The organism is Hassallia byssoidea VB512170, assembly GCF_000817785.2.
Classification (GTDB): Bacteria; Cyanobacteriota; Cyanobacteriia; order Cyanobacteriales; family Nostocaceae; genus Hassallia; species Hassallia carrinoi.
The window spans coordinates 1-115,343 of the sequence record NZ_JTCM02000006.1 but is presented as its reverse complement, the minus strand read 5'-3'; the positions used below and the strand labels follow the sequence as shown (position 1 = coordinate 115,343).

Genomic DNA, 115,343 nt, shown 5'->3' with positions numbered 1-115,343 from the left:
TCGCGCGATCGAATATCTGGAGTTTAACCGCAAGTGGCGCCCAAGTCCATCTAGCAGCACCACCGACTTTATTACCTCAATTATTTGCCGATTATGTCAGCGATGATGAAGTAGGGGAAGAGGACCAGGGGAGAGGGGGACCAGGGGAGAGGGGGAGAGGGGGGGATGGGGAGAGGGGGAGACAAGGGGAAAAGGAGAATTCAAAATTTAATACTCTCTCCCCCACTCCTCCACTCCTCCACTCCTCCACTCCTCCACTCCCCACTCCCCATTCCCCACTCCCCACTCCCCACTCCCCACTCCCCAATCGCAACCTATTTATACATTGGCAATTAGAACCCGCTTTAAAAGATGCTGATTTTGTCATGACGTTGCGCTTGCAAAAGGAACGCATGACAGCTCATTTATTGCCGAGTTTGCGCGAATATCATCAAATGTTTGGCATTACACGTACAAAGTTGCAATTATGTCAACCCCATGTTAAAGTTCTGCATCCCGGTCCCGTTAACCGAGGTGTCGAAATTAGCTCTGACTTAATGGATGACCCAGAATTCAGCCTGATTCAGGCTCAAGTTACCAGCGGTGTTGCCGTTCGCATGGCGTTATTGTATTTGATTGGTAGTGGGAGGAGTTAGTGGGAGGCAGGGGGCAGGGGGCAGGGGGCAGGGGGCAGGGGGCAGGGGGTAGGTGGTAGGGGAGTTTGTCTTTTCGTCTTCCTTGTCTCCCTTGTCTCCCTTGTCTTCCTTGTCTCCCCATCCCAAGAACTCTCCCCCTTTCCCCATTCCCCACTCCCCACTCCCCATTCCCAAAATATTAGTGTTGACATTTTATTTATTTCGGTTATTCTAGAAATATGGTTAAATATAATCAAGACACGGCTCGTTATGCAGATATATTTGCTGCACTAGGGTCGGAACCTCGTCTGGAAATAATGCGGTTGCTGTTTGCAACTTATCCAGAGGGAATGACTGTAGGAGAGATTCACCAAAAGCTGAAGATTCCCAACTCGACGCTATCGCACCATTTGGAGAAGCTGCGAATTGAGGGATTAGTTAATTGCCGAAAAGATAAGCAATTTCTGTGGTATTCAGCGAATGCTGAGACGATGGAGGATTTATTGTCTTTTTTAACTACAGGAAAAGCGAAAGGCGATCGCATTATTCAACCGATTAGCAATATGTCAAAACAGGAAGGCAATATGATTGAAAAATTTTTTGAATCTATCTTTGAACAGCTTTCTGGGTTTAAGTCTGGCAGATTTCACCTTAAAGGTTATGAAAGATTCACCCAAAAAGCAATTATAGCCATGAATATTGCCCAAGGTGAATCGAGGCGTTTGGGACATCAATATGTCGGTACAGAACAAATTTTGCTGGGATTGGTTGGCGAAGGAAGCGGTTTTGCCGCACAGTTTCTCACTTCAGTGGGAGTGAACTTAGAAAATGCTCAAATAGAAGTAGAAAAAATTATCGGCAGAGGTAAAGGTAATACACCTTTAGATATTCCTTTCACACCAAGGGCAAAACAGGCATTAGAACTGTCAGTAGAACAGTCGCGACAACTTAATGTTAACTACGTTGGTACAGAACATTTACTGTTAGGAATTCTCAAAGAAGGAGGAGGCGCAGCTGTTAAAGTTCTAGAAAATCTTGGCGTAGATTTGATTTCTTTGGAACAACGACTGCGAAGCGCTTTGACTTAGGATTATGGGGCGTTTTCACCTCAGTACTTGTGGAAACGCCTACAACTACTTTTTCCCATTCCGAAATAAGCTAATTATGATGGGGTGATATCAATGGCGTTGTGAGTATTTATCCTCACCAAATAGTATTCACGTTGTTGTGGATGAGCAAGAATTTGGATGCGTCCGGCAAGGGTTGCGTTAGCAGTGCTTGAGACAACTGTTTAAAATTCATAGCTTAATAGTCATTGTCAGCCACACAAATTCCTTTACATTTAATCCCGTTCGTAGCTGTGCGCTGACAATGAGAACATAGAACTTTTTCGTTTTCTGTTTCTTGATTGATATTTATACTAGTGCTTGCAGTAAAAAAGTCTTTTTCGGTCTGGGGTTTTACAGTCATAAGGGTGGAGGAATATGAATGCGGTTTACATTAGACTCGTCAGTTAGAAGCGTTTTGCGGTGAGGCACAATCTAATAATTCTATTGCACACCGAACGTCCATTCGTCTATAAGTGTCTTATCCATATATTAAGCAACATTGCGCTCTTAAGAAATATAGCGAATTATCACTCTTGATAAATTGGCTCCAACGTTCTGGGAGTATGGGGTTGACATCGGAAAGCTCAAGTTTTCCACCTCACACTCCTCTCTGCCAATATATCCTTCATCTGATGAGTACTACATAAAAGCGATTATCATCGTATTTCATAACGGTGTCCGGTTTAGCATGACGGCTGAATCGTTGCGTCGCCCGGTAATTCCCATTATTCTTATCCAGCACCGTCGTAATTGAACTATGCCGTACCCGGTGCGCTTGATTTGTTTAGTGATACTCGATGCCTTACACAGCCTTGAAACCAACCGCCGGATTGCTTCCCTAGTAAGGCGTTTACCATTAAATTTGTAAGCAATTACCGAATTATGGACTATTTCAATTTACTCGCATTAGCACAGGCAATCAACCAGGAGCGCGATCGCCCCAAAGAGCGATCGCAGTAAACAAGGTGAGATAAATTCTAACTGACCAACAAGTAAAATTTAGAAAAAAGCAGTTACCTAAATCACAACACTTTTATATATACATCACTATTAATACTGTTATATGTCACTTAGCAAATTATTTATATGTGTATATTTTTCTTTATATGTCACCTAAATTACTAAATCCTCCTTAAGAGGTATCACTTAAGTATTCGCACACTTCAAAATACTAAGTTAGACATCCTCACACAGGAATATACCACGATGGCATTTGCAAACTCAGGTAATTCTTCAGACTTGTTTAACAACATAAGTAATTCTTTAGGTATAGATTCATTAAGCGCTTCAAATTCTAGCCTCCAGGTTTCCACAGACTACGCAAATGCTCTAAATATCAATAACTACTTTAAAGGCTCTAGTAGTTCCCCTGTAATAGAAAGTGCAAACTTAGAAACTCAGTTCCCTGTAAATAGCGTAACAAGTTCAAATGCTCCGTTTACCTCTGGCTGGTACACGGTAGGTAGCACTGGCAAGGTAAGTTTTGACTACTTGTTTGATGGTGGTGCTTATGAAGGAGAATTAGCCATCTTTAGTTTAGAGGGGATGGGGCAATATCAGCTCGGCTCCACTGGCTTTATCCAAGAGGCAGTCAGGCGATCGCTCTCAGATTCATTATTAGGTCATGTGGTAATTTCTGATTCGGACGAGGCGGCGCGTTTTAGTGGAAATTTGAAATGGGATGCAAATCATAACCTTGGGGAATATCGGGGACTCAAGAATTTTGCAATGCGCCCAGGAGACCAGTTTGGCATCATGCAAGTTCCCAATGGTAAGGTGCAGGAACTATTAAATAATCCTGATATAGAGGGTGACAAACACCCTCTTTTTTCTTTAGCACCAAATAATCCGCTTGCAGCTTCGCAATTTGCACAATTTAGAGATATCAACGGTTCCGGTCGTATCTTTGCAATGGAAGATTTGCGACAAGACGGGACAAGCGATAACGACTTCAACGACTTCGTTTTTTATATGGAAGGGGCTATTGGTGATGCACCCTTGTTGGACAATTTAATTGACAAAAATCATGATTGGCGTTCTGCGGATGTAGGTAAAAAGATATCAGAGTGGAACCCAACACCGCCTGATAGCAACGATAAAATAGGAAGACCTATACCACCGGACAACCGAATAAAACCGCCTGATAATACAATTAAACCGCCCTCATTTCAAGACGGAGATTTAGTTAAAGGTAGTGATGAAAAGGTTTACTTAATTCAATCAAGCAGCAGACGCTTGATTCCCAACCCTGGTATTTTTCAGGAAATGGGATTCAAAAAGGATGCCATTAAAACTCTTGACGATAAAGACTTGAATAGCATCTCTGTTGGTGACAACTTGCCGATTCCTGCACAATATCAAGAATCAGCTAACGTAGCTAATGAGTGGCGTTCTGATTTGTACTGGTGGGATGGAAATGGTACACCATCGTTAGATTTCTCCAGCAACAGTAATAATCTATTTGCCACTCTCAATCTTGGTGAAAATACTCGTGGTGACGGCAAGAAAGGTATTAACTTTGATTGGGGTGCTGGTTCTCCAAAAGGTGACGATAAACTACTCAATGATAATTTTGCGATCGCTGCTTACACAGAAGCCACGTTTGATGGTGGAACCTATAACTTCCAAGCGTCGGGGGATGATGGATTCCAAGTCTTCGTTAAGAAAAAAGGTACGGACGAACCAACATACCTGACATCTAAAGACAAGTGGCAGCAAGCTTATGGTTCTCCTTGGAAGACAGAAGCGACGTTGCAAGGTAATTATGAGTTGTACTTTATCTACTATGAAGAACGTGGAGATGCTAGATTCAATCTGTCTTGGGAGAAGAAAGCTATGGTTCCGAAACCACCCGTAGTTACGCCGCCTCTGCCAGATCTGATAAAGCCGCCCATTATAGAACCTCCAACCCCACCGACTGAAAGGAGCTTTTCAAAAAAAGTATTGTTCAATTTGATAGACCAGGACTTAGGCGGTAAAGGACAGGTAAATAATCCGAGCTTAAATTTGGGAGATAGTATTAACTTGTTGGAAAAATATCCTGTTGGAGTTGGTAATTTATCTTCTACCTTTGACTGGAAAGTGCAAGCGTTCCTCAGTAATGGAAACTTTGACGTTAAGCTTCCATCCGTATTTGATATTAGCTATGTTGATGCAGTCAGTTCTGGTTCAACGGCAACTATTAAATTTAAATCAGTATTAGAAGATGCGACATTGAGTACAGATATAGGTTTGTCTCTTCTTGGTCTTGCCAAACTCAAGGCGGAGCTTAATGATCCCGTGGTTCCTCTTCCGATACCATTGAAGTTAGAATTTGGTCGTGAGTTTGATGCTATTCCTGAATTGAGTCAACTTGCTAAATCACCAATTAGCTTTGATTTGGGATTAGGCGCGACGGACAATTATATAGAAGAAAATCAACTATTTGCTGAAGATGATGCTTTTCAATCTTTCGATATTGTTAAATTCTTTGCTCTTGCCGCCAATGTGGGAGTTGCTCTAACTGGAGGCGGAGCCGCCTTGATTCCCATTATAAAAGTTGTTGAAGAGGCACTCGAAGCAGCAGGAATTTCAATTGATGCTGGACTAAATATTAACCAAGCATCAACATTGGACATAAAAGGATTTGAGATTGATTTTGACGAAGATAAAACTGGAGATGAATTGCAAGTCCCTATAGGTGAAGAAAAAGAAATAGAAGTACAGATTCCGAGTAACTATCGTGCAGGAGAAACATTCAAAGTTATTCCAAAAGTTCGACCTATCACTGAATTTATTTCCCAACTCAACTTTACAGGCAAACTTGAAGGCTCTTTTGATCCGAAATGGATTCCTGGCTTTGATACTGAGATTTCGCTAGGTGAATTCGGCTTTCCCGATCCACCATTTACCGTACCATTTAGCGATAAGTTTGACCCATTCCAGAGGTTTAGTCCTTATATTTATCTGCCAGAAATTAACTTTAGTATTGTTTAGGTAAGTGCTTATAATTAGTGTGTAGCAGTATGTTGGGTTGTGCTTTACCTATCTCGCACCACCTAACGTATCGAACCAGAATCTTAGTGCCAAGACATTCTTTTACATCACCGAATCGCCCACCTTTTTAATCAGTAAGTGAAAGCAGTTTTCAATGATCAGAAGATAGGAGTTAAAAACTGTCTACAGCATTGTTATTCTCACTATACCCTTGGTTAACAGCGATCGCACTTCCCCACCATCCCACCTCACACCAAATCCGCAAGTATATCCGTCATTGCCTTTTGCAACATAGGAGCGATTATCGTCATATTTTATCACCGTATCGGATTTCGCATGGCGGCTAAATCGCTGCGTGGCGCGGTAATTCCCGTTGTTTTTTCCAACACCCTAGTAATCGAACTATCAGTACTCACGCACAACATATCGGCTGTAGAGACGTATTTTCATGAATGCACAAGATAATAAATTTGTACAATGCGTAAGCCCTAATTACCAAATAGTATTGACGCTCGATAGTTGAATTTTACTGTCCCGACTAATCAGTGGCACTTTTAAATGCAAAGCTGTAGCGGCGATAATGCGATCGGGTAAATCTGGAACTTCTGTACGAGTAACTAAGCGTAAAGCATTGGCTATATCACGATTAAACGGAACTTCAACCAAAACAGCATCGGTTGTGTCAACAGCTGCAAGCAGACGTTCAAGCGTCAGTGGTGAAATTCGTCCTTTTTCACTCAAGTAGACAATCTCTGCCAAGGTAATGGAGGAGAAAGCGACTTGATTGCCATCAGATGCTATTTCAGCGATTGCATTCTGAGCAGTTATTGAAAGTCGGCGATCGCCAAAAATGTACCATATTATTGCATGGGTATCCACTACAGCACGCAGCATTAAATGTCATCCCTTGGAAAGTTAGCCCATTCTTCAGTCCGAATTACATCAATTTCAGATGCGGAAGGTGCTTGCCCCAAATCACTACATAAACCCCACAAAGATTTACGCTCTTGTGGCGGATTATCCATTAACTCGTGTTCTATATCAGGAGCAATTTGCTGAATTAAGCGCACTTTATCCACCACTGAAAGCTGCTTTGCTAGGTTGAGAACTTCCTGTAGACTCACAACTTTTTTCCTACTTCACTTATTGAAAATTCTAGCAGTGGAAAGGGCTACTGCACTTCTTGGAGGCTTCAAGAACTTTTCTCAATCACTGTTCCTACCAAACAAGCTCTATCGAGATTAACTCCGCTTAAATTTGCCCCGTCTAACTCAGCACACAGCAAGTTTGCTCCTGTTAAATTCGCTCCCGCTAAATTCGCAGAGCGCAAGTCAGCTTCTTCTAGATTTGCTTGACTCAACAACGCACCTTGCAAATCTGCGCGGCTTAAGTCTGCACCTTTAAGATTTGCGCCGGTGAGGTTCGCACCTCTTAAATCAGCACCGCGCAAGTCAACACCTTGCAAGTTGACATTCATCAAATTGCTACCACTTAAGAAAGCACCCGCTAAAGAAACGTCGCTGAGTGCGGCTCCCATCAAATTAGCACCGCGCAAGTTGCTACCGCGCAAATCAGCACCCGTCAAATCTGCTTGCATCAAGTTTGCTCCCATCAAATTCGCTCGCAAGTCAGTTTGCACAAGGATGGCTCCCATTAAGTTAGCTCCCTCTAAATGCCCACCTTCGAGTTTAGAATTAGCCAAATTTGTGCCGACAAGGTTGGCGCCAGCAAGATTGATGCGGCTTAAATCTAATCTAGTAAGTTCCTCGTCTTCTAAATCTGCCCCTGGAAGTTGTTTGAGTTTTCCCGATCGCAATGCTTCAATATTCATAAGTTAAGTTATATCAAGCTGGTAAATATACGCACACGCCCTCACCCTAGAAGGGTGGGGCTATACTAACGAAGCCTGCCTCCGCAGGCTAGGACTGTTAAGGCTGCGGAGTCAGCCTTTGTATATGTAGCCGTACCCTTCTAGGGTGTCGGTTACTATACGATGAACCAAGGCTGCGGAGGCAGCCTTTGTACGTGTAGCCACACCCTTCTAGGGTGTCGGTTACAAATATAAAATGGTTCAATATTCATTTTTCATAACCGCAGTTTTCATTTCGCTATCTAGTCTCGCATCAAGTAACCACATACCAGCACTAACTTTAGGTGTCATCAAAGGTAATTCGATTCCTTGTTGCAAGCCCATAACTAACAAAGCTAGGGTATCTATTAGTTTAGGGTCAAAGCGCGTCGATTGTTGCTGTCTGCACTCTTCTAAAGCTTGAGCAAATATTTCTTCGCGAGTCAATTGAGATGCTTGTTTCTGGTTGACTCGACACTGAAAGTTTGCTACCAACGCTAAAATCCGCGATTCTAAAGGAATTTCATCGCCAGATAAGCTGGCTGGTTCACCTGTACCATCCCACCATTCGCTTTGATGAGTAATGATTTGTGCTACTGCTCGCAGTCGTGGCATAGTTCGCAATACCTGCGCTCCTGGTACTAAAGGACAACTTAAACGACTGCTAGGTGCTTCTTCGTGGTAACGTGTAGATGTACCGGGTGTGAGAATGCTTTCTGCTTTTTGTAATGGATCTATGCGATGCAGCAAACCGGCAAGGCGCAATCTTTTCACTTGCCATGCGGGAAGATCCAATACTTGAGCGATCGCCTCACAAAGCACTACTACTTCTGCTGCTGCCATTGGATTCTTGACATCAGCCATATCCATCAGTTGTGCCATCCGCAAAAATGCTTGGATTTCGTTGGAAACCAAGTTGCGATCCAAAATTTGTTTATTTGGCGCTGTGGGTGTAGATAAATTCTCTTGCCCAGTCTGAAGATAATCTACCACACGCGAGACTACTGCACTCAAGTTTTCTGGTGTCGCAAGGCTAGGCTGAATTGTCTGTTTATGTGCTTTGAGTTTGTTCGCTAATTCTAAATTGTATGGTTCGATGTGGGCGATCGCTATTTCTGCTGTTTGATGCACTAACTCTGGCTCAAATGTCCACAACCCATAAAATTTCCGCTCTAAGTCAGATGTAGGTATTCCTGCCGTCCCATAATCAGCTTCAGATAGCTCTTGACAAAGTACCATCGCTGTGTATTTTGGTGAGAGAATAATTAAATGCCATTCTTGGGCAACTGGATCGCTAGTATCTAACGCTAGTAAGTCTACATTGTCAAGTTCGCTGGTGGGATGTTCGGCAAAACCTGCATCTGGGGCAGCCATGATGACGATTTGGCGGGATTTATTGGCAATATCTGCATAGCGATCGGCTTCTTGCAAATACCATTTTCCCTGTTGGAAGGCTGTAATTACTAAAGGTTTAGTGTCATCGCTTAAAATGTGGTCTTCGAGAGCATGACACAGTGACACCAGCGTATTTTTATAATACACCCCAAAGCGAATTGGTCTAGTAGTGTGACGGTGGGCAGTTTCTAATTGTTGGAGTATTGAGCCTTCTAACATGGAGTTTAGTGAAACGAACCGCAAACAGCGTTGATTAAGAAATTTGAAATTAGCGCTTATGAATATTTAGTTTACTGTTTAAGGTATGAATTATGCTATATCGGAAAGTGGTAATATCTAATACTAAAATTCAGCCGACGCGCCGAGAGTTATCAAAGAAGCTTTTTGTGCTGATGTTAAACCATAAGCCTTTGTGATGTTCATACCTTCGTAAAGTCTAGGAGTACTCAAGGTTTTGAGGCATTTGCCTGTTTTGATATCCCATAGTTTTATTGTCTGGTCTTGGGAACCGCTGGCAAGTGTTTTGCCTTGAGGACTAAAGATGACTGAAGATACTACATGAGTATGTTCGTGGTAAGTGTACAAGCATTCACCTGTAGTCACATCCCACAGCTTAATTGTATGGTCTGCACTGCCACTAACTAAGAATTTTCCACAGGGACTGAAGGCAACGGAAGTTACCCAGTTGGTATGTCCCAAGCAAATTCTCAGGCATTTTCCTGTAATGATATCCCACAGCCTGACTGTAGTTTCGGCACTGCCACTTGCCAGAGTATGACCATCCGGACTACATGCGACTGAGAAGACATAATTGCTGTGTCCATTAAACGTCATAACCTCTAAGCCGTTTTTGACATTCCAAAGTTTGACTGAGGTATCTATACTACCGCTGACTAAGTTGTTACCATCAGGGCTGAATGCTACTGAAAACACTCCTCCGCTGTGTCCCAAAAGAGTTTTCAACTCTAGACCACTGCTGATATCCCAAAGCTTAATTGAACTGTCAAAACTGCCACTAGCTAAGGTTTTGTTATCGGGACTGAATGCTACTGAATGCACCCAGTTAGTATGTCCTTGGAAAGTATGCAAACATTCGCACTTGTTGACATCCCATAGCTTCACAGAAGCGTCAAAACTTCCACTTGCCACGGTTTTGCCGTCATAACTGAATGCCACGGAAAATACTTGAGAACTATGACCGGACAAAGTATTCAGGCATTCACCGATATTGACATCCCACAGCCTTACTGCTTGGTCGGAACTACCGCTAACTAATTTTAGCTCCTCTGGACTGAAGGACAAAGAATATATTATATTACAATATCCGCTAGAGGTTCTCAGGCAGATGCCGCTATCAATAGACCATAACCTCATCGTTTGGTCGATGCTGCCACTAGCTACTGTGTGTCCATCTGGGCTGAAAGCGACTGAGTGAATACTATTAATGTGTCCGGTGCAAGTTTTCAAGCAAGTACTGGTGCTGACATCCCACAACCTCACTGTTTTGTCCGCACTGCCACTAACTAACGTTCTACCATCAGGACTAAAAGCTACAGAAAAGACTCCGTTAGTGTGTCCGGTGCAAGTTCTAATTTCTTTGCCTGTGGTAATATCCCAAAGCTTGATAGTAGTGTCTAAACTGCCACTTGCGACCTGTTGACTATCAGGACTGAAAGCTACAGAAAATACTGCGTTAGTGTGTCCGGTGCAAGTTCTAATTTCTTTGCCGGTGGTAATATCCCAAAGCTTGATAGTGCTATCTAAACTGCCACTTCCAACTTGTTTGCCATCAAAGCTGAAAGCTAGGGAAAATACCTGATTGCTATGTCCTTGACAAGTATATCGGCAAAGACCTGTACTGACATCCCAAAGCTTTACTATGTTATCTAAACCACCGCTAGCTAAAATTGACCCATCCGGACTAAAGTCTACTGAAGACACTCCCAAATCGTGTCCGGTGCAAGTTCTGATTTCTTTGCCTGTGGTAATATCCCAAAGTTTCACTAAAGAGTCAACACTACCGCTAGCAAGGATGTTACCTTGAGGACTAAAAGCGACTGAAAATATTTGATTGGTGTGTCCTTCAAAGGTAAGAAGATGTTTGCCTGTTTGCACTTGCCACAAGCGAATGTTAGCATCGGCACAACCTGTAGCTAACAGTTTACCATCGGGACTAAAGGCTACAGACATCACGTTAACCAAAATTTCCGAAAAAACGGATTTGGTTAAGTCTGAATAAGCAAAATTGACATTATGCAATTTGATATTTTCTAGATTCGCTTGCCAAACTCTGAGATGGGAAAAGTCATAATTATTTAAATCTATTTTTAATTGACGCAGAATATTAATGATATTCCCGCTAATATATCCTGTTTCTATAGACGATTCATTTCTCAGTTTTGCTAGAAGTTGTTTGAAACAGCTTTCAATATTTTTGGCATCACCGAAGCTAGCGAGTAATTTTTCAATTAATGGTTGCAATATCAGGAAAATTTGGCTATCTCGGATATAATCTTTAGCGGTTGCTTGAATCAAAGCATGACTTTTAAATAATTCAATTTTGGTGTCAGTAATTTCTTGGCAAATACGCTCAATTAATTGAGTGGTCATGTACTCCATGACGACAGGCTGCTGGGTAAATTCAGCGCCATTTTTTTCAATCAACGATCGCCGTTGTAAAGATGCGATCGCCTGTATAATTTCCGAATGCGGTAGATTGGCAATAAAATCATCTTGCAATTTAGTCAAAGTTATTGGCTCTCTATTAATGCAGATCCAATACATGATATCTTGTTCTAATTTGCTCAATCGATGAAATTGTCTATCTAATAAATCGCGGATATCATCAAAAATGAATGTACCTTGATTTAAAAATCGTAAGAATTCGGAAATATTACTCTCAAAAAAATCTCTAATTGCCGCAGCCACAATCTTTAATGCCAAGGGATTTCCGGCATAATGGTCAATTAAAACTTGCCATTCTTCTTCTAAACCAATAAAAGAACCTTTAGTAAAGAAAATTTCTCTGCCTACTTCTGTGGGTAAACCAGTTAATTGCAAGCAGCGAACGGGTATTTCACCTTCTAATTTTGCTAATCCTTTCGGTTTCTCACGAGAAGTTAGGATTAAACAACTTTTGTGAGATGTTTCTGCAATACATCGCACTAACTGACCGTAACCAGAATATCCTTCTCGATAGCTACCAGTGCGATCGCCACTTTTAAGTACTGCCTCAGCATTATCTAACACTAACAAACAGCGACGTAAACGCAAGTAATTTATTAACCGTAAGATTTTACCGTCTAAGTTCCTTGGCAAGTCTATTTCCTGTTGGTCTGAGAGAAATTGAATCATTTCTGTCAATATTTCTGACACTACCGGAGCATTACGGAGACTTCGCCAAATTATATACTCAAATTCATGTTGAAATTGCTGTCCCAGTTTAGCAGCAAGAGCAGTTTTACCTATGCCACCCATACCTAAAAGTACTACCAAACGGCAGTTTTCATCTATAATCCACTGCTCTAAAAGATGCGCTTCTTGAGTACGACCGTAGAAAATAGATACATCTGATGCCTCACCCCAATCTTGGTGTATATTTCGCTCAACAATCTCATTCCAGTTGAGTCCAAGAATTAAGCAATAAGCTTTAAAAGCTGCGGAATTAATTGGTAGTTTTCCTGCTAAAAAGCGTTTCCAAGTTCCTTGAGAAATCCCTTCAGCAAAAAAACCTTCTTCTTGCCAATCTGTACCTAAAATTTTACTTGCTTCCTCAAGCCATCTCGGATCGTCAATTGTCCAACCCTTTTCTTTTCTTGCTTGTTTAATTCTAGCTATACCCCATAAAGATGCTTTGAGAGTAGACATAATGGCAAATCTGGGCTTTTGCAGCGATATATATATAACCTATCACCACCGAGTTTACTATTTACGCAAAAAGTTGATTTTTCAGATCACCCTCGTTGATCCAAAACCGATCTAGAAAAATTCAAGTCAAATAAGCCATCTTGGAAAAGTAGAAAGTCAAGTTGATTAGGACTTACGCAAAAACAAACAACGCTCCTCTCAACTTCTGTGTTCTCTATGCCCTCCGCGTCTACGTTTTTCCGTGACTTGTGCGTAAGTCCTGTTGGTGAATTTAGCTTTGACGCACATTTCCCACTTGGCTGACATCTAAGCTGCATAATAATTCTTAACAACTAGCAAAAATATGAAAAAGATTGGACTTCTAACAGTTTTTGGATTACTTTTTGTATCACCGAGTGTTGTCATTGCTGACAATGCTCCTTTAGGCAACTTGAATTTGACGCAGATACAAGAAACACAACAAAGCCAGCTTAATTGTAACAAAGGACAAGCGATCGGAGATTTAAAAGCTCCGGGTAGAAAAAAAAGAATAGCAAATGGTACGTGCTGTGCGTATGTAGGTAATGTGTGTATTACGGTATGTAGCAATTCAAATGGTTGCACGGGTAATGGAGATTGCGTAGTTAAAACAACACCAACTCGCAAGTGAAACTACTAAGAAAGCAAATGCATTAGGTAAGAGAGCAAGGCTATGAAAAGAATATTACGTATCTTCGCAATTTTTGTGGCAACGATTGCTATTTTTGTGGTAGCAAATTTTGCAGTCGGCAACATGCACGTTTTGCCAGTACAAGCGCAGGATGTGATCGAAAATGCTACGCAAAGACAAGACTCGCCATCTGAATCGGATGTTTTGCGTACAGTTCCCAGTGGCGCGGTAGAAAAACCAACAGATAATACCCAACTGAGTGGTGAACCGCCAATTCAGGCACAAAATGCCGATTTAGCTTGTAATAACGCTAACTTTACATCTTCAATTGCAGGTGGATTTTTGTCCAACAATCCATATATTAGGACAGACAGAACACCCAATAATAATTCAGCTTTCACAGAAGACTGTCTTAATTCTGCTACGAATGGAGAGTGTTGGGGTAAACCTCGCTATAAATATACCATTGGATGGAACAATATCAAGGAATGGCGGGGGAAAGCTTGCGCTAAATCTGTGCAAAATGACTTCAACAATCACGTAATTTCTTATCAAAGCTCATCTAATTCATCTTGCCCAATTGGAGGACAAAATTATTGTCAAATATATGAGGGTCCTAGAGTTCGTTTTGAAGTTAAAAAACACAATGACCCAGAAAATAAGTGGCAAGCAATAGAAAAGGATGGAAAGTTAGCTTCCTACGAGATTCCTGCAAACCAAACGAATAGTTATACTTGGGCGTGGAAGACTTCTCAACCTAGCGACTTTCGTTTGGCAGTTAGATATGCCAAGCCTTACGATGAATTCGATTTTATGATGGATAAGTAGACGTTCATAAACCCGGTTTCTCTAAGAAACCGGGTTTATTCTCAGAAAAGAGTTTATGAAACTCCAGCCAACTGTTTTTCTTTGCTTTCTATTGGTGCAGAAAGTGCTTCTTCTAAGTCAGCGCAACCGAGTTTCTCTTCGAGGATTTTCATGACTTCGCGTCCGAAGTCGTTGGGGTTTTGTTGCCAAGCTTGCAAGCAGACTTCACCAAAGAAGGAACCGAGGGGTTCGGGGTTCCATAATAATTTCTTGGCTGTCCAGGGCATCAAGCTCATTGGATTGTATCCTGGTTTGAGGATGCCTTCTTTAAAAGCGTATTCTTCTAAGTGGGTATGCGGTTGCAATCCAATAAAGAAAATAGCAGGTTCAACTTTATCAGCGCCAAATATTCTTTCTAATTCGCGGTGGTAAGCGATCGTTTGGCGAATAGTTTCGGGACGTTCGTCAATGACGTTAAATGAATAATTGACGGAAACTAAGTCGTTGAAACCAGCTGCTTTTAAATCGCGGCAGTTTTGTAAGACGGTTCGCAGATTATACCCCATCCGCATTTTTCTGACAAGTTCTTGGGAACCGCTGGTGATACCGATTTCAAAGTAGTTCATCCCGGTTTTTGCCATCAATTCACACAACTCTGGTGTCAGGTTGTCTGCTCTGATGTATGCTGCCCAATGGATATCTGTCATTCCAGAATCGACGATTTTCTGTAAAAGTTCGACAGCATCATTGATAAATCTTCGTGCGGGGATGAATTGGGCATCGGTAAACCAGAAGTTGCGAATGCCGCGATCGTATAATTGACGCATCTCGGCGACAACTTCATCCGCTGGATTGATGCGTACTTGTTTGCCTTCAACGACAGTGTAAACGCAATAACAGCAGTTGTGAGGACATCCGCGCTTGGTTTGCACACCGATGTAGAAGTCTTCTTCTTGCAGATAGTAGTTGAAGTCAGACCAGATGCTTTCTATATAATCGTAGTTACAAGCGCTTTTTTCTAACGGGGTGGGTTGTTCGTGAATTAAGCGATCGCGTGGTTGAGTTTCTCCCACCACATAACAGCGTTCATCCCGGAACTCTTTACCACTTAAAAGTTTTTCCAAGAGAGTTTCGCCTTCACCTACAGATATAATTGTTTGTTTAGGCAAGCTTTTACCCAACTGTTCGTAAAAGACACTGACTGCACCACCACCAACAATCGCACGGGCTTGAGAATTATATTTTTGAGCGCGTTTTAAACCGCGTTTGATTAATCCCAAGTTTCGCCACAACTCTACATAATAGGCGATGAAGATTCGCAAACCGCCTAATGCGCCGCGTAATTTGATAAAAGGATTCTTCGCGTAGTAAAATTCAAAGGCGTTTTGTAGCGGATTTCCACCACGTCCACCGACTGGGGCGTAAATTTGAATATCCCGCCAAGAAAATACTAACAGTGTCGGTTTAAATTCATCGATACACCTATCAAGAGCAGAGTAATAATCTAAAGGTGGCACCGTTCCCAAATCGAAAATGCGCTGTTCGATATTGGGAAATAGCTTGTGAACGTGATCCGCAAGATAAACTACCCCAATGGGAAAAATGGGGTTACAAGGAAGGCGAACGTAGAGAATTCGGTTTTCCATCATCGGTGTTTTAACTTTCATCTTGCCATTATTCAGGGAGAAAAAAAGAGAAATATTTCAGTTTCAAGTGTCTTGGATGTGGTTTTTCTTTATTTATCACTTCTCGTGCTTGACATTTGCGCCGATGATTGATACCAGTAAAGAGCGATGTAACATCTGTGGCAATAGCGCTTATCACTTTGCTTTTACAGATGTATGGTTTTTATAGATGAGTTTTATGAAAGCAATTTCCATATAACTTTACGATAACACCGAGTTTATCTATTAAGCGATCGCCTGCGGTGTGTTAGTCGCTTACTAAGTGAATCCAAAAAATTCCCTCCCCAGGTATAGGAAAAATAAGGGAATCTCCGCTATTGGTGGTCGCTACTTATATCAAGCAAGTTATAGATGCTTCACCAAAGAGTAAAATCTGAAAAAGATTGATGCTTAATCTACAATTTCCCAAAAGGCAGAAAATTTAACAATGTTTTCATAGAGTTGACATAACTTATGATAGAAATTATCAAGAAAAGTTCAGTTGGTATTCGCAGTTACAGCATATGGGGATCAGTCGATGCTAGCTTTGCTGGTGTAATATAAAATTGTGGCGTAAAGCTTTTTAGCAGTTATGGCTCAAATATTAGATTCTTTACCACCAGAGCAATCAGGGAAAATTCTCTGCTGCTACGTTAATGCCACGAGCAAAATACAGGTGGCTCGCATTTCAGATATTCCCAGCTGGTACTTTGAACGGGTGGTTTTTCCCGGACAACGATTAGTTTTTGAAGCACCAAAAGTTGCTCACCTAGAGATTCATACGGGCATGATGGCAAGCGCAATTTTATCGGATACAATTCCATGCGATCGCCTCGCCCTAGACGAACCTAGTACTAATGAGTTTAGTACAGACTCAGAAACAGGAATAGATCCAATCAATAAAAAAAAGTTGATGCAGACAATTAATACAAAAATCGGCGATACAACACAATCCTTTAAAATGGCTGGTGCGAATATCCGTTGATTAAAAAAAACAATTTAGCTCAATAAAGAGGGTTGCTGGACTCAGCAGCCCTGTTTTGTTTATTAGTCATTGCGGAATGGGGAAGGGGGAGACAAGGGGGCAAGGGGACAAGGAGACAAGGGGGACAAGGGGGACAAGGGGGACAATTTCTTTCTATTACCTATTACCTATTACCTATTACCTATTCCCGATGCCCAATGCCCCATGCCCTACTTTCATCTACAATCCTTAATATGGATCTGCCTTCTTTCGTTTGGTTGTGGAAAATAGCAGCTTGGTCAATGGGGTTGTCGCTATTGGCTTATTTGTTGCTTGCGGTAACTGGGGTTTTGATGTTTCAGATGAGAACTTCTCGGCATCTGTCTTTTATGTCGGCGTTTGGGGGGGAAAATCAAAAAGTGCGCGATCTCCACTTTATCATCGGTTGCTGCATGGTAAGTTTAGTGATGCTGCTGTTGGCGATCGGTATTGTTGGCACTTTCGGTCATTTTGGTTCCTTAGGACACTCCTCACACTTATTAGCCGGTTTAATAGTCGTAGCATTAGTTTTAGTATCTGCTTTTAGTGCCACCCAAATTAGCGCTAGAAAATCTTGGGCTAGACCTTTACACATCGGGACAAATATTATTTTATTTATCGGCTTTGCTTGGGTATCCTTAACCGGTTGGATTGTAGTTCAAAAGTATTTACCGTAATCGTTTGACTTTCTAGCTGAATCGTTTCGTTAGTATGTAATAAAAGCAAGCGATCGCTATTTCAGCCGTGACAGCATCAACTGATACCTCAACTTTCATTTTTCGTCTTTCTCCCTTAATTCGCATCGCCCTGTTAAGCCTCTACATAGCCCTCACAGCGCCATTACCTTTTTTATCTCAAGCGACAGCCTCACCCATACCCCCAGCACTATTGTGGGTAGGAATCAGCATCGGTTTTCTTGCTTTGTATGCAGTCTTAACCGAAAGAGTAATTTTAGACGACCAAGGAATTCAAGTTACTTACCCCGTTTGGGTTCCGCGCTTCTTTCGTAAAGGTTGGTCTTTACCTTGGTCGCAAGTCAAAGAATTAAAACCTCGTACCACAGGGCAAGGAGGTTTAGTTTATTACTTCCTCAGTCAAGACGGCAAAGCTTATTTACTACCGATGCGCGTGGCAGGATTTGCCCAATTAGTCCGCCAAGTGCAAGCAAAAACTGGCATTGACACCACAGATGTCTACCCTCTAGCACAACCCTGGATGTACGTAGCTTTACTTGTATCTACATTCTTCTTACTATTAGTTGATGCTTGGACTATTACCACAGCTTTAACATTGGGTAACTTAAATTAAATTTTCTTAACCTTTGCGCCTTTGCGCTACGCCAGGTGCTACAACGGGGGGAACCCCCGCAACGCACTGGCTCCTCTGCGTGAGATAAAAAAATTAATACCTACCGAATTTGCACTTGGATAATCCCAAACTAAAGCTAGAGCAAGTAAATCTATTTGCCAAACTGAAAACCCTTAAAAGCAACCAACAAGGATATCCTATATTACAAGATATTTCCTTTGAGGTTAGCAAGGACGAATTTCTCGCTATTATCGGGCTGACTGGTGCTGGCAAAACTTCATTATTACGCCTGATCAACCGCCTTGATGAACCGAGTAGCGGTAAAATCTATCTTGAGAATCAGGAATATCGGCAAATTCCCATCTTAGAGTTACGCGCTAATGTGACACTCGTACCGCAAGAAACCAAATTATTGGGAATGACAGTGACAGAAGCGTTAGCTTACCCGTTAGTTTTGCGTGGTTTAGCCAAACAGACAATTCAGCAACGTGTCAGTTACTGGATAGAACAACTGCACATTCCCAATGATTGGTTAGGAAAAACTGAGGTACAACTTTCGGCAGGACAAAGACAATTAATAGCGATCGCTCGTGCTTTAGTTATCCAACCAAAAATCTTATTATTAGACGAGCCAACATCTTCTTTAGACATTGGCACAGCAGAGCGTCTAATGCAAGTCTTAAAACTAACTCAAAATCATCAAACCACCATTTTCATGGTAAATCACCAATTAGAGTTAGCTCAGATGTCTTGTACCCGCTTATTACACCTCCAGCAAGGTCGCTTGTTAGCAAATCAAAAAGCCGTGGAAGTAGACTGGGTTAACTTACGTTCTTGCTTAACACAAGCACAAACTCAACTAGATGAAGAATGGGGTTAATTGTTAGTTGTTAGTTGGAGGGTTGTTACCGATTACCAATTACCAATTACCCATTACCCAGTAACCACCTCTCCTTCTGAAACTTGACTGCTAAGAGTTGAACGTTGATTAGTAAATCTCTCTTTCGCTAACTTTGCTTGTGATTGTGGCGGGTTGGCGTTTATAATTTCCATGTTAAAGCGATATCCGACATTGCGGATAGTTTGAATCAAACTGGGTTGTCGAGGATCGAGTTCAACTTTTTTCCGTAATGATAAAACGTGAGTATCAATAGTACGTGGGTTATCAATAGCATCGGGCCAAGCACGACGTAGCAATTCTGTCCTACTTAAAGGCACTCCGCCTGCTTGCGCCAAAACATACAGTAAACTGAACTCTTGCGGTGTTAAATCGATAAATTCGCCTTGAAAGCGAACCCGGCGCTGCACTAAATCGATTTGGATAGAGCCATAATCGAGATAAGCTGGCGCTACAGGTGCGCGTCTGCGGCGAATTAGTGCCTCTACCCGCGCTAGAAACTCTTGCATCCCAAAAGGTTTGCTGAGATAATCATCAGCCCCAGCTTTCAAACCAGCGACGATATCAGCTTCATTAGTCCGGGCAGATAGCATTAAAATTAAAGGTTGTTGCTGACGGTGCAACCAACGGCAAAACTCAATGCCATCGCCATCAGGCAAATCAGCATCAAGAATAATTAGTGTTGGTTGTTGGCTGATAAAAACTTCCCTTGCTTGATAAATACTGGCGGCTTGATGCACGCGATACTCTAGTTGTTGCAAGTGCCAACCCAGCAACGACCTCAGATGGGGATTTCCCTCAATGATTTCAATACAAACCGATCCCACGGTGGCAATACCCCTTAGCGTCGATGACTTTCAAAGTAACAAAGCCAATGTCTAAGGTTTTGTAGCCCTTGTTACCTCCATTGCGATTAGCATAACTTTTTCTAATAAAAAAGTTGACAAGTAGGTAATTTATGCCTTGGCAAAGGTGAATTGGTAATCTTCTTAAATTTTTGTTAGAATTCCGGGAAAGTAAAATCTCATAAGTTAAACATCTTGCTTTCACGCTGGTTGCTATTGACAAACTCTCATCTCACAAAATAAGCTAATCCTTACCAAAGCTATGTTTCAGCATAAATATGAATAAATATTCCATTTGGCAGATGAAATAAATGCTTACACCCCTCAGTCAAGTCGAACTACTTTGAGAGAAAATCATAAGAATACTAAACTGGCAATCCCATTCCGCTTTTTCTGGAATAGGATCTAGTTAGACTGTAGCCAATAGGTAGTGATCCCCAAAGTAGAGTTATCATCTTCAATTTGATGGCAACCTGAAAGTATGACTTCACATTTGCATGTGAATCATTTACAATTTTCATTCTTAAGAGATTTCTATCCTCTGTTATGCTTCAAGACACACAAACCATTCGCTACTACCAAAGACTTACCGACGCCTTCGTCGAGCTATGGAATCGCGGTTATCGGACGGATGATATGCGGATGTATTTGGATGGATATCTAGCCGCCCTGCGACATAGTAACACTATTGAACCTTATTTGATTCATCGTTTAGAAGAGGAAGCCAGCCGCTACTTGTACGATGGATCAAACTTTGTCATGACCCAACCAGAGCCAGAGACACAACGACAACACGATTACTACTAATGCCCTTTTAGAGTTAATCGTTAGTAACCGTTAATCAACGCTGATAATTATAACATATTATCGGCATTGGTCAATGGGCAATATTGGTCTGACCAGGCACAAATTGTATAAAAAATATTCCTTCAGCGTTGTGTGGTTAGCCCAAACAAAGCTGAAGGAATTTTAGAACAAGCGCTCCGGGCGCAAAGCGCCCGCATAAAGGCGATCGCACATCAAAAAGCGTCTCTTCTCCTGTCACCAGACGCTGCGCTCTTTTAGAGGCACGCGGCGCGGCGCGATCGCCTCATACGCATCACACATAGCTTCATACGTTTTGGTTTACGAAGCTAAAGCAACTTCCACCATTTGCTGCAATTCGCCTTTTTGGTACAATTCAATCAAAATATCGGAACCGCCGACAAATTGACCATCAATATAGACTTGGGGAATTGTGGGCCAATTAGAATATTCTTTAATTCCCTGACGGATTTCTGGGTCAGCGAGAATGTCAAGCGTCTCAAAGGGAACTCCCAAGGTATTGAGAATCTGTACAACATTGTTGGAGAAACCGCACTGAGGCATCAACTTGGTTCCCTTCATGAAAACCATAATCTTGTTTTGGCTTACCAAGTTGTCAATTTTATCTTTAACTTCTGGTGTCATGTTCTTTCGGTTTCCTATTATGGTTTCAAGAGTGAGGAGTTACGAAGCGGCTGTTGTCTGCCAAGACTCAGGAGTATAGGTTTTGAGTGCTAAGGCATGAATTGAATCATTTGACATAGCTTGCTGCAAAGCGCGATAAATTAACTGATGTTGTTGCACCAGCCCCTTGCCTGCAAAATGCGATGAAACTACAGTGACTTGATAGTGGTCTCCTCCACCAGTCAAGTCTTGCACCTGAACTTGGGCATCTGGCAGTTCCGCCTTGATCATTGCTTCAACTTGCTGCGGACTAATCATCGCCATTCCTGAAAAACTTCTGTTTCTATTATTAACAACAAATACCTGTCGCTTACCTTTGCCAACATAAGATTTTAGCAATGGTTAGCACACGCCCAAAGCGATCGCCCACTTTTTGAGAACGCCATGTCATGGCACATAACCCCATCCTAGCATTGGGGGTTCAGGAGGGGGCAAGGAGAGAAAAGAATAATCAACGAAAAAAGAGTTTTTATTTCTTTGGGGAAGAGGAACTATTACCAGTGCGGGGAGAGGGCGAAGAAGAACTACTACCAGTGCGAGGATAAGGAGAATCCACAAAACCTAACTCTAATAACTGCTGGTAAGCCTTCTTACCTAATTCTCGCGTTGGGTTTTGAGAGCGAATAATCTGAACCAACAAAGGCACAGCTAATTCAGGTTGATTTTGCGCCCGATGTACCAGCGCTAGCTGATAGGTAGATTCATCTCGCATTTGAGCAGTTTCTAACGCCTTTTTTCGCAGGGAATCAGAAATTCTGTTATCAATTCCCGAAAAGCTAGAATTCAAGTCTTGATAAAAATTAGATAGCTGGTTAAAAACCTGACGTGCTTCCTGGAGTTTCTTCGCAGCAGTAGCATAGTTTTGAGAACCAACTGCACTACTTGCCTCACTCATCAGACGCTTGCCCCCCTCAATGCTTAAAAGAGTACCATTTGGTGCAGTGGGACGGAGATTGTTCGGGTCATCAGGGTTGATCGGTTGTGCTTGGTTAGGATTGCTTGGTAACTTGATTACCTGAGCATTCACAGGTGATAGCAAGCTGAGGGCTGCTAGCAATGATAAACAACTGAAGCGAATTAAGGGAATTGCAGCAAAGTTCATTATTATAAATTGGCGCGACAATTACACACAATAAGTATGGAAACTTCGGGTATCTTAACTCTGTTTTGGTCTCTGATAAAAGCAAAGCTACATACTAAGTTTCTTTGTTTTAGACTAAACATTGGTGTAATCGAGTTCCCGCACGCCACCGTACAGGGGACAAGGGGAGGGGGGCAAGGGGGAAATATTTCTTCTTTCTCATCCTTTTTCCTTTAGCGCCACATGCTTCAAGTCTGGCGACCGAACGCAGTGGGGACCCTTTTCCCTTTCCCCCCTCCTCAAATTGCCCAATGCCCGAATTCATAACACATGACTAAGAATTAGGAACTTCAGCAAATCTGTGATTAATCATCTCTGAAGAGTGATGGCTTAATTGTTGCAGCATCTTTGCTAAATCAACTGTCAGGCGTTTAGCATCTTGTTTCACGCAACCATGAGTGTAATCTGCTACTGATAGCGGGGAACCAATATGGATGCTAACATCCGTACCCCAGTTCGGATAAGGTTGGCTGTAATTAATATTGATCGGGACAATTTTCACCCCCAGTCCTGGATGACTAGATTCAGCACTCAAAGCCAAACGTGCAATTCCTGGCTTTAATGGGTGAACTTCACCATCACGATAAATCCCACCTTCGGGAAAAATAACCAAGGTTTTTCCTTGCTGGAGTAGTTCAACACCGTGCCGCAAAGTGCTAATTGACGGGCGTTTAGGATCTACAGGAAACCCACCTAAGCGTCGAACGAACCACCCTTGAAACCCTTGACATTCACTGATTGTTACCATGAAACGCAAATCTCGACCTGCCACACAGCAACTAGCAGCGTAGGGTACTAGCAATGCATCCCAACGCGCTCGATGGGTGGGAGCGAGGATTATTGGACCCGTCGTAGGCATATGTTCTTCGCCGACGATCCTGATTTGGCGAAAGAAAAACGGTAAAAGGAAATGACGCCCTAACACATACGCCAAGGGAGTTAACCAAGGAGAAACTTGAGAGGTCGTAGGAGCCAATTTAGCAATTGTTTGTGAATTGGCAGATGTTTTCTGGCAAGTATTAGCAAAAGTGTGAAGTTCCATCATCACGGTGGCTGCTGATTGTCGGGTCAATTGTGATTAAAGCTATGTTAGATACACCGTAGATTCTCTTTTTTGATTTGTGTCACACCTACCGGACAGTTTTACCTCTGTCCGTTAGATTTTGCTACTTCGGCGCACTTCAAACCAGGTTTGCAACTGTTGACGACTCTTAAATTCTTCAATGCCTGCGATTACACGCAAGCGGTGATTAGAAGCGGCGCTATCAGGTATGTTGGCAACGGTACGGATTGAGCCAGTTTTTGGATCGTCCACGCTATAGACAAGAAGTCCTAAACGTGCTTGCACAATAGCACCGGCACACATCGGGCAAGGTTCTAAAGTTACGTAGAGAGTGCATTCGTTGAGACGCCAGCTTTGCAAGATTTTTGCAGCTGACCTAATGGCGATAATTTCTGCATGAGCTGTGGGGTCTTTGTCGCGTTCTTTTCGATTTTCACCCCCTGCAATAAAATTGCCAAATGAATCAATTATAACAGCGCCTACGGGAACTTCTCCCGCATTACCTGCAGCTTGTGCAAATTCTAGGGCATGAGTCATCCATTGTCTATGTATAAGATATTCTGAGTATTTAGTTAACATATTCTTATTTAAAGGGATTGGGAATGGGGAATGGGTAATGGGTAATGGGTAATGGGGAATGGGTAATGGGTAATGGGTAAGAGAAAAGAATTATTACCAATTCTCAATTCCCAATTCCCAATTACCTATTACCAATTCTCAATTCCCAATTCCCAATTACCTATTACCAATTCTCAATTCCCAATTAGCAATTGCCCAATCCTTAAACAGTTACTTGGGTGAGAAGAGAGTCAAGTTGACCTTGGGTATCTAGCTGATAAATGTCATCACAACCGCCAATGTGCTGGTTATTGATGAAAATCTGCGGTACGCTACGGCGTCCGTTGGCACGTTCAGCCATTTTCGCTCTGGCTGCTTCGTCACCGTCGATTTTGTATTCGGTGAAGTTGACACCTTTCCACCACAGCAGCATCTTGGCACGGATGCAATAAGGGCAAGTTTGCCAAGTGTAAATTTCCACGTTTGCCTTAACTCGTTCTGGGTGGCGACCTAAAAGGGGGTTGAGAAAGTTCAGCATATTTTGGTTTTATGGATTTTGGTAATTTTTTCTAGCTTAACTATTAGAAGAGTGAAAAAATATTTGCAGAAAAAGCCGCTAATTACTAATCGCGTTTTGCTTGACAAACGCGCAAAAGTAGATTTCCACCACGTTGAAATTCATAAGGTACTTGCTTGATTTCAACTACATATCCTTGCTTTTGTAATTCACTCAGCACTGGATGTAGTAAAGGGGAGGGTTCTCCGGAGATGTTTAATAGAGGGAAAATTCTGGCTTCTTTGGCGACTCGACACATTTCGGCGATCGCCTCTATATGAAATTCTGCGGAAAATAGGTCAGAATAGGTAAACAAAAAATGAGAACACAACGCCAATTCAAACTGATTTGCCTGAAATGGTAACACAGGCAAACCATCGGTTAAATAGCGTTTTTCCTCCAGTCCGGTGGGAAAATCTTCTAAAAACTGATGCATTGCAGCCATGCGAATCTCGCCTAACTTTGCGGGAGATTCAATTTCTATCCAAAGGTAGTTGTGTTGATTGTTCTCAATTCCATTCATAATCAACGAATAGGTCTGTTGAATGCGTTTAGCAATCTCGCTGACGGAGAACTGATAAATTGGATCGCAAGAAACTACTTGATATCCTTGACTATTCATTTCGGCGTTGAAGCTGGCAGGACCTCCAGCACAATCAATAATTTTTAAGTTGAGGTCAGAACCTTTCAGGTGAAACATTCTGACATATTCCGTCATCGAACGTCCCCAAGGGACGACTTTTTCAAGTTTTAAACCCACGGGTGTTTTTACCTCTTGATAAAAATGATTTTATGATTTCAAAATTCATTACTGATAAGATTATCAGTAAATCAAGAAAGATTTCGCTCTTACTATACTTAAAATCATACGTAATATAAATATTTGTGATTAAATGTTATCTCGCTTGTAAATTTGTGAATGTGCAGCTTTGATATTTATAAAGCGGTTTTCGATTTCACAAAAATACTTAGTAACAGAAATTGGCGATCGCCAATTGCTGATGTCACCAACACCCAAAAGATAAGTAGCCCCAAGTGCCAATTATGACAGGTATAAAAACAGTTAGCAGCAAAACTTAACACAGAAGCAAGTCAAGACTATTTTCCAGGTGTATCCGCCCTTTGGTAGACTTGAAAACTGAAATCATTGATAAAACTACGCAAAGTCTGTGGAAAATACACTTGGTTTAGAAATTATTGAAGTTGTTGAACAAGCGGCGATCGCCTCGGCACGCTGGATGGGCAAGGGCGAAAAAAACACCGCTGACCAAGTGGCTGTAGAAGCCATGCGGGAACGGATGAACAAAATTTACATGCGCGGTCGCATCGTTATCGGCGAAGGCGAACGCGATGATGCCCCAATGCTGTACATCGGCGAAGAAGTAGGTATCTGCTCTCGTGAAGATGCCAAAGACTTCTGTAACCCAGATGAATTAGTAGAAATTGATATCGCCGTTGACCCCTGCGAAGGTACTAACTTGGTAGCTTACGGACAACCCGGTTCGATGGCTGTCTTGGCAATTTCCCAAAAAGGTGGATTATTTGCTGCGCCTGACTTCTACATGAAGAAACTAGCAGCACCTCCAGCCGCAAAGGGCAAAGTAGACATCAACAAGTCAGCAACGGAAAATCTGAAGATTCTCTCCGAGTGTCTAGACCGCTCTATTGAAGAACTTGTGGTAGTAGTCATGAAGCGCGAACGCCACAACGATTTGATTAAAGAAATCCGCGATGCCGGCGCGAGAGTGCAACTAATTTCCGATGGTGACGTGGGTGCAGCGGTATCCTGTGGTTTTGCCGGCACTAACATTCATTGTCTAATGGGTATTGGCGCGGCTCCTGAAGGTGTAATATCCGCCGCTGCAATGCGTGCTATGGGTGGACACTTTCAAGGTCAATTGATCTACGATCCAGAAGTAGTGAAAACAGGTTTGATTGGTGAAAGCAAACAAGCTAACATCGAGCGGTTGAATTCTATGAATATCACTGACATCGATAAAGTCTACGATGCTCATGAACTGGCATCTGGTGAAACTGTGCTGTTCGCTGCTTGCGGTATCACAAGTGGTAACTTAATGCAAGGTGTTCGCTTCTTCCACGGCGGGGCAAGAACTCAAAGCCTAGTTATTTCCAACCAGTCAAAAACTGCTCGTTTTGTGGATACGATTCACATGTCTGGCGATTCTAAGGTTGTGCAACTGCACTAGATAATGGGGAATGGGGAATGGGGAATGGGTAATAGGTAATGGGTAATGGGTAATGGGGAAAGAATTATTACCAATTCGCAATTACCTATTACCAATTCGCAATTACCAATTCCCAATTACCAATGCCCAATTCTCAATTCCCAATTCCCAATTCCCAATCCCGATTTAGCAATTACGATTTAACATATGCATATAGCAGTGGTGGGGTTAAGCCATAAGACAGCCCCAGTAGAAGTCCGGGAAAAGCTGAGTATTCCAGAACCACAAACTGAAAGCGCGATCGCTCACTTAGCTAGCTATCCTCATATTCAAGAAGTCGCAATCCTCAGCACTTGTAACCGCCTAGAAATTTACATCGTTACCCCAGAAACCGAACAGGGTATTCGAGAAGTTACTCAGTTTCTTTCTGAATACAGCAAGTTGCCTGCTGCATCTCTGCGACAACACTTGTTTATGTTGCTGCACCAAGATGCGGTGATGCATCTGATGCGGGTGTCAGCAGGTTTAGATAGTCTGGTACTGGGAGAAGGGCAAATTCTGGCTCAGGTAAAGCATACTCACAAACTGGGACAGCAATACAACGGTATTAAAACAATTTTGAATCGATTATTTAAACAAGCGCTGACAGCAGGCAAGCGGGTTCGCACTGAAACTAGTATTGGTACTGGTGCAGTCTCTATCAGTTCAGCGGCTGTAGAACTAGCACAAATGAAAGTGCAAAATTTAGCGGCTTGTCGAGTAGCAATTCTCGGTGCTGGCAAAATGTCGCGGTTACTTGTGCAACACTTGATATCAAAAGGTGCTGCGAAAATTTGCATTTTAAATCGCTCTATCGAACGTGCCGCAGAACTAGCGCGGCAGTATCCCGACCAAAATATTCAAACTCATCCAATGTCGGCAATGATATCAGTGATTGCCGAAAGTGATTTAGTGTTTACAAGTACTTCTGCGACAGAGCCGATACTTGACCGCGCTAAATTAGAAATGGTTTTAGCGCCGAACCAACCTTTAATGTTATTTGATATTTCCGTACCTCGTAACGTCCATGCGGACGTGAATGAGGTGGAAAACGTACAAGCCTTCAATGTGGATGATTTGAAGGCGGTGGTGGCGCAAAACTACGAAAGCCGTCGCAAGATGGCGCAGGAGGCAGAGGGTTTACTAGACGAAGAAGTGGAAGCTTTTGATATTTGGTGGCGCAGTTTAGAAACTGTCACAACCATCAGCTGTCTGCGGAATAAAATCGAAACCATTCGCGAACAAGAATTAGAAAAAGCTTTATCGCGATTGGGTTCAGAATTCGGCGACAAACATCAAGAAATCATCGAGGCTCTAACACGAGGAATTGTTAATAAAATTTTACACGACCCGATGGTGCAGTTACGCGCTCAACAAGATGTTGACGCCAGACGCCGTTGTATGCAAACTCTGCAAATGTTGTTTAATTTAGATGCAGGTGAGCAGTTTAGTTAAACCGATTTGAGATTTTGGATGGAAAATTTTAAATAGAAATGAATCCAAAATCAGCAATTTGATGAAACGTACTTTTCGAGTATTTTTACTGCTGCTGGGTTTGTGGCTGTTATTTGATTTAGCCTCACACCTAGCAGCAGAAATTCTTTGGTTTGATGAAGTTGGATATTTACAAGTATTCTGGTTGCGCTTATTGACGCAACTGGGGTTATGCGCGATCGCTTTTTTCACTTCCGCAGGTTTTTTGCAGTTTAACTTGGCTATAGCCAATCGAGGAGGGGGGGGGACAGGGGGACAAGGGGGACAAGGGGGACAAGGGGGAGAACTCCTAACTCCTAACTCCTCACTCCTAACACCACGCTTCCCCACTCCCCACTCCCCACTCCCCACTCCCCACTCCCCACTCCCCACTCCCCCCAAACTGAGTTTGCGTTTTCTCCTACCGGTGGTGCTAGGACTGAGTGCGCTGGTGGGATTGATTTTGATTTACTATTGTCAGGAAACCCTGAACTTTTGGCATTTTTTAGAAAAGTCTCTACTGAGTTCTTTTTACTCAAAACTCGGCACTCAAAACTCAGCACTTATATTGCTGCTGGGGTTAACAATTTTGATTTTGAGTAATTACCAGTTTTGCTTAAGCGCGATCGCATTACTCATCAGTTTACTTTTCGGTTTCCTGCTTTCTGCACGCTGGGATAAATTTTTACAGTATTTCCATAAAGTCAGTTTTCAAGAAACTGAGCCACTATTTCACAAAGATATTAACTTTTATGTCTTCTCTCTACCTATTTGGGACTTGTTAGCATCTTGGTTTTTAGGAATATTTTTATACAGCATAGCATCAGTGGCGTTAATTTATCTGCTATCAGGAAATAGTCTGAGTGAAGGTAGATTTAAAGGCTTTTCTGTATCGCAGCGACTACATTTAAACGCTTTAACTAGCTTACTGATGTTAGCGATCGCTTTTCATTATTACTTGCAGCGCTACCACCTTTTATATTCTACTGATGGTGTCAACTACGGTGCTAGTTACACCGCTGTCAATATACAGTTACCAATTTACACCTGGTTGAGTTTTTTAGCAGTGGCGATCGCCATTTACCTGCTATTGCGAGTAATAATTTTGTCCAAAGCAAAAAAAACCAGCTTCAAATCAGTTCCCTATCCGCGCCAACTAATTTATGCTTTAGGAATTTATTTAATAATAGCGGCAATTTCTGGTAAAATATTACCTTCGGCAGTTCAACGCTTCATCGTTCAACCGAATGAACTCGCCCGCGAACGTCCATACATTCAGCGCACTATTGAACATACCCGACAGGCATTTAATTTAAATAAGATTGAAGCGCAAACCTTTGACCCTAAAGGTGAACTAACAGCGGGGATTTTGCAAGAAAATGACCAGACGATTCGCAATATTCGTTTGTGGGATACACGTCCATTATTAGAAACCAACCGTCAATTACAACAAATTCGACCTTATTACAAGTTCCCAGGTGCTGATATTGACCGTTATACCCTGAAGAAGGAGGGGGAGAGGGGGGGAGAGGGAGAGGGGGGGACAGGGGGACAAGGGGAAGGTGGAAACCTGAATGCTCAAGCTTTGACAGAGAAGCAACAGACGATTATTGCGGCGCGGGAACTAGATTATACGGCGGTTCCGCAGCAGGCGCAGACTTGGGTAAACAAACATTTAGTGTATACTCATGGTTACGGGTTTACACTTAGTCCGGTGAATACTGTAGTTTCTGGCGGCTTACCCGATTATTACGTTAAGGATATTGGAGTTGATCGCGGTAAAGGTTCTTTGCAGATATCAAATGAAGCAATTCGGGCAAGTATTCCGATTGGGGAACCGCGAATTTATTATGGTGAAAATACTAACACTTATGTAATGACAGGGACAACCAATCGAGAGTTGGACTATCCCAGCGGCAGCGAGAATGTGTATAACGTGTATGATGGAGGCGGTGGAATAGCGATTGGTGCTAAATGGCGACGGTTGTTGTTTGCTGAGTATCTAAAAGATTGGCAAATGCTGCTAACACGAAATTTTCAGACAAAAACGAAGTTGCTATTTCGGCGGAATATTTTAGAAAGGGTTAAAGCGATCGCTCCTTTTTTACGTTACGATAGCGATCCTTATTTAGTTGCAGCAGATGCGGGTGGAACTAATAGCAAAAGCGAAAAAACTTATCTTTACTGGATTTTGGACGCTTACACTACAAGCGATCGCTATCCTTATTCTGACCCAGGAAAAAATAAATTTAACTACATCCGCAACTCTGTAAAAGTCGTCATTGATGCCTACAATGGCACTATTAACTTCTACGTTGCCGATCCACAAGACCCAATTATCAACACTTTCGCGGCTATTTTTCCCAACCTGTTAAAACCTTTGGATGTGATGCCAGATGCTCTCAAAAGTCATATCCGCTATCCGGTGGATTTGTTCAGCATTCAATCTGAACGCTTGCTAGCTTATCACATGATTGATCCACAGGTATTTTACAACCGCGAAGATTTGTGGCAGATTCCTACCGAGATTTATGGAAACGAACCGCGTCCGGTGCAGCCTTATTATCTAATTATGAAGCTGCCAACCGCTGCCACAGAAGAGTTTATTTTGCTGCTTCCATTTACACCAACTCAACGCGCTAACTTAATCGCTTGGTTGGCTGCACGTTCCGATCAAGAAGAATACGGTAAACTGCTGCTTTATGAGTTTCCCAAACAGCAACTCATTTATGGACAGGAACAAATAGAAGCTTTGATTAACCAAGATCCGGTGATTTCCCAGCAGATTTCTTTGTGGAATCGCGCCGGTTCGCGAGCGATTCAGGGTAATTTGTTAGTAATTCCGATTGAGCAATCTCTTCTGTATGTTGAACCTCTGTATTTGGAAGCTGAACAAAATAGCCTGCCAACTTTAGTCAGGGTAATTGTAGTTTACCAAAACCGCATCGTCATGGCAGAAACTTTACAAAAGGCAATAGATGCCGTTTTCCAGTCGAAGACTCCAAATACACCTGCGATCGTCCGTCCTGTGAGTAATTCGTAGTAAGCGCTTCAGCGCTTAAATAAGCGATAAATCGCTTACTACAAATCCCAATTATGAAAAAAGAACAATTTCAGACATTACTACAATTTTTCAAAGCTTTAGCAGACGAAAGCCGATTGAAGATTTTGGGTATTTTGGCAAATCAGGAATGTAGCGTTGAAGAATTAGCAGCGCTATTGCAACTTAAAGAACCGACTGTCTCGCATCATTTAGCGAAACTCAAGCAACTCAATTTGGTAACTATGCGCTCTGAGGGTAACAGCCATTTGTATCAGTTAGATAGCGAGGCTTTACAAAGCATTAGTAAGGAAATTTTCACACCAGAGAAAATAGCATCCTTAGTTGAGGATGTTGATAATGAAGCGTGGTCAAACAAAGTACTAAAAACCTATCTAGAGGGTGATGTTTTTAGCAATGAATCTGTGCATCGTCTGAAAGAAATTCCTGCAAGCCGTAAAAAGCGCTTAGTAATTCTCAAGTGGTTGGTAAGCAAATTTGAAATGGGAGTCAAATATTCAGAACCAGAGGTGAATGAAATTCTCAAGCGCTACCATCCTGACTGCGCTACGTTACGCCGAGAGTTCATTGGCTATCAGTTGATGCAGCGAGAAAATTCTGTTTACTGGCGCTTGTCGCCGTAAATATTTACAGGATTTACGCACGAGTCAACGAATAACGAACCGCAGAGAACGCGGAGGACACGGAGGAATGAGAGGAGCGAGAGGTGTTTTGCGTAAATCTTGGCAAAGTCTAACCTGATTAGATATACTTCTAATTAGATTAATATCTAATTAGAGATTGAAAATGCAAAAAGAATCATTTCCCATTTTGCTGCGCTTTTTCAAAGCGTTGGCGGACGATAGTAGATTGAAGATTGTGGGTATTTTGGCTAATCAGGAGTGCAGTGTGGAAGAATTAGCGTTGCTACTGCATCTCAAAGAACCAACGATATCCCATCATTTAACGAAATTAAACGAACTGAACTTAGTAAAAATGCGCTCCTCAGGTAATACTCAGTTATACAAACTTGATAGCGAAATTTTGCAAAGCTTCAGTAAGGAGATTTTCACATCTGTTGAGATAACTTCTGTGGTTGAGGATGAGGAATCTCAAGTGTGGTCAAACAAAGTCTTGAAAAATTATATATCGAGCGATCGCACCAACTCCCACCCACGTCTAAAAGAAATTCCTGCAAGTCGCAAAAAACGCTTAGTCATTCTCAAGTGGTTAGCAAACAACTTTGAAATAAAAGTCAACTACCCAGAATCGAAGGTAAATGAAATTCTCAAACGCTATCACCCCGACTGCGCTACCTTACGACGAGAATTGATTTGCCATCAGTTGATGCAGCGAGAAAATGGAATTTATTGGCGTCAGCTTGGATTATGAAAACAAAGTAGAGACGTTCCACCGGAACGTCTCTACGATAAATTATTGTTAAAAGCCGTAAATTGGCGCACTGCTCGCACTAAATCATCAGGTGTGCCAATATCTAAATAAGTACCATCGGGAAATGCTTCGGCTTCTACGTGGAAACCTTGTTGAATAGCAGCCTGAATTACATCGCCAATAGGTATTTCTGGTAGCTGTGATAAGTTGCTTTTAGCTTTGAGAGTAATCAAATATTGATGTAAAAACTCTGTAAAAGTTGATTTCCAAACAGCAATACCCCACATATATTGCAAATTTGACTGCGGAGGTTTTTCGATAATTAAACGGACTCTACCTGTATCATCGAAGTCAACCATACCAGCTTTTTGCGGTTTATCTGTGGGGAATAATCCCAAAACCACATCGGCATCACTTGCCTGTTGGCGTGCAATAATTAATTTAAAAGCATCTTCCGGCTGAAAGAGAATATCAGGAAAACCCAAAGCTACCAACGCATCACCGACAAACGGATAAGCTTGATCTAAAGTGAAGGGGACACCAAAAGGCAAATTCATAATTAAATAGCCCAAATTCATCGAAAGCATCTCACCATCGCCAAAATAGGCGGGAATGTCCCATTTACCCGATCGCAATATAAAATAAGCCTTATCAATTCCTGCTAGCTGCATTTTTTCTAGCAGATAGTGACAAACTACTTTTGGTCGTAAGTTGAATTCATCACCTACACACCGAAAGCCAATCGGATATAATTCTTTACTTACTGGTAAAGGTGAAATCCGTGTTGCGTGTCCACCTGCCGGTAACAATCCAATGATATGGGGCTTTTTTGAGCGATCGCTATTATTCATAAGTAATTCAAATTAATATTTTTAGAATTTTTTACGTAGTAAGCGCTTCAGCGCTTTCTTTTAAAGCGATAAATCGCTTACTACGAATATCCCTCTACTCACGAAGGGAAATTGTGAACAGAGGGAAAGGGGGGCAGATTAAGTTTTATTTCTAAGCAGTAACTACTTGACAGAGACAGCATCAACATCAATAGTGTCGGCGTTAGAGGTAGAAGCCTCAGCAGTATTGGCAGCTGTGGTATCTACATCACCCTTACGGGCTTTAAAACCTTCAATCACTACTTGGGACATTTCCGTAACTAGTAGTGTTAAAAGGAAAACATCATCAAGTTCTCCGACAATTGGAAAGAAATCTGGGATGACATCAAAGGGGCTAACAAAATAAAGCAGCGTTCCTAAAATAACCCACCAGCGGTATTTGGGGTTGCGAAGTAAATTACGATACCAACTGTAAACTGCTTGAATTGAGAAGTTCATGTTTTAGACCTCCAGTTAACTTTAATTTTGGCAAATTATGCCCTAAACTTCCTGTGGGAATAACCGCCCTAATTAGTGAGTGAAGACCTACTCTCAAGCAACGCTAAATTCTATCAAGTGATAGTTAACACAAGTCTTGGCTGTGGTGCATTAATCTCTAAAATGAAAATGCTTTGGGATAGTTGCACGCAGAATAAATGGAGGAAACCGAAAATAGTGGATATTTTAGATTTGATAGAAAAGGGCGGACCTGCGATGTGGCCCTTGCTTGCCCTGTCGGTTCTGTCTTTAAGCGTGATTTTCGAGCGTTTGTGGTTTTGGTTAAGAATTTTAACGCAAGAAAAGGAAATAGTTGATCGCGTGTTAGATGCAGCCCGTGAAAATTGGGTAACAGCTAGAGATATTGCAAGACTTGCGACATCTCAGCCTATAGGACGCTTTCTTTTTGCGCCCTTAAACTTGCCCAAAACCGACACGGAAACGTTTCGACTGGCGCTGGAAGCAAGCGCAGAAGATGAATTAGCAGGAATGCGTCGGGGGGAAAAACTTTTAGAAGCTGTGATTGCCCTCGCGCCATTATTAGGATTGTTGGGTACGGTTTTGGGTTTGATCCAGGCTTTGCGATCTATTCGGATTGGCGATTTGGGAACCGCATCTACAGCTGGGGTGACTACTGGTATTGGGGAATCTCTAATTAGTACGGCAGCAGGGCTAATTGTGGCGATCGTTAGTTTGGTATTTTATCGTTTATTTCAAAGTTTTCTCGTCAACCAAGTGAAAGTATTTCGCAAGGCAGGGAATGATATGGAATTGCTTTATCGGCAGTCACCGCCGGATTTTAGCAATAATCCACAAGAATTGGCGCTGCCACCCGGTCGAGAGCGAGATTCTTCACCCCAAAAGTTCTCTGCACCCCGCAAAAGAGGTAGAAACAAGTTTTCGCAAGTTCCTCCAGAATCTCCACCAACCGAATCTGATTCACATTCATCAGATCCAGAGCAATAGTCAATAATTCAAGTAAGGCGTGAAAATAAGACGATGAAAGTTAACCTGCATACTCCAGTTGAAGAAGTCCAAATTCAAATCATTCCCTTAATTGATGTCGTTTTTTGTATCCTGACATTTTTTATTTTGGCGGCTTTGCAATTTACTCGACAAGAAGCGATTAATATTAATTTGCCCGAAGCTAAAACAGGTACACCACTATCTAATACTTCAAATGCACAACTACAGTCTCAAGGGCAGATATTAACTTTGGGTATCGATGCGATCGGTCAAACTTCCCTAGATGGACAACCGATAAAACGAGAGCAATTAGCAGAGAATTACAAAAATTATCTCAAGCAAAATCCTAATGGTATTTTGGCGTTGAAAGTTACTAAGTCAACGGCTTATAACGATGTTATGGAGATGGTAGATTTATGGAGACAACAGGGGGGTACTCAAATCTCTTTTGTAGTTCAACCTACTTTCTCATCACCACCCACATCATCACCACCTGTTATCCCTCCTTTCGGTGTTAATCCCGGTGCAGCACCTGTACCAAATACCGCACCAGTTGCTCCGATTAATCCACAAACCAACCCGAATTTCAATTTACCCCCAAACGCGCCTGTTCAGCCTTTACCTGGGCAAGGGCTTAATCCTGCCCCCAGTGGCGTTTCTCCGGTTTTCCCCCAAGTGCCAGCCCCCCAAGCGCCCGCAAAACAAGCAAATCCCACACCTGCTAAAAGGTGAGATGGGTTGTTGGAAGGGGACAAGGGGAGCCAGCGCGTTGCGGAGGTCTCCTCCGTTGTAGCGACTGGCGTGGACAAGGGGGACAAGGGGACAAGGAGACTAATTCTTCTTTCCCCCCCTCTCAAGAACTCTCCCCATCTCCCTCATCTCCCAAAACCTAAAGAGATACAGAATTAATCTTGCTTGGCAAAAAATTCCTGCTAACTTACAAATAACTACTTAAGATTCAAATATCTTTCTATTAGGGGTATAAAGTTAAAAGTTAGGAGTTAAAAGTTAAGAATTAGGAGTTGGGAATTCTTAATAACTTTTAACTCATAACTCATGACTCATAACTCATCACTTTTAACTCCTAACTCTTAACTCCTAATTATTCGTTGATAGATGGAGGAGTAACTTTAGTTGTTGATTGCTGTAAACGTTGTTCGCGTTTTTTGCGATCGGCTGAAAGCATATCTGCCATAACTACTAATGCTTGCGCCATTTTATCTAGATTAGAACGGTATAGATCCAAATCTTTAGTGAGTTTGTCATCAGATAAATGTAAGCCACTAGCAACGCTTTTCAGTGCTTCAGTGCGCTGTTTTTCATCTTTGACTAATTCTGGATCTGACAGTTCTAATAAAGAAAATAAACCGATCGCAAACAAACGGCTATATTTAAAATTAGGATTGTTAGCGATCCCTAGGAGTTGTTCAGCTAAGTCAGCATCTCGATCCGTAGGAGTCGTTTGGCTTAACCACCCAATTAAATCTTTTGATGGTAAGCTTTGCGCTAAAGCCTGCAAACGGTGTGCATCTTGCTTATAACGTTGCGGATCTTCCTCTATAGCCTGACACAGGGCATTAAAAATTGACTCTTTATCTTGTTCTGGCAGATAGCCTTGCATGAAGCGGTCGAATGTAGTGACGACACCCAAGGCATAAATTGGATTGTAGCTAAAATCGGCATTTACTGACAGCAGATGCATTTCTACCATCAGTTCTTCCACCACTCGACGATAAATAGTATTTATCGGGCGCGTGTGGCGGTTATAGAATGTTCGCTTTGTATCAGAGACAGTACGGACGTTATTCACAAAGAAAATCTTTTGGGCGACGTATCTTTATTCTCTCGCTTCACGGCAACTTTGCCAAGTTGAGGTTTACATGCGTATTGGCTGCTTGATTTGCGCTCCTTGACAATTATTTTTTAACACACCACAAGAGTTAGGAATCCTCAGCTGGACAAAACTATGCAAAAATTATGATACGTCATAATTGTGCATTAATATGAGCTTCTCGCCACAATTAACTGCCTTAGCTGAATATTTGGCTGGTGAATTTGATAATCGCGCTCAAGCTTTAGCCGATCCAGCTTGGTATGTTCACTTACGAATGTGGCAAAGACCTGTTGCTTTATTTTCAGAAGACAGTTTTACCCTGTTTGCTGAACAAGCCAATGTTCTTAAATTAGATCAGCCTTACCGTCAGCGAATTATGCGCTTACAGCAAAAAGGTGACGCTGATGCTATCCAAGTCCAATATTATATGCCTAAAGATCCAGACGCCTTAAAATGCGCTGGTCAAAACCCCGCTTTACTTAATACCCTGACACCAGACCAATTAAATTTACTACCAGGCTGCATCGTTTCTGTTACGCAGCAAGAAATAAGTCCCAATTGCTACAAATTTACAGCGACTGCACCGCCAGACACTCGCTGTTGCTTTACTTATAGTGGCAATACCATTCAAGTATCCTTAGGGTTTGAAGCCACTAAAGACGAATTTTATAGCTACGACAAAGGAATTGATCCGGAAGGAAAAGCGACTTGGGGAGCGATTATGGGTCCCTATCGCTACACCAAGCAAAATCAATTATGAGTTATGAGTTAGGAGTTAGGAGTTATGAGTTATTTAATTAACTCCTCACTCCTCACTTTTAACTCTTAACTTTTTTAAGATCACTCTTAACTTCTAACTTCTTTTTTAGCTTGCGATGCTGCGAGGTACACCTTCTAAAGCTTCCTCTTCAGTTTCAAAGATTTCAAACACTGTATCCATCATCGTCACTTCAAACACCAGTTTTGCTTCTGGATGTACATTACAGATGCGGAAACTACCTTTTACTTTATCAGCATCACGCATCCCCGCGACTAAAGATGTCAAACCAGAACTATCAATAAAATTCACTCCTCCGAGATTGACAACTACATGGCGACTCAGTTTGGAGATACATTCCTGTAACTTCAAGCGAAATTGCCAAGCTGTGGTAATATCTAGGCGACCGGATGGAGTTAAGACAATAACGATATTGCCATCTTGAGTTGTATAAGTTTTTTGATCTATATGAATCACGCTCGCCTCCCCTTGGCGCTGCTGTCAAATTGACATCGGCTGTATTTAGCGTTGGACTAGTGAGCCAAAAGATTTTTTAAAAGTAATCTTTATCACTTTGCTACTGATACACAGTTTAGAAGCTGATAGTGAAATAGTTGGCTCACCAATTGAAAAAAACGTCCAATGCTTATGCTTGAGATTAACAAGCAACAGCCAAAACTGTCACTTTTTTTTGCTAAGTGCTTTCTTTTAGTAGTTTAACTCACCAAAAGAGTGCTGAACGGGGAGTCGGGAGTCGGAAGTAGAAAGTAGGGAGTGGGGAGTGGGGAATGGGGAATGGTGAAGATGAGGAGAATTCTCATAACTCCTAACAACTAACTCCGTGCCTCCGTGCCTCCGTGCCTCCGTGCCTCCGTGCCTCCGTGCCTCCGTGCCTCTCTACTCAGCACTGTGGTTTGGTGTCCAGTTTGCCCAATCTTGAGGTTTAAGAAAGGTTTCATATAACTCAGCTTCGGGGGAATTAGGTTCTGGCTGATAGCCGTATTCCCAGCGCACTAGGGGGGGTAAAGACATGAGAATAGATTCGGTGCGTCCGTTGGTTTGCAGACCAAAAATAGTGCCTCGGTCATAAACCAAGTTAAATTCTACATATCGACCCCGACGATAAAGTTGAAAATTGCGTTGGCGATCGCCATATTCTGTATTATGTCGCCGTTCAACAATTGGCACGTAAGATGGTAAAAATGCATTACCACATTCTTGCACAAAAGTAAATAAATCTTCCCAACTGCGTGGTTCTGGCGCACCTAGCTGATTGCTGTAAATAGCCGCTTCACCATCTGGATGGGGACCGCGATATAATTCACCTTCACCATGTTGGTAATCAAAAAATAGACCACCTACACCCCGCGTTTCCCCGCGATGCTTCAGGTAGAAATATTCATCACACCAGCGCTTAAACACTTGATAATACTCGGAGTGATGCTTATCACATGCTCCTTTGATAGTTTGATGAAAATGTGCTGCATCTTCAGCAAACGGGTAATAAGGAGTTAAATCCGCACCGCCACCAAACCACCACACCGGACCTGCTTCAAAGTAGCGATAATTGAGGTGAACAGTTGGCACGTAAGGGTTACGAGGATGTAGTACCATTGAAGTACCCGTAGCATACCAGCGGTGTCCTTCTGCGTCTGGGCGTTGGGTTAAAATAGAGGGTGGTAGGTGTTCTCCCCAAACTTCAGAAAAACCGACGCCAGCTTGTTCAAAGATTGCACCCTCACGCATAACACGCGATCGCCCTCCACCTCCTTCTGGACGTTCCCAACTATCTTGTTGGAACTTACCCACACCATCCACGTCTTCCAGGGTTTGAGCAATTTTGTCCTGCAACTGTTTCATAAACTGACTCACCCTAGCCTTAGCGTCAGCTGGCGGTAAAGACTTAGATGATTCGGTTTGGCGATGAAGCGAGTTGGTCAACATAATAAATTCAGCAACCTAAATTACAATTTCTAAAAAGCAACAAATCTCTCAACTTAAACATTTGCAGGCAATACGCGCCAAAAAAACCGACTCAAATCGCCCAACTTAAGAGCGTTACAGTCAAGCATTCACCCACCAAACGCGGGCATAACTAAATATATTGTCCCTCAAATGCGTATAGCTTTTATATTGACTAAGTTTTTTATGCCTAATTTATGTGAACATTTAAGTGTGATACCAAGTTGCAATTAAAAGATATTACTTTGAGATTGCGTGTAGGGGCATAGGGCGTACAAAAAAATAAACATATAAAGGGGCATTGGGCATGGGGCATGGGGAATGGGTAATGGGTAATGGGTAATTGGGCATGGGGCATGGGGCATGGGGCATGGGGCATGGAAAAAATCTCCTATTGCCCATTAAACAATTGCCCATTGCCCATTAAACAATTGCCCATTGTTTCTTTGTGAAATACATCTAGCTTCTTTTTATTCCCTATTCCCATTGCCCATTGCCCCATGCCCAATGCCCCATGCCCCATGCCCAATGCCCCAACCAGATGTGTAGCCAGGAAGAGGATTATAAAAATGCAAGCTTGGTTGTCCAAATTTATCCACCGCAAACGGCGTCGGGTTTGTGCTTCTTTGGTGCGAACGTATCGAGAAATTAGTTCTGCTTCACCAGACGAACTATGGCAAAAGGTAGTAGATTTAGCAGACGTTTCCTGGCATCCAATGCTGAAGAGTACCAATGTTCCCTACGGATTAGTACCCAAACCCGGATTGATTTTTCAAGCGGTAACACGCTTGTCGCCAATTCCTATCCGTATTTTTGTCGAGCGCGTCAATCCCAGAGAACTGCTAACTATCCGCGTGTTAGCGATTCCTGGTGTAGAAGAACGAGTGACTTATCAACTAGAGTCCACAGTTTGTGGCACTTGTTTGTCTTATTCTGTAACCCTACGCGGTTGGTTATCGCCTTTGATTTGGTCGTTTTCTCGTCCTTATAGCGATCGCGTAGCCCGCGCTTTAGTTGATGCTGTAGAAAAGGCAGGATTGCCAGCAGGAAGTTAGTGGGGAATGGGGAATGGGGAATGGGGAATGGGGAATGGGTAATGGGGAATGGGGAATGGGGAATGGGGAATGGGGAATGGGGAATGGGTAGGGTTAAAACAACTAACAAATAACAACTAACAACTAACAAATAACAACTAACAAATAACAACGCTCCAACGCTCCAAGCATCAACTAACAATACCTTCATAAAGTTAAGATGCAAGTAGATCGTAAAAACTATTTGCAAAGATTTATTACAGCGGCAAGGGTGAAAACACGATGTATGATGTCCTCGATGCTCAGTCGGTTCTAAATGTGCTGCGACCGGTGGAAGATCCAGAACTTCGCAAAAGTCTGGTAGAACTCAACATGATTCGCAACGTCAAAATTGACGGCGGCAAAGTAAGCTTCACTTTAGTATTAACGACACCCGCCTGTCCTCTACGTGAATTTATCGTTGATGATTGCCGCAGAGCGGTAAAAAAACTACCAAATGTTACAGATGTAGCTGTAGAAGTCACAGCAGAAACACCTCAGCAAAAAAGCTTACCCGATCGCACTGGCATTAGTGGTGTAAAAAACATTATCGCCGTTTCTAGCGGCAAAGGTGGTGTAGGTAAAAGTACGGTAGCTGTGAATGTGGCGGTAGCATTAGCACAAACCGGGGCAAAAGTCGGCTTACTTGATGCCGATATTTACGGTCCCAATGACCCCACGATGTTAGGGCTGAGTGATGCCCAAATTACTGTCCGTCCTGGCGAAAAAGGCGAAATCCTGGAACCTGCTTTTAATCACGGTGTCAAGTTAGTTTCAATGGGCTTTTTAATTGACCGAGATCAGCCGGTGATTTGGCGCGGACCAATGCTGAATGGAGTGATTCGTCAATTTCTCTATCAAGTGCAATGGGGAGAACTCGATTATTTGATTGTGGATATGCCACCGGGTACGGGGGATGCTCAGTTAACTTTGACACAAGCAGTACCAATGGCGGGGGCAGTAATTGTCACCACACCGCAAAACGTAGCTTTGTTAGATTCTCGTAAAGGCTTGCGGATGTTTCAGCAGATGAACGTACCAGTTTTGGGGATAGTGGAAAATATGAGTTATTTTATACCCCCAGATATGCCGGATAAGCAATATGACATTTTTGGTTCTGGTGGTGGTGAGAAAACTGCTGCGGAGTTGGGTGTACCGTTGCTGGGGTGCGTGCCCTTAGAGATTTCTACGCGAGTTGGCGGTGATAGCGGTGTGCCGATAGTTGTTGGGGAACCAGATTCAGCTAGTGCAAAAGCATTGTATGCGATCGCCCTCACCATCGCTGGCAAAGTATCAGTTGCTGCCCTAACATAGAATTTTAATTTTTATCTGGTTCCCCATCCGCAACCGGGGAATACAGATTTAAAATGCTGACTAAATTTAAAATCTAAAACCTAAAGTCTAAAATCACACAATGTTGTTAAAAAGGTCGTCCAAAAAGTCTGTGCCAAAAATTCGCTGGCAGCAATGGGTCAAACCCTGGCAGCAAACAGACTGGCTGCTACTTAGCTTACCAATCGCCATCACTCTATTTGGTGGCATTATGATCAAAAGTACCGAATTGAACCAAGGACTCACTGACTGGTGGTGGCACTGGCTGATGGGTGGCATTGGTACCGTAATAGCCCTGATCCTTGCCCGCATCCGCTACGAAAATCTGATTCAGTGGCACTGGATAACTTATACAATAACCAATATCAGCTTAATCGCCGTCATGGTAGCTGGTCAAAGTGCCAAAGGAGCACAACGGTGGGTTAGTATCGCTGGCATTCCCGTGCAGCCCTCAGAATTTGCGAAAATAGGCTTAATTATCACTCTGGCGGCTTTGTTACACAAGCGCAGCGCTTCTCAAATAGATAATGTTTTCCGCGCTTTGGCAATTACCGCCATTCCTTGGGCATTAGTATTTATACAACCTGATTTGGCAACATCACTGGTATTTGGAGCGATCGTTTTAGGAATGTTGTACTGGGCAAATGCTAACCCAGGCTGGTTAATATTGATGATTTCTCCCATCGTCGCTGCAATTTTGTTTAGTACACCTTGGCCCCTTTCAGCGCCGATAGTTTTGTTTGACCAACTATCTTTGGGACCTTTAGGATTAATTTGGTCAGTCGCTATGGGTGTACTAGGCTTTTTGACTCTCCCCTGGCGTCGATTTGGTATCAGCGGCATCAGTGCATGGGTTCTGAACATGCTAGGCGGCGAAATAGGAGTCTTTGTTTGGAACCATGTATTGAAAGATTATCAAAAAGGTCGGATCACCTCATTTCTCAATCCCGATGCCGACCCCCTCGGAACAGGATATCACCTGATTCAATCTCGGATTGCCATTGGTGCAGGGGGAATTTCGGGATGGGGATTAAATAAGGGTCCGATGACTCAACTAAATTTCGTTCCCGAACAGCATACAGACTTTATATTTTCTGCTGTGGGCGAAGAATTCGGTTTGATTGGTTGTTTGCTGTTGCTGGTTGTCTTATGCTTTGTTTGTCTGCGATTATTACATATTGCTCAAACCGCCAAAGATAATTTTGGCTCGTTGTTGGCTATTGGCGTTTTGTCGATGATCGTCTTTCAGGTGATTGTTAACGTAGGCATGACGGTTGGTTTAGCACCAGTGGCAGGGATTCCCCTACCTTGGATGAGTTATGGTCGTTCTGCCATGTTGAGCAACTTCATCGCCTTGGGACTAGTAGAATCAGTAGCGAATTTTCGACAACAGAGGCAGAGATATTAGTTAGGAGGTTGGTGGTTAGTGGTTAGTGGTTAGTGGGAATTTGAAGAGGGGAAAAGGGGAAATGCCCAATGCCCAATGACGGCAGGTGCTACAACGTTCGTGACCTCCGCAACGCACAGCCAAACCTATGCCCAATGCCCACCAACAACCATCCACCAACAACCAACAACTATTAAGCTATTAATAGGAAACAAGCGAGGTTAAAATCATGATCCTGCCAGGAGCGACTGTTCGTGTTAAGAATCCCGCAGATACTTATTATCGCTTTGAGGGACTCGTGCAACGGGTGAGTGATGGCAAGGTAGCCGTACTGTTTGAAGGTGGTAACTGGGATAAGTTAATCACCTTTCGTCTCAGCGAATTGGATCTTGTAGAAACCACTGCCGGACGGAAAAAAGCGAAATAAACGCACATTAGTTAGGAGTTAGGAGTGAGGAGTTAAGAGAACTCATAACTCATAACTCATAACTCATAACTCATAACTCATAACTCTTATGCGCCTTCCTTTACCACAGTTTGTCACAGGCGATCGCCACCCCAACCACATTGCGGAGGTGATCGAAACTACTACTACCGAATTTTTGGCACAGTGTCTGGAACCTGAAGATTTGAGCTTCCCACCCATGCCACCATTCGGTAGCTGGGTTTGTTCTGTGGATGAAGAATCCGGCAATCAAGTTTACGCTTTGGTGTATTATGCGACAACAATGCCCATAGATTCCGTACACAGGGCAAGAGCTTTAGGGTTGTCGTTGCAGGATTTGCGAGAGGAACAACCCCAGATATTCGCCATGCTGAAAACAGAATTTCGGGCGGCGATCGTCGGATTTGAACAGCCATCTGGCAGCATAAGTTCTAACAATCGGGTGTATCAGTATCTACCACCGCGTCCGCCACAAATTCATCAAGCTGTTTATCGATGCGAACCAGAAGCGATCGTTAAATTCACCGAAGAGCTAGATTTTTTGCGGACATTACTTTTTGTAAACGGTGCGCCAGTAGACTCATTAACCGCAGCGGCGATTAGAGAAGTGTACCAGTTACGCAAAGCCGATCGACAATGGTTAATCAAAGCCGGTAGAACCTTAAGTGTGCTGCTCAAAGACGATTACGATCGCTTGCGATTTATCCTCAGCCAAATCCACCCATAGGTAGGATCGCATATGCGATCGCCTCAACAAAGAGGCAGGGGGCAGGGAGAGGGGGGGATGGAGAGATGGGGATGGGGAGATGGGAAGAGGGGGAGCCAGCGCGTTGCGGTGAGACCAGCGCTGCGCTCCTGGTTTCCAAGAGTGCCGGCTCTGGCGAACCCGTTCGCGGAGCGTCTGGTGAAGGAGAAGGGAGGTCACGAACGTTGTAGCGACTGGCGTGGAGACAAGGAAGACGAGCAGGCAAAATCCTCCTGCCCCCTGCCCCCTGCCCCCTGCCCCCTGCCCCCTGCTTCTTTTGGTCAAATTTTCTCACTTTTTCATTTTCTCCAGGGTGGATGATTGATTTATTTTCACAGCGAACAATTGCCTTGGGGCAATTGTCGCTTCACCATCGCAAAGAACAAGTCCTACCTATGGAACTCCAGTCCCTAGTTCTTGCATTAGAACCGACAAACCAAGTTCTCGGCAACGAACCAATTGTTTCTTTTGCCATTTTATTAGTGGTTATCTTAGTCGTACCGATTCTATTTGAGCGGCTAAGACTACCCGGATTAGTAGGTTTGGTTTTTTCGGGGGTAGTACTTGGTCCATCAGGTTGGAATGTATTCCAGCCTGATTCGCCAACTATCAATTTGCTATCAGATATCGGGATAGTCTACTTGATGTTTATAGCAGGGTTAGAAGTTGACTTAGAACAATTCCGCCGTCAGAAAAGTCGTTCTTTTGGATTTGCTAGCTTCACCTTTTTTATCCCCCTAGCCTTCGGAACCTTAATCGGGCAGATTTTTGGTTTTAGCGGCAATGCTTCTCTCTTAATTGGCTCAATGTTTGCTTCCTACACTTTGTTGGCATATCCGCTTATCAATCGCCTGGGAATAGTCAAAAATCAAGCTATCAGCGTCACCATTGGAGCCACTATTTTTACTAACATCGGCGCACTGCTGGTGTTATCTCTGTGTATAGCCGTTCATGCTAAACAATTCAGCTATTGGGGGCTAATAACTTTATTTAATTCCTTAATTATTTACTTAATCGTCGTATTAGTCGGCTTTGATTGGGCGGGTAAAGAATTTTTTCGGCGATCTGGAGACGATGAGGGAAACCAGTTTTTATTTGTATTGCTTTGCATATTTCTTGCCGCTGTCGGTGCTCAATTAATCGGAGTAGAAAAAATCGTTGGAGCCTTTTTAGCAGGTTTGGCGGTAAATGGTGTCCTCGCTTCTGGACCAGTCAAAGAAAAGGTAATGTTTGTTGGTAGCGTGCTGTTCATTCCTATTTTCTTTGTTCACCTTGGCTCATTAATTAATTTGCCAGCTGCCAACAACTTTAGCACGCTGAAGCTAACCCTATTTATTGTAATTGGTTTATTGTTGTGCAAATTTCTCGCGGCTTTTTTAGCGAAACTAGTTTACCGCTATAACTGGCAGGAAATGTTAATGATGTGGTCGCTGAGTTTACCCCAAGTGGGTGCGACATTAGCGGCAACATTAGTGGGATATCGGGCGGAGTTGTTACCGATATGGGTATTAAATAGTGTTGTTAGCTTAATGCTGGTGACATCAACCGTAGGACCGTTGATTACCAATCGCCTTGCTGCTGGTTTGGCTTCATCATCTGTTGAGCAGCACGCAACTACAACACCGCCGTATCAAAATAAAGAGAAAAAGCACAGTAATTTTACTATAGTCGTACCTATTTACAATCCGCAAACTCAGCAATATTTGATTGAAATGGCGGCATTATTAGCACGTCAGGAAAATGGCAAAATTATACCATTAGCGATCGCTACTGCGGCGGCTCACATGGATGCGCCGCAGTTAGAAGTTTCTCTGCAACGCAGTGAACGCTTACTTTCCAAAGCCACCGCTCAAAGTCAAGTATTGAGCGTAGAAGCAGAACCATTACTGCGAATTGATGATGCTTTTGGTCAAGGTATCAGCAGAGCTGCTCGCGAACAAAAAGCTAATTTAATTGTTATGGGTTGGGGCAAACGGACTGGGCTGAGAGCGCGTTTATTTGGTAATGTGATTGACAGCGTTCTCTGGGCATCTCATTGTCCGGTAGCGGTGACACGTTTAGTAGAATCACCTCGAAAAATTCAGCGAATTTTAGTGCCCGTAGAAAACCTGATAACACCATCATTGCACCCCGTTCAATTTGCTTACGCCTTAGCACAAGCAAATCAAGCGCAAGTTACCGTCTTGAATGTATGCGATCGCCGCACTAGTTCCAGTAAAATCGCTTCTAGGCGATCGCAACTTGGCTTATTAGTATCTAAATTAGCTTTGCCCAATCCCCCAGAAGTTCAAATCATTGCCCATGAAAACGCTGCCCAAGCAATTTTGCAGGCAGCGCGATTATATGATTTAGTAGTGTTACCTTTTATACGCAATCGCACAAGTCCCGGTGGATTAGCCATTAGTGATGTCACTACCCAGTTAGCCAGACAACTCACCTGCTCTATCGTCATGCTTGGCGAACCAGAACGCAATCCCACAGTAGCTTTGCCTACAGCAGTTTCCAATACTACAGCGGTAATTGGTAACGTGGTAATTTGAGGAGGGGGAAAGGGGAAAGGGTTTTTTGAAGAGGGGGAAAGGGGAAAGGGAAAGGGGGAAAGGGTAAGAAAAATAAAGAGTTGTTTAAAATAATTCATGCGGATTGTATTCACCTTTACCCTTTTTTCCTTTCACGGCAGGTGCTACAACGGGGGGAACCCCCGCAACGCACTGCCTCCCCTTTTCCCCTCTTGTCCCGCACCCTTTCCCCTTTACCCCTCTTATCCCCGACCCATTTTCCTGTTTCAAAACTTTATATTTTTAAAGATTTTGTAAAGTATTGCGGAAAAGCCCAGATTAGGCTATGAATGTTTGTTATTTTGCTAAGTGAATTGTGAAGTAATCAACTGCTTGATTGCATCTAGAAGTAAATTGCAAAAGAAAAATACCTTTTTAATTACCCGTGGTAGTGCTCAATTTTTATTATCAGGCTGGGTACTCTAAAAACAGGCGCGATTGCACTTTGCAAAAATATGTAAGTAACTGGTAAATTATGAGAATTTTGGTGACAGGCGGTGCTGGGTTCCTTGGTTCCCATCTAATCGACAGACTAATGGCTGATGGGCATGAAGTTATCTGTTTGGATAACTTCTACACAGGTAATAAAAATAACATCCTAAAATGGATGAATCATCCATACTTTGAACTCATCCGCCACGACATCACCGAACCAATTCGGTTAGAAGTGGATCAAATTTATCATCTGGCTTGTCCTGCTTCCCCAGTACATTACCAGTACAATCCAGTCAAAACAGTAAAAACCAACGTTATCGGCACGTTGAATATGCTGGGGTTGGCTAAACGTGTCAAAGCACGATTTTTCCTAGCTTCAACTAGCGAAGTGTACGGAGATCCAGAAGTTCATCCGCAAACTGAAGAGTATAGAGGTAGCGTCAATCCCATCGGGCTGCGTTCATGTTACGACGAAGGCAAACGAATTGCGGAAACTTTGGCATTTGACTACTACAGACAAAATAAAGTTGATATTCGGGTTGTCCGTATTTTCAACACCTATGGTCCTCGGATGTTAGAAAATGATGGTCGGGTAGTAAGTAACTTTATCGTTCAGGCTTTACGGGGCGAACCTTTGACAATATACGGGGATGGTTCGCAAACCCGTAGTTTTTGCTACGTTTCCGACTTGATCGAAGGATTTTTACGCTTGATGAAGAGTGACTACGTAGGTCCAGTAAATATAGGCAATCCTGGTGAATATACCATTTTAGAATTAGCTCAAGCCGTGCAAACCCTGATAAATCCGGATGCAGAAATAAAATTTGAGCCTTTGCCTTCTGACGATCCGCGTCGCCGCCGTCCCGATATTACCAAAGCAAAAACTTTGTTAAATTGGGAACCTACCGTTCCTTTGCAAGAAGGGTTAAAACTGACTGTAGAAGATTTCCGCGATCGCATCAAAGGTAACCAACAATCAATAGTCAACAGTCAATAGTCAAAAAACTATTAATTATGGACTCTGGACTACAAACCTTTGACAGCTGAAAACTTCTCTTTGACGACTAACCCCAAAAAAGTAAGGAACTAACAAAATGCGTGTTTGTGTAATTGGTACTGGCTACGTTGGTTTGGTGACAGGCGCTTGCTTGGCTCATATTGGACATAGTGTTATTTGCGTAGACAACAACGAAGAAAAAGTCAAGTTAATGAAGTCTGGACAGTCGCCAATTTTCGAGCCGGGACTCTCGGAAATTATGCAGTCTGCCATTCAATCGGGTAATATTGAGTTCACAACTGACATCAGTGCAGGCGTTTCTCACGGGGAAATTTTGTTTATTGCTGTGGGAACACCACCCTTACCCACTGGTGAAAGTGATACCCGTTACGTTGAGGCTGTAGCCCGTGGTATTGGCGCAAATCTTGACGGTGGTTATAAGGTCATTGTCAACAAATCTACAGTGCCTATTGGCTCAGGTGACTGGGTGCGGATGCTTGTTATGGATGGTATCGCTGAACGCCAAAAAACATTAGTTCCCGCAGGTGGGGCTGCAATTGAAGAGAAATTGCCTGAGTATGCATCTCAGTTTGATGTAGTCAGCAATCCAGAGTTTTTGCGCGAAGGTTCGGCAGTGTACGATACCTTTAACCCCGATCGCATTGTCTTGGGTGGTAACTCTCCAAGAGCGATCGGCATGATGAAAGAATTGTATGCCCCAATTGTCGAGCGCAACTTTGCTGAAGATAAATCTTTACCTCAAGTGCCAGTATTGGCAACAGATTTAAGCTCGGCAGAAATGATTAAATATGCTGCTAACGCTTTTCTGGCAACCAAGATTAGTTTCATTAACGAAGTTGCGAATATTTGCGATCGCGTTGGTGCTGATATTACCCAAGTAGCAAAAGGTATCGGTTTAGATTCTCGGATTGGTAACAAATTCTTGCAAGCTGGTATCGGCTGGGGTGGTTCTTGCTTCCCGAAAGATGTCTCTGCCCTGGTTCATACTGCTGATGACTACGGCTATGAAGCTCACCTGCTGAAAGCTGCCGTCAGCGTCAACGAACGTCAGCGCTTGATTGCTCTAGAAAAACTCCAACAAGCCCTGAAAATCCTCAAAGGCAAAACCGTCGGATTACTCGGTTTAACCTTTAAGCCCGATACCGACGATTTGCGCGACGCACCCGCACTCAATTTGATTGAGCAGTTGAACCGACTCGGAGCGAAAGTTAAAGCATACGATCCAATTATTTCTCAAACCGGAATGCGTCATGGTCTTTCTGGCGTGTTGGTCGAAACCGATGCCGAACGGCTTGCAGATGGTTGTGATGCTTTAGTATTGGTGACTGAATGGCAACAATTCAGCAATCTCGACTACGGCAAAATGGCAAAGTTGATGTGCCACCCGGTAATGATTGACGGTCGTAACTTCCTCGATCCGGAAAAAATGGTACGGGCTGGGTTCCAATATATAGGCGTTGGACGCTAAATCGATTTTAGCTAAATTCGGCATTCATCCATTTCTCCCTAGGCTGAATCTATTGTAAAGTTAATCCCCCGCTTAAAAAACGGGGGATTTTGTATTGTTGGTTATTTTTAATACTTTTTATCTTAAGTCCGGCAAATCATACATGTTGTAGAGACGTTCCGGTGGAACGTCTCTACGACGGTTGCGGCGTTTTGAAGTTGGGAAATATTTAATACAAATATCAGAATATCTACTCCTATTTACATATATCTTCAGATTGATGAATATGTGAAAAAGTTTAGTAACTTAGGTTACTAAATGTCTTTAACAAATCAAAATAATAATGCTGCTCGTTACAGAAGACAAAGAATACCCCTACAGCAAATCATGGGATCGAGTCTTTATTTGCATGGCAAAGGCTGGGAGCGAAAATCATCCGGCAAGTTGCAATTAAAGGCAAAAATCTTCTTTCTTTAAAATGCAGTGGTGTTTATTAACAGCTGCAAGTCCAAGAATTAGCAACAACAAACAAATAACGCTAACTTCTCAAAAATTGGTTTAGAAGCATCGGAGGAGCATCGGTGATGGAAAGTAGGGAGTAACGAGTAGGGAGTAGGGACGCTTGGACTAGGGGAAAGGGGAAGAATTATTACTAAGCCCAATGCCCAATTACCCCAACTCAGAGAGCGCCAAGTCCGGCACGAACGCTCTTTGCGTTTGGTGACAGGAGAAGGAAACCAGGAGAATTGTGCTGGACTCACCATTACCAATTACCCATTACCGCGTTCCCAATCTCTTTCATCAAAATAATAATAAAAACTTATGAACTCAAAACCAACTGTACTCATTGCTGGTATCACGGGTATCCTTGGTAGCAAAATCGCTTTAACGATACTAGAAAAAGGCGTAATGAACGTTAAAGGATTGATTCGCTCTCATAATATCAGCGATAAAAAGCAACAGCAATTGGACGACTTAAAGGCGAAAGGAGTTGTTTTTGTTGAAGGTGATTTATTTGACCAACAAAGTCTGACTGAAGCTTGCCGGGAAGTTGAAATAATTGTCTCCGCAATTAAAGGCAGTAGCAGCCACGAAACCAACTTGTATCGTGAAGATATCGTGCTTTCCGGGCAGTTAAATCTCTTGGAAGCTGCGATAAATAATAATGTGAAAAAATTTGTCCCTTCCGATTATTCAGTGGATTACTTCAAACTGGATTTGGGCGATAACTACAATCTCGACTTTCGCATCAAATTTGCCGAGCTTTTGAAACAGTCAGGACTTGAATATACTTTTATTCTCAATGGTGCTTTTACCGAAGTTCAATTGTCACCCTTTGCCAAGTTATTTGATTTTGAGGTAGGTACGTTTAGCTATTGGGGTGATGGTGAGCAACCGTGTGATTTTACTACATACGATGATACGGCGAAATATATTGCCGAGGCGATCGCCGATCCGCAAATGGTCAATTCAGCGCTGAAAGTTGCGGGTGATATCCTCACTATGAAACAATTACTCGCCACCTTTGAAGAAGTAAAAGGTAAAAAACTGGTTGAAAAACGCTTAGGTAGTGTGGACGATTTAAAAGCCTGGATTGCTAAAACAAAACAGAAAGCCTTCTGCCCACTTGAATACATTCCCGAACAGTATCACTACACGATGGTATCGGGTAAAGGCAAACTTGACGAACTTGATAACGCTCGTTATCCCCAGATTAAACCGACTACAGTCAAGCAATTTGTTAGCCAAGGAAATTTTTAGATATGACTTCTCTATCTGGTAAAGTCGCAATTGTCACAGGTTCATCACGCGGTATTGGACGTGCCATTGCGGAACGCTTGGGACGTGATGGTGCAAATGTCGTTGTCACCTACGCCGGCAACAAAGACAAAGCAGAAGAAGTGGTTTCCGCAATCAAAGCTAATAAAACGGATGCGATCGCTATCCAAGTTGACATGCGAAAAATTGAAGATGTCCGCAATCTCTTTCAAAAGACACTTGACTATTTTGGCAAGCTGGATATTCTCGTCAACAACGCCGCTGGCAAGAACATTTTTAAACCTACCGCAGAAATGACCGAAGACGAGTATAACTCGATGTTCGACATCAGCAGAGGAGTTTACTTTTCCCTGCAACAAGCAGCACACCACATGGCAGATAACGGCAGAATTGTCAACATTTCTTCCGCTGGTACATCACAAAGTATTGCCACAGGCGGTGCTTATGCTGGTTGCAAAGCTGCGATTGAGCAATTTAGTATGGGGCTGGCAAAAGAATTAGGGACACGCCAGATTACAGTTAATACCGTTGCCCCTGGTGTTACTGACACTGATGGTCTGGTATTGGAACAAGAGCAAGTCAATCAAATGATTGCCCAAACGCCACTCGGTCGCCTCGGTCGTCCGGATGATATCGCCAGTGTTGTTTCTCTGCTGGTATCTGATGATGCCGGGTGGGTAACTGGTCAAAATATCCGCGCTACAGGCGGAATTGTCTAGACCAACAGTAGCAGCAATTACAAAAAATCTTGCTATTTCCTCCCAGCGGTAGAGAGTGTAAATCTACCTAAGACATAGGCTAGAGGATGTTTGACGTTTTTTGTCAATTTCTCACAAATACCATCAAAATTATGCCTGATATTGTTGATACTGCCATGAGTGCGGGGACTTTCTCCACCTTAGTCGCGGCAGTTACGGCTGCTGGTCTTGCAGACACACTTAAGAGTCCCGGTCCATTCACTGTTTTCGCGCCAAATGATGACGCTTTTTCTAAGTTGCCATCAGGAACAGTCGAAGCGCTACTTCAAGATATCCTTACCCTGAGAAAAATTCTAGAATATCATGTGGTATCTGGCAAAGTCACGGCGGCTGATGTCGTTAAACTCAGTCAAGCGACGACGGTTGAAGGTTCAGATGTCAAAATTGATGCCTCGAATGGTGTCAAGGTGAATGATGCCACAGTCGTTCAGCCTGATATCGAAACTGAAAACGGAGTTATCCATGTAATTGACAGCGTACTCTTGCCTGCATCAGTCAGCCTTTAGAGTTTTTGTGAGGTTTGTAGTAAGCACTAAAGTGCTTTATTTAAGCGCTGAAGCGCTTACTACGTTCGTTTTTAAAGAAATTAATCATCATGACTGCAAATACTCAAACACAAAAGCAATCTTCTGATACTAAGTTGCGGCAAAACCGAGTTGCGCTTGTTACTGGTGCTAGTCGGGGCATTGGTGCTGCTACAGCGAAACTTTTGGCAAGTCACGGTGCGGCTGTGGGTGTGAATTATTACAGCAGCGAGTCAGCAGCACAAGAGGTTGTAGACGAGATTACAACAAACGGCGGTAAAGCGATCGCATTTTATTAGCAGTAATACTCGCCGATCGCGTTCAGAACATGAAACTTGAGCTTCTGAACATGAAACTTGAGCTTCAGAACCTGAAACTTGAGCTTCAGAACATGAAACTTGAGCTTCTGAACCTGAAACTTCGAGTTCCGAACATGAAACTTCGAGTTCCGAACCTGAAACTTCGAGTTCCGAACCTGAAACTTCGAGTTCCGAACATGAAACTTCGAGTTCCGAACCTGAAACTTCGAGTTCAGAACCTGAAACTTCGAGTTCAGAACCTGAAACTTCGAGTTCTAATACTCGCGCAAGATACAAAAACACTCAACGATGAAGCAAACTTGGAGAAACAAAAGCAATTATTCGCCACTTAATCGATGAACTGCAACGACAACCTTGATGCTGAAGAAATACGCCTTGGGGAAGATGCACAACGAGATAAAAATTGGAAGCGCTGGGGACCGTATTTAGCAGAAAGACAGTGGGGAACCGTGCGCGAGGACTATTCGGAAGATGGTTCTAACTGGGATTACTTCCCCCACGAACAAGCACGCAGTCGCGCTTATCGTTGGGGGGAAGATGGACTTTTGGGAATATGCGATCGCGAAGGTCGTCTTTGTTTTGCCCTTGCTTTGTGGAATGGATGCGACCCAATTCTCAAAGAACGCATTTTCGGGTTGACCAACAGTCAGGGAAATCACGGTGAAGATGTCAAAGAATATTACTTTTACCTCGACTCAACACCCACCCATTCTTATTTCAAAGCTAATTATAAGTATCCCCAAAGCGAGTTTCCCTACACGCGCTTAATTGAAGAAAACCAGCAGCGCAGCGAATCAGAATCAGAATTTGAACTTATCGATACAGGCATTTTTGCTGAAAATCGCTACTTTGACGTTTTTGCGGAATACGCTAAAGCCAGTCCCAACGATATCTTAATTAAAATCACCGTTGCCAATCGCGCATCCCAAACGGCTACACTTGACATTTTACCCACAATCTGGTTTAAAAATACTTGGTCTTGGGGTCGCACGGGCGAGAGTTATTGGTCAAAACCGCGCATCGAGTATAAAAAAGATGGAGAACTTTTGCTCGATCAGGAAACTTTGGGCAAATTTCATCTTGCAGTTGAACCGTTTTTAGGTAGCGAACCGCCTAAATTTTTGTTTACCGACAACGAGACAAACGCGGTAAAGTTGTTTAACGCGGCTGAAAATCCCAGTCCTTACGTTAAAGATGCTTTTCACGATTATATTGTCAGCGGTGTCAAAGATGCTGTCAATCCGGAAATGGTGGGTACAAAAGCAGCCGCACACTACCATTTAGAAATACCAGCAAAGGAAGAAGTTACAATCAGGTTGCGGCTATTTGCCCAAGACGAAGCACCACAACAACCATTTGATGAAGACTTTGAGCGGATATTTCAACAACGCATCGACGAAGCAGAAGAATTTTATCAAAAGCGCGTTTCTTGCAACCTTAGCGAACACGAAAACCGAGTAGTCAGACAAGCTTATGCAGGGTTGCTGTGGTCAAAACAATTTTATCATTACGGTGTGAAGCAGTGGTTAGAAGGCGATCCGGCACAACCTCCAGCAAAAAGAGAAAAAAACGGACGTAATGTTGATTGGACTGAACTTTACAACCGTGATATTATTTCCATGCCGGATAAATGGGAGTATCCTTGGTATGCAAGTTGGGATTTAGGCTTTCAGATTGTCGCTTTTGCCAAAATCGATCCAGAGTTTGCCAAACAGCAGCTAATTTTGTTTCTGCGGGAATGGTATATGCATCCCAACGGACAAATACCAGCTTACGAATTTGACTTTTCGGCGACAAATCCGCCAGTATTGCCTTGGGCTTGTTGGCGTGTTTATAAAATTACTGCGTGTAAGGGAGAACGCGATCGCACTTTTTTGGTGCGTGTCTTCCAAAAATTGTTGGTAAACTTTACTTGGTGGGTGAACCGCAAAGATTCTACCGGGAAAAATATCTTTTCTGGCGGCTTTTTGGGGATGGATAACATCGGAGTTTTCGATCGATCCAAACCGCTTCCCACTGGGGGAAATCTTCAACAAGCAGACGGCACCGCTTGGATGGCATTTTACTGCCTAACCATGCTAGCAATGGCGCTGGAATTAGCTGATGAAGACCCGGCTTATGAAGATATTGCATCGAAGTTTTTTGAGCATTTCATCGCCATATCCGATGCGATGAATCGACTCGGTGGAACTGGATTGTGGGACGAAGAAGACGGATTTTATTACGATCAGCTTGAGGTGGATGATAAATATATACCATTGAAAGTGCGATCGCTTGTCGGACTTGTGCTATTTTTTGCCGTTGAAACTATCGATTTTCATTTAATCGAGCGTCTGCCAGGATTTTCTAAACGAATGCAGTGGTTTCTCAAAAATCGTAAAGACGTAACCCAGCACATTTCCTGCATGAAAAAAGCGCGGGATCACGGACGCATGTTGTTAGCAATTCCCTCTCAAGAACGTTTAGAAAGAGTGCTGCACTACTTGCTAGATGAAACCGAATTTCTCTCTAAATATGGCATTCGCTCTTTATCCCGCCATCATTTAGATCATCCTTATATCTTGAAATTTGACCATCAAGAGTATTGTGTCAAGTACCTTCCGGGAGAATCTAACAGCAACTTTTTCGGCGGCAATTCCAATTGGCGCGGACCAATTTGGTTTCCCTTAAATTACCTGCTTATTGAAGCTTTAGAACGTTATTATCACTTTTACGGCGACTCTTTAAAAGTTGAATGTCCCACAAATTCCGGACAAATGATGAACCTCTCACAAGTAGCAGACGAACTGCAAAAGCGATTAACCCAGATATTTCTTCCTGACGAACAAGGACGCTGCCCTTGGCAGGGTAATAATCAATACTTTGTAGACGATCCTCATTGGCGCGATTTAATTCTCTATTACGAGTACTTCTGTGGAGATTCCGGGCACGGTTTGGGGGCAAATCATCAAACCGGCTGGACAGCATTAATTGCGCGTTTATTAGAAGATATTGGCTGTAGAAGATAAAACATTATCGTAGTAAGCACTTAAGTGCTTATTTCATAATATGATGAGGACTTCAGTCCTCACTACGGTAAATTTCACAATGCCGACTATTGCCAAAAACAATGATGTTATTACCGTGATAATTATCTTTGCTGTGGAACCAGAAAGACAGCAAGAACTTGTTGATACTATTGTGGAATTTGTGGAAAAAGGCGTCAAACACCAACCGGGTTTTGTTTCATCTAGCATCCACAAAAGTATAGATGGTGTCCGGGTGATGAATTACGCGCAATGGAAAACTCAAGAAGACTATCAAGCGTTTATTAATAACTCTGAACTGCGTCAACTTGGGGCAAAGCTTTCTCAGTTTCAAATTCACGAATCCCACGTTTACGAAGTCGTTGTTTCTCTCCCAGATGATGCCACACGCAAAATAGCCAAAGGTGGTTTAATTCACCTTGCCGAATTTAAAGTCAAGCCAGAAAATCAAATGCGTCTGGTGGAATTAGAGAGAGAATATGTCAAAGTAGGGTTACAACATCCAGACCTAATTTCTGCTAACTTTCATCGCTCCCTTGATGGCGTACATAATGTAAACTACGGACAGTGGCGCACTCTAGATAATTTTGAAGTATTGGTAACAGATCCAAAATACAAACCTTTGAATGAATATTGGCAAGGTTTAGCTGAAAATCAGTTTCATCTCTACGAAGTTGTCTTCACCGAACCTGCTGATTAGGCTGGGAATTGGGAATTGGGAATAGGTAATAGGTAATTGCTAATTGCTAATTGGTAATTGTTTTTTTCAGTCTTCCATTCCCCATTACCCATTACCCATTCCCCATTCCCCATTCCCCATTCACCCTTATTACCAAAACATGCGATTCAAAAAGTGACGTAATAACTTTGGTTCTTCTGGTTCATGATAATCTTTTGGCAATAAAGCAACCAGCGCTGCTTGCAATTCATCCAACACAGCTTGTATTTCTTTCGACTTTGGTCGATGAGATTCAGGAAAAATTAACGCTTCACCAAAACGCAGAGTTAATTCTTTTCTCAAATACAAATCTTGACTACCGATGAGTGCTACAGGTACAATCGGCACGCCAGAACGCAAAGCATAAATTGCCGCACCACGCTTGAGGGGTAGTTGCAATTCACCTTCAACGCTGCCAAGTCTCCCCTCTGGAAACAAAATAATTCCATCTCCACAAGCAAAAATGCCTTGAACGATGCGATCTAGGCGTCGCAGTGTCTCTATAGAATTGCCTTGAGGGACATATTGTTGAATATCATCTGCCAATTCAGCTAAATCTGAACGTCCTGCTTTTGCACCTGAAATCACTGCAATTTCTTCTTTCCAAATGCGTTCTAGGGGAATTACTCCTTTAGCTAAACGCATAAATAAACGTTTCCACCAATTGTTGTAAAGTGTGCGGGCATCGCCCAAAATATGGTAATAGGGGTTTGCAGGCAACTCTGATAGTAGGAGAAATGGATCGATGTGGTTGAGATGATTAGCGGCAATCAGCGCCGGTGTTTGAGGAATGCGTTCGGGAAATTCAACTTGAATTTGAAAAAGAGTGTGAATTATAGTTCGCAACACTTTTCGTCGCACCTCACCGCTGACTTTCTCTTCGGAACCATTTTCTGCTGAGAGTAACGCTTCGGCGATCGCATTATTAGCGCGATCGTTGCGTGCGTAAGCAACACCCTCTTTTGCTCGTTGAATTGTTGCTTTGGTCAGTGGTGGTAAAATAAGTTCTGGATGAGGAATTGGTTGATCTGGTGAGGTGGATTTCATTTCTCTATTCTCAGATTAGAATTTAATGTGAGCTATCGAGAGCGGACTGAAAACCGATGTTTGGCGATTGAATTAACGAACCGCAGAGTACGCAGAGGACGCAGAGGAATAAGAGGAGCGAGAGAGTTTTTGCGTAAGTCTTATAATTAATAGTTTACTTTGTTTGCGCGACAAAAAAGATTACAGCATTTTTTCGAGGAATTGCTTTGCGCGATCGCACTGCGGATTTCGGAAAAACTCGCTGGGTGTAGTATCCTCGGCTATACTTCCTCGGTCGAGAAACATAATTCGACTGGCTACTTCTCTAGCGAATCCCATTTCATGAGTTACAATCGCCATCGTGATTTCTAATTGTGCCAAACTTTTCATCACGTCTAACACATCTTTGACCATTTCTGGATCTAAAGCTGAGGTTGGTTCATCAAACAAAATCATTTCCGGTTCCATCGCTAATGCGCGAGCGATCGCAACTCGTTGTTTTTGTCCTCCAGATAATTTAGATGGGTAAACATCGGCTTTTTCTGCCAAACCGACTTTACCAAGTAACTCCAATCCTTTCTGTTTTGCTTGTTGCTTATCAACTTTTTTCACTTTAATCGGTGCATAAGTGACATTTTGCAGCACTGTCATGTGAGGAAACAAATTAAAGTGTTGAAACACCATCACCAAAGAAGAGCGAACTTTGAGAATGTTTGTTTTAGAGTTGGTGATTTCTTGTTCATTAAAGTAAACTCGTCCTTTAGTCGGACGTTCCAGCAAATTCATACATCGCAGAAAAGTAGACTTACCCGAACCCGAAGGACCAAGAATAGCCACCACTTCACCTTGATAAATCTCTGTGGAAATATCTTTGAGAACATCGAGTTTCCCAAAAGATTTACATAAAAATTCCGTGCGAATTACAGCTTGACTCATATTTTCGTAGTAATGGCTTTAGCCATTAAAATTTATATCCTAAATGCTTTCATAGTCTTGAAGAGCGCTGAAGCGCTCACTACATTATTCACTTCGCCTTAATCTTGTTTCTAAAGCGGAGGCACCGAAAGTCAAACCCATGACTAAAACATAGTAAATCAATCCTGCAAACAACAACGGCTCAAAGTAGATATATTTATTTGCGCCGATAATTTGAGCGCTGCGTAAAATTTCCACCACACCAATCGTTGACACCAACGCCGAATCTTTTAATAGTCCGATAGTTTCATTCACCAAAGCTGGTAAAATGTTCTTTAAAGCTTGGGGTAAAATTACATCCCACATCATCAACCAGTAAGAAACACCCATTGACATCGCTGCTTCACTTTGTCCTTTATCTACTGCTTGAATTCCTCCGCGAATAGTTTCTGACATATACGCGCCAGAGTTGAGGGTAAAAGTTAACACACCCGCCTGCAATGCGGAAATATCATAACCTGTGAGTTGAGGCGTTGCGTAGTAAACTAAAGCCAATTGTAAAAGTAGTGGAGTGCCTCGAAATATAGAGGTGTAGGCATTAGCAAATAAAGTCAGCGGCTTGATGTCGGCAATTTTAAATAAGGATAATACAGTCCCCCAAATTAAACCTAAAAATACTGACAATAAAGTAAACAAAAGAGTTAATGGTATTCCCTGAAGAATAAAGGGAATGTCGGGAAGGATTCTGCTGAAATCGAGATTCAGTCCGGTTTGGGGTGCGGGTGCTGATGAGGATGCGGCAGTATTTTGTGAAAACCACTTGGTTGCTAATTGTTGTATTTCACCTTTATCCTTCATTTGCTGAAGGACTTTGTTGAAAGGTTCAACTAAAGCAGAGTTTTTCGGGAAAGCGATCGCCGATCCACTTCCCTCTTCTGAAGGAATCGCGTTAAATTCTAAATCTGGATTAGCTTGCGCGAATCCCTTGGCAACGGTATCCTCAACAATAGCCGCATCAATTCGCCGCGATTTTATTTCCTGAATTGCTTCCGGCACTTTGTTGAGTTGTTTTAACTGGACACCTGTAACTTTTTGGGCAATTTTCTTCGCATTTGTTTCCTGAATTGTCCCCAATTGTACGCCGACTGTTTTACCTGCAAGGTCTTGCGGTTGCTTCAGGTTGCTATTTTTCGGCGCGACAATCGTATCTTTGGCTTCGTAATAGATAATCGAGAAATCAGCGTTTTTCTTGCGTTCTGGAGTCGGAGTCATCCCAGCCATGACAAAATCAGCCCGATTTGCTTGCAGTGCGGGAATTAAGCCGTTGAAATCCGACTCCATCACCTTGAGTTTAAATTTTAGTTCTTTGGCGATCGCCCGAGCAATATCAATATCAAAGCCAACGATTTTCCGTTCTCCTCCCTGAGTGTCGTAATACTCATAGGGAGGATAATCGGGTGAAGTAATCAACGTCAGCGTATCTTTGCCCACAGACGAAGCTTGTAGAGGATTGCTGTAACTCGTAACAATGCTAATTGCCACGATTGCAGCAAGCAGCACCGTAAATAGCAAAGCTTTGCGTTTCTTCATTTTTTGGTAGATGCAATTTTAGCCGACATCAGGGTAACTCTTTTTTGGTAGGAATGGGGAATTGGGCATGGGGAGATGGGGGGGAGGGGGGAGACAAGGGAGACAAGGGAGACAAGGGAGAGGGGGGATGAGGAAAGAAGAATTACTTTCCTTATCCTCCTTGTCCTCCTTGTCCTCCTTGTCCTCCTTGTCCTCCTTGTCCTCCTTGTCCTCCTTGTCCTCCTTGTCCTCCATTCCCCTTTATATAAAAAAAGCCCTCTTGCTAGTTACCAAACAAGAGAGCAGAAGTGTTCTGTGAGGAGCAAACTGGACGTTTGCTTAACATAAGTTTAACTAAAGAATGAGATCCGCGAGCAATTATTTTTGGCGATCGCATGAGAATTCGTAGTAAGCGCTTCAGCGCTTCCACAAAGCGCTGAAGCGCTTACTACATGAGTAACCTAAATTACTGTAAAACTAACAGTTGTACATCTTCATCAAAGGAACCCAACAAATGACAATGACGCTGATCCAGGGCAACTTCAGAATCGTAAAAACTGCACCTGATGGCGATTCTATCCGCTTTTATCCGCAAAACCCCGAATTGTGGAAGAAATTGCAGACACCAGTCAGCACCAACCGCTCAGGAGGTGCCCAGCTGCGTTTGGATGCGATCGATGCTCTGGAAACACATTATCGCCCGAAAATGGGTAGTATAGGCATACAGCACCAGCCTGCGGAATTTGCTGATGCTGCTGCTAGCGAACTGTTAAAATTTTTGGGATTTCAAAACGTTACCCGTGGTTCCAATCAAGTAATTACTGCCGCAGAACCCGAAGAAGTACCTGGTTTCATCCTCACCCGTTTTGCAGACACGTATGGCAGAGCTGTTGCTTTTGTTTTTAAAGGTGATTCAGAACAAGAAGATGGCAGCAGCATCTATTTAGAAAAATCTTTACTGAAAAAGAGCGCAAATTATCATCTCTTAGCTAAAGGGTTAGTTTACCCTACCTTTTACTCTAAATTATATCCTGATATCCGCAAGCAATTGATTGCTGTCACCGAAAAAGCTCGTACTGATAAAAAGGGTTTATGGTCATCAGATAAAACTAATAAAGGTTTTCTCTTGGAAGAGTTAGAAACTATCACCGACAAAGTTGTTATTTTACCGAAACTGTTTCGCCGGCTGCTTGATTATCTCGCTATTAATGATGGTAGTGTAGCTCTAGACGGATTTATCAACTTTCTGGAATCTAAGAAAGATAAAGTGATAATTCTCCCAGATAGTCATGTTACAGGATTTGATTTTGTGGTGAAAGTCGATGGTCAAAATATCAAATTAACTGTTCAACCTGAAGATTTAGTTTTTATGGAGAAATAGTTTACCTAAATGTAGTGAGGGCTTCAACCATCAAAATAAAGGGCTGAAGCCCTTACTACGTAAGAGAGTATAGGGTGAAAAATCTTAATCGAAAGTATTAATAATACAGTGAGAGATATGGGCATGAAATCTACTTAAAGCATTCCATGTCCGATATCCAATGATGCCGTTGGGTTGTTGATAGCGCGATGCCTGAAAAGCTTGTATTGCTTCAGTTGTTTTTGTGCCAAAGATGCCATCAATTTCACCAGAATAATATTTACCATTTTTCAGTGCGTGCTGAACTGCTTTCACCAGGGAACCGCTACTTCCTTGACTTAACTCTGGCAGACTATTTGCGCCTTCACACAAATATGCCCAGGTATTTTTTCCGACAATACCATCTGTTTTGAGGAAGGCAAGACACTGAAAATATTTAACAGCATCTTGGGTTTGTTCTTCAAAGTGACTTGTGACAAGAACTTGTAGAGGATAATCTGATAAAGTATCGAGTTCTGCAAGCCGCTGGTTTAATGCTTTTTGCATTTCTTTGACAAATTGACTACTTGCACCTAATTGCAAGGTTGGTCGATTAATAGGACATTTAATTGCAGTAGACATCCTCTGTAATTCTCTTTAAATATTTGTTGGTTACAGAATAAATTCAAACAATTCAACACGGATTACGGAATCCGATAAGTATTATTTGGAAGATAAGGAAAGAGCGAAAAATGAGGCGATATTTATGGCAATTAATAGCCATAAATATTGCACCCTTCTTTTTATACCAGTAATATAGTAACTTTGGACACAAAAAAACTCTCTTGTTATTTACTTAACAAGAGAGCAACCGTATAGTGTGAGGACGAAAGCAATGAAGAGGAGGGGGGGAGGGGGGGATGGAAAGATGGAGACAATTTCTTTCTATTACCCATTACCCATTACCCATTCCCCATTACCCATTCCCCATTACGCATTAGGTCCTGCTGTGACAATCACCAGTTTGTCAGGATTAATTAGGTCTTTGATTACCTGCTGCACTTGAGTCATCGTCACTGCTTGAATGCGGTTAGGAAATTCTCGAATTTCTGTAGGTGAAAGCCCGTAAACTGAATTGTCTAAAATGATGCTGGCAACATCACTGGGATTTGCCAAATCTACGGGATAGCTGTTGGTAATTGAGCGTTTTGCTGTGTTTAATTCAGCTTCTGTGACTCCTTGATCTCGCACTTGTTTGAGTAAAGCAACAGCGCTAGCGATCGCTTTATTCGCATCTTGCGGAGAAGTCTGCATCTGAATTAAGAATGGACCTGGATTAACTCCAGCAGCAAAAGCGCTGTAAATACCGTAAGTTAAACCTTGGCGATCGCGTACTTCTGTACCCAAGCGGCTAGACAAGGTATCACCACCTAAAATCTGATTTAGTACCGAAACAGCATAAAAACGAGGGTCTTTACGCGAGATGCCGTTGTAGCCTATATAAGTAACTGCCTCTGCCTTACCGGGAATTACTTTATTCAAACGTGTCTGACTTTGCGGCAACGGTACTGAGGTCAGATTCAAAATCGGTGCTTTACCTTTTGCTTGCCATTTACCAAAAGCTTGATTTAGTAAAGCTTTCACCTTCGCTGGTTCAAAGTCACCCACCATCGCTAACGTTGTTGTATCCGGTCGATAGTGTTCTTGATAAAAGCGAACCAAATCATCGCGAGTAATAGCCTTCAAACTTTCTTCTGTCGGAAAGCTGTAGAACGGATGATTTTCGGGGTAAATTGCTTGCTGAAAAACCCTTCGTCCCAGTCCACGGGGGTCATCTAGCTGTGCTTTCAACCCGATTAATGACCGTCGCCGGCTGAGTTCCAATTGGTCTGCCGGGAAAGTAGCATTTTGTACTACATCTGCCAGAGTTTCTATCAATATCGGCAGATTCGCTGACAAACCTTGACCACCAATAGCGACACCCTCACGGCTAGGACTAAAACCTAAACTGGCTCCTTTATCTTCTAAGGATTTCGCTAATGTGAGAGCATTTTTGGTTTTGGTACCATTCATTAAGTTACCAGCAGTCAAACTCGCTAGCCCAGCTTTTTGGATGTTGTCAAATTCAGCACCAGCGTCAATTTGTCCGGTGAGGTTTATCGAGGGAAAACTGCGATCGCTTAACAAAAGAACCCGCATTCCATTCGCCAGGGTAAATTGTTCTGGTAGCGATTGTTTGCTAGCAGTGGTGGCTGATGTGGCAGGAGGAAGATATTTGGCAAGTTCTGCTGGGTCTACCGGCTTTCCTGGGCTGAAATTCTCGGCAGTGCGACCAGAACCTGCATTAGAAGTTCCTGGTTTACCATCTGCTTGGGTAGGTTCAAAAAAGCCGATGGTTTGTTTAGCCGGATCGAGGTAAGTTTTCGCTGCTTTCTGCACATCAGCTGGTGTAACTTTAGCGATCGCTGCCAGATACCCCTCAATAAAACGATAATCTCCGGCGACGGTTTGATTATACCCCAGTTGATTTGCCTGACTGGTGATATCCTGATTATTCAGGATAAAAGAAGCTTGTAATTGCGTCTTTGCTCTATTTAATTCTTCATTGCTGACTGGCTGCTGTTGCAGTTTCGTCAACGATTGTTGCAACACCGAAGAAATGCGCGATAATTCTTGACCGGGTGCGGCTGTAGCATTAATTTCATACCAACCTGGTTCAATTAATTCTGCTGCACTCGCACTAACTGAACTGGCTAATCCGGATTCTACCAAATCTTGGTAAAGTCGAGAACTACGACCGCCTGTAAGAATACCATCCATCAAATCAATCGCCGCCACATCGGGATGCTTCACATCTGGTAAGGGATAGACAACTTGCAGCAGTGCAGCGCTTCCTGGTTGCTTGAGGACGATAGGCTCTTTTTTCGCCGGAGTATTAGAAGGTACAGATACAGAACCTTTTGGCGGAACCGTTTTGGCTCGTTTGGGAACCTTGCCGAAAGTGTCTTTGATAACTTTCAGCGTTGGTGCGGTGGTAAAATCGCCTGTAACTACCAATGTGGCATTATCTGGACTGTAGAAGGTTTGGTAATAATTCCGCACCTGCGAGAGCGTGAATTTCTCGACATCGGCTTTTGTGCCTCCTACAGGTAAACCATAAGTTCGATTCGGGAAAGCAGCCCGCAACACCGCTCGACCGAGACGGTAGCTAGGCGAATTTTCATATCCCTGTAGTTCAGAAATTACTACGCGCTTTTCGCTCGTCAGTTGGTCGGGTTCTATTAAAGCACCTTCCATGCGATCGGCTTCTAAGGTCAGCAGTGCTTCGAGTTTGTCTCGCTGCACCGTACCATAGTAAGCAGTTTCGTCATAGCTGGTAAAAGCATTAGATTGACTACCCAAAGCACTAAACAGCCGCCCAAATTGTACTGGACGGGTAGAAGTGCCTTTAAACATTAAATGTTCTAGCTGGTGGGAGATACCATTTTCCCCCGTCCCCTCATTGCGTGAACCAACTTTATACCAAACCTGCACGCTGACCACTGGTGCAGTATGGATTTCTTTGGTTAACACGGTTAAACCGTTGTCTAATACCGTTTTTGTCACCCCTTGGGTCAGTGCTGAACCCGATACAGGTGCAACTGTAGTTGGCGTTGCCGCGTTGGTAAAATTGTCTGAAAAGAAATCTAGACTGAGAAAAAGGCTGAGGAACAACCCTATAAGAATGTATGGACGCAGTTTAGGAAAGAAAGGCATTGTTAGCAATTGAAATTCAAAACTGAAAAATCACGCATAGTATAAATCCATCTTGGCAAGTATTTTACGATGTTGGGTAATGGGGAATGGGGAATGGGTAATGGGGAATGGGTAATGGGGAATGGGGAATGGGGAATGGAAAGAATCTCTTATTCTCAATGCAAGCGTGCCCAATTACCAATTAGCCATTCCCAATTAGCAATTACCATTGCCCAATGCCCCATGCCCCATGCCCCAACATGGCAAAAAAACTCTCGCTAGCGAGAACGATAAATTGCCCTAGCGATCTAAAATGACACTGTTAATAGACACACCAAAAAATTGAGTATATGGCGCGTCAACGCTCGATATTGTCATTGATTCTGGTAATTTTGGCAACATTCCTGATTAGTTGTGGCGGTCCGACTGTCGCTACTGCACCTCCAACCTATACTACGGCTCAGTTAGAGAAAATTCAGGAATATGTTCCTGATATTCTTTCGGTACGCGATCGCTCAGATGAACTGCAAAAGCTGATCCGCAGAAATGATTGGATCGATGTGGGTAATTTTATCCACGGTCCGATGACATCCGTCAAGCTGAACATGAGCTACATTGCTTCCAACCTGCTACCTAAAGACCAATCCCAAGCACGTCAGATAACGCGAGATTTATTTAACCACCTGGTAAAAATAGATCAAGCCGCAGCCGATCGCAACTCTCAACAAGCTTTAAGCAACAACAAAGCCGCTTTTGCTGACATTGACAATTTCTTACAATTGTTACCGCAAAGCAACAACCCACAAGAAAGTTAGGCTTAAGGAAAAGACAAGGAGACAAGGAGACAAGGGGGACAAGGGGGACTCCTTGGAGACAAGGAGAATAATTCTTTCTCCCCCTTCCCACGCCAGTCGCCTCAACGGAGGGAACCTCCGCACAGCGCTGGCTCCCCAACCCCACTTCGTGGGGACCCCAAAGCCCCCCATCCCCTTGTCCCCCCCTCTCCCCCCCTCCCCCCCACTCCCTACTCCCCACTCCCCACTCCCTATCTCCCCAAAAAGCAATGAGTCATGCAGTCATTATCGGTTGTGGTGTTGTTGGGGCGGCGATCGCCTATGAACTCAGTCAAGTTCAAGACCTGAAAATCACTGTCATCGACTTTCAACCACCCGCGCAAGCCTCTACAGGGGCAGCATTAGGCGTTTTGATGGGTGCGATTAGCCATAAAATTAAGGGTAATGCTTGGCGAATGCGCTCATATAGCATTCAACGTTATGAAACTCTAATTCCGGAACTAGAAGCTATCACAAATCGTAAAATCCCTTTTAATCGTCAAGGAATTCTCAGCCTTTGTTTGCAAGAAGATAATTTAGCAGACTGGCAAAAACTAGCGGAAATTCGCTCTTCTCAAAACTGGAAATTAGAAGTTTGGGACGTGGCAAAATTAAAGTCAGTCTGTCCGCAAGTAAATAACGATAATATTACTGGTGCTGTTTATTCTCCCCAAGACCGCCAACTTGACCCAACAGCTTTAACTTTAGCTTTAGTTGATGCATCTCAACGCAACGGCGTTACTTTTAAATTTGGCGTTACCGTCAACGGAACTTTAACTTCCGCGCGAACCGCCGCAAATTCATGCAATCAACTTGAGACGACAGAGGGTAAAATTACTGCTGATTGGTTTATAATCGCCGCCGGATTGGGTTCGTCACTTTTGACAGCACAATTAAACCAAATGATTGATATTCGCCCTGTGTTGGGACAAGCTTTGCAAGTAAGCTTAAAACATCCTTTAGGCGATCGCGACTTTCAACCAGTGATTACAGGCGATGATATTCACATAGTCCCTGTAGGTAACGGCGATTATTGGATTGGTGCAACGGTAGAATTTCCCAATGATACCCATGAAATACCACCTAACGAAGAACTATTGAAGCAAGTTTTAACTGGTGCGATCGCCTTTTGTCCAGAATTAACATCAGCCACAATTAACCGCACCTGGTCGGGATTGCGTCCCCGTCCCGAAAAACGACCCGCACCAATCATAGGCAAATTACCAGGCTTTAATAACATTCTCCTCGCCACCGGACATTATCGCAACGGCGTTTTATTAGCACCCGCAACAGCACACGCAATTCGTGAGATGATTATCTCCAACGATTCCTAATTTTAATAAAACTTTGCGCCTTTGCGCCTTTGCGTGAGGCTTTTTCTCATGTCAATACAAGAACATAAAATAACCGTAAATTCCCTTGAATGGTTTTATCGCCAAGCTGAACCGATTGGTCAAACAGACTTATTGCCTGTATTATTGCTACACGGCTTACCGTCACAAAGTTACAGTTGGCGTAACATTTTACCAGCTTTAGCGAAACAGGGTACAAGAGCGATCGCACCAGATTGGATTGGCTATGGTTTTTCATCCAAACCTGAAAAAAGAGACTTTGCTTATACCCCAGATGCATTTATCACAGCTTTATCAGAATTTATCCAAGCCTTAGAATTAAAACGTTTTTCTTTAGTTGTCCAAGGATTTTTAGGTTCTGTAGGACTGCAATATGCTTTGCGACATCCAGAACAAATTGCCAACATAGCTATCATCAATACCCCAATTACCAGCGCTGCCAAATTACCTTGGAAAATTCAACAACTCGGTTTACCTCTTGCAGGTGAAATGATGACTCAAGACCCTTTATTAGTTGATAGAACTTTAGAAGGTGGTTGTCGTTACGTCATCGAAGAGAAAGATTTAGATGTTTATCGAAAGCCATATTTGAAAAGTTCCTCTTCTGGAAGAGGACTTTTATCAACTATCCGCAATTTACAACTTCAGCCAGCCATGACCGAAATCGAATCTGGCTTTAAAGAATGGCAAAAACCAATTTTAATTCAATGGGGAATGATTGACCCTTGGCTTTCTATAGATATGGCACAAAAGTTTGCCGATTCTGTACCGAATGCCGAAGTAATAAAACTTCATAATGTGGGGCATTATCCTCAAGAACATTATCATGAAACGATTTTAGAAGACCTTTTGCCTTTTGTACGGCGTACAGATAATAAGTAAAAATAGAAGAAAGTCTCGTAGTGAGCACTTTAGTGCTCAAAATAAGCGATGAATCGCTTACTACGTATTGCTTTTTTTCAGTGATTTGTCCAACTAAATGGAGAATGAAATTCATGGCTTATTCATGGTTTAAAGCGTTTCACATTATCGGGATTGTAGTTTGGTTTGCTGGATTATTTTATCTAGTACGTCTTTTTATCTATCACGTCGAAGCCAACCAAGAACCAGAACCAGCACGCACGATACTGAAAAATCAGTATCAGATAATGGAAAAACGGCTTTACAGCATTATCACCACCCCAGGAATGTTGTTAACAGTAGCAATGGCAATCGGTTTATTAACTACTGAACCAGAAGTTTTAAAACAGACTTGGTTGCATGTCAAACTAGGATTTGTGGCTCTTTTACTCGGCTATCATCATTATTGCAAAAGGCTAATGAAGCAGTTAGCAGTTGATGAATGTCGCTGGAGTAGCAAACAGTTACGCGCTTTGAATGAAGCACCCAGCTTAATGTTAGTCGTGATTGTATTACTGGCTATATTTAAAGATAGTCTACCGACCGATATTACTGTTTGGGTAATTGTGGCAATGATTATTGCGATGGTAGCCACTATTCAACTTTACGCGAAAAAGCGCAGACAAGATAAAGAAAAGGAATTGGCGGAAATTTCACAAGTTCCACAACAGCAGGGATAGTGGATAGTGGATAGTGGATAGTTGTTGGTGGCTCTTAAGTAGGGTGCGTTAACGTAGTAACGCACCCTACATCTGATGCTATAGTTATAAAACCCAGAATATGATGTCTGCGCTTCCTGGTTATACTCTCGGCACAATTCTTCACAATGGTGATCGCACGCTTGTTTATCAAAGCATTCGCGAGTGCGATCGCCAAAAAGTCGTGATTAAAACACTCAAAGCAGATTTTCCAACAATCGAAGAAACCGCTCGACTCAAGCTTGAATATGAAATACTCAGAGATTTGCCGCTGCAAGGCGTAATTAAACCTTATAAATTAGAACAGTATCAAAAACGATTCGCACTGATTTTAGAAGATTTTGGCAGCGATCTCAAGACATTTGTCGCCGGGAAAATTCTTGCCTTAACAGATTGGTTAGGAATTGCGATTCAAATTGCATCTATCTTAGGTGAAATTCATCAACATCAAATTATTCATAAAGATATTAAACCAAAAAATATTCTGATTAATTCGCATCGCGAAGTTAAAATTATTGACTTTAGTATCGCTTCGCGTCTTTCTAAAGAAAATCCGCTTTTGAGTCCACCCAGTTTACTAGAAGGTAGCTTAAACTATCTTTCTCCAGAACAAACCGGAAGGATGAATCGAGCAATTGATTACCGCAGCGATTTGTACGCTTTAGGAGTAACATTTTACGAGTTGCTGACGCAGCGTTTGCCATTTCAATCTGACGACCCCTTAGAATTAATTCACGCTCACATTGCCAAACAACCGATTCCACCGCATCAAGTGCGGCAAGATATTCCGGTTGTAATTTCAAATATGATCATGAAGTTGCTGGCAAAAAACGCGGAAGACCGCTATCAAAGTGCTTTTGGAGTCAAGAAGGATTTAGAAACAGCTTTAACACAGTTAACTACAAGCGGGGAAATTAAAGAATTTGCGATCGCTCAACACGATACTTCTGGACATTTACTGATTCCCCAAAAGTTGTATGGACGTGAAGCAGAAGTTGCCACACTCATGCAAGCGTTTGATCGGATAGCAAAAGTTGAGAAAATTGAACTGTTACTTGTCAGTGGCTATTCTGGCATTGGTAAATCTTCTTTAGTGAACGAAATTTACAAGCCAATTCTGCAACAGCGGGGTTATTTTATTGCCGGTAAATTCGACCAATTTCAACGAGATATTCCCTATGCTTCATTGATTCAAGCATTTCGGATGTTGATGCAGCAATTGTTAGCTGAAAGTGCTGCCAATCTGGAAGTATGGAAAACGAAACTGCGGTCAGCTTTAGGAGAAAACGCTCAAGTGATAATTGAAGTAATTCCGGAAGTGGAATTGCTGGTTGGAGCGCAACCACCTGTACCAACATTAGGAGCAACAGAAACTCAAGCTAGATTTAATCGCGTCTTTCAAGCTTTTATTAACGTCTTTGCCCAAAAAGAACATCCCCTAGTATTATTTTTAGATGATTTGCAATGGGCAGATTATGCGTCTTTAAAGTTCATTCAAGCTTTAATAAACGATGCCAATATCGGCTATTTATTGCTATTAGGTGCGTATCGCGATAATGAAGTAAGTGCGGCACATCCTCTAATTCAAACAATAGCCCAATTGCAAGAAACAGGGGCGAAAATCAATCAGATTGTCCTCAAACCGCTATCAATTGAGAGCGTTAAACAATTAGTCGCAGATACATTACAAGAAACAGAAACCTCTACACAATTAGCAACATTACTCTACAACAAAACAGACGGTAATCCCTTCTTTTTAACTCAATTATTGCAATCTCTGGCGCAAAGGAATCTAATTAAATTTGATTTTGCAACCGCTCGGTGGAGGTGGGATTTAACTCAAATTCAAACTGTTGGGGTGACAGATAATGTAATTGAGTTAATGGTTAATAAAATTGAAAAATTACCAAAAACTACACAAACACTCCTAAAGTTTGCGGCTTGTATTGGTTATCGCTTTGATTTAGAAACGCTTGCGATTATATCGCAAAAAACTGTATTGGAGACGGCTAAAGAAATTTGGTCAGCGATGCAAGCCGGATTAATTTTACCTTTAAATAATGCTTACAAAATTCCCTTGTTTGTCGGGGAAGAAACTGCGACGATCGCTCTCGATGAGCATACCATTAATTATCAATTTTTGCACGACCGAGTTCAACAAGCCGCAGAAGCGCTGATTCCGGAAGCAGAACGTAAAGCAACCCATCTAAAAATCGGTCAAAGACTTTTACAAAGTCAATCACCATCATCACAAAAAGAAAACATTTTTGAATTAGTTAATCACTTAAATTACGGCAAAGATTTAATTAGCGACCAAGAACAAAGAAATCAATTAGCAGCATTGAACTTAATCGCCGGTCAAAAAGCTTCATCAGCGATCGCTTACGAACCATCTGCCCGTTATTTTAATTTGGGATTAGAGCTTTTAGCAAATGACTGCTGGGAACAGCAGTACGATCTAACATTATCACTGTATTGCAGGTTGATTGATGTTGAGTGCATTAACGCTAATTTTGCGCGATCGCAATCTCTAATTAATCTAGCATTGCAACATACGAAAACACTTTTAGACCGCATCCGTATCTACAAACTACAAATTCAACTGGAAATTGCTCAAGGCAATTCCGCTGCCTCAATCGAAACCGCATTAAAAGCTTTATTACTATTAGATGTCCGCATTCCTACACAAGACGCAGAAATTGAAAGTTACAATATTCAACTTCAACAGAAACTTGTGTTTCAACCAAATGATGTGGCAGCACTAGCTAATCTACCTGTGATGAGCGATGCTAACAAACAAGCTGCAGTAGAAATACTCAACACCATGCCGGGTCCTGTTTACATTGCCAGACCGCAATTATTTATCCCGATGATGTTAACTATGACTCAGCTTTCCGTTGAGTATGGCAACTGGATACCATCATCGTTTGCTTACTGTCTGTTTGGGTTTCTTTGCGCGGCAGTATTTGACAACATCGATACCGGATATGAATTTGGACAGTTATCTCTCAAGGTATTAGAACAATTTAACGATAAAACTCTTTATCCGCATGTGTTAAAGGTGTATGGTTCTCACGTTCACTTCATTAAAAACTCTCTGCGATCGACATTGAAATTCTTACAAGCTTCTGTAGAACGAGCGATGGAAGTAGGCAATCTGGAGTTTGTCGGTTATGGTACGAGCGAGTACGTGATGCACCATTTCTTTAGTGGGGAGAACTTAGAAATTGTCAATCAAAAAGCACTACCTTATGTCGAACTTGTCGATCGCGCTAAACAAGAATTAGGTATTTACTACATCCGCATTGCCCGACAAGTCGTTTTAAATTTCATGGGTTTAGCAGACGATTTGCTGGTATTGACAGGTGAGAGTTTCAACGAAGCGACAATGCTACCAAGTGTGGCAGCAGGAAATTGGCAAACGCTACTGTGCTGCTTTTATCTGTTCAAATTGATGTTAGCGTATCGATTTGGTGATTACGAACAAGCATCAATCCAGGCAAAATCAACCGCAGCGAATTTACAAGCTGTTGTCGGGATGATGATGATGTATGAGTACATTTTCTACGATTCGCTGACTTTACTGCAATGCGATCGCGAACTACTTCCACAAGTACAAGCAAACCAAGCGATTTTAAAACAAAAAGCAGATTACGCACCGATGAATTTTCAGCATAAATATGAGTTAGTCGAAGCGGAAATTGCCAGAGTTACAGGACAAACGCTGCTGGCAATGAATGCCTACGATGCTAGCATTCAATCGGCGAAAAATCACGAATTTACTCAAGATGAAGCTTTAGCGAACGAATTAGCCGCCAAATTTTATTTAGGAATTAACAAACCGAAAATTGCCGCAGCGTATTTGAATGATGCGTATTTAGGTTATATCAGTTGGGGTTCGCAACCATTAGCGGAGAATTTATTAACTCGTTACCCAGACTTGTTGAAACAGCATACTCGTGGAAGCACCGCTTCTACCACATCATCGACTACTGCTGCCTGGTTAGACTTATCCACCGTAGTCAAAGCTTCTCAAGCGATCGCTAGCGAACTAAGAATTAAGAATTTATTAAATCGATTAATTGCGATCGTCATCGAAAATGCTGCCGCACAACGAGGATTTTTGATTGCCGAAAAAGCCGGTGAATTTACCATTGTCGCTGTCGGCACAATTGACCAAAATTCAATTATCTCACCTTCCAATCAAACACAACTTCCTTTAGCAATTCTTAATTATGTGGTTCGCACCAGAGAAAGTATTGTCCTCAATCATGCAACCAAAGAAGGAATTTTTATTAACGATCCATATATTAGAGAATATCAGCCGAAGTCTGTTTTGTGTACTCCGATTATTCATCAAGGACAGCTGAAAAATTTACTTTATTTAGAAAATTATATAACCACGGGAGCCTTTACCGTTGAACGTTTAGAAATATTAAAATTGCTGTCTGCTCAAATTGCCGTTTCCTTAGAAAATTCTCAACTCTACGAAAATCTGGCTCAAACAAATGCGGAATTAGCAGCTGCCAATAGCCAATTAGAACAGTATACTCAAACATTAGAAGCAACTGTAGCAGAACGCACTTTAGAATTACAACATAAAAATACTCGTTTGGAGCAAACAACAGCACAACTCACCTTAATTAACAAAGAACTGGAAAGTTTTTCTTCTTCAGTTTCTCATGACTTGCGATCGCCTTTGCGACGAATTGACTATTTTACCCAAATGCTCGCAGAATCTCTTAACGATTCCTTAACTGCAACTCGTCAAAATTACCTAAATCGCATTCAAAACTCAACTCAACACATGCGGCAATTGATTGAGGATTTGTTGCGATTATCGCAAATCAGCCGCTCGCAATTGCATCGCACTCAAGTAAATTTGAGTACAATGGTACAGGCGATCGCCGAAGACCTAGAAAAAGACCAACCAAGACAAGCAAAGTTCCAAATTACCCCAGATTTAACCACTTCTGCCGATGCTAATTTATTGCGGGCAGCACTGGATAACTTGCTGGGCAATGCCTGGAAATACACGCGCACCCGTGAATATACGCAAATTGATTTTGATAAGCTTGATAATAATATCTTCTTCATTCGCGATAACGGTGTCGGTTTCGATATGAATGATTCAGACAATCTATTTCAACCTTTTCAACGGCTGCATTCTGCCAAAGAATTTGAAGGAAATGGCATTGGTTTAGCCACAGTTCAACGAATCATCCACCGTCATGGTGGGCGAATCTGGGCAGAGGGCAAGGTTGGGGAAGGAGCAACTTTTTATTTTACTTTAGAAGGATAAACAAAGGTATGGGCAAACCACTACATGTCCTGATTGTCGAAGATTCAGAAGATGACATGCTGGTGCTGCTGCATATATTGGAGCAGAATGACTACGACGTAATTTATTCGCGAGTAGAAACATCTGCCGAGATGAGTGCTGCTTTAAATCGCCAACCTTGGGATGTAATTATTTGTGATTATGTTATTCCTGGATTTGGCGCTCCCAAAGCCTTGTCCTTGCTGAAAGAAAAAAAATTAGATATTCCCTTTATTATTGTTTCCGGCTCAATCACCGAAGAAACTGCCGTCACTTCTTTAAAAGCTGGAGCTGCTGATTTTGTCTTAAAAGAGCGGATGGTACGCTTAGTTCCGGCAATCGAGCGCGAGATTAAAGAAGCACGCATCCGGGAAAAACAACGCCAAACCGAAATCGCTCTGCAAGAAACCGAAGAACAATTGAAGCTAGCGCTGAAAATGGCTAAACTCGGCTCTTGGGAATTGAATTTACAAACGAATGTTTTGTCTACTTCAGTTCAGTGTAAAATAAATTTTGGTTTACCGCTGGACGCTGATTTTTCCCATCAAATATTGATGAGTCGCATTCATCCTGACGATCGCCTTTGGGTACAAAAAGCTATCGAACAAGCGATCGCCAATCATACAGATTACGATGTCGAGTATCGCAACATCTGGGCAGATAACAGTATCCACTGGGTATTAATCCGAGGTCGCTGTATTTACGACTCGGTAGGAAATCCTTTGCGAATGGTAGGCATGTCAATGGATATTACCGAGCGCAAAGAAGCCGAAATTGAACGAGAAGAATTGCTCAAGCGATCGCTTGCAGCACAAGAACAAGCGGAAACTGCCAACCGCATCAAAGATGAGTTTCTTGCGGTTTTATCTCATGAATTGCGTACTCCACTCAATCCGATTCTTGGTTGGACAACGCTTTTACGCACTAAAAAATTTGACTTAGTAACAACCGAACGCGCTTTAGAAACAATTGAGCGCAACGCTAAGTTGCAGACTCAACTAATTAACGATTTGCTTGATATTTCCCGAATTTTGCGCGGCAAACTCAGCTTAACTGTAATGCCCGTCAATTTGGGGACTGTGATATCATCTGCCCTGGAAACCGTGCAATTATCCGCTCAAGCCAAATCGCTGCAAATAGAAACGGCGATTACCCCTTTTGTTGGCGCAGTCAAAGGCGATGCAGCGCGTTTGCAGCAAGTAATATGGAATTTATTATCCAACGCGATCAAGTTCACAGAATCAAATGGAATTATTCAGGTGAGCTTGACACAAGTCGGAAAATATGCACAAATTCAGGTAAAAGATTCCGGAAAAGGAATTGACACCAGCTTTCTGCCTTACGTTTTTGAATATTTCCGCCAAGAAGATAGTGCAACGACGCGCAAATTTGGCGGATTGGGATTGGGACTGGCGATCGCCCGTCAAATCGTCGAACTGCACGGAGGTACGTTGAGTGCAGATAGTCCAGGTATCGGACAGGGGGCTACATTTACAGTCCAAATTCCTTTATTGCAAACATATGATGAGATGCCGTCTGCGAAGATATCACCAGAATTCAAAGTTGATTTAAACGGGATTAAAATTTTAGTAGTCGATGACGATGCGGACTCGCGGGAGTTTCTTAACTTTGTCTTAAAGCAAGAAAAGGCGATCGTCACAACCGCAGCATCAGGATTTGATGCATTGCAAGTAGTTGAGCGCTCAATTCCTGATATTTTGCTCAGTGATGTGGGGATGCCCGGTATGGATGGATATATGCTGATGCGGCAACTACGCAGATTGACTGCTCAACAAACCAAAGACATAAAAGCGATCGCGCTTACCGCTTATGCGGGAGAAGTAGATCGACAGCAAGCAAAAGAGGCAGGCTTTCACCAACATTTAGCTAAACCCGTTGAAATTAATGAATTAGTTCAGGCGATCGCCACATTAATGGACAGAAACACCAATTCATATCTTATCAAACAATAGTCCGTAGTCTTCCGTAGGGTGCGTTAACGTAGTAACGCACCCTACTAGCTAAAAATAGTCAATTTTCACAAAATATGTCAGATAAACCTTTAGGTAAACCCCGTCCATTATCGCAAGTACTTTTCTTATCTGTTGTCAGCGGTATGCTATATTACGGCTGGTACAAGTGGATTATTCAAGAAGAACTCCGCCATTATAACGGCTTTGGTTGGTCAGGTACGCTATCTTTAGCCCCTTTTTTATTGGGAATAGCAGTTCCCCAAGCTTTGCGGATATTCGATCCAGATGTTCCCGGTTGGTTTGGTTGGTTTTCGCTTTTGGGTATTGTTTGGATTTACATAGTTCAATTTAAGTTATATAAAACCGTAAACCAACTATACACCCAAGCGCAAATCAAAGAACCGCTTGTAGTTTGGTGGTTGTTTGTACCAGGTTTAAATTTAATTGTCGGTTTGAGACAAATTCACTTTTTGAGTCAATTTTGGGCAAGAGAACAAAAAATAATTGTCAAAGATTCTCTAGCAGAAAACATTCCTTTTTTATCAAATAATGTCTAAAAAATATCTTGTGCTATGAATAAAGAAAGTTATATAAGTAGTACATAAATAAACGTTCCTAAATGTAGTGAAGGCTTTAGCCTTCAAAACTCTTAGAGCGCACTCGTACAAGCCAGAGTATTTTACTTATCTTTTCATACAATAGGCTTCTAAATAATGCAATGTCTAACTAACATGCTTCGTGCTTCTAAACACAGTTTCTGGCTAGTTCCAACAGTCAGTTTACTCAGTATGGGAATCACTGCAAAAGTTAACGCCCAGACTGTTTATCCATTTAACACATCTTACGACATTGAAGTTACGCTGATACCGATTCCTTCAACAGACGTATCACGAGCGTTTATTTACGGCTCTAATCCCAATGCCCCGTATGGTCTAACTAACTTTCAAAGCATAAATAATTATAGTCGGCTTGATCCGGCTACTGGTAATCTGGTATTTGTTCAAGATGCGACACAGTTTGGTTTACAAGGCTTTCCCATTGGTGGTGAAGAGTTTTCCGGTAGCGGCAATGATAGACTATTTGGCAACAGTAGCGCGATCGCTTCATTTGACTTTACAAATAATACTTTAAATGGTACTGGTGTCGTAAATATCACAGGTGGAACGGGAAGATTTCAGGGTGCGATCGGCACATTAAACTTTACCGAAAGCGAACCACTAAATGCAGATCCAACTGCTCCGTTAAGAGGTAAAACTTTCTTAAAAGGTTCCTTCCAAGTTTCTCAGAAAATTCCCGAACCGACAACTAGTATGGCACTGTTTGGCGTAGCAGCGATCGCACTCGCTTTCTTGCGGTGTCGGCAGCAATGGGAAAAACAGTAACACACATAGAACGTTCGTAGTAAGCACTTCAGTGCTTAAAATAAGCGGTTACTACTTAATATTTAACCAGCAAACATCATGAATTCACCTACCAATCTTTTCACACCCATCCACCTTGGTGACTACACCCTCCCCAACCGGATAATTATGGCACCAATGACACGTTTGCGGGCAATTGAAAGCATCCCCAACTCCTTAATGGCAACTTACTACACCCAACGGGTAAGCGCTGGGCTAATTGTCACCGAATGCACAATGGTTTCACCCCTCAGCTTGGGATACATGAACTGTCCGGGTATCTACACAGACGAACAAGTTGCCGGATGGCGGTTGGTAACAGATGCAGTGCATGAAAAAGGGGGAAGAATATTCTTGCAACTTTGGCATAGTGGGCGAGTTTCGCACCCCAGTTTGCTTGATGGACAATTGCCAGTTGCGCCGAGTGCGATCGCTGGAGTTGGCCAACTCCACACCCCGGTCGGCAAAGTATCTTTAGAAACACCCCGCGCCTTAGAAACTCACGAAATACCGGAAATAGTCGCACAATTTCGCCTCGGTGCAGAAAACGCCAAAGCTGCTGGCTTTGATGGAGTCGAACTCCACGGTGCTTTTGGTTATTTGATAGACCAATTTTTGCAAGATGGTTCCAACCAACGCACAGATGAGTATGGCGGGTCAATCGAGAAGCGATCGCGATTTATGTTAGAAGTAGTTGAAGCCGTCGTTAGCGTCTGGGGTGCAAACCGTGTCGGTATCAAGCTTTCACCGAGTAACACCTTCTACGGAATGCATGATTCCAACTCCAAAGAGACATTTACTTATGCCATAAATGCGCTCAACTCCTTCGGACTGGCTTACCTTCACCTCATGGAACCGAATGAAGTCGATTTGAAAACCCGCGACGTCATGAACCCCATCACACCATACTATCGCCAAATATATCAAGGTACATTAATCACCAACGGCGACTACGATCGCTTAAAAGGCGATCGTATCTTAGCTAGTGGCGATGCAGATTTAGTATCTTTTGGCAAATTATTTCTCGCCAATCCTGACTTACCAAAACGCTTTCAACTAAACGCCCAATTAAACACACCAGATCCAAAAACATTTTACGCCCCAGATGCCAAAGGATACACTGATTACCCATTCCTAGAACTTCAAAATACTTGAATAAATCACAACTTATCCAAATAGTCAAGCATTATAACTGACAAACCGCAAAATCTTTTCCGCCTTATAATTATTCACAGAACAGCTAACAAAACGGACGATTGAAATATATTTCGTAGTAGGCACTGAAGTGCCTTGTTAAGCGCTGAAGCGCTCACTACTGCGTAAGTATTATATATTAAGAAATCTTTCTTAATTGTCCCGTTTTCAAGGCTGTTCCCATCAACTATAGCGGCTCTATGTTTGAATAAACTACATAGATTCTCCAGTTTATACTAACTGGCAATCTGTAATTCATTCAACAGCGACTCGCTATAAACATTACCTTGAAAGGTGACAAAAAATATGGATCTGTCAAACTTTACCACTCACCAAAACTTAGAAGCTGCCTTTGGTGGTGAATCGATGGCGAATCGCAAATATTTGTTTTTTGCTGACGTGGCACGTAAACTAGGGTTTGCAGACTTAGCGAAACTTTTTAGAGAAACAGCAGAACAAGAAACACAACATGCTTTCGCACATTTTGTTTTGCTACATCCAGAACTTGTCGTAGAAGATCCAACAGCTTTAACTGAAGAACAAAAGCGAGAAATTATGTCTCGCTGTCTATCTTTGGCAGTTGAAGGTGAAACCTATGAATACACAACAATGTATCCCGAATTTGCCGCCGCTGCTCAAAAAGATAGAGACAATCCGGCAACAGAAGAATTTCTCAAACAAGCTAAAGAATCAGCCGATCATGCTAATATATTTCGCGAAGCCGCGCATCGTTTTGGCTTGCTGAAATTCGTAGAAAATTACCACGCCGATCGCTACGCAGAAGCTTTAGAAGTATTGAATGGAGGAAATGCAGCACCCAAAGCAGCAGGTGACGATGCAAAAACTCGCAAATGGATTTGCAAAGTATGCAGCGTGATTTACGATCCGATTGCTGGCGATCCCGATTCGGGAATTGCACCGGGTACACCTTTTGAAGAAATTCCCGATGATTGGCATTGTCCTATATGCGGTGCTAGCAAAAAAAGTTTTACACCGCTTGAGGAGAAAATTGCTGCTTGATATAGCAATAAATTAGGTATTTTATTAAGCACCTTGGCGTGGTATCTCTAGAGATGCCTCGCCAATTTGCCTATTCGCCTACAAAACAATATCATGAATTCAGAAGAAAATCAACAATTTGAACGCCATAAACCACTTTATCAAGACACCAATTTTCAGATTATTTGTGCAGTTTCTCTAATGGCAGTTCTCGGAGTAGCTAGCGTAGGTCCAGCTTTTCCCTATTTAGCTGAAGCCTTGAAAGTTAATCCGAAAAATAACGGTTTATTGGTTACAGTATTCACCCTTCCAGCTGTAGTTTTAGGTCCTGTTATTGGTGTCCTTGCCGATAGATTGGGCAGAAAGAAAATTATCGTTCCCTCACTGTTTTTATTTGGAATTGCTGGTACGGCTTGCGCTTTTGCCCGTGACTTTAACCTTTTATTATTGTTGCGTTTCTTGCAAGGAATTGGTGCTGCTTCTTTGCCTTCTTTAAGCGTCACCTTACTTGGCGATTTGTATGCAGCAGACAAACGCACTACTGCAATGGGTTACAACGCTAGTGTCAGCAGTATCGGCACAGCAAGTTATCCTGCAATTGGCGGTGCATTAGCAACAATTGGCTGGTTTTATCCCTTTATGTTGCCCATAGTAGCGATTCCTATCGGCTTGTTAGTGTTATTTAAATTAAAAAATCCGGAACCGAAAGGAAACCGAAACCTGAAAGAATATTTGAGAAATGCTGGCAAAGTTTTGAAAAATCGCCAGCTTTTTGGACTTTTCATTGCCAGCGCTGCTAACTTCTTTCTCCTCTACGGTGCTTATATAATTTATTTACCACAATTAATTAAAAATATATTCAAACAACCGCCTTGGACAATTGGATTGATACTCTCAAGTGTTTCGGTGGCGCTTGCTATCACAGCTTTACAGTTAGGAAAAATATCCCGAAAATATTCCGCAACAACTTTAATTAGAGCATCTTTTGTTTTGTATGCGTTAGCTCTATTCATTGTTCCCTTCCTACACAATATCTGGTTATTATTAATTCCAACCACAATTTTTGGCGTTGGTTTGGGTATTGGTTTGCCCAGTACCCAAACACTTTTAGCAGAGTTAGCACCAAGAGAATATCTCGCTACGATTCTATCGGTTAATGGTACATTTTTCGGTATAGGACAAACTTTAGGACCCCTTTTGATGGGAATAGTTTTTGGTATTGGCGGAATTAATAGCGTGTTTTTTACAGGTGTAGGTTTTGCAATTCTTACTTTGATTGTCTTTAGATATTGCACTTGCTTGTAATCTGCAACCCCCTGGTTTATACCGTAAGCAAGATGTGTAATAGCAACTTTGCGTAAATACTGTTTTTATCCGTTTTGCGTAATAGGGACTAGGGATTAGGGACTAGGGATTAGAAAAAGAATTATTCCCATTACCCATTACCCATTACCAATTACCCAATGCCCAACTTCCAGACTACACTGCTAGGAAAAAGTCAACTGAACTTAATATTAATTAATGAATTAGCGATGAAAGTAGGATCTGCATACACAAGACTCTTAGTCTCTGACTTGAAAACTTCCTTTGATTTCTACAGAGATGTGATGGGATTTGAAGTAAAAAACGAAAATCTAGAAGATGGATACGCTGAATTTAAAGTTGGAGACATGAAACTGAGTTTATTTCGTCGGCAAGAAATGGCACAGATGATTGCTAATACTGCCAAGCCACCCCATGCCGAATGTCAAGATAATGTAGCCTTAATTTTTACAGTGCATGATGTAGAAGAAGAATATAAAAAATTAACCCATCAAGGTGTTAAGTTTACCACCGCTCCAATGAACAATCCCTACTACGGAATTAAAACAGCTTATCTACGAGATCCCGACGGAACTTTAATTGGACTATTTGAATTGTTAGTCTAACTGTTAGTTGTTGGTAGTTAGTTGTTAGTTGTTGGTTGCTAGTTGTCAAAAAGTACTCGTTACAACTAACCACTATCCACTATCCACCAACCACTATCGACTAACCACTATCTACCATCCACTCCCCACTCCCCACTCCCCATTCCCCATTCTTAAAACGCTATGGCTAAACCTGTAATTCTGACGGTTGATGACGATCCAGAAGTTTTGCAAGCTGTGGCGCGGGATTTGCGTCAGGAATATGGCGATCGCTACCGCATCTTGCGTGCCGAATCTGGTGCCAGTGCCTTAGAAGCATTGGAACAACTAAAACTCCGCAACCAGCCAGTGGCTTTATTCCTCGTTGATCAGCGGATGCCGCAAATGTCTGGTGTCGAGTTTTTAGAACAAACACTATCCATGTTCCCAGACGCAAAACGCGCACTACTTACAGCTTATGCAGACACCGATGCCGCTATTCGTGCCATTAACACCACGAAAATCGATTACTACTTAATGAAGCCGTGGGACCCCCCACAAGAACGCTTGTATCCTGTACTGAAAGATTTGCTTGACGATTGGAAAGCCACATTCCACCCACCATTTGAAGGCATTCGCGTCATCGGCAATCGCTGGTCGCCCCATTCCCATCAAGCCAAAGACTTTTTAGCGCGAAATCAAATCCCCTATCAGTGGATGGACATCGAATTATCACCAGAAGCGCAGCAGCTCGTTGAATACGCCGATTGTGATACATTACACCTACCCCTTGTCCTCTTCCCCGACGGTTTCAGCTTGATGCAGCCAAGCAACGTGCAAATTGCCGAGAAAATTGGCTTGCAAACTCAAGCAGAAAAACCCTTTTATGACTTGATTATCATCGGTGGCGGTCCTGGTGGTTTAGCCGCTGCCGTATATGGCGCATCCGAAGGGCTACGCACCGTCATGATAGAACGCGAGGCTCCAGGCGGACAAGCCGGCACCAGTTCCCGCATCGAAAATTACCTCGGCTTTCCCGTGGGTTTGAGTGGCGGCGATTTGGCGCGGCGTGCCGTGACTCAAGCAAGACGCTTTGGTGTGGAGATTCTCACACCACAAGAAGTTACGGGAATTCGCGTAGAAGACCCGTATCGTTTTGTGCAGTTGTCAGACGGTAGCGAAATCAGTTGCCACGCCATCATTTTGGCGCTGGGCGTGGCTTGGCGGCGGTTGAACGTACCCGGACTCGAAAAACTAACTGGCGCAGGCGTGTACTACGGTGCAGCGCAAACAGAAGCGATGAGTTGCCAAGGCGAAGAAGTGTATATCATTGGAGGGGCAAATTCAGCCGGACAAGCGGCGATGTACTTTTCTAAATACGCCTCGCATGTAACGATGTTGGTACGTGGCGACTCTTTAACTAAGAGCATGTCTCAATACCTGATTGACCAAATCGGAGAAACACCGAACATCACAGTAAAGACACATACTAGCGTGATTGAGGCAAAAGGTGAGACTTCTTTAGAAGCGCTGACAATCGTGAATGCGCTGACAGGGGAAACGCAAACAGTGCCGGCGACATCACTATTTATCTTTATTGGTGCCCAACCGCGCACCGACTGGTTAGATGGTGTAGTGGAAAAAGGCGATCGCGGCTTTATTTTAACAGGTCCCGATTTACAACTTAACGGACACCGCCCGAAAGGATGGACGCTAGAACGCGATCCTTATCTATTAGAAACCAACATCCCCGGTGTTTTTGCAGTCGGTGACGTGCGTCAAGGTTCAGTCAAGCGAGTTGCTTCCAGCGTCGGTGAAGGCTCAATTTGCGTTCAATTTGTGCATCAATATCTCAGCAACGTAGTGTGAGAAAAGACCTCTCCCGAACCTCACCCTAGTAGGGGAGGGGAGTAATTTTTCCCCTTCCCTATTCTGGGAAGGGGGTTAGGGGGTTAGGTTTCTACATCAAACAATGAATTTTTGATGTCACAATGAAATAAAAATAGAGAGAAAAAAGCCATGCAACAAATAACTCTCGCTGAAGCATCTCAACATTTGCCCGAATTAATTGAAGCCGCAATTAATGGTGAAGAAATTGTGATTACAAAAGACGAACAGCCAGTTGTGAAACTAACTCCTGTATCGCCAGTGAAACGTCGCCCCGCCAAAGCTGGTAGTGCTAAAGGTTTAGTCACAATATCAGATGATTTTGACGAGCCTTTAGAAGACTTTAAGGATTATATGTAATGAGGCTGCTGCTGGATACTCATACATTCATTTGGTTTGTCATTGATAGCCCTCGACTCAGTGTTATGGTACGGGGGCTAATTGAAAATGAAAGCAACGAGAAGCTACTCAGTACAGCTAGTATTTGGGAAATGGCAATTAAACAAAGCACTGGCAAACTAAATTTTGGTAAGCCTTTTAAGGAATTTATAGAAGAGCAAATTAATATGAACAGCATTGATTTGCTAAATATTAATTTAGACCATATCGATGTGATTGCAAAGCTACCTCTTCATCATCGCGATCCATTTGACCGACTTTTAATTGCACAAGCAATGGTTGAGCAAATACCTATTTTGAGCGCTGATTATACTTTTGATGCTTATTCGATTCAGCGGTTGTGGTAAGTAGTAAAAAAGAAGAAGTTTTGCGCGATCGCCTCACACAGTTTATCAATATTGATACGGAGTTGTTATGCTGCACGATCCCAACCAGAACACACTGTTCCCGAAACTGCCTGATGAAGCATTACAGGAGATGCAGCAATTTGGCAAAGAAATTAAGCTAAACAAAGGCGATATCCTATTTAATGAAGGCGAATCAAACTATAACTTTCATGTTGTTTTATCAGGCGAAATTGAGATTACTAAACACGTTGGTGATGAAACAAGACTGCTAGCTGTACATCGCCGAGGTGAATTTATGGGTGAATTGTCGATGTTGACTGGTTCCGCATCAATTGCTAATGCGAAAGCGTTATTACCCAGTCGCGTCTTGCAAGTTGATATTGATACTTTTAGACATATCATGGCGGAATGTTCGCCTTTAGCTGATGTCATTCTAACCGCAATGGCGGGGCGAACCAAAGACGTAGAAGCACAACTTAGGCAACAAGAAAAGCTAGCAGCGCTAGGTAAAATGTCAGCTGGGCTAGCACACGAATTAAATAATCCCGCCGCAGCCGGAAGACGTGCAGCAGGGCAATTGCGCGATAATTTTCAAAACTTGCAAAATCTCGCTTTGCAGTTAAATTCACTCAATAAAGAACAACTAAATTTTATTATCAATTTTCAACTGCAAGCCACACAACACACAACCAAATTCGACACACTTACCCAAAGCGATAAAGAAGATGAAGTCACAGACTGGCTAGAAGACCATGATATTAGTAATGGTTGGAAACTTGCCTCTACATTAGTTAGCGCCGGCATTGATGCCCAAAAATTAGATACTCTCGCCGACAAGATACCTGAAGACTGTCTTAATAACGTTTTAATTTGGTTAGAAGCCGCACTCGCTTCTCATGGACTGATTAACGATATTGAACAAAGTACCAGCCGAATCTCTGACTTAGTGAAAGCAATTAAAGGCTATTCCTATATGGATCAAGCTGCATTGCAAGAGATAGATTTGCATGATGGAATTGAAAATACTCTACTGATTCTCAATCATCGCTTAAAAAAAGGAGTTATCGTCAACCGCGAATATGATAAGACTCTGCCACGGATTTGTGCTTATGCTAGCGAACTCAATCAAGTGTGGACGAATATAATTGATAATGCTATTGATGCGATGGATGGAAAAGGCGATTTAACTATACGCACATACAGAGAAAATAGCTGCCTTGTAGTCGAAATTGCCGATACGGGAATGGGAATACCGCCAGCGATTCAAACTCGAATTTTTGAGCCTTTTTTTACTACAAAAGGTGTAGGACAAGGTACAGGTTTAGGTTTAGAAATAGCCTATAGAATTATTGTTAAAAGACACAAAGGTGATATTCACTTTGAATCAAAACCTGGTGATACACACTTTCGGGTGCGTTTACCTATCGATTCTGCTAGCAACTCATGCAGAAAAGAGTAATGAAATATGAGTTGAATAATTTTGTAATTCAAAGCTTAAATTCACCATAATTTTACACGAAGCTGTATTTAGGACTTGCTATGACTCCCCTTTTTGAGACAAATCGCTTGATTATCCGCAACTGGATACCCGAAAAAGATGCCGAATCAGCCTTTGAAATGTACAGCGATCCAGATGTAACGCGCTTTATTAGCGGCATGATTGAGGAAAGTGTAGAATCGCAACGGGTGAGGCTACAAACAATTATTGACCGCTACGCTAAACTCAATAAGGGGACTGGTTTTTGGGCAATAGTTGAAAAAGAGACTGGACAGATTGTAGGAGCTGTCATGCTCAAACAATTACCCGATACTGAAAAGAACTTAACCGAAGATTATGAGGTAGGTTGGCACTTACGGAAGTCTTCTTGGGGTAAAGGTTACGCGACTGAAGCTGGACAGGCAGCCATTAATTATGGGTTTAATATCCTCAAGTTGCCTGTAATATATGCTGTAGCTGAAGCGGAAAATCATGCCTCAATTAGTGTTACCCAAAGGCTGAATATGGTTCCTATCGGTCGCACAAATAAATATTATGGTGGTATCGAACTCGAACTATTTAAATTACTTCCTGCTTAATATTTGTCCAAAATCTTAAATCTCAAATCGGTTTATGCTTGATATCAACACTTTACGCCAAGTACCACTTTTCACAAAGTTACCCGAACAACGTTTGCAATGGCTACTAGAACAAATTACAGAGATATGGTTAGAACCCGGTGAAATTCATCGTCAAGAAGGAGATCCAGCAAATCATGTTTTTGTATTGTTAGAAGGGGAAATTAGAATTACGCAAAAAGAAGGCAATCAAGAAGTTTTATTAGTAACATTCAAACCAAAAACGTTATTTGGTGAATTACCTGTTTTAATGGGTGAGAAAAACTTCTGGGTAACAGGAAAAGCAGTAACTCGCAGCCATATTTTAGAATTGCCAAACGAAGCCTTTTGGGAACTGCTTTCGAGTTGTACATGTGTGATGACAGATATTTTGCAAACGATGGCAACACGACTGCAAACAGTGCAGTCGATATCACAACATCGAGAAAAGTTAGTATCATTAGGCACGTTAGCCGCAGGTTTAGCACACGAGTTGAATAATCCTGCCTCAGCCGGTCGCAGAGCCGCTGGACAATTGCGCCAAACTGTGCAGGTGTTGCAACCATTGACAATTAAGCTGAATCAACAGCAGATGAACGATGCCCAAAAAGCCTTTTTATCTGAGTTGCAAGAAGATGCAATACAACGGGCAAAAACAGCAGCGAAACTCGATCCGTTGACTCAAAGCGATCGCGAAGATGAAATCACACAATGGCTAGAAGATCGTAACATCAATAATGCTTGGAAACTCGCGGACAACCTCGTTACAGCCGGAATTGACATCGACTGGCTTTTGAATGTTCAACAAAAAGTAGGTGATTTGTTGCTAGGTGATGTCCTCACTTGGATACAGGTGACGCTGCAAGAACTAGATTTGTTAGAAGAAATCGAGCATAGCACTGACCGTATTTCTACTTTAGTACAGGCAGTCAAAGATTACTCGTACATGGATCAAGCACCCTTACAAGAAATAGATATTCATGAAGGGTTAGAAAGCACGATTACAATCTTGAATCACAAGCTAAAACAAGGTGTAACAGTAAAGCGTGAATATGACTGTCATACCCCGCGTATCAGCGCTTATGGCAGCGAATTAAATCAAGTGTGGACTAACTTAATTGATAATGCCATTGATGCGATGAACGGGCAAGGTGAAATTAAAATTCGCACCGTCTGCGAAAACGACTTTTTGCTAGTAGAAATTGCTGACAATGGTCCGGGAATTCCCCCAGAAATTCAATCCCACATTTTCGAGCCATTTTTCACCACCAAAGGTGTAGGACAAGGAACCGGCTTAGGTTTGCACACCGTTTATCGCGTCGTTGTGGGACAACATTTAGGTGATATCCGCCTATTTTCTCAACCAGGAAAAACAAAATTTCAAATTCGCTTGCCAACGACTTTATCTTCGTAGTAAGCACTTCAGTGCTTAAATACAAGCACTAAAGTGCTTACTACTAATTTATCAGGAGAATTTCATGAGTACATGCACGCATCTCAATCAAATTCAAGAAGTTACAGCCAGCGCCAACGGTTGTGAAGAATGTTTAATTAGGGGGGACAGATGGGTGCATTTGCGCCAATGTCTTCTTTGCGGACACGTCGGTTGCTGCGACTCTTCAAAAAACAAACACGCTACTAAACACTTTCACGCAACTAATCATCCGATTGTCAAATCGTTTGAACCGGGTGAAGAATGGCGTTGGTGTTATATCGATAAAACTTTCGTGTAGAAAATAAATTCTTAGCTGCTGCGACTAAAAAACACAGCAGCTAGAACAATTAAACTCAAAAGCGCCAAAGGAACCCAGAGATTAGGGATATCTGACAAACTCATAATTAAATTTTAGGCGTTGCATATTTTCGCTCTGGATTATTTCACGCAAAGGCGCAGAGGCGCAAAGGAAGAAAGAAAAGTTCATACCTGTATTCAGCAATGCCAAATTTAAAATTAACTTAAGAGCGATAATTACTTTTACATACAGCAGCTTAGATTTATTAATGCGTGAATTTATATGACATCAAAAGAAACAGTGACATGGCTACAAGAACGTACAGCTTTAGGAACTCTTGAAGCTGAAGTGTTAAATGCGATCGCCCAACAAATCGAAGAACAAATCATCCCACCTAAAACCAACTTAGTTACAGAAAACACTTCCCCAGAAGCACTTTACATTCTTGTTGAAGGTCAACTCGAAAGCGATAGCAGCAATCAAGCCAACCCAACTTTAGCGATCGGCTTCCTTCCCGGTGCCGTGATTCACCTGCAAGAATTGCTGTTAGACCAGCCGACGCAACGCACCATCACCACTGTTACAGAATGCCATGTTTGGGTTGTGCCTGCCGAAAAATTTCGCGCTTTAGTCAGTGAATACCCGGAAATTTTTCAAGCTGTTTCTCGTCAATTGGCGCAGGAATTAGCGGATTTAACATCAGCCTTTACCTACGAACAAGAACGTACTATTGCCTTGCGTCCGTATTTAGTCACCAAAGCGCGACGCGGAATTGTTGGTACAAGTCGCTATGCGGTGCGTTTGCGCGAAGAAATTCGCTCTTCTGCCAGCGATCGCAAATCTGTCTTGATTTTCGGCGAACCAGGCTTAGAAAAAGACAATATCGCTGCTTTAATTCACTTTGGTTCCAAACAGCGACGCGAACCGATTATCAAAATTAACTGTGGTATCCTCCAAACCAGCGGTGCAGATTTATTCGGACGTGCTGGCGGCAAACCCGGACTGCTGGAATGGTTGGGAGAAGGTACTCTCGTCCTGAACAACATTCAAGAAACTCCGCCAGAGTTACTGCCACAAATAGTAAAGTTAATCAAAAATTCTACGTATAATCCCGTAACTCGTTCTGAAGAAGCAGCCGCACCCCGCACTTCTCGCGCTCGGATTATGATTGTTTCCGAAAAAAATCAACCGCAAATCGAACGCTGTATAGGTCATAACATCAAAGTGCCACCCCTACGGGTGCGGAAAGCTGATATCAAAGCTCAGGTAGATTATTATATCAGTCTTTACACTCAGGCTAGGGGTATTCATAAACAAAAATTAGCACCAGAAGCATTGCGCCGTTTGCAATCTTATGATTTTCCTGGCAATTTGAAAGAGTTGGAAAGTTTGGTACAAAGGGCAATTGTTCAAGCTGGGTCAGCGCGGGAGTTAACAGAAGAAATTTTCTGGTCAGCGGATACGAAGAAAAAGCGATTTCGGGTGAATTTGTTGAATGTTTATCCAGATTTGCGGAAATTTCTCCGCAGTTCGTGGTGGACCGATCGCATTAATTATGGCTTTACTGTCACTGCTTTTGCGTTGATTGTCGCAGTGTTATTTATCGGTCCGCAAACACGCGATCGTAATTTCGCTCTCAATCTATTTTGGGCTTGGTGGTGGGCTTTTTTCCTATTTCTCTTTCCCTTTCTCGGTCGCGTGTGGTGCGCTGTTTGTCCCTTCATGATTTACGGAGAAATTACCCAAAAACTCTCTTTATGGTTGTTTCCTCGAAAACTCAAACGCTGGAATCGAGAGTTAGCAGAAAAATGGGGTGGATGGTTTCTTTTTGGACTATTTACCCTAATTTTTCTGTGGGAAGAACTTTGGGACTTAGAAAATACAGCTTACCTTTCTGCTTGTTTGCTGCTGTTAATTACCGCCGGCGCGATGATTTTCTCTGCCATTTTTGAACGTCGATTTTGGTGTCGATATCTTTGTCCCATCGGCGGAATGAACGGTTTATTTGCTAAACTTTCAATGACCGAACTTCGAGCGCAGCAAGGTATTTGTTCTGCAACTTGCACTACTTATCAGTGCTACAAAGGTGGACCTCAAAAAGGCGAGGGAATGGAAACTAACGGGTGTCCATTGTATTCGCACCCAGCGCAATTAGAAGATAACAAAGACTGCGTGCTGTGCATGACTTGTCTTAAAGCTTGTCCCCATCGTTCAGTTGAGTTTAATTTGCGTCCCCCCGGTATTGAATTGTGGACAACTCACGTACCTCACACTTATGAAGTAGCGCTGTTGTTTTTACTATTAGGTGGAGTGTATCTGCATCGCTTACCAGAATTGCAATCTTGGTTAGGATTACATCTCGATTTAACGCAATTTTGGCAACATTTAGGATTATCGCTACTAGCTTTGATTATCCCTGTAGCTGTTCCCTTAGCAGCATATGGCTTATCAAATTTTGGATTTTGGATTTTGAATTTTCGATTATCAAGTTCAAAGATATCTAATACTAATGAACAAAACACAATCACGCCACATGCTTCAAGTCGGCAAAGCCGACGGCAGGTGCCTCAAGTCGGGAAACCCGCCCACGGCACTGCCTCCCCAACGCAGTGGCTCCAAAATCTAAAATCTAAAATCCAAAATCGTCGTAAGCCAAAAGCATTTATAGAACTTGCTTATGGCTATCTACCATTAGTGCTGGGAGGTAACTTAGCGCACTATCTGCGTTTGAGCCTAGAAGAAGGCGGACGCATTATCCCAGTAACTTTTGCCACTTTTGGTCTAAATGGCGAACAATTGCCTGTATTGGTCGCTCACCCAGCGGTGGTTGACTTTTTGCAGGGTGTTACCTTGATTTTTTCAGTTTTGTTAACAATAGTCTTAACCCAAAAAATTGCTCGTCAACCGATGCGATCGCTCTTTTGGCAACACTTAGCAGCTATTACACTAGGCGCTAGTATGTGGGCGATTATAGTGTCGTAATTAGCTCCCCGACTTCTTAAAGAAGTTGGGGATCTGGGCACCGCGTACTCACATTAAAAAAACCTGATAAAGTTTGTTTCTGTTTTCACAAATAATTCATAATGTTGCAATCAAGCACTCAAAAGTTAACAGAAAATCATCACAAACTGTTGCAATTTAATAGCTTGGCAAACTCCTTCCCCAGAGACTTGCTTAATGAAGTAGACCTTCTGAGAATTACCGCCAGAGCCAAACAAAAGCAAAAAAAGAAAGAAACGCTTGGTCAATTTTTGACTCCGGCAAGCGTAGCAGAATTAATGGCTGGGATGTTTGAAAAGCTTGATTCTCCTCAAATATCTCTGCTTGATGCTGGAGCCGGATCTGGTTCATTACTTGCAGCATTTGTAGCTAACCTTTGTCATCAGCAACAACACCCAACTAATTTAGATATTGTTGCGTATGAAATAGATCCGTTTCTGATTAAATATTTACGTCAAACATTAAAATTATGTGCAAGCGAATGTCAACTTGCTGGTATTTCCTTTAATTATGAAATCCGTGAAAGAGACTTTATTGAGGATGCTGTCATAATTGTTAACGACAATTCAATATTTACTCACGCTATTCTCAATCCTCCATATTTGAAAATCAAAGCTAATTCTCAGGTTCGTACATTGTTACGTTCTCTAGGATTAGAAACCAGCAATCTCTATACGGGTTTTATCGCTGCTACAACACATCTCCTCAAGTCAGGAGGAGAACTTGTAGCCATCTCACCGCGTAGTTTTTGTAATGGACTGTATTTTAGAGACTTCCGCAAGATGTTTTTAGAGATGATGGCTTTACAGCATATACATCTTTTTGAATCCCGACAAAAAGCATTTAGCGATGATGAAGTTTTGCAAGAAACAATTATCATTCATGCTACGAAACAAAAGCAAAAGTTTGACAATGTACTCATCAGCACAAGTTCAAGTGCTGATGACGATTTTGTTATGTCAAACTCTTTATCTTATACGGAAATAGTTCATCCTAACGACTCAGAACAATTTATTCATATTATTCCAGATAATTTTAGTCAGCAGGTAGTTCAAAAAATGGCGAATTTTACCTGCACTTTGAAAGACCTCGGATTGACAGTATCAACAGGACGTGTGGTAGATTTTAGGGCAAAAGAATATTTGCGTTTAACTCCAAAGGAAAACACTATTCCCTTGATTTATCCGGTGAATTTCTCTGAAGGATATATTCAGTATCCAAAGATAACTAAAAAACATCAAGCCTTGATGCATGTAGAACAAACAGCGATGTCTGGGTTGCTGAAGATGCTACTCATCTGATTCATTTCAATGGAGAATATTTACTACAGGCTTACAAAATAGATAAATCTGACACAGAATAAACACAAATCACGTTTAGCAGTATGGCAAATTTTCTACAACCCCCAAGATTACGCATTGGTGAAGAAACCGAAGAAGAACGTCGCGCTACTTGGCTGGAACTTTTTTATGATTTGGTATTTGTAGTTGCAGTTTCTCAACTGGCACACAATCTCCATGATAATGTCACTTTATCTGGATTTTTTGGCTTTGTTGCTTTGTTTATACCCGTTTGGTGGTCATGGATTGGCAGCACAATGTACGCTAACCGTTTTGATAACGATGATGTGGGACATCGGCTGCTGACTGGTTTACAGATGCTGGCGGCAGCGGCATTAGCTATCAATATACACCACGGTTTAAGTGATAGTTCGGCTGGTTTTGCTGTTTGTTACGCTCTCGGTCGTGCTGTACTTGTCGCCGAATATATCCGTGCGGGAATGCATATCCCGACAGCGCGGATTTTGACAAATTCTTATGCTACAGGTTTTGCTGTTGCTGCTTTGTGTTGGCTCGTATCCGCATTTCTACCGATTCCTTGGCGGTTTGGATTTTGGGCTTTGGGACTAATTATTGATTTTGCCACACCGCTGATATGCACCAAGTTACAAATACAATTACCCCCTCACCCCTCGCACTTACCGGAGCGTTTCGGGCTTTTTACGATGATTGTTTTGGGTGAGGCTATTATCGCCGTAGTTGATGGAGTTTCCGAGCAGAAATGGGATGTTTTCAGTGCGATCGCAGCTTTCTTCGGTTTAGGTATTGCTTTTGGTTTGTGGTGGGTTTATTTTGATAATCTAGGTGGTACACCGATTCAAAAAGCGCGGACAGAAGGTAAAGTCGGTCCGATGACGATTTGGCTCTACACTCACCTACCGCTAGTGATTGGCATTGCCGCAACTGGAGTTGGTGTAGAGAAAGTATTATTGAGCGAGCAGCAAATAGCTTTACCCGATGCAGTCCGCTGGCTAATTTGTGGCTCGGTAGCTTTGTGCTGGCTAACATTAGGTATTCTCCACCGCTTAGGAGTAATTCGCTATTGCAAAATCCGTGCCAAATATCGAATTGCAGCGGTACCTATTGTGTTGGCGATCGCAATTTTTGGCAAAGGTTTGTTACCCATTGCCGTCATCGGACTGCTGGCTTTAGTTTGTCTTGTACAAGTTGTTCAAGACTTCTCTCAAAGTCGTCCCACCACTCGCTTAAGCGAACCAGAGATTTAACTTAGGTTAGGACACTTACGTGTCCTAACCTTGTCAGTCTCTACAACTAAATGTAACTTGATATCCGCATCACTATCAGCGCAACCTAATTATTATCTTTATATTCTTGATTATTTCTTCACGAAATATTAATCTCTTAAATATAAGATTTATGTAATTATATGGGCAGAGAATAAAAATATCATAATTGAAAGAGACGGTAACAATGTAATTTCTGTTAATACGTACAAATGTGATTATTCTACAGTGTTGGATATCTTCCCTTCAAAACTCATTGGCTAGCTTGCGTTCAGTGTTTTCCTTTAATAAGCGAGTTTTCATCACTACCTGTAAAATACTAATTTCTCACTTTTCTAAGTGACTTTTTCTTATAGCATTTCCCGTTTGGATACAACACTTAGTAGCGGCTTGAGACTTTTTCAACCCTACAAAGAAAGAATTTGTATCCAATAAATTTATAATTGCTATATTTAAGAGCTTACTATGATATTTGGTATTTTTCCGATGTTATAAAAGTTTCTTGAAAACCATATGTAAATAGCATTTGGCTGTTAAAACTATCCAAATGCTGATTTTTGCATTCAACATGAATCGAACTTGAAAAACTTAGAAATCTCTTTTATAACCCTGTATTTTCAACTTAAAACAACAGAAAAATACATTTTTATTCAAGTCGAACATATCACTCAATAGAAAGCATTTGAGTCACAAGTGCTTTTTCCGTCGTTAGTCATAATTATTGCATTCGATGCAATTAATTACCATCGCAAAGTTGCTCTACCAAAGTCTGGATAAAATTCATGTCTGCTAATAATTCACAATCTGTCAACAAAAACATCAAAATCAGCATATCTTTAGTTACATTTAATCATGAAAAATATATCGAACAAGCAATAGAAAGTATATTGATGCAAAAAGTCAACTTCGACTATGAAATAATACTTGGTGAGGATTATTCTAGCGATGCCACGCGAGATATTGTCATTGAATATCACACAAAATATCCCGATAAAATTCGCTTAATATTGCCAGAACAAAATCTGGGTTGCAGCGGTCAAAAGATTTTTGTACAAACACTTCAAGCTTGCCAAGGTGAGTATATTGCCCTCTTAGACGGTGATGATTACTGGACCGATCCTGAGAAATTGCAAAAACAGGTAGATTTTTTACATAGCCATCCCGAATGTGCAATATGTTTTCATGATGTTACTACTTTTTTTGAGGATGGAAGTCAAAAACCTCGTAAATATAATGACTTTGAACCCAAGAAAATTTCTACCATCGAAAATATTTTGAAATGTAATTTTATACCTACCTGTTCCACAATGTATAGGAGAGGTTTATTTAATGAATTTCCCGATTGGTATGATTCAGTAATTTGTGGCGATTGGGTACTTCATATATTAAATTCACAGCAGGGAAAAATTGGATACATAAATAGAGATATGGGGGCTTATAGAGTTCACAGTCATGGTGTTTTTAGTGGAATGAGCAAAATCAAACAATTGCACGAAGTAATTACCTGTTATGAATACTTAAACAAATATCTTCAATTTAAATATAACAAAATTATTAAATTTGAAAAAGCTTATAAATATCAAGATTTAGCATTAGCTTATAAAGATAACGGTGATTTAGATAATGCTAAAAAATATGCAATAAAATGCCGGGAACTTTTATTGTCAGAACCTTTTTTGGTAATAATAGCAATTATCAAATTATTGAAAAGGATATATATCAGCAAAATAACTGCTTCTAAGTTTCACCTTAACAAGACATAAAGTAATATTTTTCATCTATGAATTTGCAAGTAATTGATTGGCAAAATCCATTATGGATGCAAACGCTACAAAAACTGCGCCATGATGTTTATCATTTGCCTGAATATTTATATTTAGAAGCAAAAAAAACCAAAACTATTCCGGAAGCTTTTTTGATAGTTGATGGTGATAAAATATTCTTTGTCCCTTATTTACTACGCCGATGTGATGACATAAGTCAAGAATCAAAAACAAAAGATATTTTCGATGTTCTCTCACCCTACGGTTATTCTGGTATTTTGTTAAGTGAAGCCGCAGCTAATTCCCCAGGATTTGCTAATTTCGCTATTAATCAATTAAAGTATCTGTTAAGAGAAAAAGGCGTAGGTTCAGCTTTTTTTCGACTGCATCCTATACTTAGTCATAACTTTCATACACTTTTCAGTCCTGGTACTTTCACAGAAATTGGTACAACAGTATCTGTAGATTTAAAACTTTCTGATTCTCAAATATGGGCACATACCCGAAGGGGACATCAAAGTACAATTAATAAGTGTAAGCGACTTGGTTTTACCGCCAGAATGGTAGATAGTGGGCTATATATAAATGAGTTTACGGAAATTTATGACGAAACAATGAATCGTGTCCAAGCGGACAAATCGTATTATTTTAATTACGAATACTTTGCAGACTTGTTAAAATTAGGTAAAAATATACATTTATGTATTGTGGAATTGAAAGATGAAATAGCTGCCGCTTGTTTGTTTTTTGAATGTGGTGGAATAGTTCAAGCGCATTTGGGGGGAACGAAAACCAAGTTTTTACATCAATCTCCTTTTAACTTCTTGCTAGATTATGTTAGATACTGGGCTAAAGAACGTGGAAATGAATTTTTGCATTTAGGAAGCGGTGTAGGAGGAGTTAAAGATAGTCTCTACAATTTCAAAGCTGGCTTTTCTCGACAAAGACACAACTGGCTAAAATTGGGAATCGTTACAGATGAAGAGAAATATAACTATTTAGTTGAATTGCGGGCAAAGTCTTTGAGAATTGAAGTTGAGAAACTACTGCAAACCAGTTTTTTTCCCGCTTATCGCCTTCCGTATTAAGGTAAAATATATTGAGTGCTACAGATTTATAAACCCTGGAAATAATACCCAGTATCAATACCTCAAACATGCAGCCTTAAGCAAAAATCATAATGCTGCATGAAACACAGAATCGTTAAATTGTATCCGGGTCGATATTTAATTCTCGCAATTTCGCCGCCAAGCGTTCTGCTTCTTCTTCTGGTGTAGAAACTAGCTTGCCTGCGCTTGTAAAAAAGCGTAATAGTCCTTCATGAATTCCCAAATATAAATTTAGTTGCTGACTCCACAAATGTCCTTGAGCATTTGGTTCTAATGGTTGGTACTCACCATCAAGTAAATGAAATCCGGCAAATTCTAAAGTATCTGGATCGAACCAAAAATAATCAGGTGTGCGAAACGTATCTTGGTAAATTTGTTTCTTTAAATTTTTGTCAGTATCGGCAGTTTTTGGAGAAAGAATTTCCACAATTACATTGGGATATTTACCATCTTCTTGCCAAACTACCCAACTTTTACGAATTTTCCGTTCAGTTCCTCGCACGACAAAAAAATCTGGTCCCCGGAAATATTCAGATTTGCGTTGACGAGGACTGTAGTAGATGCTGAGATTACCAGCTGCGTAGAAGTCATTTCTATCCCGCCACAACCATTCTAGGCACTTCAGGAGTAGGATTATTTGCCGCAGGTGTAGTTCAGTTTCCAAGGCAGGTTCGTCACTATATAAATCGCTAGGAGGAAAGATAACATCTTCTTGGATGTCTTGGCGAGTGTTTAAATCTTGAGTAAGGGACATGGCTAAGATGAGGTAATCTGGCTATGTGTCTAGTGTAGTTGGGCGATCGCACGATTGCTTCAATCTTACAACTTAGGAGACAGTTCAAAAGCCATCTGCGAACGATAAAAACAGACATCGAATTCCAAGAAAAAATTCATGCGTCCTAAAAGTAACGGCACATCATCTGTAAGACTCCAAGCAAATACCAATCGCACTGGTGCAAAACTGGCTATTTGAGCAGATACAACTAACCCTTTTGCTTCAACTGGTGCTAGATTTCCAGCCAGTTGTACTGAGGTTGTTAGTTCTTCCCAAACTGCCCCTAACTAAATACCTACACGCTCAAGGTAAAACATTAATACTAGCTTGAGTATCCAATAAACCTGAAACGTTGACGACAGAATTTTTGTAGCTTAACGTCAGAGGTAATACTGGTACTGCATCGATATCCCCGAACACATCACGACTTTCAACCAAGGGGAATCTTTGTGAATTAAGCATCGTTTACCTGTCTGTCTTCTTCTAGCAGTGCAGCTAGTTTCTTAGCAGCTTCATGGGAATTATAGGGAGACCACACATGATAAGTGACTCCTGGCTGTAACGATAATGCTTCTTCTTCAGTCGCTAGTTCTTGAACTAAAAACTGCATGACCTTGAGTTTATCTGCACGAGATAGCTTGTGCAAGGTTGGGAATAAATCTGCTGCGCTCATATCAAGTTGAAGATAATGAGTAAATACTTTTCATATCACAACTACTATAAGGTGTTTGCAAAATTTGTGGCATCGCATCGTAAACAACAGATGATGTCTACGACTGGCTACGCCTACGCACACCCTTTACATAAATAAAACTGAGAATATTCTACCCACCAAATAAACGCCCCAAAAAACCCTTTTTCTTATTCCTAACACTCTCTAAGTTTTTACGAAACAGCGTACTACTAGGATCGAGGCGAACAGCTATTTCCAGTTCTGCGATCGCATCATCTAGTTTGCCTTGATTTTTCAGCGCTAACCCCAGGTTATTGTGAGCATCTACATTATTTGGGTCGATTTGCAAGGCTTTTTGGTAACAGGCGATCGCTTCTGAGAGCTTGCCTTGCTTTTCCAGCGCAATCCCCAGGTTATTGTGAGCAATTGCAAGGTTTGGGTCGATTTGCAAGGCTTTTTGGTAACAGGCGATCGCATCATCTAGTTTGCCTTGATTTTTCAGCACATTCCCCAGGTTATAGTGAGGATTTACAAAGTTTGGGTCGAGGTTCAAGGCTTTTTGGTAACAGGCGATCGCTTCTGAGAGCTTGCCTTGCTTTTCCAGCGCAATCCCCAGGTTATAGTGAGCAAGTGCAAAGTTTGGGTCGATTTGCAAGGCTTTTTGGAAAGAGGCGATCGCTTCATCTAGTTTGACTTGATCGGACAGCGCATTCCCCAGGTTATTGTGAGCATATGCATAGTTTGGGTCGATTTGCAAGGCTTTTTGGTAACAGGCGATCGCTTCATCTAGTTTGCCTTGATTGTACAGCGCTAACCCCAGGCTATAGTGAGCATCTGCATCGTTTGGGTCGATTTGCAAGGCTTTTTGGTAAGAGGCGATCGCTTCATCTAGTTTGCCTTGATTTTTCAGCGCAATCCCCAGGTTATAGTGAGCAAATGCAAAGTTTGGGTCGATTTGCAAGGCTTTTTGGTAAGAGGCGATCGCTTCATCTAGTTTGCCTTGATTTTTCAGCGCATTCCCCAACTTATTGTGAGCATACACAGAGTTCGGGTCAACACGGACAGCTGCTTTGTATTTGAGGACTGCTTCCTCGAAGTTTTTATCTTCGCCTAAACGATCTGCTTCATTTATCAGGTTTGTGGCTTGATATTGGCGCTCGTCTAGTTCTTGTGGAGTTTGTTTGGGGGGTGAGTAATTCGAGTTAGCAACTAATCGCTTAACCTCCTCCCGGATTCCCTTAACAACCTCCACAAATGCCTCATCTCGGTCATTCCAGCTTTTTATCGGTTTGCGATTTTTAGGCAGTGGGGACAGTTCATCAATGGGAGGAGTTTCCCAATCCGCATAACGCAGTAACACCGGGATAACACTAGCCTTTGCTGCTGCATTCTGCTCTAATGCTCGTGTAACTTCAACTGTCCAATGATAATCTGAAGCAATAAAATCTGGACTCACCAACAGCAAGATCAGCCCAGCTTGGTTGAGAGACTTATTAATTTCACTTTTGAATTCTTGTCCAGGGACGATTTTGCGATCGCTCCAACTTGCAATAGTTTTTTCCCGCTGCAAAGACGCTAGATGCTTCTCTAACTCTTCGCGTAAGTCCTCATCTTTTTGGTGGTAAGAAATAAAAACTTCAACAGATTTCATAGAAGGCATTATTTATATATAGAAGAAGACTACACAAGCTTTTGCTCGATTTCCTCAAGCTGCCCAGCTAACCGTTTTCGTTCTGTTTCGCTTTCCTGAATTTGTTTCTCTAGCTTAAACTTTGTCGCTGTATCTGTTTCAATCGAGTATGCTTGGCGCAACCGACTTAATTTTTCGCTCTCTCGGTTATACTGTTGTTGCAGTGAATCTTCTTCTTGCTTCAATCTCCGACGCTGGCTATCTGTTAATTCACCGCTCCTTATCGCTGGTATAGTAGTTTCAGAAACAGTTGAAGAGGTTTTTGATTTCGCCATATCTTCAACTACTCTGCGAATTCCTTGAGCAATATTCAAAAAAGCTTCATCTTTGTCTTGCCAAGTCGTCACAGCTTTGGCATTTTTGGGAAGTGCTTGCAGTTTGGCAAAAGGTGCATCACTCCAGTCAGTCGGCTTTAAAATAATCGGAATTACGCGAGCTTCTTTGGCTTCATGTCGCTCCATTGCTCGCTGCATCTCAATGTCGTAGCAGTAATCTGAAGCCAGAAAGTTAGCGCTTACCAGCAACAAAATGATATCCGCAGCGTTAAGATTGTCATCGATCGCATTTGCCCATTCCGCACCAGCAGTGATTTCGCGATCGTGCCAAGCTTCAATCACTCCTTTACGTTTCATCAAGCTCAGATGAGTTGCCAAATCGTCTCGCAAAACTTCATCTTTGTGGGAGTAGGAAAAAAATACTTTAACTGCATTAGACATATTCTTTAAATCTACTTTCTTTAATTACTGTATATGAATATACAGGCTGATTTTCTAGATGAAAGCTTAACAGAAAATGTTTCTAAGTACAGGCGTTACGTAGGGTGCGTTATCGCGCCGAAAGTACGGCACCGTTAATGATCTTCGGTGCGTTATGGACGCAAGTCCTAACGCACCCTACTAAACTCAAAGCTTTGTGGATAAGGTTTTTTTCGACTTGTGTGTAGACTGTAGCCCCAAAGCAGGGAGAGGTTTACGAGAGGGGTTTTTTAGAATCTATCGAACTTAGGTTAAGATAAGGTCGCCCCGAAATAAGATAACGTGGGTGCATCCCAGTTTTTATTTTGTAATTAGATAATAATTTGTCATTGCGAACGCGAGTGCGTCTCGTAGAGAGGAGGGACGACGTTCGCGCAGCGTGTCGCAGACAAGCAATCCCATAATCTGTCACTAAGCACCAGTTGATGGGATTGCCACGCTCCACTTCGTTGCGCTCGCAATGACAGGCAAAAAAGTGGGATGCTCCCAGATAACGTCGCCCCGATATAAGATAACGTCGCTCCGATATAAGATAACGTCGCCCCGATATAAGATAACGTCGCCCCGATATAAGATAACGTCGCCCCGATATAAGATAACGTCGCCCCGATATAAGATAACGTCGCTCCGATATAAGATAACGTCGCTCCGATATAAGATAACGTCGCTCTGTATTGGCATAACAGGGTATTGCTTTTCTTGAATTAGCGATCGCATTAATGAATTCACTCTCAGCTCGACTTTATCCAAAATTAAGAACTCGGTTTCTTTATCTGGCAAAAACCCTGGCAAGGAAGTGCAAATACTTTTTCCATGTCACTGATTCGCGCTCAAGCCCAAAAACTAAAACTATCGTCCTACTAGTCTGTCAAACTCATTTTGACGGTTAGAGAGACGCGATAAATCGCCGTCTCTACAGAAAATCTATCCGTCAATTAGCCCTTGACGCATTACTACAAGGGTTTCAGCGTCAGGTTTTGGGTTTGGTAAAAATGGATAAAGTCGAGCTAAGTCAAAGTTCCACCAAACTCGCAATTATCGTGTTTTCAGCTACAGTTAACTGCTAAGAAAATAAGCAACAATGAAAAGCAAAACTTGAGACGTGCAGCTTTGTCTGTAAATCATGCTGCTGTTTAATGAAACCCCGAATTATTGTTTGTAACTTAGGACGTACCGGATATAAAGTCTTTCGCTTGCTCAGACAGCAGGGAGCGCTAGTAGTTGGTATTCATCACCAACTTATCCCTGGCGAAACAGCAGGAGATATAATTGTTGGCGAATTACATGCTGCTAGTACCCTGACAGCAGCCGGAATTCAGCAAGCACATACTTTAGTGATAGCTGGATCTGACGATGCTGTGAATTTGTCAATTATGATGCAAGCGCGGGTATTAAATCCGCGTATTCGGATTATCAACCGCTTTTATAATACAAACTTAGGCGATCGCCTGGATCAAGCTTTGCCAAATCATGTGAGTATGAGTGTTGTCAAATTAGCAGCACCAGTATTCACTTTTGCCGCACTAGGAAATCAAGCGATCGGACAAATTAAATTATTTCAGCAAACTTGGCTCATCCGTGAAGAATATATTGATGAAAATCATCCTTTGGGGGGATGTAAGTTAAGTGACTTGTGGGAAGACTCATCACGAATGCTGATTTATTATCAGCCAGTCGAAGGTGAGAGAAACTTGGTATCTGCGGTAGTTTCTGGACAAGAATTAAAAGTAGGCGATCGCTTAATTGTTGCTGTACAACCCCGCATTCGTCAGAAAAGAAAATCACTAATTAAAAAAGGAATGAAAATCCTTGGCAATCTAAAACAGCTTCAACAACACGGGCGATCGGTTGTAATGGGGGGTATTGTACTTTTAGCGATTATTATCATTGCCACACTCACCTACATGTCTACCGAACTGAAAATATCCGCGATCGATGCTTTATATTTTTCTGTAGGCATGATTACTGGAGCTGGTGGTAATGATATTGTCGAAAAAGCTCCTAATATTATCAAATTATTTACCGTTTTTATCATGTTGATTGGGGCAGTAGTAATTGGTATTTGGTATGCCCTACTCAACGATTTTGTTCTGGGAAACCGTTTCAAGCAATTTTGGGATGCTGTGAGAATTCCTCAAAGTCAGCACTACATCGTCTGTGGTTTAAGCGGTATCGGAATGGCAATTGTCCAGCAACTCCACGCCAGCGGATATGACGTAGTAGTAATTGAAACAGACTCCAATAACAAATTTATCAACACTGTCCGCGAATTAGGTATTCCCGTAATTGAGAGCGATACTAGCTTTAGAGTCACACTTAAAGCAAGCAATATCAACTCTGCTGCCGCTGTGCTTGCTGTTACCTTCAACGACGCTACTAATTTAGAGATTGCCCTGAAAGCAAAAGGATTGACACCCAATATTCCCGTAGTAGTCAATTATGCCGATCCTGATTTTGCTGGCATGGCGCAACAAGTTTTCGGCTTTGAGGCAGTACTGAGTCCTGCTGAACTTGCGGCACCAGCTTTTGCCGCTGCTGCACTCGGCGGACGAATCCTCGGTAATGGCATCACCGGAGATAGTCTGTGGGTAGCTTTTGCAACTTCAATTACATCCTCACATTCCTTTTGCGGGCAACAAGTGAAAGATGCGGCAATCTCCGCCGACTTTGTGCCTTTATATGTAGAAAGAAATTCCCAGACTATTCACGGCTGGGATTTACTAGAAGTCAACCTCAGTGACGGGGATATCTTATATTTAACAATACATGCTACGCGGTTATACCAATTGTGGCGCAACACACCCTCACAATTGATGGCGAGTTAATTTAGAAACCCGGTTTCTTAAAGAAACCGGGTTTCTGGAAGGGTTTAAAACTCACTAAAATTGTTGATTTTAACTTCACTATCCGCAAAACGTGCCACTATTTCAAGTTCACCTCCCATTGCTTGGATCACTTGACGTAAATGACTAACGTACATATCAGTACGCTTTTCCAAACGTGAAATAGCTGGTTGCTTTACTTGTAATTTTTCAGCCAGTTCAGCTTGAGATATTTTCAAGGCTTGGCGCAATTCATGGATTGCCATCTCTTCTTTTAATTGTGCTTTTTTTGTTGCTATTTTTGCATTTCTAGTTGCTCCAAAATCTTGAGTAAGCCGCGAAAATTTATGATGTCCTGTCATATCAAGCCTTCCTCTCTAATCTCTTTAAGGTAGTCATCATAAAGTTGATCGACAATAGGAATATATTTTTCATAAAAGCGTTTATCTCCAGTTTTATCACCTCCAATAAGTAGAATAGCGACTCGTCTTGGATCGAAAGCGTAAAAAACTCTAATCGGAGCGCCTCCACTTTGTATACGTAATTCTCTCATGTGAGAGTGTCTTGAACCGTTAACACCGGACGAATAGGGAAAAGATAGCTGTGTTCCGCTTTCCTCAAGCAGTTGAACAACACTAACTACATCATCCTGTTGATCTTCAGTTAGAATGCGCCACCAACTCTCAAACTCGTTAGTGTATTCTACATCGCACGACATTCACTTCTATATTACGTTGATGTAATAATAGCATGTTTTCTGCTCTATGTAACGCATACTGCCGACTTTTTGACATTGATCGCGAGTTAGCATTTTGCTTTTTTTGTTTTTTCTTAAAAGTTTTGAAACCCAAACTTAAATAATCAACACTAGAAACCGCTAGGCATAAATTTGCCATAACAGTAAATTTACTGAAGCAACTTGCAAAAATATTTTCGTATAAATGTTATTAACGAAAAGGGCGAAAATACTTTTGAGGGTTAAGGGTGCCGAATTTTTCAGACTGGTTGATAGTTGGTTCAGTTACATTCTTCGTAGGTGCAACATCATCCTTTGTTATCCCAGGAGGTGGTGCAAGTGGAGCTTTGCTAGGAAGCACCACAGGAGCGGTTTTGGGAGCAGTTATTTCGAGTAAACGACAAGACGATAAACAAGAGGATACAATCATTCGGCTAAAGCAGCTAGAGCAGCAGTTAGTTAAACAAGAGGAGTGGGAAAGGATAGAAGCAGAACTACCAAACTTGATAGCAAGGGTGGCTGAACTCCGAAAGCAACAAACAGAGTTAGCAACAGTTGAAGGGCAATTTGTTCAAAAGCGAGAAGAATTGCAGCAGGTTGAACAAAGATTGACAACCCTCAATCAGCAAAGGGAAGAACTAGAGCAACGAATTGCTACAATTAATCAACAAAAACCTGACTTATCTACTTTGGAAAAACTGCAAGTGCAAATTGAGCAGTTCAAACTTGATAAAAGCGGGTTAGAAGGTCAAATTAATGCTCTGCGTTCTCAGATTGAGTCTTTGGAAGTACAAAAGCGATCGCTCTTAAGCATTGATGCAGAATTTGCTACCAAACAAGTACATTTAGAATCACTAAATAGACAAATTCAAGAGCTAGAAAGTAAATCTCAGCAACTGGAACAAAGAGCAGCTGAACTGGAATTGTTACGAGCTACCTATGATGGTATATTCAGCCAAAAACAAAGCTTTGAAGAAAGAATCAATCAGCTAAGACCAGAGATAGACAGACTAGAAGCTGAGAAACAGCGCATCTTGCAAGCGATTCAACAAAATCAACAAGAGTATTCAAAAATTGAAGAATTGCGGCAAAAATTGCATAGCTTGAATATGCAAATTAGGGATAGAGAGTCACAACTAAGAGAACTGGAAAGAGAAATCCAGCAGTTGAACGGTATCAAAGCTGGTATAGAAGAAAATAATGCTGGTTTAAAACAAGAAAAAGAGCAATTTGAAGACGATATCAGACGCATAAAAGGAGAAATAGAAAATCTCGAAAATAGTTCGGAAGTAGCATTGCGATCGCTAAAAGAACGCTTGTGGCTGAATCTACCAAATACAAAGCAGAATATCGAAGATGAACATAAATTTTTAGAAGGTTTTGTTACATATATTCAGTCTCAGGGATTAGCTTTTCCGAAGCGAGTAATTCATGCATTCCATACCTCGCTGAAAGTACAGGATATTTCAGCTTTAGTTATCTTAGCCGGAATTAGCGGCACTGGCAAAAGCGAACTACCACAAAAGTATGCTGATTACATTGGAGCGCAGTTGTTAACTCTTGCTGTACAGCCTCGCTGGGATTCTCCTCAAGATTTGCAAGGCTTTTATAACTATGTGGAGAAAAAGTTTAAACCGACTGATTTGATGCGCGGATTATATCAATATAGTCGCGATTCGGCGATGGAAAACCGAATTGTAATTGTGTTGCTGGATGAGATGAATTTGGCGCGAGTTGAATATTATTTTAGCGAGTTTCTCTCTAAATTAGAGACTCGTCGCAGCCGTCCGACTTATTTAGAAATTGATGTTGGTAGCTTACCACTCAAAGATAATGAACGCAGGCTAGAAATCCCCAATCAGTTTTTATTTGTGGGAACAATGAATGAGGACGAAACCACCCAGTCTTTATCAGATAAGGTGCTAGACAGAGCCAATGTTATCACTTTTGGTAAACCGAAAAACTTGCAATTGCGCCAACAAAATCAGCATCAAAATGGTACTGGTAGACCTTCAGGATACTTAGCATACTCTGATTTGAAACAATGGACAAAAATCCCTGAGCCTCAGTCTGATGTCGTAGAAAAGGTGAAATATTATCTTGATAGAGCGAATAATGTAATGGAAAAAATGGGGCATCCTTTTGCCCACCGCGTTTATCAAGGAATTACTCAGTATGTGGTGAATTATCCGATGGTGGAGTCAGCATTTAACTTTGCCCTTGCAGATCAATTTGGGCAGAAATTATTGCCCAAGTTGCGGGGTGTGATGATTGATGAGGCTCATGAAGAGTTGGAAGAATTAGAGAAAATTATTGCAGAAATTGGCGATTATCCATTAATTGAAGCCTTTAGGAAAGCACGTGAAGGGCGTTACGGACAATTTCAATGGCAGGGATTAGTTTATCAAGATGAGCGAGCAATATGAGACTTTATCCTAGCCTGTTTGCCTATTTAAATGAGTCTCTGCCTGTGCCACAGGATACTTTATTACAAGCACGCGATCGCCCGATAATTGCCCTAGATCCAGAAGAAAATTTATCAGCGCAACCTTGCTTAATTTCTATTGATGATATCTATGAAATTGCTTTTCCTTATTTAAAACCTACAGATATAGAGCATCATCATAATCTGTTAGAATACGTCTTGAAGATAACCATCAACGGTCAGTCTTATAACCTGCGTGTCACTGATGAAGTTTTAGATTTAGACGCTATCAAAGAAGAAAACGAATTACCAGAATGGCAAAGCATATTAGGAGAGCGTTTAGATAATACAGCGGCTCTTTTAATTCGGCTTTTGGTTGGTATGTTTACAAATTTATTCGGTTATCAGAAGACAAGACAGCCGACAATTCTAATAAGCCAGTTACAAGATAAGTTAGACCAAATTAATGTTGATGAAGCGAATCTTCCTATAGTTATTAGTCTGGAACGCCGATATCAACTTTGCCGCAAGTTAGAAAATATCGCCTCTAAACTGCGTCATCAACTCAGAAGGCAAGCAGAACTAATGCCTGTGGGTAGAATTCAAGAAATGGATGCTTATTGCCTCAGAGACTACATCCGCCGTCCTGGTGTAACCGCTGCCCAAAAGGCAGGAGCAAAGCAACAGTTAATGGGCATCCAACGCTATCAAGATTTTAACACCGCAGAAAATAAGTTTCTCGTTTATTTCAGTCAAATTCTGCATCTCAATTGTTATCAATATGAGAGGAGTAATGCGAAGCAGTATCAGGCAGAAGTCGATAAATTTCGTTTAGTTATTGATTTGTTTAAGCAACAACCAGTAGTAGAACAAATTCAAGATAGACAATATCAATTTACTAAGCCTAACTATGTTTTACAGCAGAACCCGGTCTATAGAAGTTTTTATCAAGCTTATTTAGAATACATTCAAAAAAAATTTGAAAAAGAGCGGATATGGTCATTTCGTAATCAATTATTTGCTGATACTATTTATATTTGCTTAACAGCTGCACTGCTACGGTTTCAAGGAATCGGAATAGATTCTACCCTGAGTATTGCTGGTAGTAGTATTTGCGAGCAAGGGCGTTATATTCAACATGGCGCGAGTATTAATGTTAGGGTATTTCTCCAAAATAAAGTTTATGTTTTCGGTTTAATAAAACCTACTAATAAACTCTTTGGCGATTGGCTGCTAACAGCGGAAATTCACCAATTAGACTTAACTGAGTTAGAAACTAAAAAATTAGACTTCCCCATCTGGGTGTTTTGGTATCGCCCAAATAATGAAGCGATCGCACAGTTAAATAAATATTTACAAAAATTAAATTTCAAAAGTGGATTTGTATTTTATTTACAAGTTCCTCCAAGCAATTTATCCCCTACAGGTACAATACAAAGTTTTTCCTCAGCGAAATTATTGCTTTGTCAATTACCCGATTTAATAACAGCACAAGGATTTTCTAGCACAGTTGCTCTCATGGCACGTTTGATTAAATCGGTAGTGGAGCATTCGCTATGAATGAGCAACAATTTTGGGCAAAATTGCAACAATTAGTATACGAATCTAATGAACATCAAGAAACTGCTCAAGCGCAATGGGAAAGATTAGTTCATCACGCTTCACCATCGCTACCAACTAAATTAATTATCCAGACTGTTTGTAACGGTTCTGTTTATTTGAATGAGCGATCGCACCTAAATTTCCCGGCTATTACTCCGAATGTTTGCCTCAGTGCGAATCAACAATTGGCATTAGAAATGGCTTTCTCTAATAGTGCGATCGCTTTGATTGTTGGTTCACCAGCCACTGGGAAAACGCGCATTGCCACGAGTCTAGCCGATGCCGCAATTAACATTAACAAACGTGTCCTAATTTTAACTCATCACAGTGCTGCTCTCACCGCCTATCGCAACTTACCAGGGTATCCTTTCTGGTGTCAACAGCAAGATTATCGCAACTGGATAATTGAGCAACTGCGTTCTCAACATTTAGCTCAACCGCAGATGAATTACTTGCCATTACATCTGCTACCTGATGGAGAATTGGCAAAACTGCGAACACCAGCAAGACTAGAAACATGGTTGCCAATTATTCAAACTTCTTCACAGCAACAACTGACTGAACTTTTAAAACCAGCATTTCCTGATTTAGAAATCGCACGAGTTCAACTGCTTGCTTATCGTCTCAAGCAATTAGAACCCTTGTTACAGCAGCAGTTAAAATTGAGTCAGCTTTATGCAAATTTATCTGAATCAGCGATTACAGAACTCGCTTATCAACTTAGTGAAAATCCACAAGTGCCAATCTTGGGTACTGTTGCCGAATTTATGCAGCCTCAGCATCAATCTCTGTGGCAAACTACCTTTGATTTAGTAATTGTAGAAGAAGCGCAGCATCTCACTTGGCTAGAACTAATGCTGCTTTCTACATTGGGGCATAAGCTCGTTTTGTTTGGTGATGAAATGCCAAGTCATTATTCTAAATCTTCCCCGAAGCAGTCATTTTTTGCTTTCTTTAGTCAGTGCTTCAATTGGCTTAGTCAGCATTTGCTTCCTACTTATCATTGCCAGCTAACAGAGCAATTTCGCTTACATCCAGAAATAGCTAAACTTGTTTATCCGGTAATCTGCAATAATTGGATTCAAACTCAACGAACACCGATTGATTATCAACTTCCCCAGCTGAAACATCGATTAGTTTGGCAAGATATCCCAAATCAGAAAGTAGGGGAGGAAATTATTAAATTTATTCAAAGTCTTGAACCGCAACTCAGTTCGCAAATAGGCATAATCACATTTGACGTTCAACAGCGAGATTGGCTTTTAGCTCACTCTCCTAAACAGTTTTCTCAACTCGTAATTGGTACAGTCGCAGAATGGGCAGGAATTGAACGAGCGATCGCTATTGTAAGTTGTGTAGGGCATCCCGAAAATATTGCTGTAGAAGCTATAAATATAGCTTTAACGCGAGGGCAAGACTACCTTATTTTATTTGGTGATTACGATTTCTGGTGTCAGCCTGGTTCCCCGTTGCGAAGTTTTTTATATCAACCCTTACACAAAGAACGCACTGTGATTCTATCATGAAAGTTCAATGTCAACTGCAAGGAACATTTCATCGCATTCAGTTAAGTGGTACAGACTCAATTGCTGTATCTTTAGTTGATTTAATTCGAGAAGTGCAAGCGGTAGCAACTCAAAACCGCAGGCGATCGCCTCAATTATTGCGTCAATCTTTTGGCTTAAATTTTCTTCCAGAACCCGTTTTAATTAACTTGTTACAAGCGCAGGGTGTGATTAGAGAAAGTGAATATCAAGTGCCATCCTTGCAACTTATCCACCCTATTAAATCTAACTTAAAGTCACAGGTTGCTAACACATACCGCTATCAATTTACTTGCCCAGAAGCAACGCTTATTCTTACACCAGACGATTCACAACTTCCTTTTTGGACTGCTAATGATTCAGAAAAATCAGGAATTTACACCGTTACCTTAGAGCAACCTAATTATCCAGGTTTATCTGATGAATTTGCCCAAAATATCTGGCAGCAGGCTATAAATTCCTGGCAGACATTACCAGAAAACCGGAAAATTCATATTGCCCTACAATCCTTAGATTCAAACACTTTTCGACTAATAACATCTCAACTGCAAATTTGGATTTCGTTGCCGGATTTATCTTTAGATTTAAGAGCAGCAATTACATTTTTGCGCTTGGGTGGAAATGATACATCAGCTTTATCTGAGCCAGCTAAATCATTAGTTCAGCAGTATCAGTCAACTTATAGCTTACCAATTATTCAACTCCCACAAAAACTCAGCCCTGATGAAATACCCCCTGCACAAGGTTTGTTAATTGATAAACGTAGAAATCGTTCTATCTTAAAAACAATCATCTCTACAGCACGTAAGTTTCTTTTAATTTCCAGCTACATCATTGAAGATGAAAGCTTAACAGAATTAATCTGCAAGAAATCCCAAGAATTATCCCAAGGTGTTTGGATTTTAACTGATTTGAGGAACGAAATCATAGATCGCATTGATGCCCAAGTATCCGATAATGTCTCTTTACGAACAGAGTATCAGCGTTCTCATGAGCGGAATAAAGCTTGTTTAAAAATGCTGCTGGATGCCAATATTCCCATCCGTAGCGGTGCTTTTCATCTCAAAACTTATATTTCTGAGCAATATGCTTATTTAGGCTCTTGTAATCTCACTGGAGGCAGCTTAGATTTTAATGTCGAAGCAGGTATAATCAGTCGAAATAACTCGATTCATACCCAATTAATCAATTTATTCCGGCAATTTTGGCAACAGCGCAGCCGAGATGAGATAATACCCACTCTCAACTCAAATGGTTTTCATCTGCGTTCTATCCATCGCTCTTCTCAAGAAGAATATCAAACTTATCCCAGCTTATTGACTTTATCCCGCTACAAAAAGGATTTGATAGAAAAACTGAGAAACTTTAGGGGACAGGTACAGATTTACAGTCGCAGCTTTCAACCATCCCCAGAAATAGAACAATATCTACGTTTATTAGATACCCGGATATTTGTTGATTCTCAAATGCGAGTTAAATACTCAACATTTAATATAAAACAAATTGATAATCTTCATGCCAAAATTACGCTGCTGGGTGATGAAGTTGCTTATATTGGCGGCATAAATTTTAATTTTAGTAATAGTGCTTTATCTCTGAATGACTTAATGTATAAAACAACCAATTACAGAGAAATTACTCAAATACGTCAAAATATTACTTCACTTTATTCTTAATTTATGACTCAATTATTCAATTTTGAATCCTACGTTGAATGTTGTCAATACGCTCGACTGTTTCATCAGTCTCCTGAGCAGTTTATTCCCCAGGATGGGGATTTACCAAGGGCATATAAAGCATTCTTACAGAATTATGCTACTCATCCTTATCTACCAGAACCGATTATAAGCGCAAATCATCCTCAAGAGTTAACAATCAATCAAACAACTTTAGATTATCTCTCGATTGGTACTAAATTAACTCAGGGAGAGAAACAGCGGTTATTTATCATCCGAGATACAGTGGATTTAATGACGCTAAGTATGAGTAATCTTTTAGAACATAAAGATGGTTACTTATACAGCAGTGCCTATTATTATTGGAATTATTATTCCCAAATTTGGCAACATAAATTAACGAAGCCGTTAGTTTTTGTTGATCTGGATAATTTTGTCAGCGATCGCTTGATTCCCATTAACTTCTCACGTTTAGATAATAGCCCCTATCAAATTCCAATTCTCAACACCAAAAAAACCATTTTTATTGATTCCGGTTACAACTCTATAGAATCATATAATAGTATTTGCCAGAGCATAGCACGTCGAATTTTAGCGGATAATTTTCAAGCGATCGCCCAAAATTATGACACAGTTAATCATCTCGCTAACTATTTACAAAAAACCTCATTTTTTCAGATTATCCAACCTTATATTAATCAAGAATGTTTTGATTTTATTATTGAAATTTTATACAATAGTCAGATTTTTTATAAAAAAGTAACGTTATCCATAGCCATCATTGCAGACATTGTATCCAAGCAAATTAATATTCAATATTTAAAACAACTTGCCAATACGCATCCTGAATATCAATTTGCCTTAATCAGTCAGTACAATATTTTTCCTCATATCCAGCAACTACTTCCATTTATCTGCCTTAACCCAAGGTTTCAACAGTTTAATCAAATATGGCAAGAAAAAAGTAAGTTAAATTTTCCTCTTTTTGCCATTTACCTCGATGAAATAGAATTCGCTATTGGAATTACTGATGAGCAAGGGCAAAAATCAAAACAATGGATTCAATTATCTAACCAGAAAGACGCTATTTCTTATGAAGGCAAACCCACAGTTTTGATAGGGTGCATTCCTAGTAAAAACCAAAATTTCTTTCGCATACCACAAAAAAATAAAACCGCTAAACTACCTATTAAGGTTAATGGAAACGATTATTGTATAAATAATGTTCCCCAAGATTACAATATCGAAATTCAAAACTCTCAAAAAACAGAGGATGTTTGTATTCGTATTGAGTTTCACCTCCAACCAGGTTCATTTCCCGAACTTAAAGTTACAGATTTAGAAGGTAAATATAAGATAACTGCTTCTCTGACAGATAGAAGAAAATTATCATATAGTTATATTCCACATGAAAAAATAATTAGCACTCGTCAGCAAGAATCATTAGCTCAAATTAATCGCTTGAAAACTCGCAATGAATTAGAGTTTCAAGAATGTTTAGTGCATATTAATGGAGAATTAGAGAATCTTGGTATTAGTAAGAGCAGTAATAGACCAATAAACTATGCAACATTAAAAGACTTGCTTAAGAAGGCTTGTGAACAGATTCATAAGAGTAACAATAGACCTGATATGCTGAAATCTATAGATGCTGACTCCGATGAAGCAGTGGTGAGCAACTTGAGAGCAAAATTAAAAAATCAGAGCCTTCATAAAATTATTGATATAATCTGTGAATTGTTCAACTCGAATACTCACAGGAAATTAAATTTAATTCAACAAGGTTTTTTGCTAGAGGCGATTAAATTTACTGGGAAACTATATAATTTTTCCCAATACTTATTACCTAATAATCTCTTCGAGCCAATTATATTTAGTAGAGCCAAGAAAGTTACATATCTGAATTTGGAAAATGAATATCTCCAGTGCCTCGCTAGAGTAGCAATAAATGAAGAACTTCAAAGGCAATACTTTAGTTGTTTTAATTCCTACTATAAATTAGAAAAGAGCCAATATCTATGGGGTTATGGTCGTATCTTGCTATGGTATTATAACTTTGATGCGGTTAACTTAGTAAATTTTCGAGCGCATTTTACTGCGATTATGGAATACTTGCTTAATAAGTCTCCTAGTGAATTTGAATATCAGTACAAGCAAAATGCCTTCTTATCTCTACTGTATCTGTTATCATTTCGCGCCAATGATAAATCTTTTTGCCAACACAATTACGAAGAAATGCGAATGGCAGAAAGAGTGATTAGTCATTTCAGTAAAGATAGAATTATTTTAAAGCAGGTGAGTCAAGAAAAGCCCCTAAATCAATTTTTTCAAGAAATGATTAAAGGAACGATTACAGAAGATGACCTAGGAAATCTTTTGCATGGTTAAATTTTAGATACTGTAGCTTTCCTTTATAATTCAACCAGACTATCGGAAGATTTACTCTTTGCAAGTCCCCAAGTAGATTGAAGAGATCATCAAAAAGGATAAAGTTGTCAGTGAATTACAGCAGCAAACCAGACTCGGAAAATTCACCACAAGATAACAGTGAAATACGCCGCCAAAGCATTGTCCCCATTGCTCCACTGCCGGAACACATTAGTCAAAATATCGAGACAATCATAGCGTTGCATACACGCAACGAGCAAGACGTGTCTGGACACCAGCGAGGTGTGGAGGCTGTCACCCCTACACTAAAACTGGACAAAACGGGACAGCCTTGTTTAATAGATCCTCGACACCCCACGACAACCAAAGGATGAAGGAACCGTCTCCGTTTTGTCTGATTTTTTGGAACCGCTTTTTTCGGTCGTCCGGCATTTCTGTATAGCATCCTGCTTGTAATTGCCCTTTGGATAACACCCAATATTTTGCCACGGCGTTTTGGTATACCGCGATTCGACCCCGCTTCGTTTTATTCGCTGCAATTTGGGGTCGGAACCGCTTCATTGCTAATGACAGCAGGAGTGCTGATTAAGCAAAATCAGCAAGAAAAGTTGGCGGAGCAAGAAGACAAAGATAGTGTGGTGTGGAAAACTGAGAAATACAACACAGAGGTTGAAGCTCCCATTTTTCGCATTACTACTAACGCTTTTAGCCTTAACTGAACTGTATTGGGTTATAGGGCGAGGTCTTCCCTAGACAAATGTGGACAGGCTTCTCGATTCGGGGAGACGCGAAGCGCGAACATAAAAAATACTCGTGGGTGGTTGCGGATCTA

At 41.7% G+C, this 115,343-nt stretch carries 107 protein-coding genes and 2 pseudogenes (1 of these 109 running past the window's edge); 71 read left to right on the top strand and 38 right to left on the bottom strand.

The window, feature by feature from the left end; all coding sequences use genetic code 11:
* The 3 genes in view from PI95_RS35605 to PI95_RS37425 are tightly spaced (at most 52 nt apart) and all read left to right on the top strand, a layout consistent with a single transcriptional unit that may run on beyond the window.
* Window positions 1–635, top strand: partial view of an aspartate carbamoyltransferase catalytic subunit gene (locus PI95_RS35605; protein WP_039743808.1) — the 3' portion only. Its footprint begins 553 nt before the window's first position; 635 of the gene's 1,188 nt are visible here — the last part of the coding sequence; the start codon falls outside the window, past its left edge; it ends in the stop codon at window positions 633–635.
* A gap of 52 nt (window positions 636–687) precedes the next feature.
* Window positions 688–849 carry a hypothetical protein gene (locus PI95_RS05045; RefSeq protein WP_163518623.1) on the top strand — a complete coding sequence of 54 codons (162 nt, stop codon included), beginning with the start codon at window positions 688–690 and terminating at the stop codon, window positions 847–849.
* A gap of 4 nt (window positions 850–853) precedes the next feature.
* Window positions 854–1,702, top strand: a complete 849-nt coding sequence (locus tag PI95_RS37425) for an ArsR/SmtB family transcription factor (RefSeq protein ID WP_039743804.1) — start codon at window positions 854–856, stop codon at window positions 1,700–1,702.
* A 217-nt stretch (window positions 1,703–1,919) separates the two neighbouring features.
* On the opposite strand, the gene PI95_RS37700 is transcribed toward PI95_RS37425, so the two are convergent.
* Window positions 1,920–2,084 (bottom strand): DUF8639 family protein, encoded by a 165-nt coding sequence (locus tag PI95_RS37700; protein ID WP_507236756.1) that lies wholly within the window; start codon window positions 2,082–2,084, stop codon window positions 1,920–1,922.
* Between the two features lie 845 nt (window positions 2,085–2,929).
* Between PI95_RS37700 and PI95_RS05035 the strand changes: the two genes are divergently transcribed.
* Entirely contained in the window at window positions 2,930–5,698 is a 2,769-nt protein-coding gene (locus PI95_RS05035; protein ID WP_039743802.1) for a DUF4114 domain-containing protein, read from the top strand.
* A 183-nt stretch (window positions 5,699–5,881) separates the two neighbouring features.
* On the opposite strand, the gene PI95_RS35590 is transcribed toward PI95_RS05035, so the two are convergent.
* From PI95_RS35590 to PI95_RS05010, 6 genes are all read right to left on the bottom strand, one after another.
* On the bottom strand, window positions 5,882–6,019 hold the full coding sequence (locus PI95_RS35590; RefSeq protein ID WP_236116936.1) for a hypothetical protein: 138 nt from the start codon (window positions 6,017–6,019) through the stop codon (window positions 5,882–5,884).
* A gap of 171 nt (window positions 6,020–6,190) precedes the next feature.
* Window positions 6,191–6,592: a type II toxin-antitoxin system VapC family toxin gene (locus PI95_RS05030; RefSeq protein ID WP_039743800.1), complete on the bottom strand. Its 402-nt coding sequence runs from the start codon at window positions 6,590–6,592 to the stop codon at window positions 6,191–6,193.
* A complete protein-coding gene (locus PI95_RS05025; protein ID WP_039743798.1) occupies window positions 6,592–6,822 on the bottom strand; it encodes a hypothetical protein in 231 nt (76 codons plus the stop codon). The genes PI95_RS05030 and PI95_RS05025 overlap by 1 nt, the downstream gene beginning before the upstream one ends.
* Window positions 6,823–6,890: 68 nt before the next feature.
* A complete protein-coding gene (locus PI95_RS05020; protein WP_039743796.1) occupies window positions 6,891–7,529 on the bottom strand; it encodes a pentapeptide repeat-containing protein in 639 nt (212 codons plus the stop codon).
* A 240-nt stretch (window positions 7,530–7,769) separates the two neighbouring features.
* On the bottom strand, window positions 7,770–9,161 hold the full coding sequence (locus PI95_RS05015; protein WP_039743794.1) for a DICT sensory domain-containing protein: 1,392 nt from the start codon (window positions 9,159–9,161) through the stop codon (window positions 7,770–7,772).
* 123 nt (window positions 9,162–9,284) lie between these two features.
* Window positions 9,285–12,809, bottom strand: coding sequence for a WD40 domain-containing protein (locus PI95_RS05010; protein WP_039743792.1), 3,525 nt, complete (start codon window positions 12,807–12,809; stop codon window positions 9,285–9,287).
* Between the two features lie 343 nt (window positions 12,810–13,152).
* Between PI95_RS05010 and PI95_RS05005 the strand changes: the two genes are divergently transcribed.
* Complete coding sequence (locus PI95_RS05005; protein WP_039743790.1) at window positions 13,153–13,458, top strand: hypothetical protein; 306 nt, start codon at window positions 13,153–13,155, stop codon at window positions 13,456–13,458.
* Between the two features lie 42 nt (window positions 13,459–13,500).
* Complete coding sequence (locus tag PI95_RS05000) at window positions 13,501–14,286, top strand: hypothetical protein (protein WP_039743789.1); 786 nt, start codon at window positions 13,501–13,503, stop codon at window positions 14,284–14,286.
* A 53-nt stretch (window positions 14,287–14,339) separates the two neighbouring features.
* Here the strand turns inward: PI95_RS05000 and PI95_RS04995 are convergent, their stop codons facing one another.
* A complete protein-coding gene (locus PI95_RS04995; RefSeq protein ID WP_039743787.1) occupies window positions 14,340–15,932 on the bottom strand; it encodes a photosystem II high light acclimation radical SAM protein in 1,593 nt (530 codons plus the stop codon).
* A 589-nt stretch (window positions 15,933–16,521) separates the two neighbouring features.
* Between PI95_RS04995 and PI95_RS04990 the strand changes: the two genes are divergently transcribed.
* The 4 genes from PI95_RS04990 (at window position 16,522) to PI95_RS04975 (ending at window position 19,120) form a co-directional block, all read left to right on the top strand.
* Window positions 16,522–16,914, top strand: coding sequence for a DUF1830 domain-containing protein (locus PI95_RS04990; protein ID WP_039743785.1), 393 nt, complete (start codon window positions 16,522–16,524; stop codon window positions 16,912–16,914).
* 233 nt (window positions 16,915–17,147) lie between these two features.
* Window positions 17,148–17,609, top strand: a complete 462-nt coding sequence (locus PI95_RS04985) for a DUF4079 domain-containing protein (protein WP_039743783.1) — start codon at window positions 17,148–17,150, stop codon at window positions 17,607–17,609.
* A 67-nt stretch (window positions 17,610–17,676) separates the two neighbouring features.
* Window positions 17,677–18,240, top strand: coding sequence for a hypothetical protein (locus PI95_RS04980; RefSeq protein ID WP_039743781.1), 564 nt, complete (start codon window positions 17,677–17,679; stop codon window positions 18,238–18,240).
* 115 nt (window positions 18,241–18,355) lie between these two features.
* Window positions 18,356–19,120, top strand: coding sequence for an ABC transporter ATP-binding protein (locus tag PI95_RS04975; RefSeq protein ID WP_052324901.1), 765 nt, complete (start codon window positions 18,356–18,358; stop codon window positions 19,118–19,120).
* A gap of 53 nt (window positions 19,121–19,173) precedes the next feature.
* On the opposite strand, the gene PI95_RS04970 is transcribed toward PI95_RS04975, so the two are convergent.
* Entirely contained in the window at window positions 19,174–19,965 is a 792-nt protein-coding gene (locus PI95_RS04970; protein WP_039743778.1) for a response regulator, read from the bottom strand.
* Between the two features lie 564 nt (window positions 19,966–20,529).
* Here PI95_RS04970 and PI95_RS04965 point away from each other — a divergent pair.
* Complete coding sequence (locus PI95_RS04965) at window positions 20,530–20,790, top strand: DUF6761 family protein (RefSeq protein WP_039743776.1); 261 nt, start codon at window positions 20,530–20,532, stop codon at window positions 20,788–20,790.
* A gap of 318 nt (window positions 20,791–21,108) precedes the next feature.
* Here PI95_RS04965 and grxD read toward each other — a convergent pair whose 3' ends face one another.
* The 5 genes from grxD to PI95_RS04940 all read right to left on the bottom strand — a co-directional run bounded on the left by grxD (window position 21,109) and on the right by PI95_RS04940 (window position 24,254).
* Window positions 21,109–21,432 carry a Grx4 family monothiol glutaredoxin gene (grxD, locus tag PI95_RS04960; protein WP_039743774.1) on the bottom strand — a complete coding sequence of 108 codons (324 nt, stop codon included), beginning with the start codon at window positions 21,430–21,432 and terminating at the stop codon, window positions 21,109–21,111.
* A gap of 39 nt (window positions 21,433–21,471) precedes the next feature.
* A complete protein-coding gene (locus PI95_RS04955; protein ID WP_039744177.1) occupies window positions 21,472–21,729 on the bottom strand; it encodes a BolA family protein in 258 nt (85 codons plus the stop codon).
* A gap of 211 nt (window positions 21,730–21,940) precedes the next feature.
* Window positions 21,941–22,573: a hypothetical protein gene (locus tag PI95_RS04950; protein ID WP_201280297.1), complete on the bottom strand. Its 633-nt coding sequence runs from the start codon at window positions 22,571–22,573 to the stop codon at window positions 21,941–21,943.
* Window positions 22,574–22,886: 313 nt separating this feature from the next.
* Window positions 22,887–23,657, bottom strand: coding sequence for a lysophospholipid acyltransferase family protein (locus PI95_RS04945; protein WP_373695679.1), 771 nt, complete (start codon window positions 23,655–23,657; stop codon window positions 22,887–22,889).
* A gap of 111 nt (window positions 23,658–23,768) precedes the next feature.
* On the bottom strand, window positions 23,769–24,254 hold the full coding sequence (locus tag PI95_RS04940; RefSeq protein WP_163518622.1) for a nucleoside deaminase: 486 nt from the start codon (window positions 24,252–24,254) through the stop codon (window positions 23,769–23,771).
* Between the two features lie 72 nt (window positions 24,255–24,326).
* On the opposite strand from PI95_RS04940, the gene PI95_RS35585 reads away from it, so the two are divergent.
* Complete coding sequence (locus tag PI95_RS35585) at window positions 24,327–24,476, top strand: alpha/beta hydrolase (RefSeq protein ID WP_236116935.1); 150 nt, start codon at window positions 24,327–24,329, stop codon at window positions 24,474–24,476.
* Here the strand turns inward: PI95_RS35585 and grxC are convergent.
* From grxC to PI95_RS04925, 3 genes are all read right to left on the bottom strand, one after another.
* A complete protein-coding gene (gene grxC, locus PI95_RS04935; protein WP_039743769.1) occupies window positions 24,457–24,771 on the bottom strand; it encodes a glutaredoxin 3 in 315 nt (104 codons plus the stop codon). The genes PI95_RS35585 and grxC overlap by 20 nt on opposite strands.
* A gap of 85 nt (window positions 24,772–24,856) precedes the next feature.
* Window positions 24,857–25,549 carry an SAM-dependent methyltransferase gene (locus PI95_RS04930; RefSeq protein ID WP_039743767.1) on the bottom strand — a complete coding sequence of 231 codons (693 nt, stop codon included), beginning with the start codon at window positions 25,547–25,549 and terminating at the stop codon, window positions 24,857–24,859.
* A 129-nt stretch (window positions 25,550–25,678) separates the two neighbouring features.
* Entirely contained in the window at window positions 25,679–25,831 is a 153-nt protein-coding gene (locus PI95_RS04925; RefSeq protein ID WP_163518621.1) for a hypothetical protein, read from the bottom strand.
* A 127-nt stretch (window positions 25,832–25,958) separates the two neighbouring features.
* Here PI95_RS04925 and glpX point away from each other — a divergent pair, with 127 nt between their 5' ends.
* The 6 genes from glpX (at window position 25,959) to PI95_RS04895 (ending at window position 32,919) form a co-directional block, all read left to right on the top strand.
* Window positions 25,959–26,996 (top strand): class II fructose-bisphosphatase, encoded by a 1,038-nt coding sequence (glpX, locus tag PI95_RS04920; protein WP_039743766.1) that lies wholly within the window; start codon window positions 25,959–25,961, stop codon window positions 26,994–26,996.
* 45 nt (window positions 26,997–27,041) lie between these two features.
* Complete coding sequence (locus tag PI95_RS04915; protein ID WP_163518620.1) at window positions 27,042–27,179, top strand: alpha/beta hydrolase; 138 nt, start codon at window positions 27,042–27,044, stop codon at window positions 27,177–27,179.
* A 3-nt stretch (window positions 27,180–27,182) separates the two neighbouring features.
* The gene (locus PI95_RS04910; protein WP_039743764.1) at window positions 27,183–28,469 is read left to right on the top strand and encodes a glutamyl-tRNA reductase; all 1,287 of its coding nucleotides are present in this window, start codon (window positions 27,183–27,185) and stop codon (window positions 28,467–28,469) included.
* 61 nt (window positions 28,470–28,530) lie between these two features.
* Window positions 28,531–31,530, top strand: a complete 3,000-nt coding sequence (locus PI95_RS04905) for a UPF0182 family protein (RefSeq protein WP_039743762.1) — start codon at window positions 28,531–28,533, stop codon at window positions 31,528–31,530.
* 53 nt (window positions 31,531–31,583) lie between these two features.
* Window positions 31,584–32,171: a DUF2087 domain-containing protein gene (locus PI95_RS04900; RefSeq protein ID WP_039743759.1), complete on the top strand. Its 588-nt coding sequence runs from the start codon at window positions 31,584–31,586 to the stop codon at window positions 32,169–32,171.
* Window positions 32,172–32,334: 163 nt separating this feature from the next.
* Entirely contained in the window at window positions 32,335–32,919 is a 585-nt protein-coding gene (locus tag PI95_RS04895; protein ID WP_039743756.1) for a DUF2087 domain-containing protein, read from the top strand.
* 32 nt (window positions 32,920–32,951) lie between these two features.
* On the opposite strand, the gene PI95_RS04890 is transcribed toward PI95_RS04895, so the two are convergent.
* Entirely contained in the window at window positions 32,952–33,770 is an 819-nt protein-coding gene (locus PI95_RS04890) for a sugar phosphate nucleotidyltransferase (RefSeq protein WP_039743755.1), read from the bottom strand.
* Between the two features lie 162 nt (window positions 33,771–33,932).
* The gene (locus PI95_RS04885; RefSeq protein ID WP_039743752.1) at window positions 33,933–34,247 is read right to left on the bottom strand and encodes a YkvA family protein; all 315 of its coding nucleotides are present in this window, start codon (window positions 34,245–34,247) and stop codon (window positions 33,933–33,935) included.
* 216 nt (window positions 34,248–34,463) lie between these two features.
* Here PI95_RS04885 and PI95_RS04880 point away from each other — a divergent pair, with 216 nt between their 5' ends.
* From PI95_RS04880 to PI95_RS04870, 3 genes are read left to right on the top strand one after another with little or no spacing between them, the layout of a single operon-like run.
* Window positions 34,464–35,252: a MotA/TolQ/ExbB proton channel family protein gene (locus PI95_RS04880; RefSeq protein WP_039744173.1), complete on the top strand. Its 789-nt coding sequence runs from the start codon at window positions 34,464–34,466 to the stop codon at window positions 35,250–35,252.
* A gap of 33 nt (window positions 35,253–35,285) precedes the next feature.
* Complete coding sequence (locus PI95_RS04875; protein ID WP_039743750.1) at window positions 35,286–35,984, top strand: ExbD/TolR family protein; 699 nt, start codon at window positions 35,286–35,288, stop codon at window positions 35,982–35,984.
* On the top strand, window positions 35,981–36,145 hold the full coding sequence (locus PI95_RS04870; protein WP_163518619.1) for a hypothetical protein: 165 nt from the start codon (window positions 35,981–35,983) through the stop codon (window positions 36,143–36,145). The genes PI95_RS04875 and PI95_RS04870 overlap by 4 nt, the downstream gene beginning before the upstream one ends.
* A gap of 209 nt (window positions 36,146–36,354) precedes the next feature.
* Here PI95_RS04870 and psb29 read toward each other — a convergent pair whose 3' ends face one another.
* A complete protein-coding gene (psb29, locus tag PI95_RS04865; protein ID WP_039743748.1) occupies window positions 36,355–37,062 on the bottom strand; it encodes a photosystem II biogenesis protein Psp29 in 708 nt (235 codons plus the stop codon).
* A 193-nt stretch (window positions 37,063–37,255) separates the two neighbouring features.
* On the opposite strand from psb29, the gene PI95_RS04860 reads away from it, so the two are divergent.
* Window positions 37,256–37,846: a chromophore lyase CpcT/CpeT gene (locus tag PI95_RS04860; protein ID WP_039743746.1), complete on the top strand. Its 591-nt coding sequence runs from the start codon at window positions 37,256–37,258 to the stop codon at window positions 37,844–37,846.
* A 105-nt stretch (window positions 37,847–37,951) separates the two neighbouring features.
* Here the strand turns inward: PI95_RS04860 and PI95_RS04855 are convergent, their stop codons facing one another.
* The 3 genes from PI95_RS04855 to PI95_RS36645 all read right to left on the bottom strand — a co-directional run bounded on the left by PI95_RS04855 (window position 37,952) and on the right by PI95_RS36645 (window position 40,328).
* Window positions 37,952–38,320 carry an anti-sigma factor antagonist gene (locus PI95_RS04855; protein WP_039743744.1) on the bottom strand — a complete coding sequence of 123 codons (369 nt, stop codon included), beginning with the start codon at window positions 38,318–38,320 and terminating at the stop codon, window positions 37,952–37,954.
* Window positions 38,321–38,740: 420 nt separating this feature from the next.
* Window positions 38,741–39,787, bottom strand: a complete 1,047-nt coding sequence (hemF, locus tag PI95_RS04850; RefSeq protein ID WP_039743742.1) for an oxygen-dependent coproporphyrinogen oxidase — start codon at window positions 39,785–39,787, stop codon at window positions 38,741–38,743.
* A 409-nt stretch (window positions 39,788–40,196) separates the two neighbouring features.
* Complete coding sequence (locus PI95_RS36645) at window positions 40,197–40,328, bottom strand: hypothetical protein (RefSeq protein ID WP_268896639.1); 132 nt, start codon at window positions 40,326–40,328, stop codon at window positions 40,197–40,199.
* 46 nt (window positions 40,329–40,374) lie between these two features.
* Between PI95_RS36645 and PI95_RS04845 the strand changes: the two genes are divergently transcribed.
* From PI95_RS04845 to PI95_RS04825, 5 genes are all read left to right on the top strand, one after another.
* Complete coding sequence (locus tag PI95_RS04845) at window positions 40,375–40,860, top strand: SRPBCC family protein (RefSeq protein WP_039743737.1); 486 nt, start codon at window positions 40,375–40,377, stop codon at window positions 40,858–40,860.
* A gap of 261 nt (window positions 40,861–41,121) precedes the next feature.
* Window positions 41,122–42,192 (top strand): Mrp/NBP35 family ATP-binding protein, encoded by a 1,071-nt coding sequence (locus PI95_RS04840; RefSeq protein ID WP_039743734.1) that lies wholly within the window; start codon window positions 41,122–41,124, stop codon window positions 42,190–42,192.
* Window positions 42,193–42,292: 100 nt separating this feature from the next.
* Window positions 42,293–43,618: a rod shape-determining protein RodA gene (rodA, locus tag PI95_RS04835; RefSeq protein ID WP_039743732.1), complete on the top strand. Its 1,326-nt coding sequence runs from the start codon at window positions 42,293–42,295 to the stop codon at window positions 43,616–43,618.
* 208 nt (window positions 43,619–43,826) lie between these two features.
* A complete protein-coding gene (locus PI95_RS04830) occupies window positions 43,827–44,024 on the top strand; it encodes an NAD(P)H dehydrogenase subunit NdhS (RefSeq protein WP_039743729.1) in 198 nt (65 codons plus the stop codon).
* Between the two features lie 88 nt (window positions 44,025–44,112).
* Complete coding sequence (locus PI95_RS04825; RefSeq protein ID WP_039743728.1) at window positions 44,113–44,769, top strand: HAS-barrel domain-containing protein; 657 nt, start codon at window positions 44,113–44,115, stop codon at window positions 44,767–44,769.
* Here PI95_RS04825 and PI95_RS04820 read toward each other — a convergent pair.
* The gene (locus tag PI95_RS04820) at window positions 44,750–45,082 is read right to left on the bottom strand and encodes a hypothetical protein (RefSeq protein ID WP_163518618.1); all 333 of its coding nucleotides are present in this window, start codon (window positions 45,080–45,082) and stop codon (window positions 44,750–44,752) included. The two genes, PI95_RS04825 and PI95_RS04820, sit on opposite strands and share 20 nt — an antisense overlap.
* A 100-nt stretch (window positions 45,083–45,182) precedes the next feature.
* On the opposite strand from PI95_RS04820, the gene PI95_RS04815 reads away from it, so the two are divergent.
* The 7 genes from PI95_RS04815 to PI95_RS04780 all read left to right on the top strand — a co-directional run bounded on the left by PI95_RS04815 (window position 45,183) and on the right by PI95_RS04780 (window position 53,605).
* Window positions 45,183–47,327 carry a cation:proton antiporter domain-containing protein gene (locus PI95_RS04815; RefSeq protein ID WP_039744171.1) on the top strand — a complete coding sequence of 715 codons (2,145 nt, stop codon included), beginning with the start codon at window positions 45,183–45,185 and terminating at the stop codon, window positions 47,325–47,327.
* 493 nt (window positions 47,328–47,820) lie between these two features.
* Window positions 47,821–48,777 carry a UDP-glucuronic acid decarboxylase family protein gene (locus tag PI95_RS04810; RefSeq protein WP_039743726.1) on the top strand — a complete coding sequence of 319 codons (957 nt, stop codon included), beginning with the start codon at window positions 47,821–47,823 and terminating at the stop codon, window positions 48,775–48,777.
* A 97-nt stretch (window positions 48,778–48,874) separates the two neighbouring features.
* Window positions 48,875–50,266, top strand: a complete 1,392-nt coding sequence (locus PI95_RS04805) for a UDP-glucose dehydrogenase family protein (protein WP_039743724.1) — start codon at window positions 48,875–48,877, stop codon at window positions 50,264–50,266.
* A gap of 801 nt (window positions 50,267–51,067) precedes the next feature.
* Window positions 51,068–52,006: an NmrA family NAD(P)-binding protein gene (locus PI95_RS04795; RefSeq protein ID WP_039743721.1), complete on the top strand. Its 939-nt coding sequence runs from the start codon at window positions 51,068–51,070 to the stop codon at window positions 52,004–52,006.
* A 2-nt stretch (window positions 52,007–52,008) separates the two neighbouring features.
* On the top strand, window positions 52,009–52,743 hold the full coding sequence (locus tag PI95_RS04790; RefSeq protein ID WP_039743719.1) for a glucose 1-dehydrogenase: 735 nt from the start codon (window positions 52,009–52,011) through the stop codon (window positions 52,741–52,743).
* Window positions 52,744–52,874: 131 nt separating this feature from the next.
* The gene (locus tag PI95_RS04785) at window positions 52,875–53,288 is read left to right on the top strand and encodes a fasciclin domain-containing protein (RefSeq protein ID WP_039744169.1); all 414 of its coding nucleotides are present in this window, start codon (window positions 52,875–52,877) and stop codon (window positions 53,286–53,288) included.
* An 89-nt stretch (window positions 53,289–53,377) separates the two neighbouring features.
* A complete protein-coding gene (locus PI95_RS04780; RefSeq protein WP_039743717.1) occupies window positions 53,378–53,605 on the top strand; it encodes an SDR family NAD(P)-dependent oxidoreductase in 228 nt (75 codons plus the stop codon).
* On the opposite strand, the gene PI95_RS04775 is transcribed toward PI95_RS04780, so the two are convergent.
* Window positions 53,540–53,908 (bottom strand): hypothetical protein, encoded by a 369-nt coding sequence (locus PI95_RS04775; RefSeq protein ID WP_163518616.1) that lies wholly within the window; start codon window positions 53,906–53,908, stop codon window positions 53,540–53,542. The genes PI95_RS04780 and PI95_RS04775 overlap by 66 nt on opposite strands.
* Window positions 53,909–53,961: 53 nt before the next feature.
* On the opposite strand from PI95_RS04775, the gene PI95_RS04770 reads away from it, so the two are divergent.
* Together PI95_RS04770 and PI95_RS04765 are read left to right on the top strand one after the other, a co-directional pair.
* On the top strand, window positions 53,962–56,634 hold the full coding sequence (locus PI95_RS04770; protein WP_039743715.1) for an MGH1-like glycoside hydrolase domain-containing protein: 2,673 nt from the start codon (window positions 53,962–53,964) through the stop codon (window positions 56,632–56,634).
* A gap of 40 nt (window positions 56,635–56,674) precedes the next feature.
* Window positions 56,675–57,352 carry an antibiotic biosynthesis monooxygenase family protein gene (locus PI95_RS04765; protein ID WP_236116934.1) on the top strand — a complete coding sequence of 226 codons (678 nt, stop codon included), beginning with the start codon at window positions 56,675–56,677 and terminating at the stop codon, window positions 57,350–57,352.
* Window positions 57,353–57,481: 129 nt separating this feature from the next.
* On the opposite strand, the gene PI95_RS04760 is transcribed toward PI95_RS04765, so the two are convergent.
* The 4 genes from PI95_RS04760 to PI95_RS04745 form a co-directional block, all read right to left on the bottom strand.
* Complete coding sequence (locus PI95_RS04760) at window positions 57,482–58,417, bottom strand: lysophospholipid acyltransferase family protein (RefSeq protein ID WP_039743710.1); 936 nt, start codon at window positions 58,415–58,417, stop codon at window positions 57,482–57,484.
* Between the two features lie 180 nt (window positions 58,418–58,597).
* Window positions 58,598–59,332, bottom strand: coding sequence for an amino acid ABC transporter ATP-binding protein (locus tag PI95_RS04755; protein WP_039743708.1), 735 nt, complete (start codon window positions 59,330–59,332; stop codon window positions 58,598–58,600).
* Window positions 59,333–59,416: 84 nt separating this feature from the next.
* Window positions 59,417–60,901: an ABC transporter substrate-binding protein/permease gene (locus PI95_RS04750; protein WP_039743706.1), complete on the bottom strand. Its 1,485-nt coding sequence runs from the start codon at window positions 60,899–60,901 to the stop codon at window positions 59,417–59,419.
* Between the two features lie 18 nt (window positions 60,902–60,919).
* Window positions 60,920–61,135 (bottom strand): hypothetical protein, encoded by a 216-nt coding sequence (locus tag PI95_RS04745; RefSeq protein WP_039743704.1) that lies wholly within the window; start codon window positions 61,133–61,135, stop codon window positions 60,920–60,922.
* A 265-nt stretch (window positions 61,136–61,400) separates the two neighbouring features.
* Between PI95_RS04745 and PI95_RS04740 the strand changes: the two genes are divergently transcribed.
* Complete coding sequence (locus PI95_RS04740) at window positions 61,401–62,261, top strand: thermonuclease family protein (protein WP_236116933.1); 861 nt, start codon at window positions 61,401–61,403, stop codon at window positions 62,259–62,261.
* 84 nt (window positions 62,262–62,345) lie between these two features.
* Here PI95_RS04740 and PI95_RS04735 read toward each other — a convergent pair whose 3' ends face one another.
* Together PI95_RS04735 and PI95_RS04730 are read right to left on the bottom strand one after the other, a co-directional pair.
* Window positions 62,346–62,861 carry a peptidoglycan-binding domain-containing protein gene (locus PI95_RS04735; protein WP_039743702.1) on the bottom strand — a complete coding sequence of 172 codons (516 nt, stop codon included), beginning with the start codon at window positions 62,859–62,861 and terminating at the stop codon, window positions 62,346–62,348.
* Between the two features lie 348 nt (window positions 62,862–63,209).
* Window positions 63,210–65,975 carry a M16 family metallopeptidase gene (locus tag PI95_RS04730; protein WP_052324899.1) on the bottom strand — a complete coding sequence of 922 codons (2,766 nt, stop codon included), beginning with the start codon at window positions 65,973–65,975 and terminating at the stop codon, window positions 63,210–63,212.
* Between the two features lie 93 nt (window positions 65,976–66,068).
* Between PI95_RS04730 and PI95_RS04725 the strand changes: the two genes are divergently transcribed.
* The 26 genes from PI95_RS04725 to PI95_RS04600 all read left to right on the top strand — a co-directional run bounded on the left by PI95_RS04725 (window position 66,069) and on the right by PI95_RS04600 (window position 97,404).
* Window positions 66,069–66,236 (top strand): hypothetical protein, encoded by a 168-nt coding sequence (locus tag PI95_RS04725; RefSeq protein WP_163518612.1) that lies wholly within the window; start codon window positions 66,069–66,071, stop codon window positions 66,234–66,236.
* A gap of 68 nt (window positions 66,237–66,304) precedes the next feature.
* Window positions 66,305–66,769 (top strand): photosystem II protein PsbQ, encoded by a 465-nt coding sequence (gene psbQ, locus PI95_RS04720; RefSeq protein ID WP_039743700.1) that lies wholly within the window; start codon window positions 66,305–66,307, stop codon window positions 66,767–66,769.
* The gene (locus PI95_RS04715) at window positions 66,717–67,073 is read left to right on the top strand and encodes a hypothetical protein (protein WP_163518611.1); all 357 of its coding nucleotides are present in this window, start codon (window positions 66,717–66,719) and stop codon (window positions 67,071–67,073) included. Before psbQ ends, PI95_RS04715 begins: the two co-directional genes overlap by 53 nt.
* Complete coding sequence (locus PI95_RS04710; protein ID WP_039743696.1) at window positions 67,018–68,121, top strand: NAD(P)/FAD-dependent oxidoreductase; 1,104 nt, start codon at window positions 67,018–67,020, stop codon at window positions 68,119–68,121. The genes PI95_RS04715 and PI95_RS04710 overlap by 56 nt, the downstream gene beginning before the upstream one ends.
* Window positions 68,122–68,169: 48 nt before the next feature.
* Entirely contained in the window at window positions 68,170–69,021 is an 852-nt protein-coding gene (locus PI95_RS04705) for an alpha/beta fold hydrolase (protein WP_039743694.1), read from the top strand.
* 113 nt (window positions 69,022–69,134) lie between these two features.
* The gene (gene hemJ / locus PI95_RS04700; protein ID WP_039744158.1) at window positions 69,135–69,719 is read left to right on the top strand and encodes a protoporphyrinogen oxidase HemJ; all 585 of its coding nucleotides are present in this window, start codon (window positions 69,135–69,137) and stop codon (window positions 69,717–69,719) included.
* Between the two features lie 100 nt (window positions 69,720–69,819).
* Complete coding sequence (locus PI95_RS04695) at window positions 69,820–75,039, top strand: AAA family ATPase (protein WP_163518615.1); 5,220 nt, start codon at window positions 69,820–69,822, stop codon at window positions 75,037–75,039.
* An 8-nt stretch (window positions 75,040–75,047) separates the two neighbouring features.
* Window positions 75,048–77,030, top strand: coding sequence for a hybrid sensor histidine kinase/response regulator (locus PI95_RS04690; protein WP_063842329.1), 1,983 nt, complete (start codon window positions 75,048–75,050; stop codon window positions 77,028–77,030).
* Between the two features lie 74 nt (window positions 77,031–77,104).
* Window positions 77,105–77,587, top strand: a complete 483-nt coding sequence (locus PI95_RS04685) for a hypothetical protein (protein ID WP_039743692.1) — start codon at window positions 77,105–77,107, stop codon at window positions 77,585–77,587.
* A 174-nt stretch (window positions 77,588–77,761) separates the two neighbouring features.
* Complete coding sequence (locus tag PI95_RS04680) at window positions 77,762–78,412, top strand: PEP-CTERM sorting domain-containing protein (RefSeq protein ID WP_039743689.1); 651 nt, start codon at window positions 77,762–77,764, stop codon at window positions 78,410–78,412.
* Between the two features lie 78 nt (window positions 78,413–78,490).
* A complete protein-coding gene (locus tag PI95_RS04675) occupies window positions 78,491–79,585 on the top strand; it encodes an alkene reductase (RefSeq protein ID WP_039743687.1) in 1,095 nt (364 codons plus the stop codon).
* Window positions 79,586–79,930: 345 nt separating this feature from the next.
* A complete protein-coding gene (locus PI95_RS04670; RefSeq protein ID WP_039743686.1) occupies window positions 79,931–80,644 on the top strand; it encodes a rubrerythrin family protein in 714 nt (237 codons plus the stop codon).
* A 93-nt stretch (window positions 80,645–80,737) separates the two neighbouring features.
* Window positions 80,738–81,928 carry an MFS transporter gene (locus PI95_RS04665; RefSeq protein ID WP_039743685.1) on the top strand — a complete coding sequence of 397 codons (1,191 nt, stop codon included), beginning with the start codon at window positions 80,738–80,740 and terminating at the stop codon, window positions 81,926–81,928.
* Between the two features lie 227 nt (window positions 81,929–82,155).
* A complete protein-coding gene (locus PI95_RS04660; RefSeq protein WP_039744152.1) occupies window positions 82,156–82,551 on the top strand; it encodes a VOC family protein in 396 nt (131 codons plus the stop codon).
* 162 nt (window positions 82,552–82,713) lie between these two features.
* Window positions 82,714–84,378, top strand: a complete 1,665-nt coding sequence (locus PI95_RS04655; RefSeq protein ID WP_039743683.1) for an FAD-dependent oxidoreductase — start codon at window positions 82,714–82,716, stop codon at window positions 84,376–84,378.
* A gap of 150 nt (window positions 84,379–84,528) precedes the next feature.
* A complete protein-coding gene (locus tag PI95_RS04650; RefSeq protein ID WP_039743681.1) occupies window positions 84,529–84,756 on the top strand; it encodes a type II toxin-antitoxin system Phd/YefM family antitoxin in 228 nt (75 codons plus the stop codon).
* Window positions 84,756–85,142, top strand: coding sequence for a type II toxin-antitoxin system VapC family toxin (locus PI95_RS04645; protein ID WP_039743678.1), 387 nt, complete (start codon window positions 84,756–84,758; stop codon window positions 85,140–85,142). The genes PI95_RS04650 and PI95_RS04645 overlap by 1 nt, the downstream gene beginning before the upstream one ends.
* 67 nt (window positions 85,143–85,209) lie before the next feature.
* Window positions 85,210–86,601 carry an ATP-binding protein gene (locus PI95_RS04640; protein ID WP_039743676.1) on the top strand — a complete coding sequence of 464 codons (1,392 nt, stop codon included), beginning with the start codon at window positions 85,210–85,212 and terminating at the stop codon, window positions 86,599–86,601.
* A gap of 80 nt (window positions 86,602–86,681) precedes the next feature.
* Window positions 86,682–87,218, top strand: a complete 537-nt coding sequence (locus PI95_RS04635; RefSeq protein WP_039743675.1) for a GNAT family N-acetyltransferase — start codon at window positions 86,682–86,684, stop codon at window positions 87,216–87,218.
* Between the two features lie 34 nt (window positions 87,219–87,252).
* The gene (locus tag PI95_RS04630; RefSeq protein ID WP_039743672.1) at window positions 87,253–88,650 is read left to right on the top strand and encodes an ATP-binding protein; all 1,398 of its coding nucleotides are present in this window, start codon (window positions 87,253–87,255) and stop codon (window positions 88,648–88,650) included.
* Window positions 88,651–88,714: 64 nt separating this feature from the next.
* Complete coding sequence (locus PI95_RS04625; RefSeq protein WP_163518614.1) at window positions 88,715–88,969, top strand: ubiquitin carboxyl-terminal hydrolase 14; 255 nt, start codon at window positions 88,715–88,717, stop codon at window positions 88,967–88,969.
* A gap of 282 nt (window positions 88,970–89,251) precedes the next feature.
* A complete protein-coding gene (locus PI95_RS04620; protein ID WP_039743670.1) occupies window positions 89,252–91,951 on the top strand; it encodes a sigma 54-interacting transcriptional regulator in 2,700 nt (899 codons plus the stop codon).
* Between the two features lie 101 nt (window positions 91,952–92,052).
* Entirely contained in the window at window positions 92,053–93,270 is a 1,218-nt protein-coding gene (locus PI95_RS04615) for an SAM-dependent methyltransferase (RefSeq protein WP_052324897.1), read from the top strand.
* Between the two features lie 83 nt (window positions 93,271–93,353).
* Complete coding sequence (locus PI95_RS04610; RefSeq protein ID WP_039743668.1) at window positions 93,354–94,535, top strand: low temperature requirement protein A; 1,182 nt, start codon at window positions 93,354–93,356, stop codon at window positions 94,533–94,535.
* 800 nt (window positions 94,536–95,335) lie between these two features.
* Window positions 95,336–96,316, top strand: coding sequence for a glycosyltransferase (locus PI95_RS04605; RefSeq protein WP_052324896.1), 981 nt, complete (start codon window positions 95,336–95,338; stop codon window positions 96,314–96,316).
* A 17-nt stretch (window positions 96,317–96,333) separates the two neighbouring features.
* Window positions 96,334–97,404, top strand: coding sequence for a GNAT family N-acetyltransferase (locus PI95_RS04600; protein WP_039743666.1), 1,071 nt, complete (start codon window positions 96,334–96,336; stop codon window positions 97,402–97,404).
* Window positions 97,405–97,519: 115 nt separating this feature from the next.
* Here the strand turns inward: PI95_RS04600 and PI95_RS04595 are convergent, their stop codons facing one another.
* The 5 genes and pseudogenes from PI95_RS04595 to PI95_RS04575 form a co-directional block, all read right to left on the bottom strand.
* Window positions 97,520–98,179 (bottom strand): Uma2 family endonuclease, encoded by a 660-nt coding sequence (locus tag PI95_RS04595; RefSeq protein ID WP_039743664.1) that lies wholly within the window; start codon window positions 98,177–98,179, stop codon window positions 97,520–97,522.
* A 65-nt stretch (window positions 98,180–98,244) separates the two neighbouring features.
* Window positions 98,245–98,662, bottom strand: a pseudogene (locus PI95_RS04590) (retroviral-like aspartic protease).
* On the bottom strand, window positions 98,655–98,873 hold the full coding sequence (locus PI95_RS04585; RefSeq protein ID WP_039743663.1) for a hypothetical protein: 219 nt from the start codon (window positions 98,871–98,873) through the stop codon (window positions 98,655–98,657). Before PI95_RS04585 ends, PI95_RS04590 begins: the two are co-directional and overlap by 8 nt.
* Window positions 98,874–99,024: 151 nt before the next feature.
* The gene (locus tag PI95_RS04580; RefSeq protein WP_201280296.1) at window positions 99,025–100,524 is read right to left on the bottom strand and encodes a toll/interleukin-1 receptor domain-containing protein; all 1,500 of its coding nucleotides are present in this window, start codon (window positions 100,522–100,524) and stop codon (window positions 99,025–99,027) included.
* Window positions 100,525–100,553: 29 nt separating this feature from the next.
* Window positions 100,554–101,279: a toll/interleukin-1 receptor domain-containing protein gene (locus PI95_RS04575; RefSeq protein WP_052324894.1), complete on the bottom strand. Its 726-nt coding sequence runs from the start codon at window positions 101,277–101,279 to the stop codon at window positions 100,554–100,556.
* 1,175 nt (window positions 101,280–102,454) lie between these two features.
* On the opposite strand from PI95_RS04575, the gene PI95_RS04570 reads away from it, so the two are divergent.
* Window positions 102,455–104,143 (top strand): NAD-binding protein, encoded by a 1,689-nt coding sequence (locus PI95_RS04570; RefSeq protein ID WP_039743660.1) that lies wholly within the window; start codon window positions 102,455–102,457, stop codon window positions 104,141–104,143.
* A 44-nt stretch (window positions 104,144–104,187) separates the two neighbouring features.
* Here PI95_RS04570 and PI95_RS04565 read toward each other — a convergent pair whose 3' ends face one another.
* A complete protein-coding gene (locus PI95_RS04565; RefSeq protein ID WP_039743658.1) occupies window positions 104,188–104,502 on the bottom strand; it encodes an XRE family transcriptional regulator in 315 nt (104 codons plus the stop codon).
* Window positions 104,499–104,858, bottom strand: a complete 360-nt coding sequence (locus tag PI95_RS04560; RefSeq protein ID WP_039743655.1) for a type II toxin-antitoxin system RelE/ParE family toxin — start codon at window positions 104,856–104,858, stop codon at window positions 104,499–104,501. The genes PI95_RS04565 and PI95_RS04560 overlap by 4 nt, the downstream gene beginning before the upstream one ends.
* A gap of 266 nt (window positions 104,859–105,124) precedes the next feature.
* On the opposite strand from PI95_RS04560, the gene PI95_RS37125 reads away from it, so the two are divergent.
* The 7 genes and pseudogenes from PI95_RS37125 to PI95_RS04525 form a co-directional block, all read left to right on the top strand.
* Window positions 105,125–107,302, top strand: a complete 2,178-nt coding sequence (locus tag PI95_RS37125) for a DUF8727 domain-containing protein (RefSeq protein ID WP_039743652.1) — start codon at window positions 105,125–105,127, stop codon at window positions 107,300–107,302.
* A complete protein-coding gene (locus tag PI95_RS04550; protein ID WP_039743649.1) occupies window positions 107,299–108,861 on the top strand; it encodes a DUF2357 domain-containing protein in 1,563 nt (520 codons plus the stop codon). The genes PI95_RS37125 and PI95_RS04550 overlap by 4 nt, the downstream gene beginning before the upstream one ends.
* The gene (locus tag PI95_RS04545) at window positions 108,858–110,429 is read left to right on the top strand and encodes an AAA domain-containing protein (protein ID WP_039743646.1); all 1,572 of its coding nucleotides are present in this window, start codon (window positions 108,858–108,860) and stop codon (window positions 110,427–110,429) included. The genes PI95_RS04550 and PI95_RS04545 overlap by 4 nt, the downstream gene beginning before the upstream one ends.
* Window positions 110,426–112,123 carry a phospholipase D-like domain-containing protein gene (locus PI95_RS04540; protein ID WP_039743644.1) on the top strand — a complete coding sequence of 566 codons (1,698 nt, stop codon included), beginning with the start codon at window positions 110,426–110,428 and terminating at the stop codon, window positions 112,121–112,123. The genes PI95_RS04545 and PI95_RS04540 overlap by 4 nt, the downstream gene beginning before the upstream one ends.
* Before the next feature lie 3 nt (window positions 112,124–112,126).
* Window positions 112,127–114,511, top strand: a complete 2,385-nt coding sequence (locus PI95_RS04535; RefSeq protein WP_039743642.1) for a hypothetical protein — start codon at window positions 112,127–112,129, stop codon at window positions 114,509–114,511.
* 110 nt (window positions 114,512–114,621) lie between these two features.
* On the top strand, window positions 114,622–114,885 hold the full coding sequence (locus tag PI95_RS04530; RefSeq protein WP_163518613.1) for a hypothetical protein: 264 nt from the start codon (window positions 114,622–114,624) through the stop codon (window positions 114,883–114,885).
* Window positions 114,886–114,942: 57 nt separating this feature from the next.
* A pseudogene (locus PI95_RS04525) lies at window positions 114,943–115,230 on the top strand (DUF1003 domain-containing protein); the annotation flags it as partial.
* Window positions 115,231–115,343: the final 113 nt, after the last annotated feature.

What these genes read in the sequence shown, in the direction of transcription:
- PI95_RS04545 (WP_039743646.1), top strand. Translation starts at nt 108,858, where the DNA reads ATGAATGAGCAACAATTTTGGGCAAAATTGCAACAATTAGTATACGAA.
- PI95_RS04540 (WP_039743644.1), top strand. Translation starts at nt 110,426, where the DNA reads ATGAAAGTTCAATGTCAACTGCAAGGAACATTTCATCGCATTCAGTTA.
- PI95_RS04740 (WP_236116933.1), top strand. Translation starts at nt 61,401, where the DNA reads ATGACGCTGATCCAGGGCAACTTCAGAATCGTAAAAACTGCACCTGAT.
- PI95_RS04655 (WP_039743683.1), top strand. Translation starts at nt 82,714, where the DNA reads ATGGCTAAACCTGTAATTCTGACGGTTGATGACGATCCAGAAGTTTTG.
- PI95_RS04910 (WP_039743764.1), top strand. Translation starts at nt 27,183, where the DNA reads ATGCATATAGCAGTGGTGGGGTTAAGCCATAAGACAGCCCCAGTAGAA.
- PI95_RS04550 (WP_039743649.1), top strand. Translation starts at nt 107,299, where the DNA reads ATGAGACTTTATCCTAGCCTGTTTGCCTATTTAAATGAGTCTCTGCCT.
- PI95_RS04795 (WP_039743721.1), top strand. Translation starts at nt 51,068, where the DNA reads ATGAACTCAAAACCAACTGTACTCATTGCTGGTATCACGGGTATCCTT.
- PI95_RS04610 (WP_039743668.1), top strand. Translation starts at nt 93,354, where the DNA reads ATGGCAAATTTTCTACAACCCCCAAGATTACGCATTGGTGAAGAAACC.
- PI95_RS04845 (WP_039743737.1), top strand. Translation starts at nt 40,375, where the DNA reads ATGCAAGCTTGGTTGTCCAAATTTATCCACCGCAAACGGCGTCGGGTT.
- hemJ (WP_039744158.1), top strand. Translation starts at nt 69,135, where the DNA reads ATGGCTTATTCATGGTTTAAAGCGTTTCACATTATCGGGATTGTAGTT.
- PI95_RS04730 (WP_052324899.1), bottom strand. Translation starts at nt 65,975, where the DNA reads ATGCCTTTCTTTCCTAAACTGCGTCCATACATTCTTATAGGGTTGTTC.
- PI95_RS04640 (WP_039743676.1), top strand. Translation starts at nt 85,210, where the DNA reads ATGCTGCACGATCCCAACCAGAACACACTGTTCCCGAAACTGCCTGAT.
- PI95_RS04565 (WP_039743658.1), bottom strand. Translation starts at nt 104,502, where the DNA reads ATGACAGGACATCATAAATTTTCGCGGCTTACTCAAGATTTTGGAGCA.
- PI95_RS04660 (WP_039744152.1), top strand. Translation starts at nt 82,156, where the DNA reads ATGAAAGTAGGATCTGCATACACAAGACTCTTAGTCTCTGACTTGAAA.
- PI95_RS04830 (WP_039743729.1), top strand. Translation starts at nt 43,827, where the DNA reads ATGATCCTGCCAGGAGCGACTGTTCGTGTTAAGAATCCCGCAGATACT.
- PI95_RS04535 (WP_039743642.1), top strand. Translation starts at nt 112,127, where the DNA reads ATGACTCAATTATTCAATTTTGAATCCTACGTTGAATGTTGTCAATAC.
- PI95_RS04985 (WP_039743783.1), top strand. Translation starts at nt 17,148, where the DNA reads ATGGATCTGCCTTCTTTCGTTTGGTTGTGGAAAATAGCAGCTTGGTCA.
- PI95_RS05015 (WP_039743794.1), bottom strand. Translation starts at nt 9,161, where the DNA reads ATGTTAGAAGGCTCAATACTCCAACAATTAGAAACTGCCCACCGTCAC.
- PI95_RS04770 (WP_039743715.1), top strand. Translation starts at nt 53,962, where the DNA reads ATGAACTGCAACGACAACCTTGATGCTGAAGAAATACGCCTTGGGGAA.
- PI95_RS04635 (WP_039743675.1), top strand. Translation starts at nt 86,682, where the DNA reads ATGACTCCCCTTTTTGAGACAAATCGCTTGATTATCCGCAACTGGATA.
- PI95_RS04685 (WP_039743692.1), top strand. Translation starts at nt 77,105, where the DNA reads ATGTCAGATAAACCTTTAGGTAAACCCCGTCCATTATCGCAAGTACTT.
- PI95_RS35585 (WP_236116935.1), top strand. Translation starts at nt 24,327, where the DNA reads ATGGGTAAGAGAAAAGAATTATTACCAATTCTCAATTCCCAATTCCCA.
- PI95_RS04710 (WP_039743696.1), top strand. Translation starts at nt 67,018, where the DNA reads ATGAGTCATGCAGTCATTATCGGTTGTGGTGTTGTTGGGGCGGCGATC.
- PI95_RS04750 (WP_039743706.1), bottom strand. Translation starts at nt 60,901, where the DNA reads ATGAAGAAACGCAAAGCTTTGCTATTTACGGTGCTGCTTGCTGCAATC.
- PI95_RS04950 (WP_201280297.1), bottom strand. Translation starts at nt 22,573, where the DNA reads ATGAACTTTGCTGCAATTCCCTTAATTCGCTTCAGTTGTTTATCATTG.
- PI95_RS04580 (WP_201280296.1), bottom strand. Translation starts at nt 100,524, where the DNA reads ATGAAATCTGTTGAAGTTTTTATTTCTTACCACCAAAAAGATGAGGAC.
- PI95_RS05035 (WP_039743802.1), top strand. Translation starts at nt 2,930, where the DNA reads ATGGCATTTGCAAACTCAGGTAATTCTTCAGACTTGTTTAACAACATA.
- PI95_RS04760 (WP_039743710.1), bottom strand. Translation starts at nt 58,417, where the DNA reads ATGAAATCCACCTCACCAGATCAACCAATTCCTCATCCAGAACTTATT.
- PI95_RS04900 (WP_039743759.1), top strand. Translation starts at nt 31,584, where the DNA reads ATGAAAAAAGAACAATTTCAGACATTACTACAATTTTTCAAAGCTTTA.
- PI95_RS04890 (WP_039743755.1), bottom strand. Translation starts at nt 33,770, where the DNA reads ATGAATAATAGCGATCGCTCAAAAAAGCCCCATATCATTGGATTGTTA.
- PI95_RS04680 (WP_039743689.1), top strand. Translation starts at nt 77,762, where the DNA reads ATGCTTCGTGCTTCTAAACACAGTTTCTGGCTAGTTCCAACAGTCAGT.
- PI95_RS05030 (WP_039743800.1), bottom strand. Translation starts at nt 6,592, where the DNA reads ATGCTGCGTGCTGTAGTGGATACCCATGCAATAATATGGTACATTTTT.
- PI95_RS04905 (WP_039743762.1), top strand. Translation starts at nt 28,531, where the DNA reads ATGAAACGTACTTTTCGAGTATTTTTACTGCTGCTGGGTTTGTGGCTG.
- PI95_RS05020 (WP_039743796.1), bottom strand. Translation starts at nt 7,529, where the DNA reads ATGAATATTGAAGCATTGCGATCGGGAAAACTCAAACAACTTCCAGGG.
- psbQ (WP_039743700.1), top strand. Translation starts at nt 66,305, where the DNA reads ATGGCGCGTCAACGCTCGATATTGTCATTGATTCTGGTAATTTTGGCA.
- grxD (WP_039743774.1), bottom strand. Translation starts at nt 21,432, where the DNA reads ATGACACCAGAAGTTAAAGATAAAATTGACAACTTGGTAAGCCAAAAC.
- PI95_RS04840 (WP_039743734.1), top strand. Translation starts at nt 41,122, where the DNA reads ATGTATGATGTCCTCGATGCTCAGTCGGTTCTAAATGTGCTGCGACCG.
- PI95_RS04995 (WP_039743787.1), bottom strand. Translation starts at nt 15,932, where the DNA reads ATGAAAGTTAAAACACCGATGATGGAAAACCGAATTCTCTACGTTCGC.
- PI95_RS05000 (WP_039743789.1), top strand. Translation starts at nt 13,501, where the DNA reads ATGAAAAGAATATTACGTATCTTCGCAATTTTTGTGGCAACGATTGCT.
- PI95_RS04790 (WP_039743719.1), top strand. Translation starts at nt 52,009, where the DNA reads ATGACTTCTCTATCTGGTAAAGTCGCAATTGTCACAGGTTCATCACGC.
- PI95_RS04675 (WP_039743687.1), top strand. Translation starts at nt 78,491, where the DNA reads ATGAATTCACCTACCAATCTTTTCACACCCATCCACCTTGGTGACTAC.
- PI95_RS04560 (WP_039743655.1), bottom strand. Translation starts at nt 104,858, where the DNA reads ATGTCGTGCGATGTAGAATACACTAACGAGTTTGAGAGTTGGTGGCGC.
- PI95_RS36645 (WP_268896639.1), bottom strand. Translation starts at nt 40,328, where the DNA reads ATGGGGCATGGGGCATTGGGCATGGGGCAATGGGCAATGGGAATAGGG.
- PI95_RS04595 (WP_039743664.1), bottom strand. Translation starts at nt 98,179, where the DNA reads ATGTCCCTTACTCAAGATTTAAACACTCGCCAAGACATCCAAGAAGAT.
- PI95_RS04690 (WP_063842329.1), top strand. Translation starts at nt 75,048, where the DNA reads ATGGGCAAACCACTACATGTCCTGATTGTCGAAGATTCAGAAGATGAC.
- PI95_RS04650 (WP_039743681.1), top strand. Translation starts at nt 84,529, where the DNA reads ATGCAACAAATAACTCTCGCTGAAGCATCTCAACATTTGCCCGAATTA.
- PI95_RS04860 (WP_039743746.1), top strand. Translation starts at nt 37,256, where the DNA reads ATGAGCTTCTCGCCACAATTAACTGCCTTAGCTGAATATTTGGCTGGT.
- PI95_RS04630 (WP_039743672.1), top strand. Translation starts at nt 87,253, where the DNA reads ATGCTTGATATCAACACTTTACGCCAAGTACCACTTTTCACAAAGTTA.
- PI95_RS04665 (WP_039743685.1), top strand. Translation starts at nt 80,738, where the DNA reads ATGAATTCAGAAGAAAATCAACAATTTGAACGCCATAAACCACTTTAT.
- PI95_RS37425 (WP_039743804.1), top strand. Translation starts at nt 854, where the DNA reads ATGGTTAAATATAATCAAGACACGGCTCGTTATGCAGATATATTTGCT.
- PI95_RS04825 (WP_039743728.1), top strand. Translation starts at nt 44,113, where the DNA reads ATGCGCCTTCCTTTACCACAGTTTGTCACAGGCGATCGCCACCCCAAC.
- PI95_RS04815 (WP_039744171.1), top strand. Translation starts at nt 45,183, where the DNA reads ATGGAACTCCAGTCCCTAGTTCTTGCATTAGAACCGACAAACCAAGTT.
- PI95_RS04885 (WP_039743752.1), bottom strand. Translation starts at nt 34,247, where the DNA reads ATGAACTTCTCAATTCAAGCAGTTTACAGTTGGTATCGTAATTTACTT.
- PI95_RS04725 (WP_163518612.1), top strand. Translation starts at nt 66,069, where the DNA reads ATGGGTAATGGGGAATGGGTAATGGGGAATGGGGAATGGGGAATGGAA.
- PI95_RS04570 (WP_039743660.1), top strand. Translation starts at nt 102,455, where the DNA reads ATGAAACCCCGAATTATTGTTTGTAACTTAGGACGTACCGGATATAAA.
- PI95_RS04615 (WP_052324897.1), top strand. Translation starts at nt 92,053, where the DNA reads ATGTTGCAATCAAGCACTCAAAAGTTAACAGAAAATCATCACAAACTG.
- rodA (WP_039743732.1), top strand. Translation starts at nt 42,293, where the DNA reads ATGTTGTTAAAAAGGTCGTCCAAAAAGTCTGTGCCAAAAATTCGCTGG.
- PI95_RS04670 (WP_039743686.1), top strand. Translation starts at nt 79,931, where the DNA reads ATGGATCTGTCAAACTTTACCACTCACCAAAACTTAGAAGCTGCCTTT.
- PI95_RS04625 (WP_163518614.1), top strand. Translation starts at nt 88,715, where the DNA reads ATGAGTACATGCACGCATCTCAATCAAATTCAAGAAGTTACAGCCAGC.
- PI95_RS04765 (WP_236116934.1), top strand. Translation starts at nt 56,675, where the DNA reads ATGATGAGGACTTCAGTCCTCACTACGGTAAATTTCACAATGCCGACT.
- PI95_RS04585 (WP_039743663.1), bottom strand. Translation starts at nt 98,873, where the DNA reads ATGAGCGCAGCAGATTTATTCCCAACCTTGCACAAGCTATCTCGTGCA.
- PI95_RS04745 (WP_039743704.1), bottom strand. Translation starts at nt 61,135, where the DNA reads ATGGAGGACAAGGAGGACAAGGAGGACAAGGAGGACAAGGAGGACAAG.
- PI95_RS04600 (WP_039743666.1), top strand. Translation starts at nt 96,334, where the DNA reads ATGAATTTGCAAGTAATTGATTGGCAAAATCCATTATGGATGCAAACG.
- PI95_RS04915 (WP_163518620.1), top strand. Translation starts at nt 27,042, where the DNA reads ATGGGTAATGGGGAAAGAATTATTACCAATTCGCAATTACCTATTACC.
- PI95_RS04945 (WP_373695679.1), bottom strand. Translation starts at nt 23,657, where the DNA reads ATGATGGAACTTCACACTTTTGCTAATACTTGCCAGAAAACATCTGCC.
- PI95_RS04810 (WP_039743726.1), top strand. Translation starts at nt 47,821, where the DNA reads ATGAGAATTTTGGTGACAGGCGGTGCTGGGTTCCTTGGTTCCCATCTA.
- PI95_RS04940 (WP_163518622.1), bottom strand. Translation starts at nt 24,254, where the DNA reads ATGTTAACTAAATACTCAGAATATCTTATACATAGACAATGGATGACT.
- PI95_RS04805 (WP_039743724.1), top strand. Translation starts at nt 48,875, where the DNA reads ATGCGTGTTTGTGTAATTGGTACTGGCTACGTTGGTTTGGTGACAGGC.
- PI95_RS04620 (WP_039743670.1), top strand. Translation starts at nt 89,252, where the DNA reads ATGACATCAAAAGAAACAGTGACATGGCTACAAGAACGTACAGCTTTA.
- PI95_RS04875 (WP_039743750.1), top strand. Translation starts at nt 35,286, where the DNA reads ATGAAAGTTAACCTGCATACTCCAGTTGAAGAAGTCCAAATTCAAATC.
- PI95_RS37700 (WP_507236756.1), bottom strand. Translation starts at nt 2,084, where the DNA reads ATGACTGTAAAACCCCAGACCGAAAAAGACTTTTTTACTGCAAGCACT.
- hemF (WP_039743742.1), bottom strand. Translation starts at nt 39,787, where the DNA reads ATGTTGACCAACTCGCTTCATCGCCAAACCGAATCATCTAAGTCTTTA.
- PI95_RS04895 (WP_039743756.1), top strand. Translation starts at nt 32,335, where the DNA reads ATGCAAAAAGAATCATTTCCCATTTTGCTGCGCTTTTTCAAAGCGTTG.
- PI95_RS04990 (WP_039743785.1), top strand. Translation starts at nt 16,522, where the DNA reads ATGGCTCAAATATTAGATTCTTTACCACCAGAGCAATCAGGGAAAATT.
- PI95_RS04575 (WP_052324894.1), bottom strand. Translation starts at nt 101,279, where the DNA reads ATGTCTAATGCAGTTAAAGTATTTTTTTCCTACTCCCACAAAGATGAA.
- PI95_RS05005 (WP_039743790.1), top strand. Translation starts at nt 13,153, where the DNA reads ATGAAAAAGATTGGACTTCTAACAGTTTTTGGATTACTTTTTGTATCA.
- PI95_RS04705 (WP_039743694.1), top strand. Translation starts at nt 68,170, where the DNA reads ATGTCAATACAAGAACATAAAATAACCGTAAATTCCCTTGAATGGTTT.
- grxC (WP_039743769.1), bottom strand. Translation starts at nt 24,771, where the DNA reads ATGCTGAACTTTCTCAACCCCCTTTTAGGTCGCCACCCAGAACGAGTT.
- PI95_RS04965 (WP_039743776.1), top strand. Translation starts at nt 20,530, where the DNA reads ATGCTTCAAGACACACAAACCATTCGCTACTACCAAAGACTTACCGAC.
- PI95_RS04735 (WP_039743702.1), bottom strand. Translation starts at nt 62,861, where the DNA reads ATGTCTACTGCAATTAAATGTCCTATTAATCGACCAACCTTGCAATTA.
- PI95_RS04605 (WP_052324896.1), top strand. Translation starts at nt 95,336, where the DNA reads ATGTCTGCTAATAATTCACAATCTGTCAACAAAAACATCAAAATCAGC.
- PI95_RS04955 (WP_039744177.1), bottom strand. Translation starts at nt 21,729, where the DNA reads ATGATTAGTCCGCAGCAAGTTGAAGCAATGATCAAGGCGGAACTGCCA.
- PI95_RS04695 (WP_163518615.1), top strand. Translation starts at nt 69,820, where the DNA reads ATGATGTCTGCGCTTCCTGGTTATACTCTCGGCACAATTCTTCACAAT.
- PI95_RS05010 (WP_039743792.1), bottom strand. Translation starts at nt 12,809, where the DNA reads ATGTCTACTCTCAAAGCATCTTTATGGGGTATAGCTAGAATTAAACAA.
- PI95_RS04755 (WP_039743708.1), bottom strand. Translation starts at nt 59,332, where the DNA reads ATGAGTCAAGCTGTAATTCGCACGGAATTTTTATGTAAATCTTTTGGG.
- PI95_RS04785 (WP_039744169.1), top strand. Translation starts at nt 52,875, where the DNA reads ATGCCTGATATTGTTGATACTGCCATGAGTGCGGGGACTTTCTCCACC.
- PI95_RS04645 (WP_039743678.1), top strand. Translation starts at nt 84,756, where the DNA reads ATGAGGCTGCTGCTGGATACTCATACATTCATTTGGTTTGTCATTGAT.
- PI95_RS04780 (WP_039743717.1), top strand. Translation starts at nt 53,378, where the DNA reads ATGACTGCAAATACTCAAACACAAAAGCAATCTTCTGATACTAAGTTG.